This window comes from Actinomycetospora lemnae (genome assembly GCF_028737315.1).
In the GTDB taxonomy this organism is placed as follows: domain Bacteria; phylum Actinomycetota; class Actinomycetes; order Mycobacteriales; family Pseudonocardiaceae; genus Actinomycetospora; species Actinomycetospora lemnae.
The window spans coordinates 1-84,858 of record NZ_JAQZAO010000019.1 but is presented as its reverse complement, the minus strand read 5'-3'; the positions used below and the strand labels follow the sequence as shown (position 1 = coordinate 84,858).

Here is an 84,858-nt window from a genome sequence, read left to right as displayed (position 1 = left end):
GCGCAGGAGCAGGCAGCCCAGGAGCAGGCAGCCCAGGAGCAGGCAGCCCAGGAGCAGGCAGCCCAAGAGCAGGCAGCCCAGGGCCTGGCGCCCCCGGACCCGGCGGCGCCGGCACCGCTGCCGTCGCGGGCGCGCCGCCCGCAGGCCCCGGACGGCCCCCCGGCGCCGTTCGGTCCGCCGTCGGCGATGCCGGCCGGACCGGACCGCCTGTTCGACCCGGCGCCGTCCACGGCGCCGTCCACCGAGGGCAACGGCCACCCGCGCAACGGTGGCCGCACCCCGGGCCGGGCGGTCCCGGAGCGCCTGCCCGGGCGGGCGGGGATCCCGCAGCGGGAGCGGACGCCGATCTACGACGAGGTCGCGTCCGCGTGGTTCCGCGAGGCGCCGCCGTCGGCGGGGCCCGACGAGGCCGAGTGGGCCTCGACGTCCGGGGACGAGGGCTGGCGGGCGGCGGCGGCCAGCGCGGACGCCCTCGACGCCGGGGTGAGCGCGGGCGGCACGACCGAGGCGGGTCTGCCGCGGCGCCGTCCGCGGGCGCAGCTCGTGCCCGGGGCCGCGCGCCCCGGCGGGGCGCCCGGCGACGGTCCCGCGCCCGCGGTCCCGCGTCGCAGCGCCGAGGCGATCCGCGGACGACTGGCGAGCTATCAGCGAGGTGTGGCCGACGGGCGGACGACCCGTGCGGCCCGACCGGCCGATACCGAGGGCGAGCCGCCGACGGCCCGTCCCGGGGACGAGGAGGAGCAGTGACCGGAGCCCAGTCGCAGCCGAGCCGCTTCGGCTGGTTGGTCTCGAACTTCGCCGAGCGGGTGCCGGGGGTGGCGCACGCGGTCGTCGTGTCGGCCGACGGGCTGCTGCTCACGGCGTCCAACCGGCTGCCGCGCGACCGGGCGGACCAGCTGGCCGCGGTGGCGTCCGGCCTCATCAGCCTCACGCAGGGCGCGGCGCGCTGCTTCGAGGCGGGCGAGGTCGTCCAGACCGTGGTCGAGATGGAGCGGGGGATCGTGCTGCTCATGTCCATCAGCGACGGGTCGTGCCTCGCGACGCTGGCCGCCCCGAACTGCGACATCGGGCTGGTCGGCTACGAGATGACCCTGCTGGTCGACCGCGTCGGGCAGCTGCTGACCCCCGAGCTCCGCGCCGAGCTGCAGGGGTCAGCGGTGCGATGACCGTGTCGAGGGGGTGACGACCGGTGAGCGACAACCGCGGCGAGTCCTTCGCCGACGTCCTCAACGGGATCAGCGGGCCGCCGCCGAAGGCCCGCGGTGAACGCCGCGGGCTCTTCCGGCGACGGCGTGCCGCCGAGCCCGAGGAGACGCCGCCGGAGGCCGCGCCGACCGGGCACGGGGACGACGCCGACGTCGTCCCCGGCGCGCCGACCGGCGGCACCGTCGCCCCCGACGGCTACCTCTACGGCGAGGGCGTGGCCGGGGGTCCCGACGGGGCCCACGCCCTGCCCGGGGGCGAGCCGCAGACCGCGCCGTACGGTGTCCCGCAGCCGGGCCCACCGCGGCACGAGCTGCCCGACCCCGAGCCGCCGGGCGAGCGCGCCGAGGACGTCGCGATCGTGCGTCCCTACGCCTGGACCGGCGGACGGACCCGCCCGGTCTACGACCTCGCCGTCGAGACCCTGGTCTCGGTCGGCCAGGCGGGCCGCGACCCGTCGCGGATCCCCCGGTACGAGCACCGTGCCGTGGCCGAGCTGTGCCGCGAGCCCCGATCGGTCGCGGAGGTGGCGGCGATGATGTCGATCCCGCTCGGCGTGGCCCGGGTGCTCATCGGCGACATGGCCTCGCAGGGCACCGTCGTGGTGCACCAGACCGCCTCGACCTCGGGCGACGTCCCGGACCTGGCGTTGATGGAAAGGGTGTTGAGTGGACTTCGACGGCTCTGACGCAGCGGTCGCGGCCGAGCCGGTCCCGACCACCACGTCGGCCAAGATCGTCGTGGCCGGGGGGTTCGGGGTCGGCAAGACGACGTTCGTGGGCTCGGTCTCCGAGATCGACCCGCTGACGACCGAGGCCGTCATGACCGACGCCAGCTCGGGCGTGGACGACCTGTCGGCCGTGCCGAACAAGCGCACGACCACGGTGGCCATGGACTTCGGCCGCGTCTCGCTCGACTCCGACCTGATCCTCTACCTGTTCGGCACGCCCGGGCAGGACCGGTTCTGGTTCATGTGGGACGACCTCGTGCGCGGCGCCATCGGCGCGGTCGTGCTGGCCGACACCCGGCGCCTCGCCGACTGCTTCGCCGCGGTCGACTTCTTCGAGGACCGGCGGCTGCCCTACGTGCTCGGCGTCAACTGCTTCGACGGCATCCTGCGCCACGACCTCGAGGACGTGCGCGAGGCGCTGGCCATCGACCCGTCGGTGCCGATCCTGACCGTCGACGCCCGCGACCGGGAGTCGACGAAGCAGGCGCTCATCGCGCTGGTGGAGCACGCGATGCAGGTCTGGGCGGTCGGCGCCCGGGCCTGACCCCCGACGCCGCGTCAGCGGTCGGCGAGCACGCTGACCGAGGTGATGCGGTGCAGTGCGAACGACAGCGGCGCCCCGCCGACCGTGGCGCCGTTCGTCTCGCCGTCGTCCTCGACGCCCTCGAGCACGCCGCCGCCCACGCGCAGGGGGCGCACGACGCGCTGGGACGCCGTGCCGTGGGCGTCGACGTAGCCGATCCACACGGCGCGTCCCGACCGTGCCGCCTCGGCGAGCACGGCGACGGTGGCCGACGCCGCGGTGCGCCCCGATCCGGCGCCGGTGACGCGGCCCCGGGCGGCGGTGGCGGCGCGGTCGCCGGCGCGGAGCTGGGCGACCAGCGCGGTGATCTGGTCCTCGGAGAGCGTGGGGGCGGTGCCGACGGCCCGCTCGGGGCGGCGGGCCGGGGTGCGCCGGCCGCGGGGACGCAGGTCGAGCACGCCGCCGACGTCGTCCTCGGCGACCGGTGACAGGCCCGCCTCCCGCAGCGCCGCGAGCACGTCGACCAGCGGCTGTGGGCTGACGAGCACGGTCGGCGCGATCCGCCGCAGCTCGAGGCGCTCCGCCTGGGGATGGGCGAGCACCTCGGCGACGAGGGCCTCGTCCTCCGAGCGCAGGAACGACGCCGCCGCCCCGCCGCGCAGGCGCCCGTGGCGGCGCGCGACGTCGTCGACGAGGTAGGTCAGGCCCTGGGGCACCGGGGTGGCCGAGCGGGTGGCGAACAGCTCGTGCAGGTCGGCGGCGGTCTGCCCGAGGTCGAGGGCGCGGCGCACCGAGGCCTCGCTGATCCGGTACACCGTGGCGCCGCCCGCGGACTCGACGTCGGCGACGCGGTCGAGCGCGGCGGCGAGCTCGGGCTCCAGGCGCCCGGGGGCGACCGCGGTGAGGTCGGCCTGCAGGAGCACGTGGTCCACGGGGTCGGGCAGCGCCCGGCGCAGCGCCGCCGCGGCGGCCGCGTCCGGGTCGTCGCCGGGGCCGCGCACGGGGACGAGCAGCTCGCGGGTCGCGGACGTGACGGCGTCGAGCGCGACGAGCCCGATCGCCGTCGCCTCGCGCAGCACCGTGCGGATCATCTCGTCGCGCTGGCGCCCGCCCTTGCGCGGTGCGCGCCAGGCCAGGGAGGCGACGAGGTCGTCGGCGCTCGGCGGGCCGTCGCCGTCGTCGAACTCGCAGAGCCGGTCGAGCACGCGGCGACGCAGCGCCGGCGCCCAGGGCCGGCGGGCCTCGTCGGAGAGCGGGCCGATGAGCTTGTCGCCGACGTCGCGCTCGCCCACCAGCGACGGCGCCCGCGGGGTCTCCAGCCAGCCGCGCGCCAGCGCCACCCACCGCACGTCGGGGCCGGAGGCGAGCCAGCGGTCGACGGTGACCGTGGGCGTCCAGGCCGCGTCGGCACCCTCGGAGACGGCGACGAGCCCCGCGCCGGCGAGCACCTCGACCAGCAGCGCCGCGTCCTGCTCGGTGAGCCCGAGGTCGCGGGCCACGCGCCGCAGGTCGCGCACGCCCAGGCCGCCCGAGCGCAGCACCGCGGGCGGCGCCGCCGACCACGCCGTCAGCACGGCCTCCGCGCGCCGGGTGAGCTCGAGGATCTCACCGGCGGCGGTGGCGTCGACGTCGCCGGGCCGGTGGTGGCGCGGCGCGGGCATGGGGTCGGCGAGCGGGACGTCGCCGAGCGGGCGGTCCCCGCGCGCGCCGAGCGCGGCCTCGCGGGTGAGCTCGACGGTCTCGTAGTCGACGCGGTGCAGCAGGCCCGCGGCGAGCAGGCGCCCGACCGGCCCCCTGTCGGCGTGCTCCCCTGCACCCGGACCCTGCGCGCGGCTGCGCCCGATCGGCCCGTCCGCGGACAGCGCGTCGACCACGGCGCGCTCGTCGGCGGGCAGCGCATCGACGATCGTCGCGGGGTCGTCGGCGGTGGCGATGGCGGAGAACTCCGGCGCGGGCCGGCCGAGCCCCCCGGGGTAGCGCACGGACACCTCGCGGAGCGCGGGCACGGCGCGCAGCCCCGTGGTGGCCGTGGCGTCGGCGCGCGGCAGGGTGGGCTCGACGGTCGAGCCGTCGGGCCAGACGAGGGCGCGGGTCTGCAGGTCGGCGAGGGCGGCGTGCCCGGCGTCGGCGCGGTCGGGGCCGAGGAGCGCCAGCACGTCGCCGACGGCCGCGGGCGCCTCGTCGGCGCGCACGACGAGCAGCGCGTCGACCACCTGCAGCGTGAACGCGTCGAGGTCCTCGCACGCCCGGCCGACCGACATCCGCACGCTCGCCCGCGTGGCGACCACCCCGGTGTCGGCGGGTGCGGGCAGGGCGAGGTCCGGGCGGGCGCGCAGCAGCGCGCCGAGGGTGTCGTCGTCCTGGGCGCGCAGGTGCTCCAGGAGGGTCCGGCCGGACATCGCTCCCACGGTAGTCGGGCTCTCCCGCGGGCACCCCCGAGGTGCGGCAGACTGGGGCCCTGTCGACCGGGGACGACCCGGGCGGGCCCGACGCACCACCAGTGAGGAGCCAGCGAGATGGCCGACCACCGCGCGAGCGAGGACCAGTCGGGGGCGGGGGCCGTGGAGTCCCAGGAGACGCCCCGCCAGGACCCCTGGTGGCCGGAGGTCGACGGCGGGCACCCGATCACCGAGCTGATGGCCCCGACCCAGGGCTCGCCGTCGCCGTACGGGGAGACCCAGTTCCCGCTGCCGGCCGACCAGCTGGGGTACGAGCACCCGGTCACCGAGATCAACCGCAGCAGCTGAGCAGACAGGACGCGCAGCGGTCGACGCAGCACGCCGACAGGGGAGCCGGACCATCATGACGGTCGCGGGCCTCCTGCTCGCCGCGGGCGGCGGGCGCCGGATGGGCCGGCCGAAGGCCGCCGTCGAGCTCGACGGGGAGCCGCTGGTGCGCCGGGCGGTGGGGGCGCTGCGCGGGGCCGGGCTCGACCCGGTCGTCGTTGTCCTGGGCGCGGGCCTGCCCGAGGTCGCCGAGCTGCTCCCGGACGGCACCGCCTGGGTGCCCGCGCCGGGCTGGGACACCGAGGGCCAGGCCGCCTCGCTGCGTGCCGGTCTGGAGGCCCTGAGCGGCACGGACGCGGTGGCGGCGGTCGTCGCGCTCGTCGACACCCCGGGCATCGGTCGCGAGGCCCTGGCGCGCGTCGCGGCCCGCGCCGACGGCCCCGAGGTGCTCGCGCGCGGCGCGGTCGCCGGGCGCGCCGGGCACCCGGTGCTGCTCGGTCGGGCGCACTGGGAGGCTGTGCGGGCGGCGGCCACGGGCGACGCCGGTGCGCGGGGGTTCCTGCGGGGCCGGGACGACGTGGCGGCCGTGGAGATCGGTGACGTCGCGGTGCCCGACGACCTCGACACCCCCGACGACCTGCAGCGGTGGACCTCACGGGAGGAGGCGGGACGATGACCGTTCCCGGACCGGGCTACGCGATCACGGCACGCGTGGAGGCGCCGGCGAGCGCGACCGCCGCGGGTGACCTCGCCGTGGCCGTGGGACGCGTCGGCGGGGTCATGACGGCGTTCGACGTCGTCGAGTCGCGCACCGACTCGATCATCGTCGACATCAGCTGCAACGCCCTCTCCGAGGAGCACACCCACCAGATCACCGACGCCCTCGACGCCCTCGACGGCGTGCGGGTCCGCAACGTCTCCGACCGCACGTTCCTCGTGCACCTGGGCGGGAAGATCGAGGTCACCGCGAAGGTCGGCCTGCGCACCCGCGAGGACCTCTCCCGCGCCTACACGCCCGGCGTCGCCCGCGTCTGCCAGGCGATCGCCCGGCGCCCCGAGGACGCGCGGAGCCTGACGATCAAGCGCAACACCGTCGCGGTCGTCACCGACGGGTCGGCCGTGCTCGGTCTCGGGAACCTGGGCGCCGCGGCCGCGATGCCGGTGATGGAGGGCAAGGCGGCGCTGTTCAAGCGCTTCGCGGGCGTGGACGCGTGGCCGGTGTGCCTGGACACCCAGGACACCGAGGAGATCATCCGGACCGTGCAGCTGCTGGCGCCGGTGTACGGCGGGATCAACCTCGAGGACATCGCGGCACCGGCCTGCTTCGAGATCGAGGAGCGGCTGCGCGAGGCGCTCGACATCCCCGTCTTCCACGACGACCAGCACGGCACCGCCGTCGTCGTGCTCGCCGCGCTGCGCAACGCGCTGCGGGTCGTCGGCAAGGAGATGAACGACTGCCGCATCGTGGTCTGCGGGGTGGGCGCCGCGGGCTCGGCGATCATCCGCCTGCTGCTGCCGCTGGCGCCGGCGGACCTCATCGCCGTCGACGTCGAGGGGATCATCCACCCCGACCGCCCGGGCCTGCACCCGAGCCTGGAGTGGGTCGCCGAGCAGACCAACCGCGAGCGCCGCACGGGCGACCTGCACGACGCGGTGCCCGGCGTCGACGTCTTCATCGGGGTCTCGGCGCCGAACCTGCTGCGCGAGGCCGACGTGGCCGGCATGGCCGACAAGGCCGTGGTGTTCGCGCTGGCCAACCCGGACCCCGAGATCGACCCGTCGATCGCCCAGCGCCACGCCGAGGTCGTCGCCACCGGACGCTCCGACTACCCGAACCAGATCAACAACGTCCTGGCCTTCCCCGGCATCTTCCGGGGCCTGCTCGACGCCCACGCCCGGGGCATCACCGACGAGATGCTCCTGGCCGCCGCCGCGGCGATCGCCGACGTCGTCGCCGAGCCCAACCCGCTGTTCATCGTGCCGAGCGTCTTCGACAGCACCGTCGCCCCCGCCGTCGCGGGGGCGGTGCGCAAGGTCGCCGAGCGCGTCCGGGAGGAGGGCGCGGGTCCGGTCGACGTCGGCGACGCCCTGGCCCTCGGGGAGGAGACCGCGCGCGCCGTGGAGACGTCGGATGAGTGAGCACGGTCCCGGTCCTGGAGGTCTGACCCACGTCGACGCGACCGGCGCGGCGCGCATGGTCGACGTGGGCGACAAGGAGGTCACGCGCCGCACGGCGACCGCGACGGGCGTCGTGCGCACGACGCGCGAGGTCACCGCGGCGCTGCGCGACGACACCGTCCCCAAGGGCGACGCGCTCGGCGTGGCCCGGGTCGCGGGCATCATGGGCGCCAAGCGCACGCCGGACCTCGTGCCGCTGTGCCACCCGATCCCGCTGGCCGGCGTCACCGTCGACCTCGACGTCGCCGACGACCACGTCACGATCACCGCCACGGCCCGCAGCGCCGACCGCACGGGCGTGGAGATGGAGGCGCTGACCGCGGTGGCCGTGGCCGGGCTGACCCTGCACGACATGATCAAGGCCCTCGACCCGGCGGCGACGCTGGACGGCGTGCGCCTCGAGCGCAAGGAAGGGGGACGCTCCGGTGTCTGGACCCGCCCCGACGGACGCTGAGCCGGCCGGCCCGGCCGGCCCGGCCGACCCGACCGACCCGAACGACCCCACCCGGCGCGCCCGCGTCGTCACCGCGTCCAACCGCGCGGCGTCGGGCGTCTACACCGACCGCGGCGGGCCGATCATCGTCGACTGGCTGCGCGCGATGGGCTTCACGACGCCCGACCCCGTCGTCGTGCCCGACGGCGAGCCGGTGGCCGCGGCGCTGCGGGAGGCGGTCGCCGACGGCGCGCACGTCGTCGTCACCACCGGCGGCACCGGCATCGCGCCCACCGACGCCACCCCGGAGGCGACCCGCGCGGTCGTCGACTACGAGGTCCCGGGCCTCGCCGACGCGATCCGGCGTGCGGGGGCGGACAAGGTCCCGACGTCGGTGCTCTCACGTGGCGTGGCCGGGGTGGCCAGGCGCACCCTGGTGGTGAACCTGCCCGGCTCCCCGGGCGGGGTGCGCGACGGCCTGGCCGTGCTCGAGCCCGTGCTGGCCCACGCCGTCGACCAGATCCTGGGAGGGGACCACCAGTGAGCGGGACGCGAAGCGCAGCGGAGCCCGACCCGACGGCACCGTCGCAGACCGCCCGCGTGCTGCGCGCGACCGTCACCGAGGAGCCCCTCGACGTCGCCGAGCACGCCGCGCTGGTCGACGACGCGGCCGCGGGCGCGGTGGTGACGTTCGCCGGCGTCGTGCGCGACCACGACCACGGCCGCGGGGTGACCGCCCTCGACTACGAGGGTCACCCCACGGCCGCCGCCGTCGTCGCGAAGGTCGCCGCGGACGTCGCCGGGCAGTTCCCCGGCGTGCGGGCGCTCGCCGTGACCCACCGCGTCGGCCCGCTCGGGATCGGCGACGTCGCCCTGGCCTGCGCCGTCGCCGGCGAGCACCGCCGCGAGGCGTTCGACGCCTGCAGCGAGCTCGTCGACGCCGTCAAGCGCGAGCTGCCGGTGTGGAAGCGCCAGGAGTTCACCGACGGTACCGAGGAATGGGTCAACTGCCCCTGAGCCGCCGGGTCTGGCGTCAGCCCATCGACAGCGTCTGACCCGGGAAGATCATGTTCGGGTCGGTGAGGACGTCGCCGTTGGCCTGCGCGATCGAGCGCCAGCTCGCCCCGTGTGACGCGGCGATCGAGCTGAGCGTGTCCCCGGCCCGGACGGTGTAGCTGCCCGCCGACGGGGTCGCGCCGCGGACCTGGCGGGTCTCGGAGCCGGAGTCGCTCCCGGCATCGCTCCCGGCATCGCTCCCGGAGCCGTTCTCGGCGTCGCTCCCGGAGTCCTCCGCGTCGCGACCCGCGCTGCCGGCGTCGTCCTCCGACGGCGAGCTCGACGACTCCTCGTCCGCGGACGGCACGCTGCTGTTGGGCGAGTCGTCGGTCTGGCCGGTCTTGCGCGAGCAGGTCGGCCAGGCGTTCATGCCCTGCTCGGCCTTGACCCGCTCGGCGACGCGGATCTGCTCGGAGCGGCTGGCGTCCTCCGGCTGGCCGGAGCCGCCGAAGGCGCGCCAGGTGGAGTCGGTGAACTGCAGGCCGCCGCCGAAGCCGTTGCCGGTGTTGATGCCCCAGTCGCCGCCGCTCTCGCACTGGGCGAGGGCGTCCCAGTCGGTCTCGGCGTGGGCGGCCGGCGCGGCGAGGAGCGCGGCGGGGACGACGGGGGCTCCCGCCGCGACGACGGCGAGGGTGGCCCGACCGAGGCGGCCGGGACGGCGCGGGGCGCGGTGCCGCCCCCGCGGGGCGGGGGCTGCGGGTGCTGCGGGCAGCACGGGACGCACGATGTCCACGGATCTCCACGAGGCCGCGCCGGTCCCCGCGCCGGGCCGTCGCGCGAGGGGGAGCGGACGGCGGGAGCACCGGCGGTCGGGGCCCTGTCCGGGCACGCTGCTGCGGGGGACGGGGCCCGCCGGACAGGGCGGCGCGCGGGCTCCGGTCGGCACCGCCGCACGGGCCGACGCCACGACGGTAGATCTCGGCGGGCGAGCACGGCCGGTGGCTCTCAGCTCTGTGAAACCGTGCCGAGGTCACGAACGGGTGACGAACGCGCAGCTCTCGGGCCTCGATGTGACGGAGCGCGAGAGGCCGCTACGGCCCGTCGCTGAGAGGTGTGTCGCGCTTCACAACCGTGCGAACGGGGAGTTCGTGCGCGTAGAGGCCGCGAACAGCGCGTTCGCTCCATTCGCCCACGCCCACACGCACCCCCGAACGACGACGACCCCGGTCCAGCTCGGGGCAGGACCGGGGTCGTCGAGGTGCTCGGGGGAAGCGGTCAGCCCACCTTGAGCTGCTGGCCCGTCGCCAGGGTGTCCGGGTCGGCGAGACCGTTGACCTGCGCCAGGGACGCGACGGACGTGCCGTGGGCCGCGGCGATCCCGCTGAGGGTGTCGCCACTGGCCACGGTGTAGGCGCCGCCCGCGGCCGGCGCGGTCGGCTGGGCCTTGGCGCTCGCGCCCTCGGCCGAGATGCTCTCGGCACCGGAGGAGTCCTCCGAGTCCGAGGAGCTCGAGTCGGAGTCCGAGGACGACGACGACGACGAGGACGAGCTCGACCCGGTGTTCGCGGAGTCGTCGGTGTTGCCCGTCTTCTTCGAGCAGGTCGGCCAGGCGTTCATGCCCTGCTCGGCCTTGACCCGCTCCGCGACCTGGATCTGCTCCGACCGGCTGGCGTCCTCGGGGGCACCCGAGCCGCCGAACGCCTCCCAGGTGGAGTCGGTGAACTGCAGCCCGCCGCCGAACCCGTTCCCGGTGTTGATGGACCAGTCGCCGCCGCTCTCGCACTGGGCGAGCTCGTCCCAGTCGGTGTCGGCCGACGCGATGCCCGTGCCGAGCGCGAGCGGGGTCGCCGCCATCGCACCCACCAGCACGAACTGCGCCGCTCGCCGTCCGAGGGCGCGCGTCAGCGACATTTCGGTGTTCCGAGCCATGACCTCTCTCCGTACCGCGCCGCGCGGGCGGGGCCTCGCGAGCGGGTCGACGGCCGGTTCCACGCGGCCTCACCGCCCGTGGGTGCTCGCGGCACCCAGGGCCTCTCGTTCCTCGCGCCCGTCCGGTCCGCCACTTTCGTCTCGGGGCTGCAGACCCGGGGCCGCTGGACGGGCGTCGGCGCGGCGGCTCCGGGTTGTGTCGGGTCCCGCACACACCGGTCCGGCGTGTCGTCGTGAACCCGCTGTCGAACGGTACGGAGCACACGGCGTCTTTCAACCCGGGCTCAGGCGACCGTCGTCACCCTCCTGCGACACAACCGTGACCTTCCACGGCACGGATCCGCAGGTGAGTGCGGAAGATGATCACCAACAGGTTGATGTTTCACCGATGTAGCACAGATCCATTTTGTGCATGGCCTCACGGTTTCTGCAGGGCCGTTCGGACCAGCTCGCTGAGGACGGCGGTGCTCCTGTCCGGACGTGCGGTGGCTACCCATTCGGCGCTGCGGGATGCTGGTCGGGTGAGCGTCCCCATCGAACCCACCAGCCCGGACGACCTGGCCCGCGCCCTCGACGGCACCGGCTACCTCGCCGACGCGGGCCTCGCCTCCGCGGCCTTCCTGGCGCTGCGCATGGGTCGTCCCCTGTTCTGCGAGGGCGAGCCGGGGACGGGCAAGACCGCCCTCGCGCAGGCACTGTCGCAGGCCCTCGGGCTGCCGCTCGTGCGCCTGCAGTGCCACGAGGGCATCGACGCCGCGCAGGCGCTCTACGACTGGGACTTCCCGCGCCAGCTCCTGCACCTGCGCGCCCTCGAGGCCTCCGCCAGCGCCTCGCACACCGAGCTCGACGTCGACGCCGTCGAGTCCTCCCTCTACGACCGCCGCTTCCTGCTCGCGCGCCCCGTGCTGCAGGCGCTGCAGGACGCGCCGTGCGTGCTGCTCGTCGACGAGGTCGACCGTGCCGACGACGAGTTCGAGGCGTTCCTGCTCGAGGTGCTCGCCGAGAACTCCGTCACCATCCCCGAGATCGGTGTCGTGCGCGCCGAGACGCCGCCGCTGGTCGTCCTGACCTCGAACCGCACCCGCGAGGTGCACGACGCGCTCAAGCGCCGCTGCCTCTACCTCTGGCTCGAGCACCCGGACCTCGCGCGCGAGACCGCGATCCTGCGCCGGCGCCTGCCCGACCTGCCCGAGGGGCTCGCCGAGCAGGTCGCCCAGGCCGTGCACGGGCTGCGCGGGCTGGACCTGCTCAAGCCGCCGGGCGTCGCCGAGTCGATCGACTGGGCGCAGGCCCTCCAGCTCGTCGGAGCCCGTCACCTCGACCTCGCGTCGGCCACCGCGACGCTCGGCGCGGTGCTGAAGTACCGCGAGGACGCCGACCGGGCGCGCGACAAGCTGGACGCCCTGCTCGCGTCATGAGCACCACGGGCGAGCGGAGCGACGGGGAATGAGTACCGGTGACCGGGGCGGGAGCAGTGACGCCCCCGCCCCCCGCCAGCACGCCGGCGCGGTGCTCGCCGCCGGGGTGGTCGAGTCGCTGGGCGGTGACACGACCCAGGACGCCGGCCGCGACGTCGACGCCGTCCTCGAGGACTTCGTCGCCTTCACGCGGCTCGTGCGCAACGCCGGGGTGCCCGTCACCACCGACCGCGTCGCGGCGTACCTGCAGGCCCTGCGCCTGAGCGACCTGCGCAGCGAGGTCGCCACCTACTGGGCCGGGCGCCTGACGCTGTGCGGCGACCCCGATGACGTCGTGCGCTACGACCACGCCTTCGCCGCCTGGTTCTCGTCCGACCCGCGCGACCAGCGCATGGGCCGCCCGGCGCCGCCCAAGCCCCGCATCTCGACGATGGCCGCGCTCACCGAGCCGCCGCCGGGGTCGGGGACGGGCGACGAGGACGAGGAGACCCCGGAGCTGCGGGTCGCCGCGTCCGGCGAGGAGATCCTGCGCGACCGCGACATCGCCGAGCTCTCCATCGGCGAGCGCGAGCACCTCAAACAGCTCCTGGCGCTGCTGCGCCCGGCCCCGCCGAGGCGCCGGGCACGGCGCCGGCGGTCCGCCCGCAAGGGCGAGCCCGACCCGCGGCGCACGCTGCGCGCCGCGCTCGCCAACGGCGGGGAGATCACCGACCTGCGCCGTCGCGCGCGCCGTCAGCGCCCGCGCCGGGTGGTGCTGCTCATCGACGTGTCCGGCTCCATGAGCCCGTACGCGGACACGCTGCTGCGCTTCGCCCACGTCGTCACCCGGCGCACGCCCACGGCGATCGAGACGTTCACGCTCGGCACCCGGCTGACCCGCGTCACCCGGGAGCTGCGTCAGCGTGACCCCGAGCGCGCGCTGGCCGACGCGGGGCGGGCGATCCCCGACTGGTCGGGCGGCACCCGGCTCGGCGAGGTGCTGCGGGCGTTCCTCGACCGCTGGGGCCAGCGCGGCGTGGCCCGGCGCGCGGTGGTCGTCGTGTTCTCCGACGGCTGGGAGCGCGGGGGCGCCGAGCTGCTCGGCGAGCAGTCCGCGCGGCTGCGGCGCCTGGCCCACAAGGTGGTCTGGGTGAACCCCCACGCGGGCAAGAGCGGCTACGAGCCCGTGCAGGGGGGAATCGCGGCGGCCCTCCCGCACGTTGACCGGTTGCTGGCGGGTCATTCCCTCACCACATTGGCCGAGCTCCTGGAGGTGCTGCGGGATGCGTGACGTGCTGCCGACCCTGGAGACCTGGTGGGCCGACGGGCGCCCGACCGCGCTCGCGACCGTCGTCGGGACCTTCCGCTCCGCCCCGCGCCAGCCCGGCGCCTCGATGCTCGTCGGCGACGACGGCCAGGCGGTCGGGAGCGTGTCGGGCGGCTGCGTCGAGGGCGCGGTCTACGAGCTCGGCTCCGGCATCCTGGAGGGCACCGATGAGGCCACGCTGCAGCGCTACGGTGTCTCCGACGACGACGCGTTCGCCGTCGGGCTGACCTGTGGCGGCATCCTCGACGTCTACGTCGAGAAAGTCGACCGGGAGTCGTTCCCGCAGCTCGGGGCCATCGCCGAGGCCGTGCGCGAGCACCGCTCGGTCGCCGTGGCCACCGTCGTCTCCGGGCCCGCCGAGCGCCTCGGGCGCCGCCTCGTGGTCTGGCCCGAGGAGGTCGAGGGCACCACCGGTTCCGCGCGCCTCGACGATGCCCTGCGCGACGACGTCCGCGGCCTGCTCGCCGCCGGCCGCTCGGCGCTGGTGTCCTACGGCACCGACGGCGAGCGCCGCGGCGAGGGCCTGCAGGTCTTCGTCGAGTCGTTCGCCCCGCCGCCGCGCCTCATCGTCTTCGGCGCCATCGACTTCGCCGCCGCCGTCGCGCGCATCGGCACGTTCCTCGGCATGCGGGTGACGGTCTGCGACGCCCGCCCGGTGTTCGCGACCTCGAGCCGCTTCCCCGAGGCGCACGAGGTCGTCGTCGAGTGGCCGCACCGCTACCTGGCCGCGGAGGCCGAGGCCGGGCGCATCGACGCGCGGACCTCGCTGGCCGTGCTCACCCACGACCCGAAGTTCGACGTGCCGCTGCTCGAGGTGGCGCTGCGCCTGCCCGAGATCGGCTACATCGGGGCCATGGGCTCGCGCCGCACCCACCTCGACCGCCGCCAGCGCCTCCTCGACGCCGGGGTCACCGAGGAGGAGCTGGCGCGCATGTCCAGCCCCATCGGGCTCGACCTCGGGGCGCGCACGCCGGAGGAGACCGCGGTGTCGATCGCCGCGGAGATGATCGCCCAGCAGTGGGGCGGACGGGGCACGCCGCTGTCGGACCGCGACGGCCCCATCCACACCGAGTCCAACGTCGAGCCGGCGGTGTCGGCCGCGTCGTTGGACGCCGCCCTCCACTGATCAGACGACCCGCGCGGTCAGCAGCAGGTACTCCCAGTCCATGACGAGGCCCTGCCCGTCGCGGGCGTGGCGCTCGGCCACCGCCGCGATCTCGCGGTCGAGCTCGGCGGTGCGCGCGGCGTCCTCGGCGTTGTTGCGGTACGCCACGATCGTCGGCCCGTAGGTCTCCTTCCAGTAGGAGCGGAACCCGTCGGGGGTGTCGAACGCGGCGATCGTCACGGTCCGGCGCTCGGTCTCGACGTCGGTGACGCGGTCGCCGAGCAGCGCGCGCACGTGCGCCTCGTCGCCCCACAGCGGCGGGGGCTGCGCGCCGGGCGGCGGCGGGGGCGCGAACGGCTTCATCGTCTTGAACAGGTCGCCGACGAAGCCCTCGGGCGTCCAGCTGATGAGGCCGATGCGCCCGCCCGGGCGGCAGACGCGGACGAGTTCGTCGGCGGCCTGCTGGTGGTGCGGCGCGAACATCACCCCGACGCAGGAGGTGACGACGTCGAAGGCGTCGTCGGGGTAGGGCAGGGCCTCGGCGTCGCCCTCCTGCCACTGCAGCGTGACGCCCTGGCGCTCCGCGGCCGCGCGCCCCGCCGGGAACAGCTCGGGGGTGAGGTCGGAGGCGATGACGTCGGCGCCGGCGAGGGCGGCGGGGACCGCGACGTTCCCGGTGCCCGCGGCGACGTCGAGGACGCGGTCGCCCGGGCGGATCCCGGTGGCCGCGACGAGGACGGGGCCGAGCTCGGCGATGAGCCGGGCGGCGACGTCGGGGTAGTCGCCGAGGCCCCACATCGTGCGGTGGCGGGCCTTGAGGGCGGCGTCGGCGGCCCGGGCGTCGGCGGCGGCGTCGGTCTCGACGGCGGTGGTCGTGTCGGTCATCTCGGTGTCTCCCGTCCGGTGGACCGGCGACGTGCCGGCCGGTGGCGAGAAGGCTCCGCGCGCGCCACGCCGCGGGCATCGGGAGGACCTCCCTAGATTCCGCGGCAGCGACTAGGCCGTTCGGGTATATCGCCCGTAATGTCGATCACGTAGAGTCACACGCGTGGACCTGCTCGAGCGCGAGGACGAGCAGCGTCTCCTCGCGCACGCGTGGGACCGGGCGCGGTCCGGGACGGGGTCGATCGTCCTGCTCGCGGGGGAGTCGGGCATCGGGAAGACGTCGCTGGCCCGCGCGTTCGCCGCCGGCCTCGACGGCGGCGAGGTCCTGTGGGGGGTCTGCGACCCGCTGGGCGTGCCCCGCCCGCTGGGCCCGCTGCACGACGTCGCGGCCGACCTCGGCGAGCCGGTGACGCGGCTGCTGCACACCGGCGTCCCGCCGCACGAGATCCACCGCGCCCTGCTCGACGCGCTCGCCGCGCGCCCGTTGCTGCTGGTCGTCGACGACCTGCAGTGGGCCGACGAGGCGACCATCGACCTGCTGCGGTTCCTCCTGCGCCGCATCGCCGGCACCCGCTCGCTGGTCCTCGCCACCTACCGGGCCGACGAGCCCGATCCCCAGCCCGCGCTGCGGGCGCTGCTCGGCGACGTCGCGCGCAGCCCGGCCGCCACCCGCCTGGAGCTCGGGCCGCTGTCGGTCGCGGCGGTGGCGGCGCTGGTGGGGGAGCGCGCCATCGACCCCGACCGCCTGCACCGCCTCACGCGCGGCAACTCGTTCTTCGTCACCGAGGTGATCAGCCAGGACGGGGACACCCTCCCCACGTCGGTGCGCGACGCCGTGCTCGCGCGCACCGCGGGCCTCGACCCGGAGGCCGGCGACCTCGCGGACCTGCTCGCCTGCGCGCCGGGCCCCGTCCCGGACGCCCTGCTGCCCGCGCTCGGCGCCGGCATCGCGCCGCTGCGCACGCTCGACTCGGCGGGCCTGATCGCCCGGGACCGGCGCGGCATCACGTTCCGCCACGACATCTGCCGGCTCGCGGTCGCGGGAGCGATCCCGCCCGGCGGGGAGGTCGCCCTGCACCGGCGGATGCTCGCCGCGCTCGAGACGCTGCCCGACCCCGACCCCGCGGTGCTCGCCCACCACGCGCTGGCCGCGGGCGACGACGCGCGGGTGTTCCGGTACGCCGCGCGGGCCGGGCGCGTGGCGGCGGGCGCGGCCGCGCACACCGAGGCCGCGGCCTTCTTCACCACCGCGCTCGAGCACGCCCCCGGCGACGCCCTCGCCGCCCGCGCGGGCCTCTGCGAGCTGCTCGCGCACGAGCTCTTCCTCACCAACCGGCTCGACGAGGCCATCGCCGCGTGCCACCGGGCCATCGCGTGGCGGCGGGCGGAGGGCGACCTCGACGGCGTCGGTGCCGGGCACCGGTCGCTGGCCTCGTTCGAGTGGTACCACGGCGACCGCGTGCGGGCCGTCGAGCACGCGACCACGGCCATCGAGGTGCTCGAGCCCCGCGCCGAGCCGGGCAGCCGCGCCGCCGTGCTCCTGGGGCACGCGCTCGCGGCCCGGGGGTTCCTCGCGATGCAGGACAACGACCTGGCCACCGTCCGCGAGCTGCACGACCGCGCCCGCGCCGTCGCGGTGGGCGCCGACGACGACGCCCTCGAGGTCCGGCTGCTCATGCTCGACACCGTCGTCGCGATGCTGGCGGGCGAGGGATCCGCGCGCGGGCGGCTGCTGGGCGCGCTCGAGGCGGTCGGCGACGACGTCCAGGTCGAGCACTCCACCTGCTGGACCCAGCTCGCGAACCTCGACGTCGAGCAGCGGCGCCTCGACGCGGCCGAGAAGGTGCTCGACCGGAGCCTGCCGCTGACCGTGCAGTGGGAGTACCCCATCTGCGAGCACTGGCAGCGCGGCGTGCGCGCGCGGCTGCGGGTGCTGCGGGGCGCCTGGGACGAGGCCGCCATCGACGCGCGCGGCGTGCTCACCGACAGCGGGTCGATGCTGACCCACACCTGGCCGTCGCTGGTGCTCGGGCTCGTCGCGCTGCGCCGCGGCGACGCCGAGGCCGACGCGCACCTCGAGCGCGGCTGGGACATCGCCGCCCATTTCGGCGAACCGCTGCGGCTGCTGCCGGCCGCGTCGGCGCTGGCCGAGCGCTGCTGGGTGACCGGCGCGCCCGACGCCCGTCTCGGCGACGTGCTCACCCTGCTCGCCGAGGTCGGCGCGCGGCCGGGCACCGAGTGGTCGGCCGCGGAGCTCGCGGTGTGGCTGCGCCGGCTCGGGCACCACGTCAGCCCGCCCGTGCTGCCGGCCGAGGGCCCGTACCGCCTGATGCTCGACGGCGACGCCGCCGGCGCGGCGCAGGCGTGGACCGCCCTCGGCACCCCCTACGAGGCGGCCCTCGCGCTCGTCGACACCGGCGACCCCGCCGAGATCTTCGCCGCGCTCGAGACGTTCGACCGGCTCGGCGCGGACGCCGTCGGGGCCAAGGTGCGCCGCGACCTGCGCGGACGCGGCGTCACCGGCGTCCCCGCCCGCCCCCGCGCCACCACGCGGACCAACCCGGCCGGGCTGACCGCGCGGCAGGTCGACGTCCTGCGCCTGCTCGCCGAGGGCCTGACCAACGCCGGGATCGCCGGGCGCCTGTTCATCTCCGAGAAGACCGCCGACCACCACGTCTCGGCGATCCTCGCGAAGCTGGAGGTGCCCACGCGCCGCGAGGCCGCCGCGGCGGGCCGGCGCCTGGGGCTGGTGCCCGACCGTCGCGTCGCCCAGGCGTAGGTGGTCACGCACCGCAAGATGGGGAACGGGCACCGACGCCCTGACCTCGGGCCGGACGCGATCGTTCGGTCATGTCCATCACCGAGCGTCACACCGCCCGCCGCGGCGAGGTCGCGACGGCCGTGCGCGACCTGGCGCCGGTCGCCCTCGGCCTCGCCCCCTTCGCCCTCCTCATCGGCGTCACCGGCGCCCGCTCGGCCGCCGGCGCCGGTTCCGCGGTGCTCTCGTCGGTGCTGCTGCTCGGCGGCAGCGCGCAGCTCACCGCGCTGACCCTGCTCGCCGGGGGCGCAGCCACGGGCGCGGTCGTCGCCACCGTCGCCGTGGTCAACGCGCGCTTCCTGCTCTACGCGGCGGCCCTCGAACCGCACTTCCGCGACCAGCCGGCGTGGTTCCGGTGGCTCGCACCGCACTTCGTCGTCGACCCCACCTACGCGATGGTCGCGGGGCGCACCGACCTCGACGACCCGGCCCGCTTCCGCCGCTACTGGCTGACCGCGGGCGGCGGGCTCGCCGCGGCCTGGATCGCGATGACGGCCCTCGGCGCGGTGCTCGCGCCGGTGCTGCCCGCGTCCGCCGCCCTGACCGTCGCCGCGCCCGCGATGTTCCTCGCGATGCTCGTGCCCCACCTGCGGGCCCGGGCCGGCCGCCTCGCCGCCGTCGTCGCCGCGGTCGTCGCCGTCGCGGCCGCCGGCCTCCCCGACGGCCTCGGCCTGCTCGCCGCCATCGCCGCGGGGGTCGTCACGGCCACGGTCGCCGACGGGCTCACCCCCACCAGCACCGCCACCAGCACGGCCACCAGCACGGCCACCAGCACCGCCACCAGCACGGCCACCAGCACGGCCACCAGCACGGCCACCAGCACCGCCACGACCGACCGGAGCGCGTCATGACCCTCCTCCTCGCGGCCGTCGCCACCCACGGCCTGCGCACCGTCCTCATCACGCTCGTCCCCGCGCACCGGCTGCCGGCGCTGCTGCGCCGCGGCCTGCCGCACCTCGCGCCCGCCGCGCTCGCCGGCCTGGTCGCGACGGCGCTGGTCACCACGTCGGCACCGTCCGGCCCGGCGGTACCCGGCATCACCTACGCCGCCCTCGCCGTCGCCGCCCTCGTCGCGTGGCGCTCCCGCCACCCCGCCCTGCCCGTGCTGGCCGCCGTCGCGGTCACCGTCGTCGCGGAGGTGCTGTCGTGACCCGCACCCTGCTCGGCGTCTGGGCCCACCCCGACGACGAGACCTTCCTGTCCTCCGGCCTGGTCCTCGCCGCCCGCGAGCGGGGCGACCGCGTCGTCCTCGTCACCGCGACCCGCGGCGAGCACGGCACCGACGACCCCGCCGCCTGGCCACCCGAGCGGCTCGGACGACACCGCGAGCGCGAGCTCGAGGCGGCGCTGGCCGTGCTGGGCGTCGACGAGCACCGCTTCCTGGGGCACCGCGACGGGGCCTGCGCCGACGCGCCCGAGCCGCTGGCCGCGCGGGCGATCGCGACGATCATCAAGGACGTCGCCCCGGACACCATCGTCACGTTCGGGCCCGACGGCGTGACCGGCCACCCGGACCACCGCGCCGTCGGACGGTGGACGACCCGTGCGCGTGACGCCGTGGCGCCCGGGGCCGAGCTCCTGCGGGCCGTCCTCGCGCCCGGGTTCACGCGCCGGTTCGCCGACGTCAACGACGCCTTCGGGGTGTTCATGGACGAGCCCGCCGAGGAGGTCGCGCCCGGCCTGCACCTGCGCCTGGACGGCGTCCACCTCGACCGCAAGATCGAGGCGATGCTCGCCCAGGACAGCCAGACGCGTCGCCTGCTCGACGGTGTCGGGCTCGCGACGTTCCGGCGGTGGTGGGGCGAGGAGGCGTTCCTCGTGGAGGCCGGGGTCGGTGCACCCGCGGTCGTGCGGGCGGCCTGACACCGCGTGACCTGCGTCGTGATGCCGTCCGATCGGGCGCGACCGAACCCGTTCGTCACCCTGCCGTCGCCCCGCCGTCGTCTGTAACGTGGCCTACATCGTCGGCCGGCAGGAAGGGGGCAGCGTGGTCCTCGTCGACAGCGTGACCCGCGCGGGAGACTCGGTCATCGCCCGTCGCCGCTCCGTGGAGCCGGTGGTCGGGGCGTCCGCCCTCCCGACCCCCGCGGCCAGTCCGGCCGAGCGGGCGGCGGCGCGGTCACGCACGGGGACACCGCGGCTCGCGAAGTTCCATGTCCCGGAGATCCTCTTCGGGCCCGGCTCCCTGCCGGAGGCGGCCCACGCCGCGGTCCGCCTCGGCGCCCGCCGGCCCCTGCTCGTCACCGACCCGGGGCTCTGCGCCGCCGGCTGGCCCACCCAGCTCGGCGCCCACCTCGCGGAGGCCGGGCTGCGGCCGGCGGTGTGGTCGGGCGTGACGCCCAACCCCAAGGACCACGAGATCGCCGCGGGCCACGTGGCCTACCGCGAGCACGGCTGCGACGTCATCGTCGCGCTCGGCGGCGGCTCGGTGATCGACGCGGCCAAAGGGATCGCGCTGCTCGCGGGCAACGGCGGCACGATCCTCGACTACGAGGGTGTCGACCGGATGGCGCTGCCCATCCCGCCGCTGGTCATGGTGCCGTCCACCTCGGGGACCGGGGCCGACGTCTCGCAGTTCTGCATCGTCACCGACACCGCGCGCAACACCAAGATCACGATCCTGGGGCGGGCGATGGTGCCCGACGTCTCGGTCGTCGACCCGTCGCTGCTCACGACGATGCCCGACTGGCTCAACGCCGCCACCGGGCTCGACGCGCTCACCCACGGCATCGAGGCCTACGTCTCGCGCGCCCACAACCCGCTGACCGACCACCACGCGCTGCAGGCGATCGCGCTGGTCGGCGAGCACCTCGAGCGCACCATGGACCACCCCGCCGACGAGGCCGCGCGCACCTGCATGGCGCAGGCCGCGCTCGAGGCGGGACTCGCGTTCACCAACGCGATCCTCGGCGCCGCGCACGCGATGAGCCACCAGGTCGGGGGCCTGCTCGACCTGCCGCACGGCGTCATCAACGGGGTGCTGCTGCCGCACGTCATCCGCTTCAACAGCGAGCCCGACCCGCACCGGTTCGTCCCGATCGCGCAGGCCCTCGGCCTGCCCGGGCGCATCGTGCCCGACTCGACGGCCGGCGCCGCGGAGGCCGCGGAGTGGGCGGCGGCGGAGGTGCGCCGGCTCGCCGACGAGCTGGGCGTGCCGAAGGGCCTGGGCGAGATCGGCGTCACCGAGGCGGACGTGCCGCTGCTGTCGGCGATGACGCTGGCCGACGCCTGCCTGTCCACCAACCCGCGCGAGGCCGGCCAGGCCGACATCGAGACACTGTTCCGGGCGGCCCTGTAACCCCGATGTCCGTCGACCACCACGATCTGGACCAGCTCACCGGGATCCGCTCCGGCAAGCCGTCCTTCTACATCGAGTACCTGGCCTCGGCCGAGCGGCTGCGCCGGGTCATCCACGCCCTCGACCGGATCTCGCGCGCGCTGGTGCGCACCACCGAGGGCCCGGGCACGCTCGTGCGCGCGGTGGCCGAGGCAGCCGCCGACCACCTCACCGCGCACTGGGTGGTGTTCGCCCTCGCCGACGGCGCGCTGCCCGAGGCCGCGCCGCGCCACCTCGTGCTCGGCCCGGCGGGCGAGGAGGTCGACGCGGACGACCCGGAGCTGCCGCCGTGGGTCGTCGCGCACCTGCGCGCCGTGCGCACGGGCGAGGGCCACACGCACGTCGTCACCCCCGAGTCGGAACCCGCGCACGACCCCCACCACCTGCACGTCCCGGTGCACCTCGACGGCGACGTCGTCGGCGAGATCGTGGCGTGGACCGGCGCCGAGCGGGCCATCGACGCCACCGACGCCTCGGTCCTGCGCGTGCTCGCCGGCCAGACCGCGGCGGCGCTGCAGAACTCGGCGCTGCACCAGCGCACGATGCGCCTCTACGGCGAGGCGAGCCGGCACGCCGAGGACCTCGCCGCCCGCAACGAGCAGCTCCAGCACACCCGCGACGCGCTGACCGTCGCCCGCCAGCGCGAGGTGCTCGACTCCGAGCGGCACCGCATCGCCCGCGAGCTGCACGACTCGGTGACCCAGTACGCGCTCTCGGCGGGCATGCAGATCGAGGTCGTCCGCTCCGAGATCCGCGACGAGCGCCAGCGCCGGCGCCTCGAGACGGCGAAGGCGCTGACGCGGCGCGCCGTCGAGCAGCTGCGCTCGGCGATCTACGCGCTCAACCACTCCGGCGACCGCGGGCGGCAGAGCCTGCCCGCCATGCTCGAGGAGCTCTCGACGGTCCACATGCCCTCGGACCTGCGGGTCCAGGTGCGCATCGAGGGGCGCCCGGTGCCGCTGTCGTCCGCGGCGGAGCGCTCGCTGTTCCGGGTGGCGGGCGAGGCGCTGTTCAACGCGGCCGTGCACGCCGAGGCGGGGGTGGCCGTCGTGCGCCTGGCCTACCGCAAGGACCGCCTGGTGCTCTCGGTGTCCGACGACGGCACCGGCGACCCCGAGCACGTGCGCCGCTCGCTGCGGGTCGCCGCCGCCGGCGACCTCGACGGCTCCCACCGCGGCCTGGTCAACATGGCCGAGCGCGCCCGCGAGATCGGCGGCACCCTGCGCATCCGCCGCGCGCCCCAGGGCGGCATCCGCGTCGAGGTCGGCGTGCCGCTCACCACCGCGCCCGCCGCGGCACCCACCACCGACACTGCCGAGGAAGCCGGGAGCCGGTCATGACCGAGATCCGCGTACCCGCCCGCGCCGCCGCCAAGCGGGGCGAGGTGCGCATCGTCCTCGTGGACGACCACGCCATCGTCCGCCAGGGCCTGCGCTCGGTGCTCGAGCGCGAGCCGCAGTTCGCCATCGTCGGCGAGGCGTCGAGCGCGGCGGAGGCGCTCGCCGTCGTCGCGCACCAGCGGCCGTCGATCGTGCTGCTCGACCTCAAGCTCTCGACCAGCTCGGACTCCGAGGGCCTGCAGCTGTGCCGCCAGCTCACCCAGGCGCACCCCGGCGTCGGCGTGCTCGTGCTGACGACGTTCCTCGACGACCGCCTGGTGGTCGAGGCGGTCCACGCCGGCGCGCGCGGCTACGTCGTCAAGGACGTCGACACCACCGAGCTGACCGCGGCGATCCGCGCGGTCTCGCGCGGCGAGTCGGCGTTCGACTCCCGCTCGGCGGCCGCCGTGGTGCGCTCCCTCAACGGACAGCAGCCCCACGGCGACCCGCTGACCGGCCGCGAGCTCGACGTCCTGCGCCTGCTCGCCCGCGGCATGTCCAACCGCACCATCGGCCGCGAGCTCTTCATCTCCGAGACGACGGTGAAGTTCCACGTCGGCAACCTCATGCGCAAGCTCGACGTCACCCGCCGCGCCGAGGCCGTCTACGCCGCCTCGAAGATGGGCCTGATCTGACGCACGGGGTGTGTCAGCGTGGCGTCCACGCTGACACTGGGCGTCAGGAAAGCACCCACGATCACCGCAGCTCCACCTCGATCCCGGCGAGCACGTCCGGGTCGGCGATCATCTCGATGGCCACGATCCGCCCGCCCACGATGACGAGGTCGAACGCCGCGCGCACCTGCCCGCCCGGGGCGTAGGCCACGCCGAACGCGCCGTCGAGCAGCGCCGGCTGCGCGGCGGTGGCGCGACCGGTGAACACGCGGGCGACGACCTCGGCTCCGCGCATCTCCCCGCCGACCTGCGGCGCGTTCGGGTTCGCGGCGGCCGCGGCCAGCGCGACGCGGTCGGCGCGCAGCTCGACGTCGGGGTCGAGGACGCCGAGCAGCCCGGCGAAGTCGCCGTCGCGCGCCGCGGTGAGGAAGGCCGCGACGACCTCGCGGCGGCGCGCCGGGTCCGGGTCGCCGTCCGCCGAGCCCCCGCGGACGCGCCGGCGGGCGCGGCTCGCGAGCTGGCGTGCCGCGGCCGGGCTGCGCTCGACGACCGTCGCGATCTCGTCGAACGGGACGGCGAACAGGTCGTGGAGCACGAACGCCAGGCGCTCGGCGGGCTCGAGGCGCTCGAGCACGACGTGCAGGGCGGCACCGAGCGCGTCGGCCTGCAGAGCCCGGGTCTCGGGGTCGGGCTCCTCGTCGACGGCCGCCTCGGCCTCGGCGAGGTCCGACTCCGCCCGCGTCCCGCGCCGCTGCAGCATGGTCAGCGCCACGCGCCCGGCGACCGTCGTCAGCCAGGCGCGCAGGTTCTCCACCTCGGAGACGTCGGTGCGCGCCAGCCGCAGCCACGTCTCCTGCACCGCGTCGTCGGCCTCGACGGGGCTGCCGAGCAGCCGCATCGTCACCGCGCGCAGGTGCGGGCGGTGGGTCTCGAAGGTCGTGGCGAGATTCTCGGTGTCCATCGGTCACATCCCTGCGTCGCGAGAGGTCTCCCTGGTGACCGGCGACCGCCGGTCGATGTGACACCGACAGAGGAGACCATCATGGCCGGACGACTGGAGCACTTCACCCGCGCGCTGCCCGGCTTCGGCGAGGCGGTGGGGTCGATGATCGGCACCATCCGCTCCGCCGGCGTGCCGGACACCACGCTGGAGCTCGTCCACCTGCGCGTCAGCCAGATCAACGGCTGCGCGTTCTGCGTGGACTCGGGCACGAGGACCATGCGCAAGAACGGCGAGTCCGAGGACCGGCTGGCCATGCTCGTGGTGTGGCGCGAGGCCCCGGGGTTCACCGACGCCGAGCGGGCCGCGCTCGCGCTGGCCGAGGCGGCGACGCGGATCGCCGACCGCCCGGACCCCGTCTCCGACGAGGTCTGGGCCGAGGCCACCCGGCACTTCGACGAGACGGCGCTCGCCGGGCTCGTCGCGCAGATCGCGCTGACCAACCTGTTCAACCACGCCAACGTCGCCATCCGCCGGCCGGTGGGCGCGTGGTGACGCCCTCGCCCATCACGGCAGCGGCGTCAGGAGCCGGTGGGGGCGGCGCAGGGCGCGGCTGACGGCGTCGTCGCGTTCGGGGCGGGTGCCGTCGTCCTCGTCGGGGTCGAGCGCCCGGGTCTCCAGGGCGGCGGGCGGCGGCAGGGTGCCGCACGCCGGGCAGACGCCGCCGGCGGCGAGGTCGGCGCCGCCCGCCGGGCAGTCGGCGTGGCGGAACCGGCGCCGCCCCCCGCCCGGCCCCACGCGGTGCCGGTCGCCCCAGCGGGCGAGGCTGAACAGCGCGGGCCACAGGTCGAGCCCGTCCTCGGTGAGCACGTACTCGTCGCGACCGGGCGCGTAGGGCCGGCGCTCGAGGATGCCGGCGTCGACGAGGGTCGCCAGCCGGTCGGAGAGCACGGCGCGCGGGATGTCGAGGTGCGCGCGCAGGTCGGCGAAGCGGCGGACGCCGAAGAAGCAGTCGCGGAGCACGAGCAGCGTCCAGCGCTCGCCGACGACCTCCAGCGCGCGGGCGAGCGCGCAGTCCTGGCGGTCGTAGTCCTTCCCCAGCGGCACGCCAACCACGGTAGTCGTCACACCGCCAGAGGTTCAATGACCGAACCTGGGCTGCTACCGTCCCCGACGTGCCCCCGGTCGACCGCCCCCGCGCCGTGCTCGCCGTCGCCGGGACCGCCACGTTCCTCGCGCTCGTCGTCTTCACGACGCCCCTCGCGACGCTGCCCTCGACGGCCACCACGCTCGGGGCGGGCCCCGAGGCGCAGGCGTGGATCCTCAGCTCGATGAGCATCGGGCTCGGGGTGGCGCTGCTCTCGGTCGGCGCGCTCGGCGACGACCTCGGCCGGCGCCGGGTCCTCGTGCTCGGCGCGGGGGTCCTCGCGGCGTCCTCGGTCCTGGGCGCGCTGGCCCCCAACGCCCTCGTGCTCGTCGTCGCCCGCGTGCTGCAGGGCATCGGGGCGGCGGCGCTGGTCGCGTGCAGCCAGGGGCTCCTCGGCCACGCCTTCCCCGCGGGCACCCACGAGGCGCGCACGGCCAGCAGCGTGTGGGGCGCGAGCCTCGGCGCCGGCATCGCGGCGGGCCCGTTCCTCGCGTCGGGCCTCGACCGCGTCGTCGGCTGGACCGGCGCCTACTGGGCCGCCGCGCTCGCCGCGCTGGTCCTCGCCCTCGTCACCGCCCGCGCGGTGCCGGAGTCGCGCGCCGAGACTCCGCGCCCGGTGGACGTGCCCGGCGTGCTCGTCCTCGCCGCCGGCCTCGCCGCGCTGCTCGCGGGTCTCGTCGAGGGCCGGTCGGGGTTCGCCCGGCCCGGCGTGCTCGCCCTGCTCGCGGCCGGCGTCGTGCTGCTCGCCGTGTTCGTCGTCCTCGAGCGTCGGCGCGCCGCCCCCATGCTCGACCTGGGCCTGTTCGCGTCGCCGGCGTTCGTCGCGGCCACCGTCGGGGCGCTCGCGACGGGCATGGGCATCATCGCCTCGACCTCCTTCCTGCCCACCGTCGTCGAGCGCGGGCTGGGCAGCACCGCGGTGGTCGGCGCCCTGCTCCTGCTCGCGTGGTCGGGCACGAGCGTCGTCACCGCGCTGCTCGCCCGCCGCCTGCCCGCCGCCTGGTCGGGACGGCTGCTGCTCGCCGGCGGCCTCGCCGTCGTCGCGCTCGGCCAGCTCCTGCTGCTCGGGCTCGCGCCGGACGACAGCCCTCTCTCGCTGGTGCCCGGGCTCGCCCTCGCGGGCGCGGCGAGCGGGGTCGTCAACGCGTCGCTGGGCCGCGAGGCCGTCGCCAGCGTGCCCCCGGGCCGCGGGGCGATGGGCGGCGGTGCCAACAACACCGCCCGCTACGTCGGCTCGGCGATCGGGACCACCGTGATCGCCGTCGTCGCCACCCGCCCGTCCCTCGGCGCCGGCCCGGCCGCGCTGGTCGAGGGCTGGAACGACGCGCTGCCGCTGCTCGTCGCGTTCTCGCTGGTCGGGGCCCTCGCGGTGGCGGCCTGCCGACCCCGGCGGGTGCGGACCCCCGTGACGACCGGGTGACGCACGACCGATCACGGGGGAGGATCGCGGTCATGGACAAGACGAAGCTCGCCGAGACCCAGGGCCCGCTCAAGTCGCAGTACAAGGAGGACCCCGAGTCGGCGGTCGTCACGCTCAAGGCCTACGGCGACGTCGACGGCTCGGGCATCGCCTGCCGCGTGCAGACGTCCCAGGCGCTCGTCGAGGCCGGGCTGCACCCCGCCACCGGCGGCGACGGCACCCAGCTCTGCTCCGGGGACATGCTGCTCGAGGCGCTGGTCGCCTGCGCGGGCGTCACCCTGCGCGCCGTGTCCACCTCGATGGGCGTCGAGATCCGCGGGGGCAACGTGCACGCCGAGGGCGACCTCGACTTCCGCGGCACCCTGGGCGTCGCCAAGGACGCGCCGGTCGGGTTCCGTGAGGTCCGCCTGCGCTTCGACCTCGACACCGACGCCGACGCCGACACCCTCGCCACGCTGCACAAGCTCACCGAGCGGTACTGCGTCGTCTTCCAGACGCTGGCCAAGCCGCCGCAGCTCTCGGTCGAGATGACCCCGCGCCAGCCCGCCGGCGCCTGACGGGTCGCCCGCCCCGAGACGGACGAACGGCGCCGCCCACGACTCGTGGGCGGCGCCGTTCTCCTGTGATCAACGGGGAGCTCGTACGCGTAGAAGCAGCGAGATACCCGTTCGCTGCGGAACCGGGGCGCCGCTCAGTCCGTGTGGTACGGGTCGTAGTGGATGTTGAGGAACGGCGTGCCGGCGTCGAGGAGCGCGTTGACCGTCGCGCGCACCATCGGCGGGGAGCCGCTGACCGTGATCTCCCGGTCGGCCCAGGCGCCGTATCGGGCGACGACCTCGCCCACCGTGCCGGTCTCCGCGCCGTGAGGACGGCCGTCGTCCTCGACCACGGGCACCACCGACAGCCACGGGTTCTCCTGGGCGCTGCGCCGCAGGGCCTCGATGTCATAGAGGTCCGCCCAGGAGCGCCCGCCGACGAACAGCGCGACCTTGCGGTCGGTGCCGTCGATGATGAGCTGCTCGATGATCGCGCGGGCCGGCGCCAGGCCGGTGCCGCCGGCGACCATGAGCAGGTCGGAGCGCGAGCGGGGGTCGAGCGTCATCTGGCCCATGGGCGGGCCGATGCGCCACACGTCGCCGACGCGGGCGTGCGACACGATCGCCCGGCTGACCCAGCCGCCCGGGACCGTGCGCACGTGGAACTCGAGCACGCAGTCCGGACCGGGCGCGTTCGCCGGCGACATCGAGCGCCACATGCGCGGGCGCTGCGGCGTCTCCACGCTGACGTACTGCCCGGCCAGGTAGGGCACCGGCTGGCTGGTCTGCACCCGGACCACCGCGAGGTCCTGGGAGATCCGCCGGTGCTCCATGACGCGGGCCATCCACACCGCGGGGCCGCGCTCGGCGTCGGCCGCCTCGCGCATGGCCTGGGCGACGATGCCGTACGCCCCGGTCCACGCCTCCTCGACCTCGTGGGTCCACAGCGCCGGCCCGGCCGTCTCGCGCAGCGCGCCGAGGAGGGCCTCGCCGACCTTGTCGTAGTGCTCGCCGACGACCCCGAACTTGCGGTGGTCGCGACCGAGCTGGCGCAGGAAGACCGACAGCTCGTCGGGCCGGTCGACCATCTGCACCACGTGGACCAGCGCCCGCAGCAGCCGGGTGCGCTGCAGCTCCATGGTGACCGGGAACAGCTCCCGGGTCTCGGGCGCGATCCGGAACAGCCAGCCGTAGAACAGCTGGGTCAGCTCCTCGGAGCGGGGCGCGACCGCGGCGAAGCTCGACCGGATCAGCGACACCATGTCGTGCACGTCGTTCGACGCGGCGGCCTCCCGCGGCGCCGGCAGCCCGACGCCCTCGGGCGCCCGGCCCGACGGCGCGCCCGGGGCGGGCGCGGGCGGCGGCGGAGGCGGCGCGGTGGGGATCGGCGGCATCGACGACGGACCCGTGGGACGGGCCCCGTCGTACCGGCCGCCGTCGTACGGGGCCGGCGGCGCGGCGGCCGGCGTGGACCCCGGGTAGGAGCGCACGCCGGACTGCCGACCGTACGAGCCGTGCGGGTAGGTCATCGAGCTCCCCTCGGACGCCGAGCGATGGGGACCGGTGCGGTCGGGCCCGGGTGTGGACGGTCGGTACGACGGGCCGTCACGGCGGTCGTCGGCGATGTCGAAGACCGAGCTGTCGGTCTGGTCGGGACCGGTCGGGCGACCGGCGCCGAGGGGGCGGGACAGGGGGCCGGAGGACGTCTCGTAGCCGTCGGGCTCGGAGCGGCCGTAGCCGCCCCGGGGGTCCACCCGGTGATCGTCACGGAGGTCACGGTCGTGGGCACCACCCGGTACGGGGGACCTGCCGAGCGGCCCCCCCGCCAGGGAACGGTCGTCCCTCGCTGCGGTCACGTCTGGTCGACTCCTCGTCCCGGATGACTGGTCTCCCCCGGCGTCGCGCCACCCTAGCGGTTGTCCTCGACCTGCGAACGCTACTCCCGGTCGCACCCGGTACCGCTCTGTCGTGTCCCCGTGCGGTCAGCGTAGGGCCACGCCCGGTGAGCGGAGTCCGGTCACCCCCGGATCGGGTGACGCGGCCGATCGGCCGCGTCACCCGTCGTCGCGGGACGACCGCTCCCCGTCGTCGATCTCCACGGTGGCCGGGGCCCACGGCGGGGCATCGCCGGACGGGCGCCCGCCCGCGTCAGTTCGCGGTGGTGGATCCCCCGTCGAGGGGCGACGACGAGGTCGCGGAGCCGTCGTCGAGCTCGTCGAGGTCCCGGCTCCCGGCGCCCGTGTCCTCCCGCGGGGGCGCGTCCTCGCCGCCGTCCGCGCGCGGGGTCGGCGACGACGTCGAGCGCGGGGTCGGGGTGGAGGGGGAGGTGGCTTCGGGGGTGGTCGAGCGCGGCGTCGTCGCGCTCGGGCGGGTCCGTGACGAGGTGGTCGCGCGCGGGGGCGCGACCGGCTGCGGTGCGCCGGGGGCGGAGGCGGCCACCGAGGAGGGCTCCACGACGCGCACGGACACGTCGGGCTCGAGCGCGCCGACGACCCCGGTGTCGACGGTCGGGACGGTGGTGGTCCCGGGCACCGGCGTCTGCTCCGCCGGCACGTCGGGGAGGCCGGGCAGCGCCATCTGCGCCCCGGTGCGCTGGGCGTCGAGCCCGAGCGCGATGCCCACGCCGCCGACGGCGACGGCGGCCATCACCGCGGCGGCCGCCGGCAGCGACGACAGCCCGCGGCGCTCCCGGCGCCCCGTCCCCTGCCCGTGGGAGAGCAGGCGGGCCATCTCGTCGGCGCGCGCCCGCATGTGCCGCGACGGGCGGGGGCGACGGCGGGCCGGGGGCTCCGCCGGTGCGACGACGGCGTCGACGTCCGGGCGTCCGGGGGCGGCGATGTCGGCGATCGCGGGGACCTCGGGCAGCGCGGGCGCCGTGCGTCCCGTCCCGGCCGGACCGACCACCGGCAGCACGGTGGTCTCGCCCTCGTCGGCCGGCGGGCCGGCCGGGCGCGCGGCGGACGCGGGCGTCCGGCCCGGCCCGTCCGGCTCGTGGCTCGCGGGCCCCGGGGCTCGCGTCACGGTGCACCTCCCGACCCCGCGGTGCGCGCCGTCCCCGACGACGTGACGCGCTGTGTACGAGGCCATCACACGTTGTCGACCGAGCAGCGTGCCAGACGTGATCGACCGAACGCGAACGACCCGTGGCCGAGGGTCGGGTGCCGGGCGGTCCGGGGCTGTCCGGGGAAGGACGGTGTGTGCGCACCGTGCCCGGAGCACCCTCTACAGTGGGCCGACGTGGAGCCGTCACGGGACGCCGGCACGTCGGCGAGGCCGCGTCGGGGACACCGCGTGGCGACGCCCGGTCCCGCCGACCCGAACGTGGACTGCGCCGTCGGGCCTGGTCAGCGGCCTGCCTCACCGTCGCTCCCCGTCGCCGTCGGTGACGTGGTGCCGCCGGTCGGCGGGTCCCGACTGCGCCGAACAGACCTTCAGGGTTCGGACGTCCAGCCGGACGATTGATCCGAACAGCGAGATCCGTTCCGGGACCCGGGGCGGCACAGTGGACGGCGGCCGCGCGGGACGGCTCGAGACACGGAGGTGGCATGACGCGCGGCGTGGCGATCGAGGCCGTCGGCAGCGGGGACCACACCACGGTCCCCACCCCGCATCCGCGACCCCGCCCACGGCCTCGCGTGCCGTCGGTCGTCGCCCCGGGCGTGCCCGCTCCCGCGGCCCCGCCGGAGATGGCCGAGGCTCCCGAGGAGTCGGTCGAGTCGGTCGAGTCGGTCGAGTCGGTCGAGCCCGTCGAGGTCCCGGTCGAGGCCGTCGAGGCCGATGCGGCCGACGTCGCCGTCGACCCTGCGGCCCCCGTCGCGGTGGCCGGCCCCGCCCCCGAGCCCCCGGTCCGCGGCCGCACCGTCGACCCCGCCGAGGCCGAGGAGTTCCTCCGGCTCTTCCACGCCGAGAACCCCGCCGAGGGCCCCGTCGAGCCGCGGATCGCCGCGGTGCACGACGAGATCGCCCGCACCGGCACGTACGTCCACACCACCGCGGAGCTCGAGTTCGGCGCCCGCGTGGCCTGGCGGAGCTCCGCGCGCTGCATCGGGCGCCTCTACTGGCGCAGCCTGCACCTGCGCGACCGCCGGCACGTCACCGCGCCCGACGAGGTCGCCGCCGAGTGCATCGGGCACCTGCGCGAGGCCACCCGCCGCGGGCGCATCCGCTCGACGATCACGATCTTCGCTCCCGACGGGCCGTCCGGCTCCGGGCCGCGGATCTGGAACGAGCAGCTCGTCCGCTACGCCGGCTACCGCGCCGGCGGGCGGGTGCTCGGCGACCCGCGCTACGTCGGGTTCACCGACAACGCCCGCGCGCTGGGCTGGATGCCGCCGAGCCCGATGGGCCGCTTCGACGTCCTGCCGCTCGTGGTCAGCGGCGGTGGCGAGCACGTCGGGGAGGGCCCGCAGATCCACGAGGTCCCCGCCGACGCCGTGCTCGAGGTCCCGCTGAGCCACCCCGAGTTCGGCTGGTTCACCGACCTGGGGCTGCGCTGGCACGCGCTCCCGGTGATCAGCAACATGCGGCTGGACATCGGCGGCGTCTCGTACCCGGCGGCGCCGTTCAACGGCTGGTACATGGCCACCGAGATCGCGGCCCGGAACTTCGCTGACACCGACCGCTACGACCTGCTGCCCGACGTGGCCGAGGCGATGGGCCTCGACACCTCCAGCGAGCGCACCCTGTGGCGCGACCGCGCGGCCGTCGAGCTGACCGCCGCCGTCCAGCACTCGTTCGACGAGGCCGGCGTCTCCCTCGCCGACCACCACGGCGAGTCCCAGCGCTTCCTGCGCTTCGTCGAGAAGGAGGAGGCCGCGGGGCGGAAGTGCCCGGTCGACTGGAGCTGGATCGTCCCGCCGATCTCCGGTGGCCTCACGCCGGTGTTCCACCGGTACTACGACGAGCCCACCGACACCGGCCCGATGTTCCGCCTCGACGAGCAGGCCAAGGCGCGGGGACGCGGCTGCCCGGTCTAGACCCGGGTCGGCGAGTGATCGAAGTACCGATACGGACACTGGGTGTCAGCGACGGCACTTCGCTGACACTCAGGCCTCGATCACGAGCCAGCCGCCGTGGTCGTCGGCCACGGTGAACGGGCGCCCGGAGCGCTCGCCCAGCGCGTGCAGGGCGGCGTGGTCGAAGGTCCGGAGGTGGCCGTAGACGGGCTCCGGCTCGTCCTCGTAGGGCACGGCGACGACGACGCGGCGGCGCGCCACGCGCAGGGCCTCGTCGAGCACCCCGACGGTCTCGCGCGGCGGCAGGTGCTCGAGCAGGTGGACCGCCGTGACGGTGTCGACGGCGCCGTCGGCGACGGGCAGGGCCCGGGCGTCGGCGACGATCGCGCGCACCGCCTCGCCGCGGCGCCGGGCGACGGCGCCGAGCAGGCCCATGGTGCCCGGGGTGTGGTCGCTGGCGACGACGTCGAACCCCTCCTGCGCGAGGCGCAGCGGCAGGAAGCCGAAGCACGAGCCGACGTCGAGCACCGTGCGGCCGCGGATCTCGACGAGCGCCCGCTCGTGCACCGGGGCGAACGCCGCCAGCGACGACTCGGGCGCGACGTCCGGCGCCACCTCGTGCGCCGGCGCGCGCAGCGCCGCGAGGCTGTTGGCGTAGAACGTCGACCACGCCGTGAGCGGGTCGCTGATCGTCGAGCGCACGATGCCGGTGAAGACGCGCTCGAAGTCGCCGGCCGAGGCGACCAGCCCGCCCAGCTCCCCGGCGAGCAGGCCCGCGATGTCGTCGTCGAGCTCGTCGGGCCGCAGCCGGTGCAGCACGAGCAGCCGCGCGCCCTGCCGGTGCACCTCGAAGTGCTCGGTGACCCGCTCCGGCGGGCGCGCGGCGACGAGGCGGACCGGTACCGCGCCCCGGTCGACGTGGCACACGACGACCCGGTCGTCCTCCCAGCGTCCCGGGTGGGACGGGGCGAGGGGGTCGATCCGCACGACCCCCGTGGCGGGCGCGTCCGCCAGCCCTGTCATCTGCCGATCATCTCGGCCGCCATGTCGTGGCTGACCTCCGACAGCCCGGTGAGGTCGCGGACGACGCGGATGCGGTCGACGTGCTCGGCGTAGCGCGGCAGGTCGCAGGCGCCGAGCCCCCAGGAGTAGCGGGGCTCCGGGGTCAGCCAGATCGTCTCGCGCGCCCGGCGGGTGATCTCGGCGAACGCCTCCATGTTCGCGTCGTTGCCGTTGCCCCGACCGTCGCCCAGCACGATCACCGTGGACCGCCGGTTCACCGCCGAGCCGTGGTCCTCGAGGAACGTGCCGAACGCGGTGCCGTAGTCGGAGTTCGCGTCGACGTCGAGCAGGTCGCCGCCGAAGATCAGCCCGAGGGCGTCCTCGACGGTGTGGTCGGCGAACAGGTCGGTGACCTCCAACAGGTCCGCGACGAACGCGAACGAGCGCACCTGCCCGAACATGTCCTGCAGCCCGTGCACGAGGTGCAGCGTGAAGCGGGCCGTGGCGCGCACCGACAGCGAGACGTCGGCGAGGATCACCAGGCGCGGCTTGTCCTCGGTGCGCTCGACGGTGACCGGCCGGAACGGCACCCCGTCGAAGCGCATGTTGCGCCGCATCGTGCGCCCGGGGTCGATGCGCCCGCGCGGGGACTCGCGGCGCTTGTGCGTCAGCGCGCCGTGCAGGGTCTTCGCGAGCCGGCGCAGCGAGTCCTCGAGCTGCTGGCGCTCGTGCTCCTCGGCGCGGTCGACCTCGGCCCGGTGCGCCTCCTCGTCGGCGTGCCCGCCGTCGACGATCCGCTGCTCGATCTCCAGCAGCCGCTCGAGGTGGCGCTTGATCGCCTCGGGGAGGTTCTCGAGCATCCCGGCGAGCCGGCGCCGCAGCGCCATCGCGTCCGTCTCGTCGCCGTCGTCGGAGATCCCGTCCTCGACGCCCTGCAGCCAGCCGAGCAGCGCCTCCTGCTGCGCGACGTTGAGGTCGGCGTCGACCTTCGTGCCCGACTCGGTGGCGATGTCGCCGGGCAGCCCGCCGCCGTGCAGACGGTCGGTCTCGATCTGGACCTTCTCGGTGGTGCCGGTCTGGTCGGTGGCCCCGTCCTTGGAGAAGACGATCTCGTCGGTCATCGCCGCGAGGTCGAGCTTGTTGGCCTCCTGGTGCAGGTTGTACTGCTGGGCCATGTCCTCGGGGTCGAAGAACTCCTTGATGTCCACGGGTTTGCCGTGGTCGTGGCCCTGCTGCGGGGTCTCGGCGGGCTCGTCGGAGAGGGTGAAGTCCTCGAGCGTGCCGTCGTCGGACAGGTCCTCGTGACCGTGCCCGTGACCGTGCCCCCGCTCCTCGGCGCCGATGCGGACCAGGGCGAAGTACGCGTCGAAGATCTCGTCGAAGGTCGCCTCGTCCCGGACGTCCTTGACCAGCGCGACGCGCAGGGCGGCCCGCAGCGTCTCGCGGTCGGCGAGCACGCCGGGCTCGCGCGCACAGCGCATGGCGTCGAGGACCTCCGACGTGGAGATCCGGACCTGCCGGATGCGGAGCAGCCGGACGAAGCGGTGGATGCTGGCCTCCACGCAGGCCTCCTCTCGGGCGGGCGGGGCTAGAGGGCGCGCTTCTTGCCGAGCCCGAACGAGCGGCTGCCCTGACCGGAGCTCACCGGCCGCTTCTTGGTCGGCTCGGTCTCGCCCGAGCGGGCGCGCTCCTGGTACTCCCGACCGGGGGCGCCGTAGACGCCCGCGTGCCGTCCCTCCTGGTCCTTGGCGGCGCGGACCGCGCGGCCGTCGGGGCCGTCGTCCTCGTCGTCGTGCACGGGCCGGGACGTCGCGGGCGCCGGGCCGCTCGAGTGCCCGTTGTCGTGGCCATGCCCGTGGCCGTGCCCGTGGCCGTGGCCGTGGGCGTCGTCGATCTCGGCGTTGGGGTCGACGAGCTTCGGCAGGGCGCCGAGGGCCTTGGTGACGTCCTTGTCGTACTTGACGACGACCGAGACGGTGTCGGCGAGGATCTGCGAGTTCAGCTCGTCGACGCCCAGCACGGCCAGGGTGCGGGCCCAGTCGATGGTCTCGGAGATGCTCGGCGCCTTGCGCAGCTCGAGCTCGCGCAGCCCGCGGACCACCTCGACGAGCTCGCGCGCGGCCGCCTCGGGCAGCCCGGTGTCCTTCGAGCGCACGATCTCCAGCTCGCGCTCGGCGGTGGGGTAGTCCAGGAAGAGGTGCAGGCAGCGGCGCTTGAGGGCGGCGGCCAGGTCGCGCGTGTTGTTGCTGGTCAGGATGACGTAGGGCGCGTTCTCCGCCCTGAACGTCCCGACCTCGGGCACCGAGATCTGGAACTCGCCGAGCGTCTCGAGCAGCACGGCCTCGAGCGCCTCGTCGGCGCGGTCGACCTCGTCGATGAGCAGCACGACGGGCTCGTCGGAGCGGATGGCCTCCATCAGCGGCCGCTCCGCGAGGAACTGCTCCGAGAAGAAGACGCTGTCCTGGGACGCGATGCGCTCGACCGAGGTCTTGATGTCGGGGGCGTCCTGGACGATCTCACTGATCTTCTCGCGCAGCATCTGGGTGTAGAGCAGCTGCTTGCCGTAGTCCCACTCGTAGAGGGCCTTGGTCTCGTCCTGGCCCTCGTAGCACTGCAGCCGCAGGAAGCGCCGGCCCGTGGCCAGGGCGAGCATCTTCGCCAGCTCGGTCTTGCCGACACCCGCCGGTCCCTCGAGCAGCAGCGGCTTCTCGAGGCGGGTCAGCAGGAACACCGTCGTGGCCAGGCGCCGGTCGGCGATGTAGCCCTGCGCGGCGAGCGCGTCGACGACCTCCTCGACCGTTCCGAAGGGCGGGCTGGCGTCGGTGGTCGTGCTGGTCACGCGGGGTCCTTCCGAAGGTGGCGGATCGAGGGGAACACACCGGTGCCCGGCGGGCCAGCGCAGAGGCCGACCTCACCGGGCACCGGTGCTGCGATCAGCTGAGCAGGTCGTCGAGGTCGCCGTTCATGCAGTGGTCGACGACGGGGCGCACGGTCGTGAACGTGCACTCCTTGGGGTTGCCCGGCGTGCAGGCGTCACCGAGGACGTGGTTGGTGATGCGGTCCACGTCGGCGTCGTTGCCCGTGATGGTCTTCTCGTTCTCGTAGAACTTGGTCGGGCCCTGGCCCAGGCGGTTCTTCGAGTACGAGTCCTGGGTGACGTCGGTGAACTTCTCCGGGATGCCCACGTCGCGCAGCAGCCGGATGGACGCGGCGAGCGCGGCCTCGGCGGCCTGGACGTCGGTCATGTGCGTGGTGTCCACGCCCATGGCCTGGGCGATCTTCGCGAAGCGCTTGTAGGCCACCGGCATGTTGAACGCCCACACGCGGGGGAGCGCGATGGCGTTGTTGAGGCCGTGGTGGGTGTCGTAGAACGCGGACACCGCGTGCGAGATCGAGTGGATGATCCCGAGGCCGCCGGAGTTGAACGCCTGGGCGGCGATGTACTGCGCGTACATCATGCCCTCGCGGCCGGGCAGGTCCTGCCCGTTCCACACGGCCTCGCGCAGGTGCTCGTTGGTGAGCTCGATGGCGCGCAGGGCGTTGCCCAGGCTCGGCTGGAAGTTCAGGCGCGAGACGTAGGGCTCGGAGGCGTGCGCGAGCACGTCGAAGCCGCACTGGGCGGTGAAGTCGACCGGGCAGTCGTAGTAGAGCACCGGGTCGTCGATCGCCAGGCTGGTCACCGAGGCGTCGTCGAACGCGACGTACTTGTGCGGGTTGTTCGGGTCGGTCGTGGTGTCGGTGATGACGTAGGCCCACGACGTCTCCGAGCCCGTGCCGGCCGTCGTGGAGACCGCGATGTGCGGCGGGTTCTTCGGGTTCTCGGACTGGTTGAAGCCCTCGAACTCGTTGACGTTGCGGCCGTCGTGGGCGACCGAGACGCGGGCGCCCTTGCAGGCGTCGTGCGAGGAGCCGCCGCCGATGGAGACGAAGCTGTCACAGGAGTTCTCCTGGTACAGCTTCACCGAGTCCATGACGTTGTAGTCCTTGGGGTTGGACTCGACCTGGTCGTAGATGACCGTCTCGATCCCGTGCCACTTCATGGACTCGGAGATCTTGTGGACGATGTCCGTGCCGCGCAGACCCGAGGTCATGATCAGCGTCTTCTTGAAGCCCATCTTGAGGGCCTCGGGGCCGATCATCTCGTGCGAGCCGGGCCCCAGCAGCGCCCGCGGGAAGGGGTGGAACTCCTTGATCGGGAACGGCTTGAGCAGCTCGTCTACCTGCATGGCGGTCCTCTCGGTCGGGGTCGGTCCCGGAGCGCCCCGCAGGGGGCCGGCTCCGCGCGATCCGGCGCGACGCTAGGGGTGGCGCGGGTCACGAGGACAGGGGCGCGCGGTGATCCCGACCACGGCGACGGTGCCCGGCCTGCACCTTCGGGCAGGTGGCCCGCCTGGCCATCGTGCGGCGTTGTCGCCGACCCGTTGTTGCAAGGTGTACGCGACAAGCGTCAAGGGTGGAAGGGGACGGCCGCGGGAACCTCGGGCCGGTGACCGAGGAGCTGTCCGGGCGCACCGCGCTCGTCACCGGTGCCAGCCGGGGCCTGGGCCGGGCGATCGCGGCGGGGCTGGCCTCCGCGGGTGCCTCGGTGATCGGCGTGGCGCGCGACGGGGACGCCCTGGGCGCGGCGATGGCGGCCATCGGCGGGCGGGCGCTGGTGCACGACCTCGCCGACGTCGACGGGATCGCCGCCCGCGTCGACGGGCTCGAGGTGGACGTGCTGGTCAACGCCGCGGCCGTGATGAGCGCGAAGCGGTCGAGGACGCTCGACACGTCGCTGGGGGAGTGGCGCGACGTGCGGGCGGTCGACCTCGACGCCCCCTTCGCCCTCGTCGGCGCGCTCGTGCCGGGGATGGCGCGGCGCCGGTGGGGCCGGGTGGTCAACCTGTCCGCGTGCCTCGGGCGCATGACCGGTCCGGGCACCGCGGGCGGGCTCGCGCCCTACCGCGTCGCGAAGGCGGGGCTCAACGCGCTGACCCGCAACCTCGCCCACGAGCTGGCGCTCGGCCGGCGCGGGGTCCTCGTCGACGCGACCTGCCCCGGCCACTGCCGCACCGACATGGGCGGCCCCGACGCGCCCCGGTCGGTCGAGCAGGGCGCGGACACGGCGATCTGGCTCTGCGGGCGGGCCTCCAGCCCGTCCGACCCGGCGCCGACCGGGCGGTTGTGGGAGGACCGGGCCGAGGTGCCCTGGTAGGGGAGCGAGGGCGCCCCTGGGTGCGTGGGAGGCAGCGAGGGCGTCCCTCGCCCCGCGGGCCCCGGTCAGGACTCGGCGAGGGCCGCGCGGGCGAGGTCCAGCGCGCGCTCCCGCGAGACGCCGAGCGCGGTGACCCGCCGCGCGTACTCGGCGGCGAGCTCGCGGGCCGGGTCGGCGGGCGACTCCCCGCCCACGACGAAGGTGCCCAGCCGCCCCCGGGTCTCGACGACCCCGGCCGCCTCGAGCTCCCGGTAGGCGCGGGCAACGGTGCCGGGCGCGAGGTTGAGGTCCCCGGCGAGTCGGCGCACCGCCGGCAGGCGCGTGTGCGGGGCGAGGCCACCGGTGCGGGCGAGCTCGGTGATCCGGGCGCGCAGCTGCTCGTAGGGCGGGTCGGACGAGTCGGGATCGAGGTCGATGAGCTCCTCGGGCGCGCTCACGGCGACGAGAACCCCCGCGCCAGGGCGTCGAACGCCTCCTCGACCAGCGCGCCCAGCGCCGCGGCGTCCGCCTCCGGGCGCCCGTGCCAGGCGCTGAACACCGCGCGCATCGACGCGACGACGGCCCGCCCGAACACCTGCGCGCGCAGCGAGGCGGGGTCGGTGCCCCAGCGCCCGGCGGCGTCGGTGGCGAGGGTCTGCTCCCAGTCGCGGTAGCGGACCGTGGCCCGCGCGGCGAGCTCCGGGACGTCCTCGATGAGCCCGAGGCGCCGGCGCAGCGCGGGGAGCTCGGCGTCGGCGTAGTGGTTGACCGCGAGGAAGGCGGCGCGGGCGGCGACGACCGGGTCGTCGCCGGGCTCGTCGCGCAGCACGGCGGCGAGGGCGGCGAGGCCGTCGTCCAGCTCGCCGAGCACGACGTCGAGCTTGGTGGGGAAGTACCGGAAGAAGGTCCTCCGGCCCACCCCGCCGGCGACGGCGAGCTCGTCGACCGTGGTCTCGTCGAAGCCCTGCGTCGCGAACAGCTCGAGGGCGACGTCCTCGAGGCGCCGGGCGACCGGCACCCGTCGCGCGCTCCTCGTCGTCACCACACGAGCATCCTCTACCAACCCGGGTCGTCCGCCGCCCCCACCGATCGGACAGGGGAATCCCGTCCGCCGGACGTCTGGTGGTGGCACCGAGTGCCGCTTAGCGTTCCCAGCGCCCGAGGCACCGCTGGTGAGGAGGACGCAATGGGAGAGAACGAGGAGCTGGTCGAGGAGACCCTCGTCGAGGAGGTCTCGATCGACGGCATGTGCGGCGTCTACTGATGTCGACGACGGCGGCGGGGGCCGGCCCGCGAGCCACCCCCGCCGGCGTCGAGCACTTCGACGCCGACCAGCCGTACCGGATCTCCGGCTCGGTCTCGGTGCGTCCGGAGTCCTTCGGCGCCCTGGTCTACGACTTCCACACCCGGCGGCTGTCGTTCCTCAAGACCCGGCCCCTGGTCCGGGTCGTCGAGACGCTCGCCGACCACCCCGACGTCCACGGCGCCCTCGAGGCCGCCGAGGTTCCTGCACCCCAGCGGGACCAGTACCTGAAGGCCCTGGCCGGCCTGGCGCAGGCGGGCACCATCAAGCGGCGCTCCGAGGGGGACACCCCGTGAAACTCGTCGACCACTTCGTCGAAGGCCTGAACTCCCCGATCTGCCTGACCTGGGAGCTCACCTACGCCTGCAACCTGTCCTGCGTGCACTGCCTGTCCAGCTCCGGTCGTCGCGACCCGAACGAGCTCTCCACCGAGGAGTGCAAGGCGGTCATCGACGAGCTCCAGCGCATGCAGGTCTTCTACGTCAACATCGGCGGCGGCGAGCCGACGGTCCGCAGCGACTTCTGGGAGCTGCTGGACTACGCGATCGCCCACGACGTCGGCGTCAAGTTCTCCACCAACGGCGTCAAGCTCGACAAGGCGCGCGCGGCGCAGTTGGCGGCCACCGACTACGTCGACGTGCAGATCTCCCTCGACGGCGCGACGGCCGAGGTCAACGACCACGTCCGCGGCCCCGGCTCGTACGCCACGGCGATCCGGGCCATGGAGAACCTGTACGAGGCCGGGTTCGGGCAGTTCAAGATCAGTGTGGTGGTGACCCGGCACAACGTCGACCAGCTCGACGAGTTCAAGGCCATCGCCGACCGCTACGGCGCCCAGCTGCGGATCACCCGCTTCCGCCCCTCGGGCCGCGGCGCCGACTCGTGGGACGAGCTGCACCCCACCCGCGAGCAGCAGCGCCAGCTCTACGACTGGCTCGTCGCCCGCGGCGAGGACGTCCTCACCGGCGACTCGTTCTTCCACCTCTCGGCGTTCGGCCAGGAGCTGCCGGGCCTCAACCTGTGCGGCGCCGGGCGCGTGGTGTGCCTGATCGACCCGGTCGGCGACGTCTACGCCTGCCCGTTCGCCATCCACGAGCAGTTCCTCGCGGGCAACGTCCGATCGCCGGGGGGCTTCGACACCGTCTGGCGGGAGTCCGAGCTGTTCGCCGAGCTGCGCGGACCGCAGTCGGGCGGCGCGTGCACGAAGTGCTCGCACTACGACGCCTGCCAGGGCGGCTGCATGGCGGCGAAGTTCTTCACCGGCCTGCCGCTCGACGGCCCCGACCCGGAGTGCGTGCTCGGCAACGGCGAGCGGGCGCTGGCGCAGCTCGAGATGGACACCGTCGTCCCCAAGCCGTCGCTGGACCACTCCCACCGGACGACCCGGGGGCCGCGCAAGGACGCGGGAGACGGAGCGCAGCGGGGCTCGACCGGTGGGAGCGGGCCGGTGCCGCTGACGCTGTCGGTGCGCCGTCCCGACCGGGCCTGCGACTCCGACCCCCTCGCCGGCGAGGGCACCCGCCTGCCCGCCGGCATCCGCGTCGGCTGATCCTCCGGGGCGAGGACACGCGGAGCGCCCGTCGCGCCCGCGCCTCCTCGCCGGAGGTCGGTCGGCTGATCTCCCCCGGTGCCGCGGGCGATCCCCGCGGCACCGGGGTGAGCCCCCCCGTCGAGGACGGCACCGCGGGCGACGGCCCGGCGTCGCCGATCGTCCGCGACGGCCGTGGTCAGTCCGAGGAGTTGCCCGACGAGCCGGAGTCGCTCGACGACGACCCGGAGTCGCTGCTCGAGGACCCGGAGTCGCTCGACGACGACCCGGAGTCGCTGGTCGACGACCCGGAGTCGCTCCACGAGCCGGGGTCGGACCAGGACCCGTGGTCGTGGTGGTGACCGTGGTGCGTGTGCCCGGGGTGCCCGTGGTCGTACGGGCCCGAGCCGGCGCCGCGGGAGCCCCCGCCGCGGGGCCCGCCGCCTCCGGTGCCGGCGCCCACGCGGACCCCGCCCACCCCGAGACCCGACACGGCGGCCCCCGGCACGCCGGTCACGGCGGCGTGCACGCGCGTCCGCACGAGGTTCATCACCGCGAGCACGGTGAGCATCGACGAGACCGCGATGCCGCCGACCGCGAGGACCAGCGTGCCGGTCGACGACGACGTCAGCAGCACCAGGGCGAACAGCGCGACGACGACGACCTCGACGACGACCGCGGCGGCCAGGAGGATCCATGCCCGTCGCGCGGCCACGGTGTCGTCGAGTGACGAAGCCCCGAAAGGGAAGGTCATGGACGACGATTCTCGACACGTGCGGACCATCGCGACAAGACCGAGATGACGGAGAGTAGCTCTTGACCGGTGCCCCGCCCGTGGCGCGCCGGTCTCAGGGGGAACCCGGGGTGACCAGCCCGGTCTCGTAGGCGAGGACGACCAGTTGCGCGCGGTCGCGCGCGTGGAGCTTGGTCATGGCCCGGTTGACGTGGGTCTTGGCGGTCAGCGGGCTGATGACCATGCGGTCCGCGATCTCGTCGTTGGACAGGCCGTGGGCGACGAGGGCGACCGCGTCCCGTTCCCGGTTGGTCAGGGCTCGCAGCGCCGTGGCGCTGCGGGTGGCGGGCGGGTGGGTGACGTACTGGTCGATCAGCTTGCGGGTGATCGCCGGGGCGAGCAGCGCGTCGCCGCGCGCGGCGACCCGGACGGCGTGCAGGAAGTCCTCCGGCAGGATGTCCTTCACGAGGAATCCCGCCGCGCCGGCGCGCAGCGCCTCGAAGACGTACTCGTCGAGGCCGTAGTTGGTCAGGATGACGACGTGCACCGAGGCCACGGCCGGATCGGCGGCGATGCGGCGGGTGGCTCGAGACCGTCGACGACCGGCATCTGGATGTCGATCAGCGCGATGTCGGGCAGGTGTTCGCGTGCCAGTGCCACACCCTCGCGACCGTCGCCGGCCTCGCCCACCACCTCGATGTCGTCCTCGACCTCGAGGAGCGCGCGGAAACCGCTGCGGATGAGCGGTTGGTCGTCGACCAGGAGGACGCGGATCACGACGCGTGTCCCGTGGGCAGCTCGGCCCGGACGGTGAACCCGCCCTCGCAGCGGGGCTCCGCGCTGAGGTGGCCACCGAGCGCCGTGACCCGTTCCCGCATCCCGAGCAGCCCGACGCCGGGCTCCGGCGCGGTGTCCGGGGTCGCTCGTCCGTCGTCGTCGACGCGGACGACCACGGCATCGTGTCGGTAGCCGATCACCACCGTCGTCCTGGTGGCGGCGGCGTGCCGTGTGATGTTGGTCAGTGACTCCTGGACGATCCGGTACGCGGTCCGGTGCACGGTGACCGGGACCTCGTGCCGGTCACCCTCGATCGTCAGGGTCGCGTCCAGACCGCTCGTCCGGGCCCGTTCCACCAGGTCCGGGACGTCGTCGAGCCCATGGGGCGGATTCCTCCGGTCCGCCTCGTCGTCACGCAGCGTCTCCAGTGTCGCGCGCAGTTCCCGAGCCGCCTCGCGCCCGGCCTCCCGGATCGCGAGCAAGGGCTCCGGCACCTGTTCCCCGCGCTTGCGGGCCAGGTGGACGGCGACCTCGGCCTGCACCTTGACCACGGAGATCTGGTGGGTGAGCGAGTCGTGCAGTTCCCGCGAGATGTGCAGTCGTTCCTCGTCGGCGCGCCGCCGGGCGGTCTCCTCACGCGTGCGCTCGGCCTCCTCCGCCCGTCTCTCGGCCTGTCGCAGGGCCTCGCCCGCAGCTCCGGCGGCGACCAGCCAGGCCAGGGGGAGCACGTCCCTGGCCGGGACGAGCGCCTCGCCCAGGGACACGTGGTGCGGAGAGGCCAGCATCGCGAACGGGACGGCAACCAGCATGATCACCGAACCCGCCACCGCGACGACGCGGTGCCCCGCCCGCACCGTGGCGTACACCGCGACCAGGTACGCGACGGCCGGCACGTCCAGCCCGACGGCGAGGTGCCCCAGCGCGCACAGCCCGGTCACGGCCAGCACGGTGACGGGAGCCCGCCGGCTCGCGACCAGGGACAGCGCTCCGGCGATCAGGAGGGCGTAGCCGACCGGGGCGGCATCCGTCGCGGGGTGCTGCCCGAACAGCTCGACGACGAGCAGGAACGCCCCCACGGCGACGGCGACCGCGCCGTCGCGGAGCCCGATCCGCCCCCGGCCCATGGGGGAACGCTAGCCCCGGTCACACGCCGGCGACTCCCGCACGCGGAGGATCGGGCGCCTACTGCGCGGGTGGTACGGCCGTGGGTCCTACCGCGTCCGCGGCAGCCTGCTGCGGCACCGACGGCAGCGCGAGGTGTCCGCGTCGGGGCGACGCCCGGGGGTGTGGCCCGGGGCCACGCTCGGACGTGTTCGAGCACCGGAGGACGAGGAGCGTCTCGTGTCCCACACACTGCTGGCCGCCGACGCGGCCACCGCCACTGCCCACACCCTGACCCCCGGACGGTCGTGGTCCCTCGTGGCGATCGCGCTCGGCCTGGGCGGGGTGGTCCTCGGAGGGCCCGCCCTGGCCCGCTCCGGGCGCGGCGGCGGCGCCGGGAGGACCAGGGCGATCGTGGCCCTGGTCGCGGGTCTCACGGCGACGGTCATCGGTGCGTGGGTGGTGGCCGCCGCCCGTGGTGGTCCGGGCACCGGCTACGGGATCGTCGGGGGGTGGGTGGCCCTGGTCGTCGGGGCGGCCGCCGCCATCCTCGGCGGGCCGGCCCTGGTCCGGTCCCGGTCCCGGCGCCGCGTCGACGTGCCGGCGCGGCACGCGTGACCGCGCCCGAGTGAACACCCGTGCCGCATGCGCTCACGTCTCGTCGTCCCGGGCGGGCGGGCGCTCGTGGCCGCCGGCGACGGACGCGGCGCTGATCGCGACGCGGGTGGTGACGCCCGCAGGCGCTGCGGATCGCGCGGCAGCGCGTCGAGCGCGCCGGCTACCACCTCCCCCGCCCGCTCCACCGCGCAGGGGACGCCGGGCGGGGGGCGGGGTCCCTAGCGTCGGTGGGCACACCGCCGAGGGAGGCCGCCGTGACGAGCACAGCCACGACGACGATCACCGAGTACCCGATTCCCGCCCGGGAGGAGCTGCGCGCGACCGCCGCGCGCCTCGTCGCCGGGCGTCGCGGGATCCTCGCGGCCGACGAGAGCCCGCGGACGATGTCGCGGCGCCTCGAGGACGCCGGCGTGGACCCCACCGAGGAGCAGCGCCGCGCGTACCGCGAGCTGCTGCTGACCGCCGACGACCTCGGCGAGGGCGTCAGCGGCGTCATCCTGTGCGACGAGACGCTGCGCCAGCACCTCGCCGACGGCCGCCCGTTCCCCGCCGCGCTCGCCGACGCCGGCATCCAGACCGGCATCAAGGTCGACACCGGCACCGCGCCCCTCGACGGCGGCGAGGACGGCGAGACGGTCACCGAGGGCCTCGACGGCCTCGCCGACCGCGTCGCCGAGTACGTCGCGCTCGGCGCGGAGTTCGCCAAGTGGCGCGCGGTGCTGCACCTCGGCGCGGGCCGCCCGTCGACCCGGGCCCTCGAGGCGGGAGCCGAGGCGCTCGCGGCCTACGCGCGGATCTGCCAGGACGGCGGCCTGGTGCCGATCGTCGAGCCCGAGATCCTCAGCGCCGGCGGCCACCGCATCGAGGTCTGCGCCGCCGCGACCGCCCGGACGCTCGCCCGGCTCGCCCGCGCCCTGGACCGCGCCGGCGTCGACCCGGCGGCGATGGTGCTCAAGCCGAACATGGTCACCGCGGGCGAGGGCGCGCGGCAGGCGGCGGGCCCGGCCGAGGTCGCCCGCGCCACCGTCGACACCCTGCGCGCGACGATGCCCGACGAGCTCGCGGGCGTCGCGTTCCTCTCCGGGGGCCAGCCGTCGGCGACCGCCGCCGCGAACCTCGCCGCGATTCGTCGGCGCGGTGGCCCGTGGCCGCTGACGTTCTCGTTCGGGCGGGCGCTCGTCTCGCCGGCCCTGCTCGCGTGGCGCGGCGACCCGGCCGCCGCCGACGCGGGCCGCGCGGCGCTGCGGCGCGAGGTGGACCGGGCCGTCGCGGCCTGAGCACCGGTCAGACCCGCTCCCAGCCGAGCTCCTCGTCCTCGAGCAGGTGGTGGATGAGGAGCTGGGTGCTGGCCGTGGCGTCGGGGTGCGTGACGACGTGCCACGGGCGCGCGATCGGGACGCCCGGCACCGCCAGCTCGACCAGCGTGCCCTCGGCGAGCAGGCGCGCGACGCCCTCGCGCGCCACCAGGGTCACCCCGAGCCCGGCCCGCGCCGCGGCGATCGTCGCGCCGTGGGAGCCGAGGACCATGCGGGGCGGGTCGCCGGGCAGGTCCGCGAGCAGCGCGGTGAGGGTGGCGCGGATGCCGGAGCCCTGCTCGCGCAGCAGCCAGGTCGCGGTCGCCGGGTCGAAGCCGGCCGCCGCGTCCGGGGCGCCGACGACGGTGAGCGTGTTCTCGCGTCGGGCGCGCACCCGGCCGTCGAGGTCGCCCGGCGGGCTGCCGGCGACGACGACGTCGAGCTCGTGGTGGCGCAGCATCGCCCACACCGCGGCGCTGGGGGAGACGTCGACGCCCACCCCGACGTGCGGGTGGCGGGCGCGGAAGGATGCGAGCAGGGCGGGCAGGAGGTGCTCGCCGGCCGTGGTGACGGCGCCGAGGCGGATGTGCCCGTGCTCCGGGTCGGCCGCGCCGCGCGCGGCCGTCGTGGCCTCGTCGAGCAGGCCGAGGATGCGCCGGGCGTAGTCGGCGTAGCGGGCGCCGGCGGGGGTGAGGCGCACGCCGCGGCCCTCGCGCTCGAGCAGGGCGACGCCGACCTCGTCGGCCAGCGCGCGCACGGCGGCCGAGACGGTGGACTCGGTGACCACCAGCGCCGCTGCCGCGCCCCGCACCGACCCCCGGTCGGCGAGCGCGACGAACGCCCGCAGGCGCGCGGTGGTGGTCACCCGCCGAACCTATGTGAGCACTTTCCACGGCTATAGCCGTCGAAAGTGCTCACATGGGGGCGGTCAGGTGCGGTGGCCGCCGGCGAAGACGCGACTGGCGCGCAGGTCGGCGGCCTGGAGGGTGGTGAGGTCGGCGAGGCCGACGCGGCTCCCGCCCTCCGCGAGACGGCGGGCCTGGCGCATGCGGGCGCGGTCGAGGGCGTTGCGGACGCTGCGGGCGCCGGCGAACCACTCCTGCTCGCGGCGCAGCGCCAGGTACTCGCGCAGCGCGGTGTGCGCCTCGGGCGAGAGCCCCAGCCCCTGCTCGGCGACCATGCCCTCGGCGATGGTCACCAGCTCGTCGGCGCTGAAGTCCGGGAAGTCGACGTGGTGCGCGATCCGGCTCTGCATCCCCGGGTTGGCCTCGAAGAACGTGGCCATCCGGTCGGCGTAGCCGGCGAGCACGACGACGAGGTCGTCGCGGTGGGACTCCATCGCCTGCAGCAGGATCTCGATGGCCTCGCCGCCGTAGTCGCGCTCGTTGCCCGGCCGGTGCAGATAGTAGGCCTCGTCGACGAACAGCACGCCGCCGCGCGCCTTGCCGACGATCTCCTTCGTCTTCGGCGCCGTGTGCCCGACGTACTGGCCGACGAGGTCGTCGCGCGTCGCGGTGACGAGGTGCCCGCGGCGCAGGAAGCCGAGACCCTTCAGCAGGTCCCCGATCCGCTGCGCGACGGTCGTCTTGCCCGTGCCCGGGTTGCCGGTGAAGCACATGTGCAGGGTCGGGCGGTCGGTGGTGACGCCGAAGCGCTCGCGCACCCGGTCGACGACCAGCAGCGCCGCGAGCTCGCGCAGCCGCTCCTTGACCGGCGCGAGCCCGACGAGCTCGCGGTCGAGCCCGTCGAGCACGTCGTCGACCCCGGCCTCCCGCCGGACCTCGTCGAGGTCGACGGTGGCGTCCGGGTCGAGGACGTCGGGCTCGTCGGGCACGGTGGGCTCGCCGGGGTCCGGCTCCGCCACGACCGGACGGGACGCCCGCCCGGCCGTCGCGAAGGAGACCCGTCCGTTCTCAGTGCTGCCCATGGCCGTTGCTCCGCGAGCCGCCCCGGGCCCCGCCGTAGCGGGACCCCGCGGGCCGCTCCGTGGCGTAGGAGTGGATCGAGTAGTGGACGCGCCGGTCCGCGCCCTCCTGGCGGTCGACGCGGAAGCCGGGCTCCTCGCTCGGCCGGTTGACCAGGAACGACAGGGCGACGGTCTGCCGGCCGAGGCCCGCGTCGTAGGCGTTGACGCGCACGTAGTGCTCGGGGTGCTCGTCGCGGCACGCGCGCACCTCGTCGAGCACCGCGGCCGGGTCCTGCAGGTCGAACAGCGGCAGGCCCCACATCTCCCAGTAGGTGTTCCGGGGGTGCGGGTCGTCGGTGTACTCCACCGAGCAGGGCCAGCCGTGCTCGAGCGCGTAGGCGATCTGCGCGGTGATCTCGTCGTCGGTCAGGTCGGGCAGGAACGAGAACGTCCCCTGGGTGATGCGCATGCGGTGCTCCTCAGGCGGGCGTCGGGGTGGCGTCGACGGTGTCGGTGGACGCGTAGTCGAAGGTGACGTCGCCCCAGGTCGACAGGGCCATGTCCAGCGGCTTGTTGCGCTTCGCGGCGTCGCGGAGGATCTCCGGGCCCTCGGCGAGGTAGTCGCGGCCCTCGTTGCGCGCCTTGATCATCGACTCGACGGCGACGCGGTTGGCCTCGGCGCCCGAGGCGATGCCCATCGGGTGGCCGATGGTGCCGCCACCGAACTGCAGGACGGTGTCCTCGCCGAGGTGGTGCAGCAACTGGTGCATCTGACCGGCGTGGATGCCGCCGGAGGCCACCGGCATCACCGCGGGCATCGACACCCAGTCCTGCTCGAAGTACAGCCCCTTCGACGGGTCGGCGGCGTAGCGGCCCTTGCGGAGCACGTCGTAGAAGCCGTGCACCGACGCCGGGTCACCCTCGAGCTTGCCGACGACCGTGCCGGCGTGGACGTGGTCGACGCCGGCGAGGCGCATCCACTTGGAGATCACGCGGAAGCTCACGCCGTGGTTCTTCTGGCGGGTGTAGGTCGCGTGACCGGCGCGGTGCAGGTGCAGGATCACGCCGTTGCGCCGCGCCCACTTCGCGAGCGACTGGATCGCCGTGTAGCCGACGGTCAGGTCGACCATGACGATGACGCTGCCGAGGTCGCGGGCGAACTCGGCGCGCTCGTAGATGTCCTCCATGTCCGCGGCGGTGACGTTGAGGTAGTGGCCCTTGACCTCGCCGGTCTCGGCCTGCGCCCGGTTCACCGCCTCCATGCAGGCGAGGTAGCGGTCCCGCCAGCGCATGAACGGCTGCGAGTTGATGTTCTCGTCGTCCTTGGTGAAGTCCAGCCCGCCGCGCAGGGCCTCGTAGACGACGCGGCCGTAGTTGCGCGCGGACAGGCCCAGCTTCGGCTTCGTCGTCGCGCCGAGCAGCGGGCGGCCGAACTTGTTGAGGTACTCGCGCTCGGTGACGATCCCGTGCGCCGGGCCCTGGAACGTCTTGACGTAGTGCGGCGGGATCCGCATGTCCTCGAGGCGCAGGGCCTTGAGCGGCTTGAAGCCGAAGACGTTGCCGATGATCGAGCTGGTCAGGTTCGCGATCGACCCCTCCTCGAACAGGTCGAGGTCGTAGGCGATGTAGGCGATCCACTGGCCCTCGGCGCCCGGCACGGGCTCCACCCGGTAGCACTTCGCCTGGTAGTGCTCGAAGGTCGTGAGCCGGTCGGTCCAGACGACGGTCCACGTCGCGGTGCTGGACTCGCCGGCGACCGCGGCGCCCGCCTCCTCGGGGGGCACGCCGTCCTGCGGCGTCACGCGGAACGCGCAGAGCAGGTCGGTGTCCTTCGGTTCGTAGTCGGGCTGCCAGTACCCCATCTCCGCGTAGGGGATGACGCCCGCGCTCCATCGATCGGCCATGCTCCTGAGCGTGCGGGCCGATCCTGTGCAGGACAATCAAGTGTTCCGGGCGGACCCTTCGTCGATCGCCTGATCGTCGAGGGGGACGGTGACGGTCACCGACGTGCCGGTCCCCGGCCGCGAGATCACCCGCACGGTGCCGCCGACGAGCTCCGCGCGCTCGCGCACCGAGGCGAGGCCGTAGCCGTGGACGCCCGCCCGGCCGTCCTGGGGGTCGAACCCGACGCCGTCGTCGGCGAGCGTCAGCTGCACCCCGCCGTCGGTGGCCGCCAGGCGCACGTCGACCTCGTCGGCCCCGGCATGCTTGAGGACGTTCTGCAGGGTCTCCTGCGCGATCCGGTACAGCGCGACCTCGACGTGCTCGGGCAGGCGGCGGTCGTCGAGGTCGAGGACGACACGCGCGTCGGGCAGCCCGCGGGCCAGGGCGGCGAGCGCGCCGGCGAGCCCGAGGTCGTCGAGCACCGGCGGGCGCAGCGCCCCGATCGCCGCGCGGGCCTCGTCGAGGGTGGTGAGGACGAGGTCGCACGCGGTGGCGAGGTCGGTCCGCGCGGCCTGCGCCTCGGCCCGGTCGAGGAACGTGCGCACGGCGTCGAGGTGGAACGACAGCGTCACCAGCCGCTGCGAGATGCCGTCGTGGATGTCGCGCGCCAGCCGCTGCCGCTCGGCCTCCTGCGCCGCGACCATCTGCTCGGCGAACCGCCCGTGCGCCTCCTCGCGGGCGGCGAGCCGGCGGTGCATCCGGGCCTGGTGCACCGCGCCCGCCACGAGCCGCCCGATGGTGCGCAGCACGCGGACGTCGCGGTCGTCGAACTCCCGGCGCGCGACGGTGTGGACGTTGAGCACCCCGACCAGGCCCGCCGGCTCGCTCTCCATCGGCACCGAGACCATCGACGTGTACGCCTCGCCGCGCAGCTCCGGGATGGCGACGTAGCGCGGGTCGTCCTGCTTGTCGGCGGGGATGACGACGGGCTCGCGGTGGCTCGCGACCCAGCCCGTCACGCCCGTCCCGAGGGGGAGCCGCACCACGCCGACCTGCGCGTCGAACGGCGGCGTGGCGCCGGCGAGGGTCAGCGACGGCTCGGTGTCGTCGAGGACGTGCACGAAGCAGACGTCGGTGGCCGTGGCCTCGGTGATCACGCGTGCGACGGCGGCGGCCAGCGGCTCCACGCCCGGCCCGCTCGTCGCGGCCTCGATGATCGCGAACAGGACGGCGTTCTCCCGCTCGGGGTCGGCGAGGCCCAGGCCGCGGGGCTGACTCACGGGTCCAGCTCCGCCCCGCGCCGTGTCCCTCACCGGAACACCCCCTCGCGCAGCGCCGCGGCGACGGCGGCGGTGCGGTCGGGCACCGCGAGCTTGCGCAGCAGCGAGCGCACGTGGCTCTTCACCGTCTCGTCGCCGATGACGAGCTCGGCGGCGATGGCGCGGTTGCTGTGCCCGGCGACGAGCAGCGCGAGGACCTCGCTCTCGCGCTGCGTGAGCCCCAGGTGTGCGCCGGGCCAGAACTCGTCGCGCTCCAGGCGGGCCGCCGACGCCGCCGCGCGGCCGGCCATCGTCGCGTCGACGACCGTCGTGCCGGACGCGGCCAGCTCGAGGTGGCGGACGAGCTCCTCGCCGCCGATGTGCTTGAGCAGGTAGCCGGCCGCCCCGGCGCGGAGGGCCTGGTAGAGGTACTGCTCGTCGTCGTAGACCGAGAGCAGCACGACCTTCTGCCCCGGCGCCCGCTCGGCGAGGCTGCGGCACAGGTCGAGGCCGCTGTCGCCGCGCAGGCGCACGTCGCACAGGACGATGTCGGGGGCCAGCGACACCGCGACGTCGAGGGCCTCGCGGGCGCCGTTCGCGCTGCCCACCACCCGGACCCGGCCGGCGAACGGGGCGAGCATCGCCTTGAGGCCGACGATCACCATCTCGTGGTCGTCGACCAGGACCACGCGCAGCGGTGCGGTCCCCGTCATCCGACCCACCCTAGGGACGCCACCCGGCGCCGTCTCCCCCTCCACGGTCGAGCTCCGCTCCGCTGCGTTCTCCCCCTCGACGGTCGAGCTCCGCTCCGCTGCGTCTCCCCCGCCGCACCCCCCGTCACGGGGGAGTACGGGCCGGCCGGCGATCCCTAGCGTCCGGATCGACGAAGGGAGACCTCGTGCCCGACAAGTCCCTGCGCATCCGGCGCGCCGGCGGGGTGCCGCCACAGCGTCGCCCGGTGATGCTCGCGATCGCCGGGGACAGCGCCGCCGGCAAGACGACGATGACCCGCGGTCTGGTGGAGGCCCTCGGCCCCGAGCGGTGCGTGTCGCTGTGCACCGACGACTACCACCGCTACGACCGGGAGGAGCGCAAGGACCTGCCGTTCACCGCGCTCCACCCCGACTGCAACCACCTCGAGATCATGGAGCAGCACCTGCAGCTGCTGGCGACGGGCGCGCCCGTGCTCAAGCCGGTCTACGACCACGGCACCGGACAGCTCGTGCGTCCCGAGCTGGTCGAGCCCGCCGAGTTCGTCATCGTCGAGGGGCTGTTCCCGCTGTGGAGCAAGCTGTCGCGGGCCTGCTTCGACGTCACCGTCTTCCTCGACCCGCCCGAGGAGATCCGCCGCGGGTGGAAGGTCGCGCGGGACACGAGCAAGCGCGGCTACACCGAGGAGAAGGTGCTCGCCGAGCTCGAGCGCCGCGAGCCGGAGTCGGAGGCCTACATCCGCCCGCAGCGGGCCAACGCCGACCTCGTCGTGCGCTTCGCGCCGATCGAGAGCCGCGACGACCCGCCGGACACCCCGCTGTCGGCGACGATGATGATGCGGCCGACGATCGACCACCCCGACCTCACCGAGGCCCTGCAGCCCGGGCTCTCGCGCGCCATGCACCTCAAGCTCGAGCGGGACCCCGACGGCCGGCCGGTCGAGTCGCTGCACGTGCACGGCTACGTGCCGCGCGAGGAGAGCCTCGCGGTGGAGAAGGCGATCTGGACCTCGCTCGGCGCGCCCGACACCGAGACCCCGGAGTGCCTCGGGCGGCTGGGCGACGGGCGCAGCGAGCCGCTCGCGATCGCCCAGCTCCTGCTGCTCTACCACCTGACGGAGGCCGCGCGGTGATCGCCGACCTGCCCTCCGACGGCTCGGGCGCCGCGCCCCGGCGTCTCCCGGAGGCCGTCGTCTTCGACGTCGACGGCACCCTCGCCGACACCGAGCGCGACGGGCACCGTGTGGCGTTCAACGAGGCGTTCGCGGCGCACGGCCTCGACCTGTCGTGGGACGTCGAGCACTACGGCGAGCTGCTGACGATCACCGGCGGGCGGCAGCGGGTCGCGGCGGTGCTGCGGGCTCGTGGCCTCGAGGACGCCGACGAGGTCGCCGCGGCGGTGCACCGCACGAAGACCGACCTGTTCGTCGACGTCGTCCGGCGCGGCGACATCGGTCCGCGCCCGGGCCTACCCGCGCTCGTCGACGACCTGCGCGCCCACGGCGTGCGCATCGCCGTCGCGACGACGGGTCGGCGGGCGTGGGTGGAGCCGCTGCTCGCCCACCTGCTCGGCGCGGGGACGGCCGAGGTCGTGGTGTGCGGTGACGACGTCGCGGAGCTCAAGCCCGATCCCGAGGCCTACCGGTTGGCACTCGCCCGGCTCGACGTCGACGCCGCGCGGACCGTGGCGGTCGAGGACTCCGGCCCGGGCCTGCGGGCGGCGCTGGCGGCGGGGCTCGCGACGGTCGTGGTGACCAACCACTACACCGCCGACCACGACGTGCGCGGCGCGGCGATCGTGCGCGAGGGCTTCGACACCCCCCACCAGCTCACCACCGCCGAGCTCGGCACCGCCCTCGCCCGCACCCCCCGCGCCCGCGCCCACTAGCGCACCGAGGTTGTTCAGCCTGGCGTCCACGCTGGCGTCAGACGTCAGGAAACCCACCACGATCACGGGCGAGGGGTGCCGGACCGGCCGGGGTCGAGCTGGGGGAAATCCTGGCGTTGAGCGCCAGCGTGGACGCCAGGCTGGCACGACCCCGGGCCTCGCCCAGCCGTAGAGCAGGCGGCGCTCAGACGGCGCTCAGGCGGTGCTCGCCGATGATCACCTGTGCTGGTCGGGCGGGGTCTGGGTGTCGTCGCCGGTGGACGGGTCGGAGCCCGGGTCGTCGGGGTCGGGATCCTCGGTCCCTCCCTCGTGGCGGCCGGAGTCGTCGCGTCCGTCGTCGCGTCCCCCGTCCTGCCGGTCGTCGTGGGAGCCGCGGGGGCGGTGGTCCGACGTGTCCGCGGTCGCCGTGGTGGTGGTCGTGCGCGTCCGGGGCGTCACGGCGTGGGTGGTGGTGTCGGACGTGGACGTCTCGGCCACCGAGGCGACGGTCGGCTCGGACGCGTCCGGCTCCTCGGCGGGCTCCTCGGCGGGCTCTGTGGTGGTGGTGGTCGTGGTCTCCGCCGCGACCGGCGCCGCGGGGACCGTCACCGGCGGGGCCGCGACGGCCGGGGACGCGGCGCCGAGCAGCGCGAGCGTGCCCCCACCGGCCGCGCCCAGCACGATCGCGGCCGCGGCGAGCCCGGCGACCAGGCCACGCCGGGACCGTCGCCGCGGGGGCGCGACGACCGGGCCGGCCGGCGACGGGGCCGGGAGGCCCGCGGCGCCCGCGGCTCCCACGGCTCCCACGGCTCCCACGGCGGCTGGCACGGGGTGCTCGACGATCGCGGTCACGGGCTCCGCGTCCACCACCGGACGGGGCGGGCGGGGCGCCGCCGGCGCGGCGACGTGCGCGCCGAGCCGCGCGGCGCCGATCGCGACCGCGTGCTCCGGCTCCGGCCCGGCCTCGACCGGGCGGCCGAGCGCCGCGGTCAACGACGCCGCCAGCACGCCCATCCGCGTCGAGCGACCCGTGAGCAGGACGCCGTCGAGGTCGGCCGCGCCGAGCCCGGCGCTCGCGAGCGTCCGGTGCAGCGCGGCGAGGATCCACTCCTCGGTCGGCTCCTCGTCGTCGGGGTGCTCGACGCCCTCGGGCCGCCCGAGCACCGTGAGCCCGCCGGGCCCGTGCGCCACCACCGTCGCGTCGAGGCTGCCGCCGCCGAGGTCGACGACGGCGAGCGTCCCCACGGCGACGACACCGCGGCGCGCCAGGTGGTCGGTGACGGCCGCCTCCGGCGCGGTCACGAGGGCGACCTCGCCGAGCCCGAGCGAGGCGGCCACGTCGGCGAACGCCTCGCGGTGCGCCGAGCCCCACGTCGCGGGGTGGGTCAGGACGACGCCGTCCGGCGCCCCGCCCTCGCGCTGGGCGACGAGGTCGACGACCCGGCGCAGCAGCACCCCGAGCAGCGCGCTCGCGGCGAAGGGCGCGCCGCCGAGCGAGAACGGCACCGGGTCGAGGAGGCGGGGACGGATGCCGCGGGCGATGCGGGTGGGCTCGTCGGCGGCGCGCCGCTCGGCGTCGTCACCGATGAGCGGCGACCCCTCGGCCGGCCAGAGCAGCAGCGAGGGGATGGCCGCGCTGCGCTCGCCGAGGATGACGACACCGGCACGGCCGGCACGGTGCACGGCGGCCGTGGTGGCCGTCGTACCGAGGTCGACACCGAGGTGGTAGGTCATCGCGGTCTCCAACGGCGGGCTCGAGCGGGACGATCACGAGCCTGGGGCCGCCGCGGCGCCCGGGGAGTAGGGAAGACCCGACCCCGCCCGGGGAGGACCCGCTGATCAGGGCGCGACCCACCGCGCCGCGCGGGCACCCGCCGCCGAGGCGACCGTCTCCAGCGGCCCCCGCCCCGCGGTCGCCCGCCACGCCGTCCCGAGGACCAGCACCGCCACGACCTGCACGACGTAGCCGGCCATCGGCTCGTAGACGTCCACCGGCGAGCCGACGAACAGGACGTGCAGCGTGTAGAAGGTCAGCGTCATCGCCCCGGCCGCCGCGAGGGGCGCCCGCACCACCGCGACGACGGGCCCGCCCACACGGTCGAGCAGCAGCATCACCCCGAGCACGGCGAGCGCGACACCGATCGTGCGGGCGAGGTCGAGCGGCGTCGAGGAGTGCGGGCTGTCGACGGCGAGCCACCACCAGGTCGTGGTCGGCGTCGTCCCGTCCGGGCCGATCGTCAGGGCCTCCCCGACGACGGCGGGGTCGAGGCCGGACGAGGCCCCGGTGATCCGCGCGAGCCCGCCGCCCGGCCCGAGCAGCAGCGCCGACGTCCCGGCCGCGGCCGCCGCGAGCGCGACCCCACCCCCGGCGAGCCCGGCCGCGAGCCGCCGCGAGCGCAGCCGCGCCCGCCCGACCGCGAGCCCGACCGCGAGGTAGGGCAGCCACGACAGCGCCGGGAACGAGCCGGTGAGGAAGAGCTCGCGCACGAGCCCGAGGGGGTCGGTGACGACCCACGACAGCGACGGGTTGCCGAGCTCCGGCAGGGGCAGGTGAGCCCGCACGAGGTGGCTCGCGAACGGGATCCCGGCCGCGCCCAGCACGGCGCCCCCGACGAGGACCCAGGTCGGCAGGAGCACCAGCGGGATCGCGAGCAGGAACAGCACGGCGTAGGACGGGAGGATCACGGTCGCGATCTCGGGGTCCGTGACGTCCCCGACGGCGAGCCCGAGCACGCCGATCACCACCGCCCGCGCCGTCAGCGAGGCGGCCGCGCGCCGGATGCCCGCGCCGGGGCGGACCCGCGCCCGGCCGGTGAGGAACGCGACGCCCACGCCGGCGAGCACCGCGAACAGCGCCGCGGCGTTGCCCAGGGCGACCGTGCCGACCCAGGTCGGGCGGCCCGCGGCGTCGGCGACGTAGAGCGCGTGCACGGCCATCATCCCGAGCAGCGCGACACCGCGGGCGGCGTCGACACCGAGGACACGCCCCGGGGACGGGACGGCGGGGACGGGCTCGGTGCGCGGCTCGGTGGCGTCGGCCCGCGTGTCGGCGAGCGGGGCAGCGGTCATGGGTGGGCTCCTCAGGTGGGCGGCAGCGCGCCGGCGCGGGTGAGCAGGTCGGTCACCGCGGGCAGGTCGGCGAACGCGCGGGCCACGTCGTCGGGGGTCGCGACGCGGTGGGCGTTGTCGGCGACGTAGGCGCGCAGGGCGTCGTCGAACGCCTCGGCGCCGGCCCGCTCGCGCGCGGCGAGCAGCACCGCGGCGCCCTGGACGTAGACGCCGGTGTTGTAGGGCCCGAAGCCGCGTTCGGCCCACGCGGACATGGGCAGGCCGAGGTCGCCGCGCAGGCGTTCGGGCACGTCCTCGAGGGCATAGTCGTCGTCCTCGGTGGCCGTCACCCGGGCCTGCGCGTAGGTCGTGAACGCCTCGTCGAGCCAGGGGTCGCGGCCCTGGTCGTTGCCGACGAGCGCGTAGAACCACTGGTGGGCGAGCTCGTGCGCGACGAGCTCGGGCAGCTGGCGCGGCGCGGTGTCGCCGAACTGCAGCGCGCCCGGGTACTCGATGCCCGACGACTGCGACGGCGCGATCGCCACCCACAGGTCGGGCTGCGGCATCGGGCCGAGCATGTCCTCGAGCCGGCCCAGCGCCCCGTCGATCTCGGCGGCCCAGCGCTCGGGGTCGACGCGGGTGCCGGTGACCGGCGTGAACAGGTGCAGCCGGGTACCTCCGGCGACCTCGCGCTCGAGGACCCGGTAGGCGCCGACCGCGACCGACACGTCGCGGACGCCGTCGGCGCGGAAGGTGTGCGTGGTCGTGCCGGGGCGCGGGCCGGGCGTGGTGCCCTCGGCGCGGCCGACCCCGGAGACCGCGGCGCCCTCCGGCGCGGTGACGCGCAGCGCGTCGAGGCGGAACTCCTCGCTGACGGCGGTCTCGCCGGGGATGCGGACGGCGTCGTCGCGCACCCAGCCCCGCCCGCGCACCCACGCGAGCATCGGGAAGGCGGAGCCGAACCAGGCGGTCCCGGTGGACGGGGAGGTGCCCAGGCGCTCGTCGGCGTCGACGCCGAGGCGCAGCGTGAACCCGAGCTCGGCGCGGATGGTCGTGCCCGCGTCGACGCACGACGGCAGCGGCAGCTCGACCAGCGTCCCGGGCGCCCCGGGCGGCGCTCCGGCGGATCGGACGACGGGCGTCGTCGGGCGCCCGTCGACGGTCGCGTCGGTGACCCGCAGCGCGTTGCCCTCCGACGCCGGCGACGGCGCGTTCGGCCAGGTCCGGAACACCAGCTCGCAGATCCGCTGGTCCGGCGTGAACGTCACGGCCTCGCGGCCGGTGGCGCCCCGCAGGTCGGGCGCGAGGTCGTAGGACAGGTCGACCGACGGCCGCTCCGGCCAGGGCGCGGCCTGCGCCGGCGGGGTGGCGCAGCCGGCGATCGCGGCCAGCAGCGCGACGAGGACGATGACGGCCCTCACGGGGTGCCCTCCAGGGTGTGGGCGACGAGGTCGCGGGCCAGGTCACGGGCGTCGGGGGCGACCGGCAGGCCGGCGTCGGTGAACCAGTCGGGGGTGGCCTCGGGGTGCGGGCCGACGACGCCGACGCGCCCGGCACCGTACGGGGCGACGGCGGCCGCGACCTGCCCGTCGGGGTAGCGGGCGAGGACGTCGGCGCGCCCGTCGACCAGCAGCGCGGCCGGGTCCTGGGCGTACACCGCCCGGCGACGGCCGCCCCAGTCGACCTCGACCACCGTGTCGTCCTCGGTGTCGAGCGCCTGGTCGGTGTCGCCGGGCAGCAGCCCGAACCCGGGCGTCGCGCCGGCGAGGTAGGCGCCGAGGCAGAACCCGACGTAGTGCCCGCCGCCGTCGACGAAGTCGCGCACGGCCCGGCGGTGCCGGCGCATCCGCCGCCAGCCCTGCCGCAGGGTGCCGCCGCCGGGCTGGGCGTACAGGTCGGCGCCGGCGAGCACCGGCCCGGTGAGGGCCAGGTCCTCGCGCGGCCCGACGTAGCGCACGTCGAGCCCGACCGCGTCGAGCACGGACGCGACGGCCTCGGGGCAGCCGGGCAGGCTCGCGGGCCCCCGGTAGACCAGCGCCCTCACCGGGCCGTCCCCGCGAGGCGGGGCAGCTCGACGGTCGGCGCGTCGCCCGTGGCGGTGGCGGTGGCGGTGGCGGTGGTGGTGGCGGTGTCGGGCTCCGCGACGCCCCGCGCCGGGATGCCGCGCCAGCGCCCGCCCTCGCCGAGCTCCTCGCCCTTCATCAACAGCGAGAGCCCGTCGAGGTCGACGTCCGCGCCGACGGTGGCGTCGTAGAGCACCACCGAGCGCGCGCCGACCGTGGCGCCGGGCGCGACCCGGACCGTCGACATCTTCATCACCCGGTCCTCGAAGAGGTGTGTCTGCAGCGAGACCGCGGGGCCGACGGCGGCGTCGTCACCGACCTCGACCAGGTCGAACTCGGTGAGGTAGGTCGTCGCGATCCAGGTCCGCCGCCCGATGCGGGCGCCGAAGCGGCGCAGGGCCATCGGCAGGAACGGGGTGCCGGTGAGCATCCCGAGCAGCGTCGGCACGGCCGCCGCCTCGTAGAGCCCGGTGACGAGCTCGGTGCGCCGCACGAACGGGTCCCACAGCGGCGCGACCCGCGGCCGGTAGGTGCCGGCGACGTGGCGCTTCACGGCCACCACGTAGGCGACGATCGCGGTGCTCGCGACGAGGGCGATCAACGGCGCGACGAGGGCGACCGGCAGCAGCTCCCGGCCGCGGGCGACCAGCGAGAGCGCCAGCAGGTAGCCGTAGAGCCCGATCCCGAGCAGCGACGCGGGCAGCGTCGCCCGCACCAGCTCGACGGCCAGGCGCCGGCGGACCCGGCGCCGGTCCGGCGAGAACGTCTCCTCGACGGGGTGGTCACCCGAGTCCTGGCGCTGGGGCAGGTGCATCGCGGGCGAGCCGAGCCACGACGAGTCGTCGGGCACGCCCTCGGGCGGCGGCACCGTGTGCACCCCGACGAGCGACCCGTCGCCGGTGCCGACGCCCGAGGGGACGAGCGCGGCGTTGCCGACGAACGCGCGGTCGCCGACCCGCGTCGGGCGCAGCAGCATGCGGCCGTCGGCGTAGGTGGCGGCGCCGACGCTCGCCATGTCGGCGACGAAGCTCTGCTCGCCGAGCGTCAGCAGGTCGGGGTCGAGGTGCGCGGCCGTCGAGACCTCCGCACCGCGCCCGACCCGCGCGCCGAGCAGCCGCAGCCACGGCACCGTGTAGAGCGTCGCGTAGAGCGAGTTGGTGAACGCGAGGCTGTACGCCAGCAGCGCGTCGGCGACCCATTTGCGCAGGCCCAGCGGCGAGCGCACCGGGTGGATGCCGACCGGCGTGCGCGGCAGCACGAGCCGGCGCCCGACCGCGACGACGAGGCACACCGTCACGACGAACACCGGGCCGGCGAGCAGCGTCGCGGCGAGTCCGGCGAGGACGCCCGCGCCGAGCAGCGCACCCCAGACGACGAGCACCGACGGCACGACCATGAGCACCGCGGCGAGCTCGAGACCGAGGAGGCCGGCGAGCGCGGCGGGCAGGTGGCGCAGGCGCCAGCCCGGCAGCGGGCCCGCGGAGCGCATCGCGACGAGCGCGGCGTCGTGGTCCGCCACCTCCTGCGGCGGCGAGCCGGCCCACGTCGTGTCGGCGGGGACGACCTCGTCGCGGCCCAGCGCGGACTGCTCGGCCAGCATCCCGCGCGCGCGGATGCGGCTGCCGGGGGCGAGCACGCTGTTCGCGCCCGCCACCGCGCGGCGCTCGAGGTGGACGGGACCGACGACGACCCAGCCGTCCTCGACCGCCCACGCGTGCAGCACCGCGCCGTAGCCGACCGCGACGTCGTCGTCGAGGTCCAGCAGGCGCGGGAGGTTGATGTCGGCGGAGGCGACGTGGACCCGGCGCCCGACGCGGGCGCCGAGCAGCCGCAGGTACGGCGCGAGGAACGGCGAGCCGGCGAGCACCGGCAGCGGCGCCTGGCGCAGGACGAGGTCGAGCGTCCACAGCCGCAGGTAGGTCGGGCCCCACAGGCGGTACCGGCCCGGACGGATCCCCGCCGCCAGCGGGCGGGCGAGCAGCACGGGCAGCACCCAGCGCACGCCGAGCCAGGCGGCGGCGCCGGCGACGAGCACCTGGGTCAGCACCTCGGTCGAGACCGTGCCGTCGTTGGCCGTGTACACCCAGCTCAGGGGCAGGGTGACGACGAGCAGCAGCAGGTAGAGCACGACCGCCTGGACCCCGCCCGCCGCCGCGACCCGCCGCCCGGAGTGGCGGACCGGGCCCGGGCGGGCCGCGGCCGCGGTCGCCTCGCCGGCGCCGGCGGTCCCGAGGTGGGCGGCCAGCGCGCGCACGCTCGGGTGCGCGTAGAGGTCCCGCACGGCGACACCCCCGCCCGCCCTGCCCCCGACGCCGCGCTCGCGCATCAGCGTCACGGTCATGGCGGCGAGCAGGGAGTGCCCGCCGAGCTCGTCGAAGAAGTCGGCCTCGACCGAGAGCTCCGCGGCGGGGATGCCGGTGGCCTCGGCCCAGATCGCGGCGATCTGCTCCTCGAGCTCGCCCTGCGGCGCCACGACGGGCCCGGTGGCGGCGACGAGGCGCCGGCCGGTGGGCGGCGGCAGCTGCGAGCGATCGACCTTGCCGCTGGCCTGCGTCGGGAGCGCGGCGAGGACGTCGAGCGTCGTCGGGATCATGTAGGCCGGCAGGCGGTCGCGGGCCAGCTCGGTGAGGCGGGCGACCAGGGCGTCCGGGGCGTCGTCGCTGACGACGTAGGCCGCGAGGTCGCCGTCCTGCAGGGCGACGACGGCGCTGCTCACGGCGGGGTCGGCGAGCAGCACGCTCTCGATCTCGCCGAGGTCGACGCGGTGCCCGCGGACCTTGACCTCCGCGTCGGCGCGCCCCAGGTACTCGACCTCGCCGTCGTCGGTCCAGCGGCCGAGGTCGCCGGTGCGGTAGACGCGTCCCTCGGGCCGCGCCAGGAACTTCTCGGCGGTCTTCTCGGGCATGCCCACGTACCCGCGCGCGACGCCCGGGCCGGCGAGGGTGATCTCGCCGACCCCGCCGGGCGCGACCGGGCGGTACCCGTCGTCGTCGGGGTCGAGGAGCTCGACGCCGTAGGTCGGCAGCGGGCGCCCGATCGTCACCGGTCGCCCCGGCACGAGCTCGCACCAGGTGGCGGTGACGGTGGCCTCGGTGGGGCCGTAGGTGTTGAGCATCCGGCGCCCGGGCCGCGCCCACCGCTCGACGATCTCGGCGGGGCACGCCTCGCCGCCGACGAGGACGCTGCGCAGTCCGGGCAGGTCACGGGGGATCGTCGCGAGCAGCGTCGGGACGGCGTAGAGGACGCTGATCCCCGCCTGCTCGAGGTGGTCGGCGAGGTCGGCGCCGAGGCGGCGCTCGTCGTTCGGGCCGATCACGAGGGTGGCGCCGACCGCCCAGGTCGGCCAGATCTCCTCGATCGAGAAGTCGAAGGAGATCGTCATGCCCTGGTGCACCCGGTCGTCGGGGCGGACGTCGTAGACGGTGGGCACGACGGCGACGAAGTTCGTGATGCTCGACTGCGCGACCTCGACGCCCTTGGGGCGGCCGCTCGAGCCGGAGGTGTAGATGACGTACGCGGCGGGGTCGGCCTCCCCGGGCGGGCCGCGGCGGTCCGGGCGCCGGGTGGGCGCGTGGTCGAGCGCGGCGGACTCGGCGTCGACGGCGAGCCAGGGGCGGCCGCTGTGGGCGACCGTCCCGCACAGCGCGTCCGACGTGAGCACGAGGTCGACGTCGGCGTCGTCGAGGACGTAGCCGACGCGGTCGGCCGGCGACTCGGGGTCGATCGGGACGAAGGCCGCGCCGGCCTTGAGCGCGCCGAGCAGCGCGACGTAGGTCTCCGGCGACCGCTCGAGGAACAGGGCGACGCGGGCACCGGGCCGCACGCCGCGGTCCCGCAGGACGTGGGCGAGCTGGTTGGCGCGCGCGTCGAGCGCGGCGTAGCTCGTGGGCCGGCCCTCGTGCTCGATCGCGGTGGCCTCGGGCGTCGCGTCGGCGGTGCGCTCGAACACGTGCTCGAGACGCGCCTCGGGGGCGCGCTGCGGTCCGAGGCCGAGCGGCAGCTCCGTGGTCGTCTCGGTGGCGGTCACTGATCGATCACCGGGTGGTTCCCCCCTCCGACGTCCCGCGGGGCACGTCGGCGGTCGACAGCGGGTCGTCCCGCCGCGCGTGGTGGTCACCTCCGCGACGGGCCGTCGGAGGCTGTACCTCGGTGGCTCCGACTGCGAAACGCGACCGGTGGGGACCGTCGATCACGTCACAAACGGGTAACACGGTGACGCTCGGTGATCAACAGGCCGCTGCGCAGGCACGATCGGCCACGATCGGGTGTCATTCGTGCGACGAGGTCGCCCGGCGCGCTCCGGCGGATTCCGGGCGCGGAAGACGGGGTGAGCGCTCGCCACGCGGCCGACCCGGCCGTCCCGGACTACCGTCCCGCCGATGCTGGGCGAGGAGATCGTGCTCGGCCGGCGCACCGCGCCGAGCCGGGTGCTGTTCGGTCCCCACGTCACGCACCTCGCCGACCCGCACCGTCCCCGGGCGCTGTCGGGCGACCACGTCGCGCACTACCGCGCCCGGGCGGTCGGCGGCTCGGGCGTCGTGGTCACCGAGGTCGCGTCGGTGCTCGCCGCCGACCACCCCTACGAGGACGCACCGCTGGCCTCGTCCTGCCCGCCGGGCTGGCGGGCGGTCGCCGACGCGTGCCGGCCGTCCGGGACGGTCGTGCTCGCCGGGCTCGGGCACGCCGGCGGGCAGGGGTCGTCGGCGTACACCCGCGGGCCCTTGTGGGCGCCGTCGGCGGTGCCGGACCCGGCGAGCGGGGAGGTGCCCGCGGTCCTGTCCGTCGCCGGGATCGCCGACGTGGTGGCGGGGTTCGCCTCGGCCGCCGCCGCCGCGGTCGCGGCCGGGTGCGACGGCGTCGAGATCCAGGCGGGCCAGCACGCGCTGCTGCGCCAGTTCCTGTCCGGGCTGACGAACCACCGCGACGACGCCTACGGCACCGACCGGGCGTTGCTGCTGGTCGAGGTGCTGACGGCGGTGCGGGACGCGGTCGGCGACGACGCGGTCGTGGGCCTGCGGCTGACCGTCGACGAGCTGGCGCCGTGGGCGGGGATCACGCCTGTGCTCGCCTCGTCGGTGCTGGAACGGGTGGCGGGTCTCGTCGACCTCGTCGTGCCCGTGCGGGGCTCGGCGCTGACGGTCGGTGCGACGCGGCCCGACGGGCACACGGAGCCGGGGTTCCTGCGGAGCACGTGCCGGGCGGTCCGGGCGGACGGCGTCGCGACGGTCCTGGCGGGTAGCGTCGTGGACGTCGCGATGGCCTCCGAGGTCCTGGCGTCCGGTGACGCCGACCTCGTCGAGATGACCCGGGCCCAGCTCGCCGACCCCGAGCTCGTCGCCCGTGTCCGCGCGGGTCGCCGGGTCCGGCCGTGCGTGCTGACCAACCAGCAGTGCCGGGTGCGCGACGTCCGCAACCCGCGGATCGGCTGCACGGTGGCGCCTCCGTTCCCGGCCGTCCCACCCACCGATGCCTCCGTGCTCGTCATCGGCGCCGGGCCGGCGGGGCTGGAGGCCGCGCGCACGCTCGCGCTCGGCGGCGCCGCGGTGCGGGTGGTGGAGCGCGCCGACGCCCTCGGCGGGCTGCTGCGCGACGTGTCCGGGCTGCCCGGGCGGGGGCGCTTCGCCGACCTCGTCGCCTGGTACCGCGCGGAGCTCTGGGCGCTCGGGGTGGCCGTCGAGCTCGGGGTCGTGGGCGAGGTGCCGTCCGACGGGCTCGTCGTGCTCGCGACCGGCGGCGTCGACCGCCCCGGACGCGGGGTGCCGATCGCGACGGCGGTGCGCGACGGCGTCGCCCCCGGGGCCGTGGTGATCGAGGACCCGGTCGGTGACGGGGCGGCGGTCGCGCTGGCGGAGCGGCTCGCGGGGGAGGGCCGCGAGGTGGCGGTGGTGGCGCCGGGGCTGCTGGTCGGGCCGGGGCTCGCGCGCACCGGGGACCTCGTCGACGCCCAGGCCCGGCTCGCGCGCGCCGGGGTGCGGCGGGTGAGGGAGTCGTCGGTCGTGGGGTTCGCCGACGGCGTCGTGACGGTCGCCGACGTCGTGACGGGCGCGGTGTCGTCGTGGCCGGCGGCCGTGCTCGTCGACGCGGGGCCGCGGCGCGCGCCGGCCGTGCCGTCGCGGGTCGGGCTGGTCGTCGTCGGCGACGCCGTCGCGCCCCGGACCGTCGCCGAGGCCGTGCGCGAGGGGCGCGCGGCGGCGCGGGAGCTGCTCGCGTGAGCGTCCTGGGGGAGCCGCTGCGGCTCGGGTCGCGCGTCGTCCGCAACCGGATCGTCTTCCCCGCGCACCTGACGGACGCGGCGGTGGCGCGCCGACCGACCGCGCAGCACGCCGCGTACTACGGCGCCCGCGCCGCCGGCGGGGTCGGCATGGTGATCACCGAGGAGCAGTCGGTCGACCCCGCCGACCGGCCCTACGAGAAGCTCGTCGACGGCACCGACCCGGCCGTCGTGCCGGGCTACCGGGCGATCGCCGACGCCGTGCACGCCCACGGCGCGCTCGTGCTGGCGCAGCTCGGGCACAACGGCGGGCAGTCGTCCTCCCTGTACTCCCGGGCACCCGTCGACGGCGCCGACGACGAGCCCGACCCGATGTTCGGGGAGGTGCCGCGGCCGCTGTCCGACGCGGGGCTGGCGCGGCTGGTGGACGGGTTCGGGCTGGTCGCGGCACACGTCAGGGCGGGCGGGCTCGACGGCGTCGAGATCCAGTGCTCGCAGGCGTCGCTGATCCGGCAGCTGGTGTCGGCCGACGCCCGCCTCCGGCGCGGCAGCTCCGCCGCGCTGCGTGCCGCCTCGCCGCGGGCGCTGCCGTTCCTCGTGGCGATCCTGGAGTCCGTGCGGGCCGCGCTCGGCCCGGACGGCGTGCTCGGGGTACGCCTGCAGGGCGACGAGGGGTTCGCCGGCGGGCTGGGCACCGAGGACGCCGTCCGGGTCGCCGTCGCCGTCGAGCCGCTCGTGGACTACGTCAACACCGCGGTCGGCGTCGCCACTCGGACGCTGCCGCTCATCGAGCCGCCGATGGGCGTGCCGGCGGGGTACGCGGCGCACGTGCCGACGGCGGTGCGCGCGGCCGTGTCGGTGCCGGTGCTCGGGGTCGGGCGGTTCACGACGCCGGAGCAGGCGCGCGAGGCCGTGGCGTCGGGGTCGTGCGACCTCGTGGGCGTCGTGCGGGGACAGATTGCCGACCCCGCGTTCGCGGCGAAGGCGCTGCGGGGCGGGCGCGTACGGCGGTGCATCGGCTGCAACCAGGAGTGCATCGCGCGCGTGGGCCTCAACCAGCGGCTGGGGTGCGCGGTCAACCCTGTGGCCGGTCGCGAGTCCTTCGCAACGAACGGGTATCTCGCTGCTTCTACGCGCGCGAACTCCCCGTTCGCTCGCGTCCTCGTCCTCGTCGTCGGCGGCGGGCCCGCGGGGCTGGCGGCGGCGGTCGCGGCGGCGCGCGACGGGCACGCGGTGACGCTCGCCGAGCGCTCGGACGTCCTCGGCGGCCAGCTCGCGATCGCGTCGCGCGCCCCCGAGCGCCGGGAGCTGGCGCACCTCGTCGCCGACCTGGCGCACGAGGCCCGCGACCTCGGGGTCGTCGTGCGGCTTCGGACCCCCGTGGAGGACGTGCAGGGTGCCGACGCCGTCGTCCTCGCCACCGGCGCCCGCCCGGCACTCCCGGCCTGGGCGGGCGGGCACCCCCGGGTCGTCGACGTCACCGACGTGCTCACCGGGCGGGTCGCGCCGAGCGGGCGGGTGCTGGTCGTCGACGACGGGCGGGGCCACGCGGCGACGTCGACCGCGGAGCTGCTGGCGCGCCGGGGCGCGTCCGTGGCGACGCTGACCCCGGCGCTCGTGGCGGCCGGCGACCTCGCCCCGACCCTCGACCGCGAGCGCTGGCGCCGCCGCGCCGCCGAGGTCGGGATCGCCGAGTACACCGATCGGGTGGTGCTCGCCTGCCGCGACGGCCTCGTCCTCGACGTGCTGCACCACCTCACGGGCGAGGTGACGGCGTGGCCCGCCGACTGGGTCGTGCACGCCGGCCCGCCGACGCCGGTGGTGCCGGACCTGGGCACCCTCGACGTCCCCGTCGTCCGCGTCGGCGACTGCCTCGCCCCGCGCGGCATCGACGCCGCGGTCCGCGAGGGTACGGCAGCATGTGAGCAGTTGGCGCGGCTATAGGCGCGCCGACCACTCACGAGGGCCGTCGTGAGCGATCTTTCGAGCTATAGCTGGAAAGTCCGCTCACCTAGGGTCGGCGGGGTGCAGATCGGCGAGGCCCGGTGGGCCGAGTGCGAGGACGTCCCGCTGCTGCTGGTCCCGATCGGGGCGACCGAGCAGCACGGCCCCCACCTGCCGCTCGGCACCGACACCACCGTCGCCGCCACCGTCGCCGCACGCAGCGGCCTGCCGACCGCGCCGGCGCTGCCCTACGGCGCGTCCGGCGAGCACGAGGGCTTCCCGGGCACCGTCTCCATCGGCACCGAGACCCTGGCCGCCGTGATCGTCGAGCTCGGGCGCTCCGCGTGCCGCTTCGCCCGCCGGCTGCTGCTCGTCAACGGGCACGGCGGCAACGTCGGCGCGCTGCGGGTCGCCGTGCCGATGCTGCGCGCCGAGGGCCGCGACGCCGCCTGGTTCCCGTGCGGCGTCCCGGGCGCCGACGCCCACGCCGGGCGCCACGAGACGTCGGTGATGCTCGCCCTCGCGCCGGACACGGTCCGCGAGGACCTCGCCGCCCCCGGCAACACCGCGCCCCTGCGCGAGCTCATGCCCGCGATCGCCGCCGGCTCGGTCCGCGACGTCAGCCCGTCCGGCGTGCTCGGCGACCCGAGCGGCGCGAGCGGTGGCGAGGGCGCGGAGACCGTGTCGGTGATGGTCGCCGGCCTCCGCACGGCGTCCGAGCGGTGGATCGTCGACGAGGCGACCGGCCGCCTCACCTGAGCCCGGCGCCCGGACGACCGCGGCCCGACCACGCACGTCCTCGCGCCGTTCACACCCCCGGCGGACACTCGGGCAGCATGACCGGACTGCTCACCGGCGACGATCTCCTGGCCCGCGCCGAGGCCGCGCTCGCGGTGGCGCTCCCCGACGCGCTGGGCGTCGAGTTCGTCGACCCGCACGCCCCCCTCGACGGCGTCGTCCTGCCCGTCGCGGGCCTCGCCGTCACGCCCGCAGCGACCGCGCACGCCGCCGCACTCGGTGCCGCCATCGAGCTCGCCGGGTACCTCGCCGTGCTCCCGACGCTGACGCCCGCGCAGCACGCGGTGACCCACCAGATCTCCACCCAGTACCTGCGCGCGGCACGCGCCGGGCAACGCGTGCGCGTGGTCGGCAAGCTCGCCAAGCGGGCCCGCGATGTCGCATTCGTCAGCGTCACCGCGAGCCTCGAGGACGGGCCGGACCGGCCGGTCGCGCTCAGCCAGGTCACGAAGTCGATCGTCGGCGCCACCTAGCATCGGGTCGGTGGACCGCTTCGCCGACCGGACCGCCGCCGGGCACGCGCTGGGCGAGCGGCTCGCCGACGTCGGGCTCGACCGTCCGCTGGTCGTGGGGCTGGCGCGGGGCGGCGTGCCGGTGGCGGTCGCGGCGGCGCGGGTACTGGACGCGGACGTGGACGTCGGCGTCGCCCGCAAGATCACGGCGCCGGGGCGGCCCGAGGCCGGGCTGGGCGCGGTCGCGGTCGACGGCGAGCCGGTGTGGTTCGAGCGGGCCCTGCAGAGCGCCGGCCTGACTTCGGACGCGCTGGCCGACGCCGTCGCCGCCGAGCGGGCGGAGGCCGCGCGCCGCGAGGAGGCCTACGGCGCCGGGTGGCGGCCGCGCGTCCCGGGCCGCGACGTGGTGCTCGTCGACGACGGCATCGCGACCGCGGTGACGGTGCGCGCGGCCCTCGGCGCGATCGCCGCCGCCGGGCCGGCGCGGCTCGTGCTCGGCGTGCCCGTCGCGTCGCCGCCGTCGCTGGAGCGGGTGGGCGACGTCGAGGTCGTCGCGGTGCTCGTGCCCGAGGACTTCCGGGCGGTCGGCGACGCGTACGACGACTTCGGACAGCTCACCGACGACGACGTCCGGCGTGTGCTGGATCGCTGACCGCGCCTCGCGCGCTGCCTAGACTCGCCGCCCATCGCCACCCCCACGCTCGCCCCCGCCCGCCCCGCGCGCCTGCCGTCGGGGTGGGCCGTCGTCCTCGACCGCCGGGTCCTGCGCGTCGACGGCGGCCGGACGCTGGTGGGCGGCTCGCCGCCGCGGGTGCTGCACCTGGCGCCGGGGGCGGTCGCGCGGCTCGCCGGCCCCGACGGGGTGGTGCCGCCCGGCGCGCGGCTGGTCGTCGACGATGCGACGTCCGCGGCGCTGGCGCGCCTGCTGACCGACGCCGGCGTCGCGCACCCGGAGCCGTCGCACCCCGAGGCGCCCGACGCCGTCGACGTCTCGGTGGTCGTGCCCGTGCGCGACCGCCCCGCCGAGCTCGCGCGGCTCCTCGACGCCCTGGGTGACACGGCGCCCGGGCTCGGCGAGGTGGTGGTCGTCGACGACGGCTCCAACGACCCCGACGCGACGGCGCGGGTGGCCGACGAGCGGGGCGCGCGCGTCGTCCGGCACCCGGTCTCGCGGGGTCCCGCCGCCGCGCGGAACACGGGCGCGGCGGCGTCGTCCGGCGCGCTGGTGGCGTTCCTCGACTCCGACGTGGTCCCCGAGCCGGGCTGGCTCGCCCCGCTGCTCGGGCACCTCGCCGACCCCGCTGTCGCCCTCGCCGCCCCCCGGATCGTGGCCTGGACCGGGGCGAGGTCCGGGGTTGTCAGCCTGGCGTCCACGCTGGCGTCCAACGCCAGGAAAGCCCCCAGCTCGGTCGCGCGCCGGGCGGTCGCCCGCTACGAGGAACGACGGTCCAGCCTCGACCTCGGCGCCCGCCCCGCACCGGTCACCGCGCGATCGCGGGTCGCCTACGTCCCCAGCGCCGCGCTCCTCGTCCGCCGCGAGGCGCTGGGCAGCGGGTTCGCGGAGGACATGCCCGTCGCCGAGGACGTCGACCTCGTCTGGCGCCTGGCCGGCGACGGCTGGCGGCTGCGCTACGAGCCGGCCTCGCAGGTGGCGCACGAGCACCGCGACGCCGTCGGCCCGTGGCTCGCGCGCAAGGCGTTCTACGGCACCGGCGCGGCGCCGCTCGCCCTGCGCCACCCGCGTCGCGTGCCCCCGGTCGCGCTCGCACCGTGGACCGCGGCCACCGTGACGCTGCTCGGGCTCCAGCGCCCCTGGAGCACGGCCGCGGCGGGCGCGGTCACGCTCGCCGCCACGGCCCGCCTGGCGCGGGAGCTCGCCCGGTCCCGGCGTCGTGATCGAAGTACCGATACGGACACTCAACGTCTGCGACGGCACTTCGCTGGCACGGCGCGAGCCGCCCGCCTGGCGGCGGTGCTGGCGCCGTGGGGGCTGGGCGGAGCGGTGTGGCAGGCGGCGGGGGCCCTGACGCGCCACTGGTGGCCCGCGGCCGTGGCCGGCTCGCTGGTCTCGCGACGACTACGACGGGCCACGGTCGCCGCGGCGGTCGCCGAAGGGCTCGCCGACTGGTGGCGCTTCCGCCCGCCCGGCGCGGGCCCCCTCGACGCCGCGACGCACGTCGTCGCGCACCGCCTCGACGACCTCGCGTACGGCGCCGGGCTCTGGTGGGGCGCCTGGCGCCACCGCACCGTCGCGCCCCTGCGCCCCGACCTCACCGGGAAGGCACCGTCATGAGGATCCGCACCGTCGCCCTCGGCCGTCCGCGGGAGGTCCCGGGCCGCCGCGTCGGCGAGACGACGACCACCGCGATCTGGAAGGACCCCGTCGACGGGCCGGTCGAGGTCGGGCCGGAGGGCCTGGTCGGCGACGAGCAGGCCGACCGCGTCCACCACGGGGGCCCGGAGAAGGCGGTCTACGCCTACGGCGACGAGGACCTCGCCTGGTGGCGGGCCCAGCTCGGCCCGCTCGACGACCAGGTCTTCGGCCAGAACCTCACCACCACCGGCCTCGACCTGCGCGCCGCGGTGATCGGCGAGCACTGGCACGTCGGCACCGCGGAGCTCGCGGTCGTCCAGCCCCGCATCCCGTGCTTCAAGCTCGGCCTGCGCGCCGGCGACCCGACCCTGCCCCGGCGCTTCGCCGCCGCCGACCGCCCCGGCGTCTACCTCCGGGTCGTGCGCCCCGGCACGATCACCGCCGGTGACGCGATCGAGGTCACCGACCGGCCGACGGACGGCGTCTCCGTCGCCGAGGCGTTCACGATCTTCCACCACGACCGGGACCGCGCGGCCCGCCTGCTCGACGCGCCGGGCCTGCCCGCGTCGTGGCACACGTGGGCACGCAAGCGCTTGACCCGCGCCTGAGCACGCGATGCCGCGCACTCGGACGTGGTCCGGCGGCGCGACGCCGTGACAAGGTTCCCCGACGAGGACCGGGGGACGGGACGGGGACGGGACACATGACCAAGTTCGTGTACGACTTCGCCGAGGGTGACCGCGACCAGAAGGACCTGCTCGGCGGCAAGGGCGCCAACCTCGCCGAGATGACCAACCTCGGGCTGCCGGTGCCGCCCGGGTTCACGATCACCACCGAGGCCTGCCGGGCCTACCTCGCCGACGGCCACGAGCCCGCCGGACTGGCCGACGAGGTCACCGAGCACCTCGTCGCCCTCGAGAAGACGATGGGCAAGCAGCTCGGGCAGGCCGACGACCCGCTGCTGGTCTCCGTGCGCTCCGGGGCGAAGTTCTCGATGCCCGGGATGATGGAGACGGTCCTCAACGTCGGGCTCAACGACGCGTCGGTGCACGGCCTCGCGACGCAGGCCGGCGACGAGCGCTTCGCCTGGGACTCCTACCGGCGCCTCATCCAGATGTTCGGCGCCACGGTGCTCGACATCCCGGCCGAGCACTTCGCCGACGCCCTCGACGACGCGAAGAGGGCCAAGGGCACCGCGGACGACCTCGACCTCGACGCCGACGACTTCCGCACGCTCGTCGAGACGTTCAAGGGCGTCGTGCGGGAGCAGGTCGGCCGCGACTTCCCGCAGGACCCGCGCGAGCAGATGGACCTCGCGATCCGCGCGGTGTTCGACTCCTGGAACTCCCCGCGCGCGAACGTCTACCGCCGCCAGGAGCGCATCCCCGCCGACCTCGGCACCGCGGTCAGCGTCTGCTCGATGGTGTTCGGCAACCTCGGCATGGACTCCGGGACCGGCGTCGCCTTCACGCGCGACCCCGCGTCGGGCGCCCAGGGCGTGTACGGCGACTACCTGCAGAACGCCCAGGGCGAGGACGTCGTCGCGGGCATCCGCAACACGCTGCCGCTCACCGAGCTGGAGCGGATCGACAAGACCTCGTACGACCAGCTCATGGACATCATGAGGACGCTGGAGAACCACTACCGCGACCTCTGCGACATCGAGTTCACCATCGAGCGGGGCAAGCTCTGGATGCTGCAGACCCGCGTCGGCAAGCGCACCGCCGCGGCGGCGTTCACCGTGGCCTGCCAGCTCGTCGACGAGGGCCTCATCGACATGGACGAGGCGCTCCAGCGGGTGACCGGCGCCCAGCTGGCCAACCTGATGTTCCCCCGGTTCGACCGCGACGCCGAGAAGGAGCTGCTCACCACGGGCATGAACGCCTCGCCCGGTGCGGCCAGCGGCATCGCGGTCTTCGACTCGCCGACGGCGGTGCGCCGCGCGAAGGCGGGGGAGAAGGTCGTGCTGGTCCGCCGCGAGACCAACCCCGACGACCTCGACGGCATGATCGCCGCCGAGGGCGTGCTGACCAGCCGCGGCGGGCGCACCTCGCACGCCGCCGTCGTCGCGCGGGGCATGGGCAAGACCGCGGTCTGCGGCGCCGAGGAGCTCGAGGTCGACGTCCGGACGAGGACGATGACCGCCCCCGACGGCCGCGAGGTCGTCGAGGGCGACACCATCTCCATCGACGGCACCAACGGCGAGGTCTACCTCGGCGAGGTCCCCGTGGTCGCGAGCCCGGTGATGTCCTACTTCGAGGGGTCGACCGGCCTCGCCGAGAACGACGACCTCGTGGCGGCGGTCGACCGGATCATGCGCCACGCCGACGCCGCCCGGCGGCTGCGCGTGCGGGTGAACGCCGACACCGGCGAGGACTGCGCGACGGCGCGGACCTTCGGCGCCGAGGGCGTCGGGCTCTGCCGTACCGAGCACATGTTCCTGGGGGAGCGCCGCGAGCTCGTGGAGACGCTCGTGCTCGCCGAGACCCAGGACGAGCGCGAGAAGGCGCTCGCCGCGCTGCTGCCCCTGCAGATCGAGGACTTCACCGCGATCTACCGCGCGATGGAGGGCCTGCCGGTCACGATCCGGCTGCTCGACCCGCCGCTGCACGAGTTCCTGCCCGACCTCACCGAGCTCTCCGTCGAGGTCGCCGTCGCCCGCGAGCGCGGGGAGCTGACCGAGGAGAAGGAGGAGCTGCTCGCGAGCGTGCGCCGCCTGCACGAGCAGAACCCGATGCTGGGGCTGCGCGGCGTGCGGCTCGGGATCGCGGTCCCGGGGCTCTACGCGATGCAGGTCCGCGCGATCACGCGGGCGGCCGCGGGGCTGGCGGCCGAGGGCATCCGCGTGCTCCCGGAGATCATGGTGCCGCTGGTCGGCACCGTGCAGGAGCTGCAGGCGGTCGCGGCGGAGATCGCCGAGGTGGTCGCCGAGCCGGAGTCGCTGGTGGACGGCGAGCCGGTGGAGCACCAGATCGGCACGATGATCGAGCTGCCGCGCGCGGCCCTGGTCGCCGCGCAGATCGCCGAGGTCGCCGAGTTCTTCTCGTTCGGCACCAACGACCTCACGCAGACCACCTGGGGCTTCTCCCGCGACGACGTCGAGAGCTCGTTCTTCTCCGACTACCTCGAGTCGGGCATCTTCGGCGTCTCCCCGTTCGAGTCGCTGGACACCGAGGGCGTCGGTGAGCTCGTCGAGATCGCGTCGTGGCGGGGTCGCGAGGTGCGCCACGACCTCAAGCTCGGCATCTGCGGGGAGCACGGCGGCGACCCGGACTCCGTGCACTTCTTCCACCACGCCGGCCTGGACTACGTGTCCTGCTCGCCGTTCCGGATCCCCGTCGCGCGGCTCGAGGCGGGGCGCGCGGCGACGTCGTCGGCGGGCTGAGCAGAGCCCGACGACGGGCTCGCCCGGCGTCGCGGCGCGTGTGCTCCGCGTGACGGCGCCACCCCTCCGAACGGAGGGGGGCGTGGCTGTCCGGGACGCTCTCTTTCGGACGGCGCCCACCGGCGCTCGGCGCTCGTCGTGCCGCAGGTACGGCGCGACGGACGTCGACTCTCCGCGGCTGCGGAATCAGCACCCGAATGGCCTCCCACCAGGACGTTTACCGACCGGATCCGGGCCCCGAGTGGATGTTGCGCCACCCCGACGAGGGGGGTGTGATGTGTCCGCCACCACGCCGGAGTTGGTCGGCAACGCGTGTGCGCCGTCGTGACGGCGGCGCGCACGGTTCGCAACAACACCACCACCACGTCCTCGGTCACGTTCGTCGGGCTCCGGTGCCCCGTCGCGCGGCCGAGTGAGGAGTGAGGTCCATGGCACGCATCCGGACCACCGTCGACGGACTCGTCTACGAGGACGACGTCGAGCCCCGCATGCTGCTCGTCCAGTACCTGCGTGAGCGACTCGGCAAGACGGGCACGGTGATCGGCTGCGACACGAGCAACTGCGGGGCGTGCACCGTCCACCTCGACGGCCTGAGCGTGAAGTCGTGCTCGGTGCTCGCCGTCCAGGCGAACGGCAGCGAGGTCCTCACCATCGAGGGCCTCGAGCGGGACGGCCAGCTGCACCCCATGCAGCAGGCGTTCCACGACAACCACGCCCTGCAGTGCGGCTACTGCACGCCCGGCATGATCATGCAGTCGATCGACCTGCTGGGGGAGAACCCCGACCCGTCGGAGCAGGAGATCCGCGAGGGCATCGAGGGCAACCTCTGCCGCTGCACCGGCTACCAGAACATCGTGCGCGCCGTCCAGGACGCCGCCTCGAAGATGAAGCCGGGCGCGTCCGCGACCGCCGACTCCGGCGCCAAGCAGACCGTCGCGGGCGGGGGCGCCTGATGACGACGACCGAGAACGCACCGACCCAGGAGATCGGGCGGGACCGCCGCCGCAAGGAGGACCGCCGGCTGATCACCGGGCGCACCCGGTGGACCGACAACCAGGCCCTCACCGGCCTGCTCCACATCTCGGTGGTGCGCAGCCCCTTCGCGCACGCGGAGATCAAGGGCATCGACACGTCGGCGGCCAAGCAGGTCCCCGGCGTCGTCGCCGTCTACACGGCCGCCGACCTCGGCGCCGACCAGGTGCAGCTGCCCTGCGCCTGGCCGGTCACCAAGGACATGAAGGCCCCGCAGCGTCCGGCCCTGGCCGGCAGCCGGGTCAACTTCGCCGGCGAGGGCGTCGCGGTGGTCGTCGCCCGCAGCGCGGCGATCGCCAAGGACGCCGCCGAGCAGGTCGAGGTCGACTACGACGAGCTCGAGCCGGTCCTCGACATGGAGGCCGCGCTCGCCGACGGCGCGACGCTGGTCCACCCGGAGATCGGCACCAACGCCAACGCGCAGTGGGTGTTCGACTCCGGCGAGGCCGGCTCGGGCGGCAGCGTCGCGGAGGCGCTGCAGAAGGCCGAGTCGGACGACGACCAGATCATCGTCAAGCGCCGCTTCCGTCAGCAGCGCCTCGTGCCGGTGTTCATGGAGCCCCGCTCCACGGTGGTCGACCCCAGCGGCGAGCAGCTCGTCATGTGGTCGTCGACGCAGGTGCCGCACATCCTCAAGACGATGCTGGCGCTGACGCTCGGCCTGCCCGAGCACAAGATCCGTGTCATCGCGCCGGACGTCGGCGGCGGCTTCGGCGGCAAGATCGCCGTGGCCCCCGAGGAGGTCCTGACGCTGCTGGTGGCCCAGAAGCTGGGCAAGCCGGTGAAGTGGACCGAGACCCGCTCGGAGTCGCTGCTCACCGCCCACCACGGCCGGGACCAGATCCAGGACCTGACGATGTCCGTCACCAAGGACGGGCAGATCACGGGCCTGGACGTCAAGCTCCTCGCCGACATGGGCGCCTACCTGGGCCTCGTCGGGCCGGGCGTGCCGATCCTCGGCGCGTTCATGTTCAACGCGATCTACAAGATCCCGGCGTACCGGTTCGACTGCACCAACGTCTTCACCACCAAGACGCTCACCGACGCCTACCGCGGCGCCGGTCGCCCGGAGGCCACCTTCGGGATCGAGCGCCTGATGGACGAGGCGGCCCTCGAGCTCGGCATGGAGCCGATGGAGTTCCGCCGGAAGAACTGGATCAAGCACGAGGAGTTCCCGTACACCACGGTCAGCACGCTGACCTACGACACGGGCAACTACGAGGCGGCCACCGACCAGGCGCTGCAGATGTTCGACTACGACGGCCTGCGGCGTGAGCAGCAGGAGCGTCGTCAGCGCGGCGACGTCAAGCAGCTCGGCATCGGCATCTCGACCTTCACCGAGATGTGCGGCCTGGCCCCGTCCCGCGTGCTCGGCTCGCTCGACTACGGCGCCGGCGGCTGGGAGACCGCGTCCATCCGGATGCTGCCCACCGGCAAGGCCGAGGTCGTCGTCGGCGTCAGCCCGCACGGGCAGGGCCACGAGACCGCGTTCTCGCAGATCGTCGCCGACCAGCTCGGCGTGCCGTTCGACGACGTCGAGATCCTCCACGGCGACACGCAGTCGTCGTACAAGGGCCTCGACACCTACGGCTCGCGCTCGCTGGCCGTCGGCGGCATCGCGGTCGTCAAGGCGGCCGAGAAGGTCATCGAGAAGGCCAAGCCGATCGCGGCGCACATGCTCGAGGCCTCCGAGGGCGACCTCGAGTTCTCGGGCGGGCGGTTCACGGTCAAGGGCACCGACAAGGGCGTGGGCATCCAGGACATCGCGCTCGCGGTGTTCGCGGCCCACGACTACCCGGAGGGCATCGAGCCCGACATCGACGCCCACGCGACGTTCGACCCGGAGAACTTCTCGTTCCCGCACGGCACGCACCTGTGCGCCGTGGAGGTCGACACCGAGACCGGCTTCGTGCAGCTCTACAAGTACGTCTGCGTCGACGACGTCGGCAACGTGATCAACCCGCTGATCGTCGAGGGCCAGGTCCACGGCGGTCTCGCGCAGGGCATCGCGCAGGCCCTGTTCGAGGAGGCCGCGTACGACGACCAGGGCACGCTGCTCTCGGGCACGCTGGTCGACTACACGCTGCCGACCGCGGCGGACCTGATCAGCTTCGACACCGCGAACACCACCACCGCGTCGACCACCAACCCGCTCGGGGTCAAGGGCGTCGGCGAGGCGGGCACGATCGCCTCCACCCCGGCGGTCGTGAACTCGGTGCTCGACGCGATCCGGCACCTCGGTGTCAAGGACATCGACATGCCGACGACCCCGTACCGCGTCTGGAGTGCGATCCAGAACGCCTCGGGTCACGCCGGGCGTGCCGACGAGGCGAACGTGGCCTCGCCCGGCGCGGGCCTCGGCTCCACCGCCAGCGACATCTCGAGGGGCGACACCCAGGGAGGACACCTGTGATCCCGGCCCAGTTCGACTACGTCCGGCCGACCACCGTCGAGGAGGCGATCCAGGCCCTGCGCGACGGCGGTGACGACGCCAAGCTCCTGGCCGGCGGCCAGAGCCTGCTGCCGGTGCTGCGCCTGCGCATGGCGGACCCCTCGCTGATCATCGACCTGGGTGGCATCCCGGAGCTCAAGGGCGTCCGGGAGGAGGGCAACGAGGTCGTCGTCGGGGCCATGACGTCGCACTACGACGTCACCCGGGACGACACGCTGCGCCAGCACGTCGCCCTCATCCAGGAGGCGACGAAGACCGTCGCCGACCCGCAGGTGCGCCACAAGGGCACGCTCGGCGGGGCGCTCGCCCACGCCGACCCGGCCGGTGACCTCGCGGCGCCGGCGCTGGCCCTCGACGCGCAGTTCGTCATCGCGGGACCCAGCCAAGATGGATCCGGGACGGGCACCCGCACGGTGGGGGCCGCGGACTTCTTCGAGGACTACTTCACCACCGCCATCGGCGAGGGTGAGCTCCTCACCGAGATCCGCTTCCCGAAGTACACCGGGTGGGGCGCGCGCTACGAGAAGTTCAACCGGGTCGCGCAGGCCTGGTCGATCGTCGCGGTCGCCGCGACGGTGAAGGTCGACGGCGGCACGATCTCCGACGCCCGCATCGGCCTGACCAACATGGCGGGCACCCCGGTGCGCGCCCGGGCCGTCGAGTCGGCCCTGGTCGGGCAGAGCGCCACCGAGGAGAATGTCCGCAAGGCCGCCCAGGCCGCCGCCGAGGGCACCAGCCCGACCGCGGACGCGGACGCCGGCTCCGACTACCGCGAGCACCTCGCCAGGGTGCTCACGGGTCGGGCCGTCCTCGCGGCCGCGGGCTGAGGCTCGACCGACGACCGATCGTCTCGACAGCGACGGCCCGCTCCGCATCCTGCGGTGCCCGCCCGGGTACCGGACAGGGCGGGGCGGGCCGTCGCCGTCGTCCGAGCGCACCCAGGAGGTACTGCGTGAAGCTGGAGAACGAGTTCACCGTCCCGGTGGACATCGACACCGTGTTCGACGCCCTGAACGACCCGGAGAAGGTCACTCCGTGCTTCCCCGGCGCCACCCTCGACTCGCACGAGGGCGACGACTTCACCGGCACCGTCAAGGTGAAGCTCGGCCCCATCTCGATGACCTACAAGGGCAAGGGCACCTTCGTCGAGCGCGACAAGACCAACCACAAGGTCGTCGTCGACGCTCAAGGCCGTGACTCGCGGGGCAACGGCACCGCGTCGGCCAAGGCGACGCTGACGATGACCGACGAGGGCGGCAAGACCAAGGTCAACGTCCTCACCGAGATGCAGGTGACCGGCAAGCCTGCGCAGTTCGGCCGCGGTGTCATGTCCGACGTCGGCGACAAGATCCTCGGGCAGTTCGCGTCCTGCCTCGCCGACGAGTTCGGCAGCAGCAGCGCGGGCGGCACCGCGGCGCCGACCGTCTCGGGCACCGACACGGCCGCGACCGGCGGCAACGGCACCGCGCCGGCGCCGGAGGCCGTGGCCGCCGGTGGTGACGCCGCCCCCGTGACCGCGCCGCCGTCGCCGACGCCCGTGGCGTCGGGCTCGGGCGCGCCGACGGCCGCGTCGATGCCGACCACGGTGGCCGAGGCCGCCAAGGGCGACACGGGCGCGAAGCCCGGCGCGTCGGTCGGTGGCGCCACCAGCGCCGCCGGCGAGGCCGCGGCCCAGCCCGCCGGCCAGCGCCGCCAGCAGGTCGAGGCGATCGACCTGCTCGACAGCTCGCGCGACGCCATCCTCAAGCGCCTCGTGCCGGTGGGCATCGGCGCCGGCGTGCTCGCCGCGATCATCGCGATCATCCTCGTGGTGCGCGGCCGCTCGTCGTAGGTACGTCAGCTGGTCTGAGCGAAGGGCCCCTCCGGTCGAGTAGATCGACCGGAGGGGCCCTTCGCTCGTGTACGGGGTGGCGCGAGCGGCTAGGCCCGGGACATGAGCGCGCCCCTGCTGGACAGCCTGCGCGAGCGGACCCCGCTCGTGCACTGCGTGACCAACCTCGTCGCCACGACGTTCTCCGCCAACGCCCTGCTCGCGGTCGGCGCCTCCCCGGCGATGGTCGAGGACGCCGAGGAGGCCGCCGAGCTCGCGGCCGTGGCCGGGGCGCTGGTCGTCAACACCGGCACGATGTCGCGGTTCCGCGCGGAGGGCATGCACGCGGCCGCGAGCGCGGCCCGGGACGCGGGGACGCCGTGGCTGCTCGACCCGGTGGGGGTCGGCCCGCTCTCGCTGCGCACGCACGTGGCGTCGGAGCTGCTCGGGCTCGGGCCGACGGTGGTGCGCGGCAACGCCTCGGAGATCCTCGCCCTGGCCGGGCGCGAGGGCGGGGGCCGCGGAGTGGACGCGACCGTGGGGGTCGAGGACGCCGCCGACGCCGCCGACGAGCTGGCCCGCACCCACGGCACGGTCGTGGCCGTCAGCGGCGTCGTCGACCGGCTCACCGACGGCACGCGCGTCCACCGCGTCGGCGGCGGCCACCCGCTGATGGGCCGGGTGACGGCCATGGGGTGCGCGCTCGGCGCCGTCACCGCCGCCTTCCTCGCTGCCGCCCGGGCGACCGGTGACGACCCGCTGACCGCCGCCGCTGCCGCGCACGCCGTCGTCGGCGCGTCCGGGGCCGCGGCCGGTGCGGCGGCACGGGGCCCCGGTTCGTTCGTGCCGGCCTGGCTCGACGAGCTCGCGCTCGTCGACGGCGCCGCGGCGGCGGCCCTGGTGGACCCGGCATGACGCCCCTCGACCCGCGCCTCTACCTGGTCCTCGACCCGGTGCACGGGCCCGCCGACCCGCTCGCGGTGGTGCACGCGGCCGTCGAGGGCGGGGTGACGGCCGTGCAGGTCCGGGCGCCCGCGGCCACCGGGCGGGCGCTGTTCGACGCCACCCGCGCCGTCGTCGCCGCGCTCGCCGGCACCGGCGTCGCGGTGATCGTCGACGACCGCCTCGACGTCGCGCTCGCCGCCGGCGCTGACGGCGTGCACCTGGGCCGCCACGACGTGCCGCCGGCGCAGGCCCGGCGCATCGCGGGGTCCGGGCTGTCGATCGGCTGGTCGGTGACGGGCCCGGGCGACCTGCGGGCCGCCGACCCGGCCGTCGTCGACCTGCTCGGGATCGGCCCGGTCTTCGCCACGGCGACCAAGCCCGACGCCGCACCCGCGACCGGGCTCGACGGGCTGCGCACGCTCGCGGACGGGGCGCGGGCGCTCGGGGTGCCGTCCGTGGCCATCGGCGGCATCGACGCGGGCAACGCCGGCGACGTGCTCGCCGCCGGCGTCGACGGCCTCGCGGTCAGCTCGGCGATCGCCGCCGCCCCGGACCCCGGCGCCGCGGCCCGGGCGCTGCGCGCGGCGCCTCTAGGCTGATCACCGTGCACCCCGGCGCCACCAACACGATCGTCGACGTCCCGGGCCTGCAGGTCGGGCACGCGGAGCTGACGGGGGAGGGCGCGCTGTCGGGCACGACGGTGGTGCTGCCCGGGCCCGCGGGGGCGGTCGCCGGGGTCGACGTGCGCGGGGGCGGCCCCGGCACGCGGGAGACCGACGCGCTCGACCCGAAGACCCTCGTCGAGCGCATCCACGCCGTCGTGCTCACCGGCGGCAGCGCCTACGGCCTCGCGGCCGCCTCGGGGGTCGCGGACGCGCTCGGCGCGCAGGGCCGCGGCTTCCCCGTGGGCCGGGGTCCGCTCGAGGTGGTGCCCGTGGTGCCCGCCGCGGTGGTCTTCGACCTCGGCCGGGGCGGCGACTTCAGCCGCCGCCCGACCGCCGGCACGGGCGCGGCGGCGCTCGCCGCCTGCTCCGCCGACCCGCCGGCCCAGGGCGTGGTCGGCGCGGGGACCGGGACCGTGATCGGCGGGCTCAAGGGCGGGGTCGGGTCGGCGTCGGCGGTGCTCTCGGACGGCACCGTAGTCGCCGCGCTCGTGGTCGCCAACGCCGCCGGCTCCGCGGTCGACCCCGTGACCGGCGAGCTGTGGAGCCTGCGCCACCGCTACGACGGCGACGCCGAGCACCCGGCCCTGCCGGTCGACCGCTCGACCCTGCTCACCACCCTGCGCAGCGCCGCGGCCCCGCCGACGCTCAACACGACGATCGGCGTCGTCGCCACCGACGCCGGCCTCTCGGTCGCGCAGTGCGCCAAGCTCGCCGCGGTCGGGCAGAGCGGCCTCGCCCGCGCCGTGCGCCCGGCCCACGGCATGACCGACGGCGACACCTTCTTCGGGCTCGCGACCACCGATCGCCCCGCGCCGGACCTCGCGGGCCTCCAGGAGCTCCTCACCGCCGGCGCGGACTGCGTGACCCGCGCCGTCGCCCACGCCGTGCTGGCGGCGCACTCGGTGGAGACGCCGGGCGGGCGCTGGCTCGCGTACCGGGACGTCGTGGGTCCGTAGCACCATGGAGCCCGTGGCGGGCTACCGCGAGCGCCGGATCGCGCCCGGCGTCGTGCTCTGGAGCAGCGACGGGGCACCGGGCACGATCCTGCCCGACGGGTGCCTCGACCTGATCTGGAACGGGCGCGGGCTCGTCGTCGCCGGGCCGGACGCGGGGCCCCGCGTCCACGACGGGGGCGGGCGGGCGCACGTGGGCCTGCGGTTCTCCCACGGGCGCGGGCCGGGGTTCCTCGCCGTGCGCGCCGACCACCTGCGTGACACCACCGTCGACCTCGACGCCGTGTGGTCCGACGCGGCCGCGCGGGCGCTCACCGCCCGGGTCGCCGACGATCCCGCCGGGGCGCTGGCCCACCTGGTGACGGCCAGACCGCCCGCGCCCGGCGAGCGCTTCGGCGCGCGCGTGTTCGCGGCGCTCGCCCGCGGGCAGGACGTCGCGGGACTCGCCGACGACCTCGGCACCACGTCCCGCACCCTGCACCGGCGCTGCCTACCGCTCTTCGGCTACGGACCCCAGCACCTCGGGCGCATCCTGCGCCTGCAGCGCGCCCTGGCCCGCGCCCGTGCCGGGACGCCGTGGGCCGAGGTCGCGGCCGTCGAGGGTTTCGCCGACCAGCCGCACCTGGCCCGCGAGGTCCGGGCGCTGGCGGGCACCACGCCGACCGGGCTACTCACCCGGTAGCGGCGCGAAGAGGTCCACCGACCCGCCGTCCGGGTCGTGCACGGTCGCGTAGCGCATGCCCCAGAACGCGTCCCAGGGCTTGAGCTCACCGTGGTACCCGGCGTCGACGAGCGAGGCGTAGGTGGCGTCGACCTCGGCGGGCGAGTCGCACGCGAACGCGAGCGCGCTGCGGGTGCCGCCGGTCGGCGGCGTCCAGGAGGGGTCGAAGGAACGGATCGTGGCCTCGGTGTCGAAGGCCAGGCGCAGCCCGCCGCCGAGGTCGACCTCGACGTGCGGCTGGTCGTCGGCCTCGGGCGGGGCGTCGATGCCGAGGCGGCGGTAGAACGCGAGCGTGGTGGCCATGTCGGCGACGACCAGCTCGACGACGGAGAGTCGGGGTGCCATGTCCGTCACCGTAGGGAGGCTCGGCGGCGCGGGGCTTGGAGCGATCGGACAGGATGCGCCCGTGCTGCACAGCGAGGAGCGCACGCTGGGGTTCACCGCGCCGCTGTGCCCCGACAACCTCTTCGGCCACCTCGTGGCCACGGCGGTCCCGGGCGTCGAGGAGTGGCACGACGGCGCCTACCGCCGCACGCTCGCGCTGCCCGGCGGGCCGGGGGTGGTCGCGCTGCGCCCGGGTGCCGACGCGGTCGCCGCGACGCTGACCCTCACCGACCCCGCCGATGCCGACGCGGCGGCGCGCCTGGCCCGGCGCGTCCTCGACCTCGACGCGGACCCGCGGAGCGTCGACGCCACCCTGCGCGCCGACCCCGTGCTGCGCCCGCTGGTCGACGAGGCCCCGGGCCGGCGGGTCCCGGGGTCGCCCGACGCCGACGAGTTCGCGGTGCGCGCGGTGCTCGGCCAGCAGGTCTCCACTGCCGCCGCACGTACCCACGCCGGTCGGCTCGTGCGCGGGCACGGCACGCCCCTGCCCGACGGGCTCGCCGGGCCCGGCAGCACGCTGACCCACCTCTTCCCGTCCGCGTCCGCGCTCACCGCCGTCGACCCCGGCGAGCTCGGCATGCCCCGCACGCGCAAGCGCACCCTCCTGACGCTGGTGCGGGCGCTGGCCGACGGCGAGGTCGTGCTCGACCCGGCCGACGTCCCGGGCTCGCGCGCGGCGCTGGCCGCGCTGCCGGGGGTCGGGCCGTGGACCGTCGACTCGGTCGCCATGCGCGCGCTCGGCGACCCCGACGCCTTCCTGCCCACCGACCTCGGTGTCCGCGTGGCCGCCGAGCGCCTCGGCCTCCCGGCCCGCGACCGTGACATCGTCGCCCACGCCGAGACCTGGCGGCCGTACCGCGCCTACGCCACGCAGTACCTCTGGGCGGCGCTGGACCACGCCGTGAACACCATGCCAGGGTGATCGCGTGGACACGGACGACGCCCTGTGGGGCGCGCTCGACCGCGTGGCGGAGACGCCGGCCCTGCTCGTGGCCTGCGCGTTCGACGGCGCTTTGGCCCCGGACGAGGGCGACCCCGCCCAGGCCCGCGCGGAGCAGGTGTCGTCCGAGGCGCTCAACGTCCTCATGGCGCTGCCCGCCACCACCGTCGCCGTGGTGTCCGACCGGCCCGCCGACGAGGTCGCCGAGCTGATGTTCCTGTCCGGGTCGAAGGGCGGCGCGCGCGTCGTCGCCCCGGAGGGCCTCGGCGCCCTGCGCGACGAGGTCGGCGCGACGGCGCTGGTCGCCGTGGGCGTCGCGACCGACGGCGGCGCCGACGACGTGGTCGTGGGCGTGGGGGAGGACGGCGCCCCGGCGCCCTACGAGGTCGAGGACGTCGACGACGTCGCCGAGCTGCTCGAGGAGCTGGCGAGCCTGCGGCGACGGCTCTAGAACAGCAGCGTGTCCCGGGCCTCGAGGTCGAGCAGGGTGCGCTTGCGCTCGAGGCCGCCCGCGTAGCCGGTCAGGCTGCCGTCGGCGCCGACGACGCGGTGGCAGGGGACGACGATCGCGACCGGGTTGCGGGCCATCGCCCCGCCGACCCGCCGGGCCTCGCCCGGCCCGAGACCGACGGCCGCGGCGAGCTTCCCGTAGCTCACCGTCTCGCCGTACCCGACCGCCGCGAGCCCCTCGAGGACGCGGCGGTCCCACGCCGGGTGCGCGGAGAGGTCGACGGGCACGGTGAACTCCCGCAGGGTGCCGTCGAGGTAGGCGTCGATCTCGCGGCGGGCAAGGTCGAGGACGTCGGCGGCGGGCTCGTGGTCGGGGCCGTGGTCGGGCCCGGGGGAGAAGCCCAGCAGCGTGAGCCCCCGCGGCGACGCGTCGAGGTGCAGCGGACCGATCGCGGTGTCGTGGACGACGCTCATGCCCGGGAGAACCCCGCGTCGCGCCGCCACGTGGCACGTGTCAGCGAAGTGCCGTTGCGGACACTCAACGTCCGCAACGGCAC

General features: G+C 75.6%; 76 protein-coding genes and 3 pseudogenes. 49 read left to right on the top strand and 30 right to left on the bottom strand.

All coding sequences use genetic code 11. From position 1 onward, the window contains the following. The 4 genes and pseudogenes from PGB27_RS27815 to PGB27_RS27800 all read left to right on the top strand — a co-directional run. A pseudogene (locus PGB27_RS27815) lies at positions 1 to 747 on the top strand (hypothetical protein); the annotation flags it as partial. After that, positions 744 to 1,166, top strand: a complete 423-nt coding sequence (locus tag PGB27_RS27810) for a roadblock/LC7 domain-containing protein (RefSeq protein WP_133825801.1) — start codon at positions 744 to 746, stop codon at positions 1,164 to 1,166. The pseudogene PGB27_RS27815 and the gene PGB27_RS27810, both read left to right, overlap by 4 nt. Positions 1,167 to 1,189: 23 nt before the next feature. Beyond that, positions 1,190 to 1,891, top strand: coding sequence for a DUF742 domain-containing protein (locus PGB27_RS27805; RefSeq protein WP_274203698.1), 702 nt, complete (start codon positions 1,190 to 1,192; stop codon positions 1,889 to 1,891). Beyond that, positions 1,872 to 2,477: a GTP-binding protein gene (locus PGB27_RS27800; protein ID WP_274203697.1), complete on the top strand. Its 606-nt coding sequence runs from the start codon at positions 1,872 to 1,874 to the stop codon at positions 2,475 to 2,477. Before PGB27_RS27805 ends, PGB27_RS27800 begins: the two co-directional genes overlap by 20 nt. Positions 2,478 to 2,491: 14 nt before the next feature. Here the strand turns inward: PGB27_RS27800 and PGB27_RS27795 are convergent, their stop codons facing one another. Further along, positions 2,492 to 4,855, bottom strand: coding sequence for a helicase-associated domain-containing protein (locus tag PGB27_RS27795; protein WP_274203696.1), 2,364 nt, complete (start codon positions 4,853 to 4,855; stop codon positions 2,492 to 2,494). 117 nt (positions 4,856 to 4,972) lie between these two features. Here PGB27_RS27795 and PGB27_RS27790 point away from each other — a divergent pair, with 117 nt between their 5' ends. The 5 genes and pseudogenes from PGB27_RS27790 to PGB27_RS27770 all read left to right on the top strand — a co-directional run. Then, on the top strand, positions 4,973 to 5,203 hold the full coding sequence (locus tag PGB27_RS27790; protein ID WP_274203695.1) for a hypothetical protein: 231 nt from the start codon (positions 4,973 to 4,975) through the stop codon (positions 5,201 to 5,203). A 55-nt stretch (positions 5,204 to 5,258) separates the two neighbouring features. After that, a complete protein-coding gene (locus PGB27_RS27785) occupies positions 5,259 to 5,858 on the top strand; it encodes a nucleotidyltransferase family protein (RefSeq protein WP_274203694.1) in 600 nt (199 codons plus the stop codon). Beyond that, positions 5,855 to 7,321 carry an NAD-dependent malic enzyme gene (locus PGB27_RS27780; protein ID WP_274203693.1) on the top strand — a complete coding sequence of 489 codons (1,467 nt, stop codon included), beginning with the start codon at positions 5,855 to 5,857 and terminating at the stop codon, positions 7,319 to 7,321. Before PGB27_RS27785 ends, PGB27_RS27780 begins: the two co-directional genes overlap by 4 nt. Further along, positions 7,314 to 7,814: a cyclic pyranopterin monophosphate synthase MoaC gene (gene moaC, locus PGB27_RS27775; protein WP_274203692.1), complete on the top strand. Its 501-nt coding sequence runs from the start codon at positions 7,314 to 7,316 to the stop codon at positions 7,812 to 7,814. The genes PGB27_RS27780 and moaC overlap by 8 nt, the downstream gene beginning before the upstream one ends. 52 nt (positions 7,815 to 7,866) lie before the next feature. Next, positions 7,867 to 8,810: pseudogene (locus PGB27_RS27770) on the top strand (molybdenum cofactor biosynthesis protein MoaE); the annotation flags it as partial. A gap of 16 nt (positions 8,811 to 8,826) precedes the next feature. Here the strand turns inward: PGB27_RS27770 and PGB27_RS27765 are convergent. Both PGB27_RS27765 and PGB27_RS27760 read right to left on the bottom strand, forming a co-directional pair. Further along, a complete protein-coding gene (locus tag PGB27_RS27765) occupies positions 8,827 to 9,582 on the bottom strand; it encodes a LysM peptidoglycan-binding domain-containing protein (RefSeq protein ID WP_274203691.1) in 756 nt (251 codons plus the stop codon). Between the two features lie 482 nt (positions 9,583 to 10,064). Beyond that, complete coding sequence (locus tag PGB27_RS27760) at positions 10,065 to 10,718, bottom strand: LysM peptidoglycan-binding domain-containing protein (RefSeq protein ID WP_274203690.1); 654 nt, start codon at positions 10,716 to 10,718, stop codon at positions 10,065 to 10,067. A 521-nt stretch (positions 10,719 to 11,239) separates the two neighbouring features. On the opposite strand from PGB27_RS27760, the gene PGB27_RS27755 reads away from it, so the two are divergent. Genes PGB27_RS27755 through PGB27_RS27745 form a run of 3 tightly spaced genes read left to right on the top strand, consistent with a single transcriptional unit; the run spans position 11,240 to position 14,568 of the window. Beyond that, positions 11,240 to 12,136 carry an AAA family ATPase gene (locus PGB27_RS27755; RefSeq protein ID WP_274203689.1) on the top strand — a complete coding sequence of 299 codons (897 nt, stop codon included), beginning with the start codon at positions 11,240 to 11,242 and terminating at the stop codon, positions 12,134 to 12,136. Positions 12,137 to 12,164: 28 nt separating this feature from the next. Continuing rightward, entirely contained in the window at positions 12,165 to 13,406 is a 1,242-nt protein-coding gene (locus tag PGB27_RS27750) for a vWA domain-containing protein (RefSeq protein WP_274203688.1), read from the top strand. Beyond that, positions 13,399 to 14,568 (top strand): XdhC family protein, encoded by a 1,170-nt coding sequence (locus PGB27_RS27745; RefSeq protein WP_274203687.1) that lies wholly within the window; start codon positions 13,399 to 13,401, stop codon positions 14,566 to 14,568. Before PGB27_RS27750 ends, PGB27_RS27745 begins: the two co-directional genes overlap by 8 nt. On the opposite strand, the gene PGB27_RS27740 is transcribed toward PGB27_RS27745, so the two are convergent. After that, the gene (locus PGB27_RS27740) at positions 14,569 to 15,432 is read right to left on the bottom strand and encodes a class I SAM-dependent methyltransferase (RefSeq protein ID WP_274203686.1); all 864 of its coding nucleotides are present in this window, start codon (positions 15,430 to 15,432) and stop codon (positions 14,569 to 14,571) included. A gap of 163 nt (positions 15,433 to 15,595) precedes the next feature. Here PGB27_RS27740 and PGB27_RS27735 point away from each other — a divergent pair, with 163 nt between their 5' ends. The 7 genes from PGB27_RS27735 to PGB27_RS27705 all read left to right on the top strand — a co-directional run bounded on the left by PGB27_RS27735 (position 15,596) and on the right by PGB27_RS27705 (position 23,601). Continuing rightward, positions 15,596 to 18,211 (top strand): helix-turn-helix transcriptional regulator, encoded by a 2,616-nt coding sequence (locus PGB27_RS27735; RefSeq protein WP_274203685.1) that lies wholly within the window; start codon positions 15,596 to 15,598, stop codon positions 18,209 to 18,211. Between the two features lie 71 nt (positions 18,212 to 18,282). Beyond that, positions 18,283 to 19,101 (top strand): AzlC family ABC transporter permease, encoded by an 819-nt coding sequence (locus tag PGB27_RS27730; protein ID WP_274203684.1) that lies wholly within the window; start codon positions 18,283 to 18,285, stop codon positions 19,099 to 19,101. Beyond that, positions 19,098 to 19,400: an AzlD domain-containing protein gene (locus PGB27_RS27725; RefSeq protein ID WP_274203683.1), complete on the top strand. Its 303-nt coding sequence runs from the start codon at positions 19,098 to 19,100 to the stop codon at positions 19,398 to 19,400. The genes PGB27_RS27730 and PGB27_RS27725 overlap by 4 nt, the downstream gene beginning before the upstream one ends. Then, the gene (locus PGB27_RS27720; protein ID WP_274203682.1) at positions 19,397 to 20,113 is read left to right on the top strand and encodes a PIG-L deacetylase family protein; all 717 of its coding nucleotides are present in this window, start codon (positions 19,397 to 19,399) and stop codon (positions 20,111 to 20,113) included. The genes PGB27_RS27725 and PGB27_RS27720 overlap by 4 nt, the downstream gene beginning before the upstream one ends. Before the next feature lie 88 nt (positions 20,114 to 20,201). Then, complete coding sequence (locus PGB27_RS27715) at positions 20,202 to 21,548, top strand: iron-containing alcohol dehydrogenase (RefSeq protein ID WP_274203681.1); 1,347 nt, start codon at positions 20,202 to 20,204, stop codon at positions 21,546 to 21,548. Between the two features lie 5 nt (positions 21,549 to 21,553). Continuing rightward, positions 21,554 to 22,927: a MadS family sensor histidine kinase gene (locus tag PGB27_RS27710; protein WP_274203680.1), complete on the top strand. Its 1,374-nt coding sequence runs from the start codon at positions 21,554 to 21,556 to the stop codon at positions 22,925 to 22,927. After that, entirely contained in the window at positions 22,924 to 23,601 is a 678-nt protein-coding gene (locus tag PGB27_RS27705; RefSeq protein ID WP_274203679.1) for a MadR family response regulator transcription factor, read from the top strand. The genes PGB27_RS27710 and PGB27_RS27705 overlap by 4 nt, the downstream gene beginning before the upstream one ends. A gap of 61 nt (positions 23,602 to 23,662) precedes the next feature. On the opposite strand, the gene PGB27_RS27700 is transcribed toward PGB27_RS27705, so the two are convergent. Continuing rightward, positions 23,663 to 24,541, bottom strand: coding sequence for a sigma-70 family RNA polymerase sigma factor (locus PGB27_RS27700; RefSeq protein ID WP_274203678.1), 879 nt, complete (start codon positions 24,539 to 24,541; stop codon positions 23,663 to 23,665). Between the two features lie 81 nt (positions 24,542 to 24,622). Here PGB27_RS27700 and PGB27_RS27695 point away from each other — a divergent pair, with 81 nt between their 5' ends. After that, positions 24,623 to 25,075, top strand: a complete 453-nt coding sequence (locus PGB27_RS27695) for a carboxymuconolactone decarboxylase family protein (protein WP_274203677.1) — start codon at positions 24,623 to 24,625, stop codon at positions 25,073 to 25,075. A 12-nt stretch (positions 25,076 to 25,087) separates the two neighbouring features. On the opposite strand, the gene PGB27_RS27690 is transcribed toward PGB27_RS27695, so the two are convergent. Then, a complete protein-coding gene (locus PGB27_RS27690; RefSeq protein WP_274203676.1) occupies positions 25,088 to 25,627 on the bottom strand; it encodes a winged helix-turn-helix transcriptional regulator in 540 nt (179 codons plus the stop codon). Between the two features lie 68 nt (positions 25,628 to 25,695). Here PGB27_RS27690 and PGB27_RS27685 point away from each other — a divergent pair, with 68 nt between their 5' ends. Continuing rightward, positions 25,696 to 27,087: an MFS transporter gene (locus PGB27_RS27685; protein ID WP_274203675.1), complete on the top strand. Its 1,392-nt coding sequence runs from the start codon at positions 25,696 to 25,698 to the stop codon at positions 27,085 to 27,087. A gap of 32 nt (positions 27,088 to 27,119) precedes the next feature. After that, entirely contained in the window at positions 27,120 to 27,644 is a 525-nt protein-coding gene (locus tag PGB27_RS27680; protein WP_274203674.1) for an OsmC family protein, read from the top strand. A 134-nt stretch (positions 27,645 to 27,778) separates the two neighbouring features. Here the strand turns inward: PGB27_RS27680 and PGB27_RS27675 are convergent, their stop codons facing one another. Next, the gene (locus PGB27_RS27675; protein WP_274203699.1) at positions 27,779 to 28,885 is read right to left on the bottom strand and encodes an FAD-binding oxidoreductase; all 1,107 of its coding nucleotides are present in this window, start codon (positions 28,883 to 28,885) and stop codon (positions 27,779 to 27,781) included. A gap of 886 nt (positions 28,886 to 29,771) precedes the next feature. Beyond that, positions 29,772 to 30,644 (bottom strand): hypothetical protein, encoded by an 873-nt coding sequence (locus PGB27_RS27670; protein ID WP_274203673.1) that lies wholly within the window; start codon positions 30,642 to 30,644, stop codon positions 29,772 to 29,774. Between the two features lie 524 nt (positions 30,645 to 31,168). On the opposite strand from PGB27_RS27670, the gene PGB27_RS27665 reads away from it, so the two are divergent. Next, positions 31,169 to 32,599 carry a nitric oxide synthase oxygenase gene (locus PGB27_RS27665; RefSeq protein ID WP_274203672.1) on the top strand — a complete coding sequence of 477 codons (1,431 nt, stop codon included), beginning with the start codon at positions 31,169 to 31,171 and terminating at the stop codon, positions 32,597 to 32,599. Positions 32,600 to 32,668: 69 nt separating this feature from the next. Here the strand turns inward: PGB27_RS27665 and mftM are convergent, their stop codons facing one another. The 4 genes from mftM to mdo all read right to left on the bottom strand — a co-directional run bounded on the left by mftM (position 32,669) and on the right by mdo (position 37,806). Beyond that, positions 32,669 to 33,601 (bottom strand): mycofactocin oligosaccharide methyltransferase MftM, encoded by a 933-nt coding sequence (gene mftM / locus PGB27_RS27660; protein WP_274203671.1) that lies wholly within the window; start codon positions 33,599 to 33,601, stop codon positions 32,669 to 32,671. Further along, positions 33,598 to 35,142: a VWA domain-containing protein gene (locus PGB27_RS27655; RefSeq protein ID WP_274203670.1), complete on the bottom strand. Its 1,545-nt coding sequence runs from the start codon at positions 35,140 to 35,142 to the stop codon at positions 33,598 to 33,600. The genes mftM and PGB27_RS27655 overlap by 4 nt, the downstream gene beginning before the upstream one ends. A gap of 26 nt (positions 35,143 to 35,168) precedes the next feature. Beyond that, positions 35,169 to 36,419, bottom strand: a complete 1,251-nt coding sequence (locus PGB27_RS27650) for an AAA family ATPase (protein ID WP_274203669.1) — start codon at positions 36,417 to 36,419, stop codon at positions 35,169 to 35,171. Positions 36,420 to 36,513: 94 nt separating this feature from the next. Continuing rightward, positions 36,514 to 37,806: an NDMA-dependent methanol dehydrogenase gene (gene mdo, locus PGB27_RS27645; protein WP_274203668.1), complete on the bottom strand. Its 1,293-nt coding sequence runs from the start codon at positions 37,804 to 37,806 to the stop codon at positions 36,514 to 36,516. 260 nt (positions 37,807 to 38,066) lie between these two features. Here mdo and PGB27_RS27640 point away from each other — a divergent pair, with 260 nt between their 5' ends. After that, the gene (locus tag PGB27_RS27640) at positions 38,067 to 38,774 is read left to right on the top strand and encodes an SDR family NAD(P)-dependent oxidoreductase (RefSeq protein ID WP_274203667.1); all 708 of its coding nucleotides are present in this window, start codon (positions 38,067 to 38,069) and stop codon (positions 38,772 to 38,774) included. 65 nt (positions 38,775 to 38,839) lie between these two features. On the opposite strand, the gene PGB27_RS27635 is transcribed toward PGB27_RS27640, so the two are convergent. Both PGB27_RS27635 and PGB27_RS27630 read right to left on the bottom strand, forming a co-directional pair. Then, on the bottom strand, positions 38,840 to 39,211 hold the full coding sequence (locus PGB27_RS27635; RefSeq protein WP_274203666.1) for a GntR family transcriptional regulator: 372 nt from the start codon (positions 39,209 to 39,211) through the stop codon (positions 38,840 to 38,842). Beyond that, positions 39,208 to 39,795, bottom strand: coding sequence for an acyl-CoA-like ligand-binding transcription factor (locus PGB27_RS27630; protein WP_274203665.1), 588 nt, complete (start codon positions 39,793 to 39,795; stop codon positions 39,208 to 39,210). The genes PGB27_RS27635 and PGB27_RS27630 overlap by 4 nt, the downstream gene beginning before the upstream one ends. 144 nt (positions 39,796 to 39,939) lie before the next feature. On the opposite strand from PGB27_RS27630, the gene mftA reads away from it, so the two are divergent. The 3 genes from mftA to mftC are packed head-to-tail and all read left to right on the top strand — an operon-like array spanning position 39,940 to position 41,605. After that, the gene (mftA, locus tag PGB27_RS29530) at positions 39,940 to 40,017 is read left to right on the top strand and encodes a mycofactocin precursor MftA (protein ID WP_408630132.1); all 78 of its coding nucleotides are present in this window, start codon (positions 39,940 to 39,942) and stop codon (positions 40,015 to 40,017) included. Then, positions 40,017 to 40,352: a mycofactocin biosynthesis chaperone MftB gene (gene mftB / locus PGB27_RS27625; protein WP_274203664.1), complete on the top strand. Its 336-nt coding sequence runs from the start codon at positions 40,017 to 40,019 to the stop codon at positions 40,350 to 40,352. Before mftA ends, mftB begins: the two co-directional genes overlap by 1 nt. Continuing rightward, on the top strand, positions 40,349 to 41,605 hold the full coding sequence (mftC, locus tag PGB27_RS27620) for a mycofactocin radical SAM maturase (protein ID WP_274203663.1): 1,257 nt from the start codon (positions 40,349 to 40,351) through the stop codon (positions 41,603 to 41,605). Before mftB ends, mftC begins: the two co-directional genes overlap by 4 nt. A 178-nt stretch (positions 41,606 to 41,783) precedes the next feature. Here the strand turns inward: mftC and PGB27_RS27615 are convergent, their stop codons facing one another. The 3 genes and pseudogenes from PGB27_RS27615 to PGB27_RS27605 all read right to left on the bottom strand — a co-directional run bounded on the left by PGB27_RS27615 (position 41,784) and on the right by PGB27_RS27605 (position 44,218). Continuing rightward, positions 41,784 to 42,338 carry a hypothetical protein gene (locus tag PGB27_RS27615; protein ID WP_274203662.1) on the bottom strand — a complete coding sequence of 185 codons (555 nt, stop codon included), beginning with the start codon at positions 42,336 to 42,338 and terminating at the stop codon, positions 41,784 to 41,786. Between the two features lie 94 nt (positions 42,339 to 42,432). Beyond that, positions 42,433 to 43,094, bottom strand: a pseudogene (locus PGB27_RS27610) (response regulator). Beyond that, positions 43,091 to 44,218 (bottom strand): sensor histidine kinase, encoded by a 1,128-nt coding sequence (locus tag PGB27_RS27605; RefSeq protein ID WP_274203661.1) that lies wholly within the window; start codon positions 44,216 to 44,218, stop codon positions 43,091 to 43,093. The pseudogene PGB27_RS27610 and the gene PGB27_RS27605 overlap by 4 nt, the downstream one beginning before the upstream one ends. Before the next feature lie 217 nt (positions 44,219 to 44,435). On the opposite strand from PGB27_RS27605, the gene PGB27_RS27600 reads away from it, so the two are divergent. Together PGB27_RS27600 and PGB27_RS27595 are read left to right on the top strand one after the other, a co-directional pair. After that, on the top strand, positions 44,436 to 44,813 hold the full coding sequence (locus tag PGB27_RS27600) for a DUF6223 family protein (protein ID WP_274203660.1): 378 nt from the start codon (positions 44,436 to 44,438) through the stop codon (positions 44,811 to 44,813). Positions 44,814 to 45,067: 254 nt separating this feature from the next. Then, positions 45,068 to 46,090: a class I fructose-bisphosphate aldolase gene (locus PGB27_RS27595; RefSeq protein ID WP_274203659.1), complete on the top strand. Its 1,023-nt coding sequence runs from the start codon at positions 45,068 to 45,070 to the stop codon at positions 46,088 to 46,090. A gap of 7 nt (positions 46,091 to 46,097) precedes the next feature. Here PGB27_RS27595 and PGB27_RS27590 read toward each other — a convergent pair whose 3' ends face one another. The 6 genes from PGB27_RS27590 to PGB27_RS27565 all read right to left on the bottom strand — a co-directional run bounded on the left by PGB27_RS27590 (position 46,098) and on the right by PGB27_RS27565 (position 51,870). Beyond that, positions 46,098 to 46,973: a LysR family transcriptional regulator gene (locus PGB27_RS27590; RefSeq protein ID WP_274203658.1), complete on the bottom strand. Its 876-nt coding sequence runs from the start codon at positions 46,971 to 46,973 to the stop codon at positions 46,098 to 46,100. Between the two features lie 63 nt (positions 46,974 to 47,036). After that, a complete protein-coding gene (locus PGB27_RS27585; RefSeq protein WP_274203657.1) occupies positions 47,037 to 47,972 on the bottom strand; it encodes an AAA family ATPase in 936 nt (311 codons plus the stop codon). Between the two features lie 49 nt (positions 47,973 to 48,021). Continuing rightward, on the bottom strand, positions 48,022 to 48,483 hold the full coding sequence (locus tag PGB27_RS27580; protein WP_274203656.1) for a ribulose bisphosphate carboxylase small subunit: 462 nt from the start codon (positions 48,481 to 48,483) through the stop codon (positions 48,022 to 48,024). Positions 48,484 to 48,493: 10 nt separating this feature from the next. Beyond that, positions 48,494 to 49,918 carry a form I ribulose bisphosphate carboxylase large subunit gene (locus PGB27_RS27575; protein ID WP_274203655.1) on the bottom strand — a complete coding sequence of 475 codons (1,425 nt, stop codon included), beginning with the start codon at positions 49,916 to 49,918 and terminating at the stop codon, positions 48,494 to 48,496. Between the two features lie 36 nt (positions 49,919 to 49,954). After that, positions 49,955 to 51,178 carry a GAF domain-containing sensor histidine kinase gene (locus PGB27_RS27570; protein ID WP_274203654.1) on the bottom strand — a complete coding sequence of 408 codons (1,224 nt, stop codon included), beginning with the start codon at positions 51,176 to 51,178 and terminating at the stop codon, positions 49,955 to 49,957. A 29-nt stretch (positions 51,179 to 51,207) separates the two neighbouring features. Then, the gene (locus tag PGB27_RS27565) at positions 51,208 to 51,870 is read right to left on the bottom strand and encodes a response regulator (RefSeq protein ID WP_274203653.1); all 663 of its coding nucleotides are present in this window, start codon (positions 51,868 to 51,870) and stop codon (positions 51,208 to 51,210) included. Positions 51,871 to 52,055: 185 nt separating this feature from the next. Here PGB27_RS27565 and PGB27_RS27560 point away from each other — a divergent pair, with 185 nt between their 5' ends. Both PGB27_RS27560 and PGB27_RS27555 read left to right on the top strand, forming a co-directional pair. Continuing rightward, a complete protein-coding gene (locus PGB27_RS27560) occupies positions 52,056 to 53,000 on the top strand; it encodes a phosphoribulokinase (RefSeq protein WP_274203652.1) in 945 nt (314 codons plus the stop codon). Further along, positions 52,997 to 53,755 carry an HAD-IA family hydrolase gene (locus PGB27_RS27555; RefSeq protein ID WP_274203651.1) on the top strand — a complete coding sequence of 253 codons (759 nt, stop codon included), beginning with the start codon at positions 52,997 to 52,999 and terminating at the stop codon, positions 53,753 to 53,755. Before PGB27_RS27560 ends, PGB27_RS27555 begins: the two co-directional genes overlap by 4 nt. 216 nt (positions 53,756 to 53,971) lie before the next feature. On the opposite strand, the gene PGB27_RS27550 is transcribed toward PGB27_RS27555, so the two are convergent. The 5 genes from PGB27_RS27550 to PGB27_RS27530 all read right to left on the bottom strand — a co-directional run bounded on the left by PGB27_RS27550 (position 53,972) and on the right by PGB27_RS27530 (position 62,872). Then, entirely contained in the window at positions 53,972 to 55,468 is a 1,497-nt protein-coding gene (locus PGB27_RS27550; protein ID WP_274203650.1) for an Hsp70 family protein, read from the bottom strand. A 105-nt stretch (positions 55,469 to 55,573) separates the two neighbouring features. Then, entirely contained in the window at positions 55,574 to 56,803 is a 1,230-nt protein-coding gene (locus tag PGB27_RS27545) for a heparan-alpha-glucosaminide N-acetyltransferase domain-containing protein (RefSeq protein WP_274203649.1), read from the bottom strand. Positions 56,804 to 56,814: 11 nt separating this feature from the next. Beyond that, positions 56,815 to 58,203, bottom strand: a complete 1,389-nt coding sequence (locus PGB27_RS27540) for a M1 family aminopeptidase (protein ID WP_274203648.1) — start codon at positions 58,201 to 58,203, stop codon at positions 56,815 to 56,817. Beyond that, a complete protein-coding gene (locus PGB27_RS27535; RefSeq protein ID WP_274203647.1) occupies positions 58,200 to 58,826 on the bottom strand; it encodes a BPL-N domain-containing protein in 627 nt (208 codons plus the stop codon). The genes PGB27_RS27540 and PGB27_RS27535 overlap by 4 nt, the downstream gene beginning before the upstream one ends. After that, on the bottom strand, positions 58,823 to 62,872 hold the full coding sequence (locus tag PGB27_RS27530) for a Pls/PosA family non-ribosomal peptide synthetase (protein ID WP_274203646.1): 4,050 nt from the start codon (positions 62,870 to 62,872) through the stop codon (positions 58,823 to 58,825). Before PGB27_RS27530 ends, PGB27_RS27535 begins: the two co-directional genes overlap by 4 nt. 352 nt (positions 62,873 to 63,224) lie before the next feature. On the opposite strand from PGB27_RS27530, the gene PGB27_RS27525 reads away from it, so the two are divergent. The 16 genes from PGB27_RS27525 (at position 63,225) to PGB27_RS27450 (ending at position 82,488) form a co-directional block, all read left to right on the top strand. After that, the gene (locus tag PGB27_RS27525; RefSeq protein WP_274203645.1) at positions 63,225 to 65,057 is read left to right on the top strand and encodes an oxidoreductase; all 1,833 of its coding nucleotides are present in this window, start codon (positions 63,225 to 63,227) and stop codon (positions 65,055 to 65,057) included. Beyond that, positions 65,054 to 67,000: an oxidoreductase gene (locus PGB27_RS27520; protein ID WP_274203644.1), complete on the top strand. Its 1,947-nt coding sequence runs from the start codon at positions 65,054 to 65,056 to the stop codon at positions 66,998 to 67,000. The genes PGB27_RS27525 and PGB27_RS27520 overlap by 4 nt, the downstream gene beginning before the upstream one ends. A gap of 81 nt (positions 67,001 to 67,081) precedes the next feature. Further along, positions 67,082 to 67,759 (top strand): mycofactocin biosynthesis peptidyl-dipeptidase MftE, encoded by a 678-nt coding sequence (gene mftE, locus PGB27_RS27515; protein WP_274203643.1) that lies wholly within the window; start codon positions 67,082 to 67,084, stop codon positions 67,757 to 67,759. 77 nt (positions 67,760 to 67,836) lie between these two features. Continuing rightward, a complete protein-coding gene (locus PGB27_RS27510) occupies positions 67,837 to 68,271 on the top strand; it encodes a PaaI family thioesterase (RefSeq protein WP_274203642.1) in 435 nt (144 codons plus the stop codon). A 10-nt stretch (positions 68,272 to 68,281) separates the two neighbouring features. After that, the gene (locus tag PGB27_RS27505; protein ID WP_274203641.1) at positions 68,282 to 68,902 is read left to right on the top strand and encodes a phosphoribosyltransferase; all 621 of its coding nucleotides are present in this window, start codon (positions 68,282 to 68,284) and stop codon (positions 68,900 to 68,902) included. A 138-nt stretch (positions 68,903 to 69,040) separates the two neighbouring features. Further along, positions 69,041 to 70,543: a glycosyltransferase gene (locus PGB27_RS27500; RefSeq protein WP_274203640.1), complete on the top strand. Its 1,503-nt coding sequence runs from the start codon at positions 69,041 to 69,043 to the stop codon at positions 70,541 to 70,543. After that, complete coding sequence (locus PGB27_RS27495) at positions 70,540 to 71,172, top strand: MOSC domain-containing protein (protein ID WP_274203639.1); 633 nt, start codon at positions 70,540 to 70,542, stop codon at positions 71,170 to 71,172. The genes PGB27_RS27500 and PGB27_RS27495 overlap by 4 nt, the downstream gene beginning before the upstream one ends. 95 nt (positions 71,173 to 71,267) lie before the next feature. Beyond that, complete coding sequence (ppdK, locus tag PGB27_RS27490; RefSeq protein ID WP_274203638.1) at positions 71,268 to 73,949, top strand: pyruvate, phosphate dikinase; 2,682 nt, start codon at positions 71,268 to 71,270, stop codon at positions 73,947 to 73,949. A gap of 428 nt (positions 73,950 to 74,377) precedes the next feature. Further along, positions 74,378 to 74,902, top strand: a complete 525-nt coding sequence (locus PGB27_RS27485; RefSeq protein ID WP_274203637.1) for a (2Fe-2S)-binding protein — start codon at positions 74,378 to 74,380, stop codon at positions 74,900 to 74,902. Beyond that, positions 74,902 to 77,394, top strand: coding sequence for a xanthine dehydrogenase family protein molybdopterin-binding subunit (locus tag PGB27_RS27480; RefSeq protein ID WP_274203636.1), 2,493 nt, complete (start codon positions 74,902 to 74,904; stop codon positions 77,392 to 77,394). The genes PGB27_RS27485 and PGB27_RS27480 overlap by 1 nt, the downstream gene beginning before the upstream one ends. Continuing rightward, positions 77,391 to 78,260 carry an FAD binding domain-containing protein gene (locus tag PGB27_RS27475; protein WP_274203635.1) on the top strand — a complete coding sequence of 290 codons (870 nt, stop codon included), beginning with the start codon at positions 77,391 to 77,393 and terminating at the stop codon, positions 78,258 to 78,260. Before PGB27_RS27480 ends, PGB27_RS27475 begins: the two co-directional genes overlap by 4 nt. Positions 78,261 to 78,385: 125 nt before the next feature. After that, entirely contained in the window at positions 78,386 to 79,264 is an 879-nt protein-coding gene (locus tag PGB27_RS27470; RefSeq protein WP_274203634.1) for an SRPBCC family protein, read from the top strand. A 102-nt stretch (positions 79,265 to 79,366) separates the two neighbouring features. Further along, the gene (gene thiM, locus PGB27_RS27465) at positions 79,367 to 80,158 is read left to right on the top strand and encodes a hydroxyethylthiazole kinase (protein ID WP_274203633.1); all 792 of its coding nucleotides are present in this window, start codon (positions 79,367 to 79,369) and stop codon (positions 80,156 to 80,158) included. Further along, positions 80,155 to 80,787 (top strand): thiamine phosphate synthase, encoded by a 633-nt coding sequence (gene thiE / locus PGB27_RS27460; RefSeq protein WP_274203632.1) that lies wholly within the window; start codon positions 80,155 to 80,157, stop codon positions 80,785 to 80,787. The genes thiM and thiE overlap by 4 nt, the downstream gene beginning before the upstream one ends. 5 nt (positions 80,788 to 80,792) lie before the next feature. Next, positions 80,793 to 81,809: a P1 family peptidase gene (locus PGB27_RS27455; RefSeq protein ID WP_274203631.1), complete on the top strand. Its 1,017-nt coding sequence runs from the start codon at positions 80,793 to 80,795 to the stop codon at positions 81,807 to 81,809. Between the two features lie 13 nt (positions 81,810 to 81,822). Continuing rightward, positions 81,823 to 82,488 carry a helix-turn-helix domain-containing protein gene (locus PGB27_RS27450; protein ID WP_274203630.1) on the top strand — a complete coding sequence of 222 codons (666 nt, stop codon included), beginning with the start codon at positions 81,823 to 81,825 and terminating at the stop codon, positions 82,486 to 82,488. Here PGB27_RS27450 and PGB27_RS27445 read toward each other — a convergent pair. Continuing rightward, positions 82,474 to 82,872: a VOC family protein gene (locus PGB27_RS27445; protein WP_274203629.1), complete on the bottom strand. Its 399-nt coding sequence runs from the start codon at positions 82,870 to 82,872 to the stop codon at positions 82,474 to 82,476. The two genes, PGB27_RS27450 and PGB27_RS27445, sit on opposite strands and share 15 nt — an antisense overlap. 61 nt (positions 82,873 to 82,933) lie before the next feature. On the opposite strand from PGB27_RS27445, the gene PGB27_RS27440 reads away from it, so the two are divergent. Together PGB27_RS27440 and PGB27_RS27435 are read left to right on the top strand one after the other, a co-directional pair. Continuing rightward, positions 82,934 to 83,833 carry a DNA-3-methyladenine glycosylase family protein gene (locus tag PGB27_RS27440; protein WP_274203628.1) on the top strand — a complete coding sequence of 300 codons (900 nt, stop codon included), beginning with the start codon at positions 82,934 to 82,936 and terminating at the stop codon, positions 83,831 to 83,833. 4 nt (positions 83,834 to 83,837) lie between these two features. Next, the gene (locus PGB27_RS27435; RefSeq protein WP_274203627.1) at positions 83,838 to 84,302 is read left to right on the top strand and encodes an HAD family hydrolase; all 465 of its coding nucleotides are present in this window, start codon (positions 83,838 to 83,840) and stop codon (positions 84,300 to 84,302) included. On the opposite strand, the gene PGB27_RS27430 is transcribed toward PGB27_RS27435, so the two are convergent. Beyond that, positions 84,299 to 84,775, bottom strand: coding sequence for a methylated-DNA--[protein]-cysteine S-methyltransferase (locus PGB27_RS27430; RefSeq protein WP_274203626.1), 477 nt, complete (start codon positions 84,773 to 84,775; stop codon positions 84,299 to 84,301). The two genes, PGB27_RS27435 and PGB27_RS27430, sit on opposite strands and share 4 nt — an antisense overlap. Between the last annotated feature and the right edge of the window lie 83 nt (positions 84,776 to 84,858).

What these genes read in the sequence shown, in the direction of transcription:
- PGB27_RS27795 (WP_274203696.1), bottom strand. Translation starts at nt 4,855, where the DNA reads ATGTCCGGCCGGACCCTCCTGGAGCACCTGCGCGCCCAGGACGACGAC.
- PGB27_RS27790 (WP_274203695.1), top strand. Translation starts at nt 4,973, where the DNA reads ATGGCCGACCACCGCGCGAGCGAGGACCAGTCGGGGGCGGGGGCCGTG.
- PGB27_RS27785 (WP_274203694.1), top strand. Translation starts at nt 5,259, where the DNA reads ATGACGGTCGCGGGCCTCCTGCTCGCCGCGGGCGGCGGGCGCCGGATG.
- PGB27_RS27780 (WP_274203693.1), top strand. Translation starts at nt 5,855, where the DNA reads ATGACCGTTCCCGGACCGGGCTACGCGATCACGGCACGCGTGGAGGCG.
- moaC (WP_274203692.1), top strand. Translation starts at nt 7,314, where the DNA reads ATGAGTGAGCACGGTCCCGGTCCTGGAGGTCTGACCCACGTCGACGCG.
- PGB27_RS27760 (WP_274203690.1), bottom strand. Translation starts at nt 10,718, where the DNA reads ATGGCTCGGAACACCGAAATGTCGCTGACGCGCGCCCTCGGACGGCGA.
- PGB27_RS27750 (WP_274203688.1), top strand. Translation starts at nt 12,165, where the DNA reads ATGAGTACCGGTGACCGGGGCGGGAGCAGTGACGCCCCCGCCCCCCGC.
- PGB27_RS27745 (WP_274203687.1), top strand. Translation starts at nt 13,399, where the DNA reads ATGCGTGACGTGCTGCCGACCCTGGAGACCTGGTGGGCCGACGGGCGC.
- PGB27_RS27740 (WP_274203686.1), bottom strand. Translation starts at nt 15,432, where the DNA reads ATGACCGACACGACCACCGCCGTCGAGACCGACGCCGCCGCCGACGCC.
- PGB27_RS27730 (WP_274203684.1), top strand. Translation starts at nt 18,283, where the DNA reads ATGTCCATCACCGAGCGTCACACCGCCCGCCGCGGCGAGGTCGCGACG.
- PGB27_RS27725 (WP_274203683.1), top strand. Translation starts at nt 19,098, where the DNA reads ATGACCCTCCTCCTCGCGGCCGTCGCCACCCACGGCCTGCGCACCGTC.
- PGB27_RS27710 (WP_274203680.1), top strand. Translation starts at nt 21,554, where the DNA reads ATGTCCGTCGACCACCACGATCTGGACCAGCTCACCGGGATCCGCTCC.
- PGB27_RS27705 (WP_274203679.1), top strand. Translation starts at nt 22,924, where the DNA reads ATGACCGAGATCCGCGTACCCGCCCGCGCCGCCGCCAAGCGGGGCGAG.
- PGB27_RS27700 (WP_274203678.1), bottom strand. Translation starts at nt 24,541, where the DNA reads ATGGACACCGAGAATCTCGCCACGACCTTCGAGACCCACCGCCCGCAC.
- PGB27_RS27695 (WP_274203677.1), top strand. Translation starts at nt 24,623, where the DNA reads ATGGCCGGACGACTGGAGCACTTCACCCGCGCGCTGCCCGGCTTCGGC.
- PGB27_RS27680 (WP_274203674.1), top strand. Translation starts at nt 27,120, where the DNA reads ATGGACAAGACGAAGCTCGCCGAGACCCAGGGCCCGCTCAAGTCGCAG.
- PGB27_RS27675 (WP_274203699.1), bottom strand. Translation starts at nt 28,885, where the DNA reads ATGGTGTCGCTGATCCGGTCGAGCTTCGCCGCGGTCGCGCCCCGCTCC.
- PGB27_RS27665 (WP_274203672.1), top strand. Translation starts at nt 31,169, where the DNA reads ATGACGCGCGGCGTGGCGATCGAGGCCGTCGGCAGCGGGGACCACACC.
- mftM (WP_274203671.1), bottom strand. Translation starts at nt 33,601, where the DNA reads ATGACAGGGCTGGCGGACGCGCCCGCCACGGGGGTCGTGCGGATCGAC.
- mdo (WP_274203668.1), bottom strand. Translation starts at nt 37,806, where the DNA reads ATGCAGGTAGACGAGCTGCTCAAGCCGTTCCCGATCAAGGAGTTCCAC.
- mftA (WP_408630132.1), top strand. Translation starts at nt 39,940, where the DNA reads ATGGGAGAGAACGAGGAGCTGGTCGAGGAGACCCTCGTCGAGGAGGTC.
- mftB (WP_274203664.1), top strand. Translation starts at nt 40,017, where the DNA reads ATGTCGACGACGGCGGCGGGGGCCGGCCCGCGAGCCACCCCCGCCGGC.
- PGB27_RS27615 (WP_274203662.1), bottom strand. Translation starts at nt 42,338, where the DNA reads ATGACCTTCCCTTTCGGGGCTTCGTCACTCGACGACACCGTGGCCGCG.
- PGB27_RS27605 (WP_274203661.1), bottom strand. Translation starts at nt 44,218, where the DNA reads ATGGGCCGGGGGCGGATCGGGCTCCGCGACGGCGCGGTCGCCGTCGCC.
- PGB27_RS27580 (WP_274203656.1), bottom strand. Translation starts at nt 48,483, where the DNA reads ATGCGCATCACCCAGGGGACGTTCTCGTTCCTGCCCGACCTGACCGAC.
- PGB27_RS27575 (WP_274203655.1), bottom strand. Translation starts at nt 49,918, where the DNA reads ATGGCCGATCGATGGAGCGCGGGCGTCATCCCCTACGCGGAGATGGGG.
- PGB27_RS27565 (WP_274203653.1), bottom strand. Translation starts at nt 51,870, where the DNA reads ATGACGGGGACCGCACCGCTGCGCGTGGTCCTGGTCGACGACCACGAG.
- PGB27_RS27550 (WP_274203650.1), bottom strand. Translation starts at nt 55,468, where the DNA reads ATGACCTACCACCTCGGTGTCGACCTCGGTACGACGGCCACCACGGCC.
- PGB27_RS27545 (WP_274203649.1), bottom strand. Translation starts at nt 56,803, where the DNA reads ATGACCGCTGCCCCGCTCGCCGACACGCGGGCCGACGCCACCGAGCCG.
- PGB27_RS27525 (WP_274203645.1), top strand. Translation starts at nt 63,225, where the DNA reads ATGCTGGGCGAGGAGATCGTGCTCGGCCGGCGCACCGCGCCGAGCCGG.
- PGB27_RS27510 (WP_274203642.1), top strand. Translation starts at nt 67,837, where the DNA reads ATGACCGGACTGCTCACCGGCGACGATCTCCTGGCCCGCGCCGAGGCC.
- PGB27_RS27495 (WP_274203639.1), top strand. Translation starts at nt 70,540, where the DNA reads ATGAGGATCCGCACCGTCGCCCTCGGCCGTCCGCGGGAGGTCCCGGGC.
- ppdK (WP_274203638.1), top strand. Translation starts at nt 71,268, where the DNA reads ATGACCAAGTTCGTGTACGACTTCGCCGAGGGTGACCGCGACCAGAAG.
- PGB27_RS27485 (WP_274203637.1), top strand. Translation starts at nt 74,378, where the DNA reads ATGGCACGCATCCGGACCACCGTCGACGGACTCGTCTACGAGGACGAC.
- PGB27_RS27480 (WP_274203636.1), top strand. Translation starts at nt 74,902, where the DNA reads ATGACGACGACCGAGAACGCACCGACCCAGGAGATCGGGCGGGACCGC.
- thiM (WP_274203633.1), top strand. Translation starts at nt 79,367, where the DNA reads ATGAGCGCGCCCCTGCTGGACAGCCTGCGCGAGCGGACCCCGCTCGTG.
- thiE (WP_274203632.1), top strand. Translation starts at nt 80,155, where the DNA reads ATGACGCCCCTCGACCCGCGCCTCTACCTGGTCCTCGACCCGGTGCAC.
- PGB27_RS27445 (WP_274203629.1), bottom strand. Translation starts at nt 82,872, where the DNA reads ATGGCACCCCGACTCTCCGTCGTCGAGCTGGTCGTCGCCGACATGGCC.
- PGB27_RS27430 (WP_274203626.1), bottom strand. Translation starts at nt 84,775, where the DNA reads ATGAGCGTCGTCCACGACACCGCGATCGGTCCGCTGCACCTCGACGCG.